This window comes from Pseudomonas sp. A2, assembly GCF_023100865.1.
In the GTDB taxonomy this organism is placed as follows: Bacteria; Pseudomonadota; Gammaproteobacteria; order Pseudomonadales; family Pseudomonadaceae; genus Aquipseudomonas; species Aquipseudomonas asiatica.
The window spans coordinates 1,035,702-1,148,458 of the sequence record NZ_CP039127.1; the positions used below are offsets into that span (position 1 = coordinate 1,035,702).

Genomic DNA, 112,757 nt, shown 5'->3' on the forward strand with positions numbered 1-112,757 from the left:
CCAGTCCCGGTTGTAGCCTCGGGTGTTCAGGCTGGTGCTCAGCAGATGGCGGAAACCGTGGCCAGTCTGGCGCCCCTCGTAACCCATTGAGGAAAGCGCCTTGTTCACCGTGTTCTCGCTCATTGGTCTGGCCCGGTCGTTGCGCCCAGGGAAGGCGAGGGGATAGGTGCCGGTCAGTCCGTGCAGGGCACGCAGCAGGACAACGGCCTGGCGTGGGAGCGGGACGATGTGAGGGCGCCGTGCTTTCATCCGTGCCGCAGGGATCGTCCAGGTAGCTGACTCCAAATCGAACTCGTCCCATGGCGCCAGTCGCAGCTCACCGGGCCGGACTGCTGTCAGCAGTAGCAGGCGAATGGCGATCTTGCTGGTGATATCGCACTGGGCCGCGTCCAGTTTCTCCAGCAGATCGGGCAGTTCGCCTTCTGATACATGCGGATGGTGGCGCGTGCGCGGGGCGTGCGCGGCTACCACGTCCAGATCGGTGGCGGGGTTACCGGGTACCACGCCCTTGGCCAAGCCGAAACGGAATATCTGGCTCAGCCACTGGCGAACCTTACGGGCGACATTGAATGCCTCGCGCTGCTCGATCTTGCGCACCAGGTCGACCAGCTCAGGGCGTTGCACCTCGGCAGCGGGACGATTGCCAATCACCGGGAATATGTCCGACTCCAGGTATTGCAGCGCTTTCGATGCGGTGGCTGGAGCCCATCGTGGCTGGTTGTAGTCGTACCACTCCCGCGCTAGCACTTCGAGCGTCAGCACCTGGGCGGCGGCAGCGGCCTTTTCCTGCTGTTTATGTGCGCTTGGGTCTATGCCCTGCGCCAGCAACTTTCGTGCGGCATCCCGGCGCTCGCGTGCCTGCGCAAGTGTGACGGCGGGGTAGGCCCCCAGGCCGAGCATCTTGGCCTTGCCCTCGAATCGGTAGCGAAGGCGCCAGAGCTTCCCGCCAGCGGTCGTCACCTCAAGGCAAAGGCCTTGGGCGTCAGCGAGGCGATAGAGCTTGTCGCGTGGTTTGGCGGTGCGGATGGCGGTATCTGTGAGCGCCACGGCTATTCCCTTGCAGTGCCGAACCGCGCTGGATTGCGGTCGGTGTGTGAGTAGGATTCTGGACCGAACTCGTCCTACTCACAAATCTACTCACATACTTGCGGGCTTACAAGGGAACCGCTGGGAACGATGGACACAAAAAAACCGGCCAGGTGGCCGGTTTCTCTGGTGTTCCGGGTCTGGTAGGGACCGCTTGGAACTATGTGATGGTGCCCCGAGGGAGACTCGAACTCCCACTCCTTTCGAAAACGGATTTTGAATCCGCCGCGTCTACCAATTCCGCCATCAGGGCTTGTGGCGCGCAGTATAGAGAGCCACCGCTGGTCGGTCAATCGGCTTTCATGGTCAATTTTCACACATTGGGCTAAACTTCCCGGCCCTGCCGAACCGAACATCATCATGCGCGTCGCCGATTTTTCCTTCGAACTCCCCGATTCCCTGATCGCCCGCCACCCGTTGGCCGAGCGCCATGGCAGCCGTCTGCTGGTGCTCGATGGGCCAACCGGCGCGCTGGCGCACCGGCAATTCCCCGATCTGCTCGAGTACCTGCGCCCCGGCGACCTGATGGTGTTCAACAACACCCGGGTGATCCCGGCGCGGTTGTTCGGCCAGAAAGCTTCCGGCGGCAAGCTGGAAGTGCTGGTCGAGCGCGTGCTCGACAGCCATCGGGTGCTGGCCCATGTGCGCGCCAGCAAGGCGCCCAAGGTAGGCGCGGTCATCCTCATCGATGGCGGCGGCGAGGCCGAAATGGTCGCACGCCATGACACGCTGTTCGAGCTGCGCTTCACCGAAGAGGTGCTGCCGCTGCTCGACCGTGTCGGCCACATGCCGCTGCCGCCGTACATCGACCGCCCCGACGAGGGCGCCGACCGTGAGCGCTACCAGACTGTGTACGCCGAACGAGCCGGTGCAGTCGCCGCACCGACCGCAGGCTTGCACTTCGATGAGGCGTTGCTGGAGAAGATTGCCGCCAAGGGTGTAGAGCGTGCCTTCGTCACCTTGCACGTGGGCGCGGGCACCTTCCAGCCGGTGAGGGTCGACAAGATCGAAGACCACCACATGCATAAAGAGTGGCTTGAAGTGAGCCAGGAGGTGGTCGATGCCATCGAGGCTTGCCGCGCCCGTGGCGGCCGGGTAATCGCAGTCGGCACCACCAGCGTGCGTTCGCTGGAGAGCGCAGCGCGCGATGGCGTGCTCAAGGCCTTCAGTGGCGATACCGACATCTTCATCTACCCGGGCCGGCCGTTCCATGTGGTCGACGCCCTGGTCACCAACTTCCACCTGCCGGAGTCCACGCTGCTGATGCTGGTCTCGGCCTTCGCCGGCTACCCCGAGACCATGGCCGCCTACGCGGCAGCGGTCGAGCAGGGGTACCGCTTCTTCAGTTACGGTGATGCCATGTTCATCACCCGCAATCCGGCGCCACGCGGGCCCGAGGATCAAGCATGAGTCGCACCTGTCGAATGTCCTTCGAACTGCTGGCCACCGACGGCAAGGCCCGTCGTGGCCGCATCACTTTCCCACGTGGCACCGTGGAGACCCCGGCATTCATGCCGGTGGGCACCTATGGCACGGTCAAGGGCATGCTGCCACGCGACATCGAAGCCATCGGCGCCGAGATGATTCTGGGCAACACCTTCCACCTGTGGCTGCGCCCGGGCACCGAGGTGATCAAGAAGCACAACGGCCTGCACGACTTCATGCAGTGGAAAGGCCCGATCCTTACCGACTCCGGTGGCTTCCAGGTGTTCAGCCTGGGCGCCATGCGCAAGATCAAGGAAGAGGGCGTGACCTTCGCCTCGCCGGTCGATGGCGCCAAGGTGTTCATGGGCCCGGAAGAGTCGATGCAGGTGCAGCGTGACCTGGGCTCGGACGTGGTGATGATCTTCGACGAGTGCACCCCGTATCCGGCCGAGCACGATGTGGCGCGCGCGTCCATGGAGCTGTCTTTGCGCTGGGCCCAGCGCTCGAAGAACGCCCACGCCGACAACACTGCGGCGCTGTTCGGTATCGTCCAGGGCGGCATGTACCAGGACCTGCGCATGCGCTCGCTGGAAGGCCTGGAAAACATCGGCTTCGACGGCCTGGCCATCGGTGGCCTGTCGGTGGGCGAGCCCAAGCACGAAATGATCAAGGTGCTGGATTACCTGCCGGGCCAGATGCCTGCTGACAAACCTCGTTACCTTATGGGGGTAGGCAAACCGGAAGATCTCGTTGAGGGTGTGCGCCGCGGCGTCGACATGTTCGACTGCGTGATGCCGACGCGTAACGCGCGCAACGGTCATCTGTTCGTCGATACAGGGGTGATCAAGATTCGCAATGCGTTCCATCGCCACGATGATTCGCCGCTGGATCCGACCTGTGACTGCTACACCTGCACCAACTTCTCCCGCGCCTATCTCCATCACCTGGACAAGTGCGGCGAAATGCTGAGCAGCATGCTGAATACCATCCACAACTTGCGCCATTACCAGCGCTTGATGGCCGGTTTACGCGAGGCTATTCAACAAGGTAAATTGGCCGCCTTTGTCGACGCCTTCTACGCCAAGCGCGGGCTTCCTGTGCCGCCTTTGGACTGACTGTCTGCATCCATTATTAGAAAATTACATTAGGAGTGCCCAATGAGCTTCTTGATCCCCGCCGCTTACGCGGACGCCGCTGCACCTGCCGCCGGCCCAGCCGGTACCGGCTTCGAATGGATTTTCCTGGTCGGTTTCCTGGTCATCTTCTACCTGATGATCTGGCGCCCGCAGGCCAAGCGTGCAAAAGAGCAGAAGAACCTGCTGAGCAACTTGCAGAAGGGTGACGAAGTTGTCACCAACGGCGGCATCGCTGGCAAGATCGTCAAGGTTTCCGATGATTTCGTGGTCCTGGAAGTTTCCGACAACGTCGAGCTGAAGTTCCAGAAGGGTGCCATCGCGGCCACCCTGCCAAAAGGTACGCTCAAGGCTATCTGAGTTACCGGTTTCATTTTTCCAGTCGGGGCGCGCAAAGCGCCCCGCGTCTTGAACGGGCGGCGTGATGCTGAACAAATACCCTCTGTGGAAATACGCACTGATCGTGCTGGTACTGGCGATCGGTTTTATTTATTCCGCTCCCAACCTCTACCCGGATGATCCGGCGGTACAGATCAGTGGTGCCAGTTCGGCGCTGCAGGTGAACCAGGCCGACCTCGACCGCGTCAGCAAGGCGCTGGGCGATGCCAAGATCGCCGTCAAGGGCGTGAGCCTGGGTGAGAAGGGCAGCGGGCTGATCCGCCTGACCAATCAGGAAGACCAGCTACCAGCCAAGGATGTAGTGCGCAAGGCACTGGGCGATGATTACGTCGTGGCCCTGAACCTGGCCCAGACTACCCCGCAATGGCTGCGCAACCTGGGCGCAAGCCCGATGAAGCTGGGCCTGGACCTGTCCGGTGGTGTGCACTTCCTGCTGGAAGTGGACATGGACAAGGCCATGAACGCCCGCATGAAAGTCTACGAAGGCGAGGTCAAGACCTTGCTGCGCAAAGAGCGCGTCCGCTACCGCAGCCTGCCGCAGCAGGATGGCGGCATCATGCTGGGCTTCGCTGACGATGCTACCCGCGAACAGGCTCGTGTCCTGATCCGCAAGAATTTCAATGACTTCGACCTGACCACCACCGAGCGCAACGAGCTCGCCGTGCTGCGTCTGGCGCTGACCCAGGCGAAAGTCGCCGAGATCCGCGAATACTCGATCAAGCAGAACCTCACCACCGTCCGCAACCGGGTCAACGAGCTGGGTGTGGCCGAGCCGCTGGTACAGCGCCAGGGCGCCAACCGCATCGTGGTCGAGCTGCCAGGCGTGCAGGACACTGCCGAAGCCAAGCGTATCCTGGGTAAAACCGCCAACCTGGAGTTCCGCTTCGGTGCCGAGCCAGGCGCATCCAAGGCCACCACCGAGGTGTTCGAGTTCCGTGAAGGCGGCCGTTCCGCCGCGGTCGAGCGCGGCCTGATCATCACTGGTGACCAGGTAACCGACGCCCAGGCCAGCTTCGACGAACAAGGTCGCCCGCAGGTGAACATCCGCCTGGATGGCCACGGTGGCGAGCTGATGACCCGCGCTACCCGCAGCAACGTCGGCCGCAGCATGGCGGTGATCTTCATCGAGCAGAAGCCGGTCACCCGCTACGTCAAGCAGACCGTCGACGGCGTCGAGAAGGACGTTGCCGTACAGAGCTTCCAGGAAGAGAAGAAGATCATCAGCCTGGCGACCATCCAGTCGCCGCTGGGCAGCCAGTTCCGCATCACCGGCCTGAACGGCCAGGGCGAATCGTCCGAACTGGCCCTGCTGCTGCGTGCCGGTGGCCTGGCTGCGCCGATGTACTTTGCAGAAGAGCGTACCATCGGCCCAAGCCTGGGTGCCGACAACATCACCAAGGGTATCGATGCGTCGCTGTGGGGCATGCTGTTCGTCTCGCTGTTCATCATCGCCATCTACCGCGCCTTCGGTGTGATCGCCACCATCGCCCTGGCAGGCAACATGGTCCTGCTGCTGGCACTGATGTCGCTGTTGGGCGCCACCCTGACCCTGCCGGGTATTGCCGGTATCGTGTTGACCATGGGTATGGCGGTGGACGCCAACGTGCTGATCTTCTCGCGTATTCGCGAAGAGCTGAACGCCGGCATGTCGGTGCAACGCGCCATTCATGAAGGCTTCAACCGCGCCTACACCGCGATCATCGACGCCAACCTGACCAGCCTGCTGGTCGGCGGCATCCTGTTCGCCATGGGTACCGGCCCGGTCAAGGGCTTTGCGGTCACCATGTCCCTCGGGATTTTCACCTCGATGTTCACCGCCGTCATGGTGACCCGTGCAATGGTCAACCTGACCTGCGGCGGGCGTGACATCAAGAAGCTGTGGGTTTGAGGGAGCTGCGATGAAAACCATCAACTTCATGGGCGTGCGCAATGTCGCGTTCGCCGTTACCGTGCTCCTCACCGTGCTGGCGCTGTTCAGCTGGTGGCAGAAGGGCCTGAACTTCGGCCTGGACTTCACCGGCGGTACGCTGATCGAGCTGACCTACGAGCGCCCGGCCGACCTCAAGGCGGTGCGTGCCGAGCTGGTCAATTCCGGCTTTCACGAGGCGGTGGTGCAGAGCTTCGGCGCCACCACCGACCTGCTGGTGCGCATGCCGGGTGATGACCCACAGCTGGGCAACAAGGTTGCTGAAGCCCTGCAGAAGGCCGGTGGCGACAACCCGGCCAAGGTCAAGCGTGTCGAGTTCGTAGGCCCGCAGGTGGGTGAGGAGCTGCGCGACCAGGGTGGCATGGGCATGCTCCTGGCACTGGGCGGCATCCTTATCTACCTGGCCTTCCGCTTCCAGTGGAAGTTCGCCGTGGGCGCGATCGTCTCGCTGATCCACGACGTGGTGGTGACCCTGGGTATCCTGTCGTTCTTCCAGATCACCTTCGACCTGACGGTGCTGGCGGCGGTACTGGCGATCATCGGCTACTCGCTGAACGACACCATCGTCGTGTTCGACCGGGTGCGCGAGAACTTCCGCGTCATGCGCAAGGCCTCTCTCATCGAGAACATCAACGTTTCCACCACCCAGACCCTGCTGCGGACCATCGCCACCTCGGTTTCGACCTTGCTGGCCATTGCCGCGCTGCTGTTCTTCGGTGGCGACAACCTGTTCGGCTTCTCGCTGGCCCTGTTCATCGGCGTCATGGCCGGTACCTATTCGTCGATCTATATCGCCAACGTGGTACTGATCTGGCTGAACCTGAGCAGTGAAGACCTGATCCCGCCGGCCAAGACCGACGGTGTGGACGACCGTCCGTAAGGCGTGCTCCACGCCGTTTGGCGGCCAAAAAGGCGCGAGTGTTGAACTCGCGCCTTTTTTTTTACTCCAAGGCTGGGAGAAGGCGGGTCGGACCCGCGGGTGATGATCAGGAGGTTCATGTGAACAAATCAATGCTTGTGGGTGCGGTACTGGGTGCTGTCGGTGTGACTGCCGGAGGTGCTGTCGCGACCTACAGCTTGGTCAACAAGGGGCCTGAGTATGCGCAGGTCACCGACGTGCAACCGATCAAACAACAGGTAAAAACCCCCCGTGAGGTCTGCAAGGACGTCGCCGTGACGCGGCAGGCGCCGGTCAAGGACCAACACCAGATCGCCGGTACCGTGGTGGGCGCCATTGCCGGTGGCCTGCTGGGTAACCAGATTGGTGGTGGTAGCGGCAAGAAGATCGCCACCGTGGCCGGTGCGGTCGGTGGTGGTTATGCCGGTAACAAGGTGCAGGAGGGCATGCAGGAGCGTGACACCTACACCACCACGCAAACCCGCTGCAATACGGTCAACGATATCAGTGAGAAGGTGGTGGGCTACAACGTGAAGTACACCATCGGCGACAAGGTCGGGCAGGTGAAGATGGATCACGAGCCCGGTTCGACCATTCCACTGGACAAGAATGGCAAGCTGATCCTGAGTGAAGCCGGCCAGTAAGGCCGCATGGCTTCGACAGGCATAAAAAAAGCACCCCGAGGGGTGCTTTTTTGTTTGCCGGCAATCCGCGCTTAGCGCTTCATGTTCTCTGGCAGGTGCGGCTGGATAGCGGTCAGCACGGCCTTGAAGCACTTGATGTTGCCCGCAACGATATGGCCCTTCTCGAGGAAGTCATGGCCGCCGTTGAAGTCGCTCACCAGGCCGCCCGCTTCCTGGATCAGCAGCACGCCGGCCGCCATGTCCCATTCGGACAGGCCCGACTCCCAGAAAGCGTCGAAACGGCCGGCGGCCACGTAGGCCAGGTCCAGGCTGGCGGAGCCGGCGCGGCGGATACCGGCGGTCTGGCCAGTCAGGGCGCGGAACATGCCCAGGTAGTTGTCCAAGTCGGCCATCTGGCTGTCACGGAACGGGAAGCCGGTACCCAGCAGGGCGCCTTCCAGGCTGGTGCGCGAGCTGACACGCAGGCGGCGACCATTGAGCTGGGCGCCACGGCCGCGGCTGGCAGTGAATTCTTCCTGGCGAACCGGGTCGACGATCACGGCGTGCTCAAGGCGGCCACGGTATTTGCAGGCGATGCTGACCGCGAAGTGCGGGATGCCACGCAGGAAGTTGGTGGTGCCGTCCAGCGGGTCGATGATCCACAGGTAATCCTTGCCTTCTTCGCCGCTACCCGCGTGCAGGCCGGTTTCCTCGCCCTGGATGGAGTGGTTCGGGTAGGCCTTGCGCAGGGCGTTGACGATGCTCTGCTCGGCGGCGCGATCGACTTCGGAGACGTAGTCCTTGGCCTCTTTCTCATCGACCTTGATGCTATCCAGGCGTTCGATGGAGCGGAAAATCAGTTCACTGGCGCTGCGAGCGGCGCGCAGGGCGATATTCAGCATAGGCTGCATGGGCGGGTCACCTGGAGATGTTAAAGAAGAAAGCCGATCATTCTAGCAGAAAACTTTGGCGGCAGAAGTGTCACATTTGCTTTCATGGCGTTACGTCTGTCGGTTCTGTAAGATCGAAGGCCCTGATTCCTGCATCTGTGAGCACAACACCTTGCTGCAAAATATTCGTGTTGTTCTGGTCAATACCAGCCACCCCGGCAACATCGGCGGCGCTGCACGTGCCATGAAAAACATGGGCTTGTCGCGTCTGGTGCTGGTGCAGCCGAAAGAGTTCCCCGCCGTGGATGCCAGTGCCCGAGCCTCGGGTGCCGACGATGTGCTGGACAATGCCCAGGTGGTCGACAGCCTCGAGCAGGCGTTGGTCGGCTGCAACCTGGTAATGGGCACCAGCGCCCGCGAGCGGAGCATCCCCTGGCCGCTGATCGGCCCGCGCGAGTGCGGGGCCAAGGCGGTGGAGCATGCCAACGGTGGCGAGGAAATCGCCCTGGTTTTCGGGCGTGAACATGCCGGCCTGACCAACGAAGAACTGCAGCGATGTCACTTCCACGTGCACATTCCCTCCAACCCCGACTTCAGCTCGCTGAACCTGGCCGCCGCTGTCCAGGTGCTCTCCTACGAGGTGCGCATGGCCTGGCTTGCCGCCGGTGCAGCGCCGGGCAAAGTCGAGAAGGTTGACGCCAGCGAGCTGGCGACGATGGACGAAATGGAGCTGTTCTACGACCACCTGGAGAAGACCCTGGTCGGTATCGGCTTTCTCGACCCCGAAAAGCCCAAGCACCTGATGCCGCGCCTGCGCCGGCTGTATGGGCGGGTGGCGGTCGAGCGTTCGGAAATGAGCATTTTGCGCGGCATCCTCACCGAGACCCAGAAAGTGGTCCGGGGCGAGCCGCATAAACGGAAGGACTGACAGATGTTCGAACGCCTGCGTGAAGATATTCAAAGCGTATTCCACCGTGACCCGGCTGCGCGCAACGCCTTTGAGGTGCTGACCTGCTACCCGGGCATGCACGCCATCTGGCTGCACCGCCTGGGCAATGCCCTGTGGAAGCGTGATTTCAAGTGGCTGGCCCGCCTGGTATCGAACTTCGGCCGCTGGCTGACCGGCATCGAGATCCACCCCGGCGCCACCATCGGACGGCGCTTCTTCATCGACCACGGCATGGGCATCGTCATCGGCGAAACCGCCGAGATCGGCGACGATGTCACCCTTTACCAGGGCGTAACCCTGGGCGGCACCAGCTGGAACAAAGGCAAGCGACACCCCACCCTGGAAAACGGTGTGGTGGTAGGGGCGGGGGCCAAGGTGCTGGGCCCGTTCACCGTCGGCGCCGGGGCCAAGATCGGTTCCAATGCGGTGGTGACCAAAGCCGTGCCGGCAGGGGCTACGGCGGTTGGTATCCCCGGGCGAATCATCGTCAAGAGCGAAGACAACGAGGTCGAGGCCAAGCGTAAGGCCATGGCTGAGAAGATCGGCTTCGATGCCTATGGCGTCAGTGGCGACATGCCCGACCCGGTGGCCCGTGCCATCGGCCAGATGCTCGACCACCTGCAGGCAGTTGACGAACGGCTGGAGGGCATGTGCGGCGCCCTGACCAAGATGGGCAGTGATTACTGCGCCAAGGAACTGCCAGCCCTGCCGGAAGATGACTTCAAGGAAGTTGCCCAGGTGGCTCAGCGCGACACTCAGTCGCATTGATTACGCCGCGCTGAAATCATGGTGACATACGGGGCGTGTGCTCACGCCCCCTGTCTGCTACAATCGCGCCCGCCTCCCCGATGCAAACCCGACTAAAGCACTAGGTCTAATAGTTGACTTAAATGCTCGGGAATCGCATACTCGCTCACATCCTGTAACTCCCGTGGTACCCAATAGCCATGCGACTGACTACCAAAGGCCGATACGCCGTGACCGCCATGCTCGACCTGGCGTTGCACGCGCAGCATGGGCCGGTGTCTTTGGCCGACATTTCCGAGCGCCAGGGCATTTCCCTCTCTTATCTGGAACAGCTGTTCGCCAAGCTGCGCCGCAGCAGCCTGGTCTCCAGCGTGCGTGGTCCAGGCGGTGGCTACCAGCTGTCGCGGGGCATGGAAACCATCCAGGTGGCCCAGGTCATCGATGCGGTCAACGAATCGGTCGATGCCACCCGTTGTCAGGGCCTCGGGGACTGCCATGCCGGTGATACCTGCCTGACCCACCACCTGTGGTGCGACCTCAGCCAGCAGATCCATGAATTCCTCAGCGGTATAAGCCTGGCCGACCTCGTCATGCGCCGTGAGGTGCAGGAAGTCGCCCAGCGCCAGGACCTGCGTCGTGTCGCAGGCCGAACCGCCCAGCTGGACAAGATTGAGACGTCCGCCGTCGATTGATCCCACCGGGACGACGAGCGACGCCACCGCCTGATAGGAGAGACAAATGAAGTTGCCGATCTACCTCGATTACTCCGCGACCACCCCGGTCGACCCACGCGTGGCCCAGAAGATGGCCGACTGCCTGCTGGTCGACGGGAACTTCGGTAACCCGGCTTCGCGCTCCCACGTCTTTGGCTGGAAAGCCGAGGAAGCGGTCGAGAACGGTCGCCGCCAGGTTGCCGAACTGATCAACGCCGATCCGCGCGAAATCGTCTGGACCAGCGGTGCCACCGAGTCCGACAACCTCGCACTCAAGGGCGTCGCGCACTTCTATCAGACCAAGGGCAAGCACATCATCACCTCCAAGATCGAGCACAAGGCGGTCCTGGATACCGCTCGCCAGCTGGAGCGTGAAGGTTTCGAAGTCACCTACCTCGAGCCAGGCGAAGACGGCATCGTCACCCCGGCCATGGTCGAGGCGGCGCTGCGCGACGACACCATCCTGGTTTCGCTGATGCACGTGAACAACGAAGTCGGCTCGATCAACGATATCGCCGCCATCGGTGAACTGACCCGCTCGCGCGGCGTGCTGTTCCACGTTGACGCCGCGCAATCGGCCGGCAAGGTCGAAATCGACCTGCAAAAGCTGAAGGTCGACCTGATGTCGTTCTCGGCGCACAAGGTCTACGGCCCGAAAGGCATCGGCGCGCTGTACGTCAGCCGCAAGCCTCGCGTACGCCTGGAAGCCATCATTCACGGCGGTGGCCATGAGCGCGGCATGCGTTCGGGCACCCTGCCGACCCACCAGATCGTCGGCATGGGCGAAGCCTTCGCCATCGCCAAACAGGAAATGGCCGCGGAAAACGTACGCATCAAGGCCCTGAGCGACCGCTTCTTCAAGCAGGTCTCGGACCTCGAAGAGCTATACGTCAACGGCAGCAAGACTGCCCGCGTACCGCATAACCTGAACCTGAGCTTCAACTACGTCGAAGGCGAATCGCTGCTGATGTCGCTGAAGGACATCGCCGTATCGTCCGGTTCGGCCTGCACCTCCGCGTCGCTTGAGCCGTCCTACGTATTGCGCGCCCTGGGCCGCAATGACGAGCTGGCGCACAGCTCGATCCGCTTCTCCTTCGGCCGCTTCACCACCGAAGAAGAAGTCGACTACGCCGCGCAGAAAGTCTGCGAGGCCGTGAACAAACTGCGTGAGCTGTCGCCGCTGTGGGACATGTACAAAGACGGCGTTGACATCTCCAAGATCGAGTGGGCCGCCCACTAAGCAGTCGCCAGCAAGAGCGGCTCCCTGATGAGGAAGGAATTGCACCATGGCATACAGTGAAAAGGTCATCGACCACTACGAAAACCCGCGCAACGTCGGCAAGATGAACGCCGAAGACCCGGACGTCGGTACCGGCATGGTCGGCGCCCCGGCCTGCGGTGACGTGATGCGCCTGCAGATTAAGGTCAACGAGCAGGGCGTGATCGAAGACGCCAAGTTCAAGACCTATGGCTGCGGTTCGGCCATCGCTTCCAGCTCCCTCGCCACCGAGTGGATGAAGGGCAAGACCCTGGACGAAGCCGAAACCATCAAGAACACCCAGCTGGCCGAAGAACTGGCGTTGCCGCCGGTCAAGATCCACTGCTCGGTACTCGCCGAAGATGCCATCAAGGCAGCCGTTCGCGATTACAAGCAGAAGAAAGGCTTGATCTAAGTCGCCTGTTGCGAGGTAAGGAGTCCTGATGGCTATCAGCATGACAGAAGCCGCCGCCAACCACGTGCGGCGTTCCCTGGAAGGGCGCGGCAAGGGCGAAGGCATTCGCCTGGGCGTGCGCACCACCGGTTGCTCGGGCCTGGCCTACGTGCTGGAGTTCGTCGACGAGCTGGCGGACGAGGACCAGGTGTTCGAGAACCATGGCGTCAAGGTGATCATCGATCCCAAGAGCCTGGTCTACCTCGATGGCACCGAGCTGGACTTCGTCAAGGAAGGGTTGAACGAAGGCTTCAAGTTCAACAACCCCAACGTGCGCGGTGAGTGTGGCTGCGGCGAAAGCTTCAACGTTTGAGGCTGGCTGTGGGTACTCCTTGTCATTTCGCATTGTTTGACCTCCAGCCAAGCTTCCGCCTGGATCTCGACAAGCTGGCCACTCGTTATCGCGAGCTGGCCCGCGAAGTCCATCCCGACCGCTTTGCCGACGCCTCCGAGCGCGAGCAGCGCGTGGCGCTGGAAAAGTCCGCGGCCCTCAACGACGCCTACCAGACACTGCGCAGTGCGCCGCGTCGCGCCCGCTACCTGCTGGCCATCGGCGGCCACGAAGTGCCTCAGGAGGTCACGGTCCACGACCCTGACTTCCTGTTGCAGCAGATGCAGTGGCGTGAAGAGCTCGAAGAACTGCAGGACGAAGCCGACCTCGATGGCGTGGCCGTGTTCAAGAAGCGCCTGAAGGTCGCCCAGGACACGCTGAACGAGGACTTTGCCGCCTGCTGGGACGCCCCAGGCGAGCGCGACAAGGCCGAACGCCTGATGCGCCGCATGCAGTTCCTCGACAAGCTCGCCCAAGAAGTGCGCCAACTGGAAGAGCGCCTCGACGATTAACCCGGTGCTGCCCGTGATAGCACCTAAGGTATTCAGATAAGCATGGCCCTACTGCAGATTGCCGAACCCGGTCAAAGCCCTCAGCCGCATCAGCGCCGCCTGGCGGTGGGGATCGACCTGGGTACCACCAACTCCCTGGTCGCCGCACTGCGCAGCGGCCGTAGCGAGCCCCTGCCCGACGCGCAGGGCAATGTCATTCTGCCGTCCGCGGTGCGCTACCTCGAAGGGCGCAACGAAGTGGGGCAGGCTGCACGCGATGCCGCTTCCAGCGACCCGCTGAACACCGTGCTGTCGGTCAAGCGCCTGATGGGGCGCGGCCTGGCCGACGTCAAGCAACTGGGCGAGCAGCTGCCGTACCGCTTCGTTGGCGGTGAGTCGCACATGCCGTTCATCGACACCGTGCAGGGGCCGAAAAGCCCGGTGGAAGTGTCCGCCGATATCCTCAAGGTGCTGCGCGAGCGTGCCGAAGCCACCCTTGGTGGTGAGCTGGTGGGCGCGGTTATCACCGTGCCGGCCTATTTCGACGATGCCCAGCGCCAGGCCACCAAGGACGCTGCGCGCCTGGCTGGCCTGAACGTGCTGCGCCTGCTCAACGAGCCGACCGCCGCTGCCGTGGCCTATGGCCTGGACCAGAACGCCGAAGGCGTGGTGGCCATCTATGACCTGGGCGGCGGTACCTTCGACATTTCCATCCTGCGCCTGACTGCCGGCGTATTCGAAGTGCTGGCCACCGGTGGCGATACCGCCTTGGGCGGTGACGACTTCGACCACGCCATCGCTGGCTGGATCATCGAGCAGGCCGGGCTGTCATCCGACCTGGACCCGGCCACCCAGCGCGCACTGTTGCAGACCGCCTGCGCCGCGAAGGAAGCCCTGACCGACGCCGACGTGGTCAGCGTCAGCCATGGCACCTGGCAGGGCGAGTTGAGCCGCGCCGGTTTCGAAGCCATGATCGAGCCCATGGTCGCCCGCAGCCTCAAGGCCTGCCGCCGCGCCGTGCGTGACAGCGGTATCGAGCTGGAAGAAGTCAGTGCCGTGGTCATGGTCGGTGGTTCGACCCGCGTACCGCGTGTGCGTGAAGCCGTCGGAGCACTGTTCGGCCGCACCCCACTGACCTCGATCGACCCCGACCAGGTGGTGGCCATCGGTGCCGCCATCCAGGCCGATACCTTGGCCGGCAACCGCCGCGAAGGTGGCGAACTGCTGCTGTTGGATGTCATCCCGCTGTCGCTGGGCCTTGAGACCATGGGCGGGCTGATGGAGAAGGTGATCCCGCGCAACACCACCATCCCGGTGGCGCGTGCCCAGGAGTTCACCACCTATAAAGATGGCCAGTCGGCCATGATGATCCACGTGCTGCAGGGCGAACGTGAGCTGATCAGCGATTGCCGTTCGCTGGCGCGCTTCGAGTTGCGTGGCATCCCGGCCATGGTCGCCGGTGCGGCAAAGATCCGCGTCACCTTCCAGGTCGACGCCGATGGCCTGCTCAGCGTCGCCGCACGCGAGCTGGGCTCGGGCGTGGAAGCCAGCATCCAGGTCAAGCCGTCCTATGGCCTGACCGACGGCGAAATCGCCCGCATGCTCAAGGACTCCTTCGAACACGCAGGTTCCGACAAGCAGGCCCGCCAGCTGCGCGAGCACCAGGTGGACGGCGAGCGCCTGCTCGAAGCGGTACAGGGCGCCCTGGACGCCGACGGTGAGCGCCTGCTCAGCAGTGACGAGCGCGACGCCATCGAATTCCAGATGCAAGAACTACGTGATTTGCTGGCCGGCACCGATGGCGCAGCCATCGAGCAACAGACCAAGCGTCTGTCGCAGGTGACCGACGCATTTGCCGCCCGTCGCCTTGATTCGACGGTCAAAGCCGCACTGGCCGGGCGCAACCTGAATGAAATCGAGGAGTAACCGATGCCGCTGGTGACATTCCTGCCGCACGAGAAGTTCTGCCCCGAAGGGCTGACCGTGGAAGTCGAGCCCGGGACCAACATCCTGGAGCTGGCCCACGACCATCACATCGAGATGGAAAGCGCCTGCGGCGGCGTCAAGGCCTGCACCACTTGCCACTGCATCGTGCGCAAGGGCTTCGACTCGCTCGAAGAAGCCGACGAACTGGAAGAGGACATGCTGGACAAGGCCTGGGGCCTGGAGGCTCAATCGCGCCTCGGCTGCCAGGTGGTTGTCGCTGACCAGGACCTGGTCATCGAGATCCCCAAGTATTCGCTCAACCACGCCGCCGAAGCGCCGCACTGAGGTTTACCCCATGAGCCTGAAATGGATTGATGTACTTGAGATCGCCATCCAGCTTGCAGAAAGCAAGCCGGAAGTCGATCCTCGTTATGTGAATTTCGTCGATCTGCACCGCTGGGTGCTGGCCTTGCCAGAATTCAGCGACGATCCGTCACGCGGCGGTGAGAAAGTGCTCGAGGCCATCCAGGCGGCCTGGATCGAAGAAGCCGACTGAACGCGTCCTGCAGGTTAGGCAATCCCCTGGAACCCGCGTATAATTCGCGGGTTTAATTTTTCGCAACACTCATTTTTCTGGAGTTTTCCATGGCTGTTCAACGTACTTTCTCCATCATCAAGCCTGACGCCGTTGCCAAGAACGTCATCGGCGAGATCACCACTCGTTTCGAGAAAGCCGGCCTGCGCGTCGTCGCTTCGAAAATGAAGCAGCTGTCCAAGGCCGAAGCCGAAGGCTTCTACGCCGAACACAAAGAGCGCGGCTTCTTCGGTGATCTGGTTGCCTTCATGACTTCCGGCCCGGTCATCGTTCAGGTTCTGGAAGGCGAAAACGCCGTTCTGGCCAACCGCGAGCTGATGGGCGCCACCAACCCGAAAGAAGCTGCTGCCGGCACCATCCGTGCTGACTTCGCCGTTTCCATCGACGAAAACGCTGTTCACGGTTCCGACTCGGAAGCTTCGGCTGCCCGCGAAATCGCTTACTTCTTCTCCGCTACCGAGCTGTGCGACCGCATTCGCTAAGCGAAGCAGGTCTTGGGTGATTCCATGAGTGACATGACTGGCAAGATCAACCTGTTGGGCCTGACCCTGCAGGAAATGGAAAAATTCTTCGAGTCGATCGGAGAGAAGCGTTTTCGTGCCGGTCAGGTCATGAAATGGATTCACCACTATGGCGTCGACGATTTCGCCGCCATGACCAATGTCGGCAAGGCCTTGCGCGAAAAGCTCGAGGCCGTTGCCGAGATTCGGGGCCCGGAAGTGGTCAGTGAAGACATTTCCGCCGACGGTACCCGCAAGTGGGTGGTCCGCGTTGCCTCCGGCAGCTGCGTCGAGACCGTCTACATCCCCACCGACGATCGCGGCACCCTGTGCGTGTCGTCGCAAGCCGGCTGTGCCCTGGACTGCAGCTTCTGCTCCACCGGCAAGCAAGGCTTCAACAGCAACCTCACCGCCGCCGAAGTGATCGGCCAGGTGTGGCTTGCCAACAAATCCTTCGGGACCGTTCCGGCCAAGATCGACCGCGCCATTACCAACGTGGTCATGATGGGCATGGGCGAACCCCTGCTGAATTTCGACAATGTCATCGCCGCCATGAAGATCATGATGGAAGATCTGGGCTATGGCATTTCCAAGCGTCGCGTCACCCTGTCCACCTCGGGCGTGGTGCCGATGATCGACGAGCTGGCCAAGCACATCGACGTGTCGCTGGCCCTGTCGCTGCACGCACCGAACGACGAACTGCGCAACAAGCTGGTACCGATCAACAAGAAGTACCCGCTGAAGATGCTGCTGGAATCGTGCATGGGCTACATGTCCACCCTGGGTGGCAAGCGCGTGCTGACCATCGAGTACACCCTGCTCAAGGACGTCAACGACCAGCCTGAGCATGCTGCGCAAATGATCGAGCTGCTGCGCGACGTACCCTGCAAGATCAACCTGATCCCGTTCAACCCGTTCCCGCACTCGGGCTACGAGCGGCCGAGCAACAACGCCATTCGCCGCTTCCAGGATCTGTTGCACCATGGTGGCTTCAACGTCACCACCCGCACCACCCGTGGTGATGACATCGACGCTGCCTGTGGTCAGCTGGTCGGCCAGGTCAACGACCGCACCCGCCGCAGCGAGCGCTACATCGCTGTGCGCCAGCTGTCCGCGGACGCCGAGCTGCAAGACAGCCCTGCCAGCCACTGACCGGGACCTTGCCCATGAGCCTGCGCGCCGCGCTGTCGATCCTTGCGCTTTCGCTGCTGGCCGGCTGCGTGTCGGGCGGCGCGGGCGACCCCCTGGCCAGCCGCCAGGGCAGGGCAGAGGCGGGGCGGGCCTATGTGCAGCTTGGGCTGGGTTATTTGCAACAGGGTTTGACCGAGCAGGCCAAGGCGCCGCTGGGCAAGGCCCTGGCCCTGGATGGTGGTGATGCCGATGCGCACGCCGCGCTGGCGCTGGTCTTTCAGGCCGAAGGCGAACCTGCGCTGGCTGAAACGCACTTCCGCAAGGCGCTGAAGGCACGCACCGGCGACACGCGAATTCGCAACAATTACGGCAGTTTCCTTTATGCTCAGGGCCGATTTGCCGAGGCCGAGCAGATGTTTCGCCTTGCCAGCGCCGATACCCTGTATCCTGAGCGCTCACGCGTTTACGAGAACCTGGGCCTGACCGCCCTGAAGCTCGAGCGCCGCGACCAGGCGCATACGTATCTGCTGAAAGCTTTGCAACTCAACCAGCGGCAACCGAAAGCGTTGCTGGAAATGGCTGAGTTGTCCTACGAAAACAGGCATTATGTGCCGGCCCAGGACTACTACGATCGTTTCAGCCAGTTGAGCGACCACGATGCCCGTAGCCTGCTGCTGGGCAGCCGCCTTGCCAGGGTATTCGACGAGCAAGGCACACTGGCCGAGCTGGGCCAGCAATTACAACGACTTTATCCCGGTACGCCGGAATATCAGCAATACCTGTCGGAGCAACGATGAAAGCCGCGCATCCCGAAGTAGCAGTAGCGCCTGGCCAGAACCCCGGTGAGCTTTTGCGTCAGGCCCGTGAGAACCGGGACTGGTCACAAGCCGAGGTGGCCCGCAAGCTCAACCTCACTGTCAGTTCGTTGAACCACGTGGAAACCGGCGCCTTCGACAAGCTGCCGGGGCATACCTTCGCCCGTGGTTATATCCGCGCCTATGCCAAGCTGATGGACCTGGACCAGGCTGCCCTGGTGGACGCCTTCGACCGTTACACCGGCACCCACGCCAAAGGCAGCGATGTGCACTCGCTGGGCCGTATCGAAGAGCCCGTGCGCCTGTCGCACAACATTCTGCGTGGCGTCAGCCTGCTGCTGCTGGTGGCAGTGGTCGGCGGCGGCTTCGTCTGGTGGCAGGACCAGGGCAGCCTGCGTGGCAAGGAGCTGGCCAAGATTGCCCTGGAGCACGTCGAAGTCGAAAGCGCCGACGGCACCACCCAGATTCACCCGCTCGATGAGCCTGAAGACCAGGCTGTTTCCGCTGGCCAGCAGCCTGAGAGTGCGCCGCTGCCGCTTGAGCAGGGCGCAGCCGAGCAGCCTGCCGCCGCCGTACCGGCACCGGCAAGCCCGGCACCTGCCGATACCGCTGCCGTAGTACCGACACCGGCCCAGCAGGCGCCTGCGCCAGCGATCGCCAGCGCACCTGCTGCCGCGCCTGCGCCGGTAGCACCGGTTGCCCCGGCCCCGGCGGCTGTTGCACCTGCTACACCTGTAGCGGCCGTGGCCGCTGCCGAGCCTGCCGCCGCCGCAGTGCCGGCTGGCAGCGCCAAGGTCGCCATCCAGTTCGTCGCCGATTGCTGGACCCAGGTCACCGACGGCAACGGCAAGGTGCTGTTCAGCGCCATCAAGCGCAAGGGGGACAACCTCGAGCTGACCGGCAAGCCGCCGTTCTCGGTACGCCTGGGCTTTGCCCGTGGCGCCCAGGTCAGCTACAACGGCCAGGCCGTCGATGTTACCCCGTTCACCAGTGGCGAGACCGCTCGCCTGAAGTTGGGACAGTAATCATGCACGGCGAATCTCCGATCAAACGTCGCGAATCCCGCAAAATCTGGGTCGGCAATGTACCGGTGGGTGGTGATGCCCCCATCGCGGTGCAGAGCATGACCAACACCGACACCAACGATGTGGCCGCCACCGTGGCGCAAATCCAGCGCCTGGTCGATGCCGGCGTGGACATCGTGCGCGTCTCGGTGCCGGACATGGACGCTGCAGAGGCGTTCGGCCGTATCAAGCAGCAGGTCAGCGTGCCGCTGGTTGCCGACATCCACTTCGACTACAAGATCGCCCTGCGCGTGGCCGAACTGGGCGTCGACTGCCTGCGCATCAACCCGGGCAACATCGGCCGTGAAGACCGTGTACGCGCGGTGGTCGATGCCGCCCGCGACCGGGGCATCCCGATCCGTATCGGCGTCAACGCCGGCTCCCTGGAAAAGGACCTGCAGAAGAAGTATGGCGAACCGACCCCGGCGGCGCTGGTCGAGTCGGCCCTGCGCCATGTCGAGCACCTCGACCGCCTGGACTTCCAGGACTTCAAGGTCAGCGTCAAGGCATCCGATGTGTTCATGGCCGTCGAAGCCTACCGCCTGCTGGCCAAGCAGATCGTGCAGCCGCTGCACCTGGGCATCACCGAAGCCGGTGGCCTGCGTTCGGGGACGGTGAAATCCGCTGTCGGCCTCGGTATGCTGCTGGCCGAAGGCATTGGCGATACCATCCGTATCTCGCTGGCGGCCGACCCGGTCGAAGAAGTGAAAGTCGGCTACGACATCCTCAAGTCGCTGCACCTGCGCTCGCGTGGCATCAACTTCATCGCCTGCCCGAGCTGCTCGCGGCAGAACTTCGATGTGGTCAAGACCATGAACGAGCTGGAAGGGCGCCTGGAAGACCTGCTGGTGCCGCTGGACGTGGCGGTGATCGGTTGCGTGGTCAACGGCCCGGGCGAAGCCAAGGAGGCCCATGTGGGGCTGACCGGCGGCACGCCGAACCTGATCTACATCGACGGCAAGCCGGCGCAGAAGCTGACCAACGACAACCTGGTCGATGAACTGGAAAAGCTCATCCGCCAGAAAGCGGCCGAAAAGGCCGAAGCCGACGCGGCGCTGATCGTCCGTGGCTGACACACAGAATTCGTAAGGACTTTTCGTGAGCAAATCGCTGCAAGCCATCCGTGGCATGAACGACATCCTGCCAGAACAGTCGCCGCTGTGGCGCTACTTCGAAGGCACCGTGGCCGGCCTGCTGGACACCTACGGGTACAGCCAGATCCGCACGCCGATCGTCGAGTTCACCGAGCTTTTCAAGCGCTCCATCGGTGAAGTGACCGACATCGTCGAAAAAGAGATGTACACCTTCGAGGACCGCAACGGCGATTCGCTGACCCTGCGCCCCGAAGGCACCGCGGCCTGCGTGCGTGCCGTGCTCGAACATGGCATCACCGGCAACGGCCAGGTGCAGAAACTGTGGTACATCGGCCAGATGTTCCGCCACGAGCGCCCGCAGAAGGGCCGCTACCGCCAGTTCCACCAGATTGGCGTGGAAGTGTTCAACCTGGATGGCCCGGACATCGACGCCGAGCTGATCATGCTGACCTGGCGCTTGTGGGGCCTGCTGGGCATCCAGGACGCGGTCAAGCTGGAGCTCAACAGCCTGGGCACCAGCGAAGCCCGTGCACGCTACCGTGATGCGCTGGTCGAGTTCCTCTCGGCGCGCCTGGAGCAACTGGACGAAGACAGCCAGCGCCGCCTGAAGAGCAACCCGCTGCGCATTCTCGACAGCAAGGACCAGAACACCCAGGCGGTGCTGGTCGGCGCGCCGAAGCTGGAAGACTACCTGGACGAAGAGTCGCGCATGCACTTCGAGGGCCTCAAGGCTCGCCTGGACGCTGCTGGCATCCCGTTCGTGATCAACACCAAGCTGGTGCGTGGCCTGGACTACTACAGCAAGACCGTGTTCGAGTGGGTCACCGACAAGCTCGGCGCCCAGGGCACTGTCTGCGCCGGCGGCCGTTATGACGGCCTGGTCGAACAGATGGGCGGCAAGCCGACCCCGGGCGTCGGTTTCGCCATGGGCATCGAGCGCCTGATCCTGCTGTTGGAAACCCTTGGCAAGGTGCCCGAGTCCATCAGCCGCCAGATCGACGTCTACCTGTGCGCCTTTGGCGAACAGGCGGAGCTGGCCGGCCTGCGCCTGTCCGAAAACTTGCGCGACCGCTTGCCGGGCCTGCGCCTGGCAGTCAACGCCGGCGGTGGCAGCTTCAAGAGCCAGTTCAAGAAAGCCGACAAGAGTGGCGCGCTGTTCGCCCTGATCCTCGGCGACGACGAGCTGGCCAAGCAAGAGATCGGCTTCAAGCCCCTGCGTGGTCAGGGCGAACAACAGAACATTGCCTGGGATGCTCTGGCTGAGCACCTGGAAACCGCGATCGCGCAGGCGTAACGCGGTTCAACAAGCGAATAGGCGAAAAGGAGTATTGGGGTGTCGAGTACCGATGATGAACTGGCAGGGGTCAAGGACTGGTGGAACCGCAACGGCAAGCCGCTGCTGACCGGTGCCCTGCTGGCTGGCGTAGTGGTGTTGGGCTGGAATACCTGGCACAAGTACCAGAACAATCAGTCGCAAGGTGCCTCGCAGCTGTACCAGGCCTTGCTGGAGACCAGCCTGACGCCGACTGGCCAGCCTGACGCGACCAAGGTCGCGGAACTGGCCGGCAAGCTCAAGAGCGAGTTCGGTGGTACCGCCTACGCCCAGTACGGCAGCCTGTTCGTTGCCAAGGTCGCGGTCGAGAGCGGCAAGCTCGACGACGCTGCTGCCGAGTTGAAGAGCGTGCTGGACAAGCCGGCCGATGCCACTCTGGGCGAGATTTCGCGTCAGCGCCTGGCTCGTGTGCTGGCCGCCCAGAACAAGGCCGAGGATGCCCTCAAGCTGCTCGACGGCGACGCCGACAAAGCCTTCCTGGCCAGCCGCGAAGAGTTGAAAGGTGACCTGCTGGTGCAACTGGGTCGCGCCGACGACGCGCACAGCGCTTACGAGAAAGCCAAGGCTGCGTTGTCCGATGAGGCGGCGGTCGGTGGCCTGCAATTGAAGCTGGATGACTTGGCCAAAGGGGACGCGTAAGTGATCGGTTGGAAACATGCAGCAGTGCTGACCTTGGCCGTACTGGCCGCAGGTTGCAGCAGCAACAGCAAGAAGGAACTGCCTCCGGCCGAGCTGACCAAGTTCACCGAGGAAGTGGTGCTGAAAAAGCAGTGGAGCCGTTCGATCGGTGACGGCCAGGGCGAGACCTACAACACCCTCGTACCTGCCATCGAGAACGACCGTATCTACGCCTCCGACGTCAACGGCGAAGTCTTCGCCCTCGACCGCATCACCGGCGACGTGGTATGGAAGAAGGACCTCGAGCTGCCGGTTTCCGGCGCTGTCGGCGTGGGCTACGGCCTGGTCATGATCGGTACCCTCAAGGGTGAAGTCATCGCCCTGGACTCCAGCACCGGTGAGGAGCGCTGGCGCTCCCGCGTGACCAGCGAAGTGCTGGCCCCGCCTGCCAACAACGGTGATGTGGTGGTGGTGCAGACCCAAGACGATCGCCTGATCGGCCTGGATGCCGCCACTGGCGACCGCCGCTGGATCTACGAAAACACCCCGGCCGTGCTGACCCTGCGTGGCACCGGCGCGCCGATCGCCACCAACCGCCTGGCCGTCGCCGGCCTGTCCACCGGCAAGGTGGTGGCGGTGGACATCAACAACGGCGTACCGGTGTGGGAAAGCCGTGTGGCAATCCCGCAGGGTCGTTCCGAGCTGGACCGCGTGGTCGATATCGACGGCGGCTTGCTGCTGTCGGGTGGTACCCTGTACGTCAGCACCTACCAGGGCCGCGTCGCGGGCCTGGACCTGGAAAGCGGCCGCGTGCTGTGGCAGCGTGATGCCTCCAGCTACGTGGGTGTCGCCCAGGGCTACGGTAACGTCTATGTCAGCGAAGCTTCCGGTACTGTCGAAAGCGTCGACGAGCGCTCGTCCAGCGCCCTGTGGACCAACGACACCATGGCTCGCCGCCAGCTGACCGCGCCTGAAGTGTTCTCCAGCTACGTGGCGGTGGGCGACTTCGAGGGTTACCTGCACCTGCTGAGCCAGGTCGATGGCCGCTTCGTCGGCCGTGAGCGTATCGACAGTGATGGCCTGCGCGCCCGCCCACTTGTGGTCGGCGACACCATCTACGTCTTCGGCAACAGCGGCAAGCTCGAGGCACTGACCATCCGCTGAAGCTATGCTTGAAGCCTTGGCGGGCTTCAAGCCGCGGCGTAGGACACGCCGCCCGAACTCCGGCCGCTGCCTTGCAGCGGCCTTTGCATTTTCAAGAATTCAAGAGTGGAGAGCCGAATGGTTCCCGTAATCGCCCTGGTGGGCCGCCCAAACGTCGGCAAATCCACCATGTTCAACCGCCTGACCAAGACCCGCGATGCCATCGTTGGTGACCTGTCGGGCCTGACCCGTGACCGCCAGTACGGTGATGCCACCTGGCAGGGTCGTTCCTTCATCCTGATCGACACCGGCGGTATCACCGGTGACGAAGTGGGCATGGATGAGAAAATGGCCGAGCAGTCGCTCATGGCCATCGAAGAAGCTGACTATGTGCTGTTCCTGGTCGATGCCCGTGCCGGCATGACCGCTGCCGACCAGATGATCGCCGAGCACCTGCGCAAGCGGAACAAGGAAGCGATCCTGGTTGCCAACAAGATCGACAACATCGATGCCGATGTGGCACGCGCCGAGTTCTCGCCGCTGGGCATGGGCAACGCGATCCCGGTAGCCGGCTCCCAGGGCCGCGGCATCAATGCGCTGATGGAGGCCGTGCTCGGCCACCTGCCACGCGACCAGGTCGAGGAAGCGCTGGACGCCGAAGTCGCCGAAGGCGAGGAAGCGGTGCGCATCCCGGGCCCGAGCGAGAAGGATGGCATCAAGATCGCCATCATCGGCCGCCCCAACGTCGGCAAGTCGACGCTGGTCAACCGCATGCTCGGCGAAGAGCGCGTGGTGGTTTACGACCAGCCGGGCACCACCCGCGACAGTATCTACATCCCGTTCGAGCGCGATGACGAGAAGTACACCTTCATCGACACCGCCGGCGTGCGCAAGCGCGGCAAGATCCACGAGGAAGTCGAGAAGTTCTCGGTGGTGAAGACGCTGCAGGCGATCAAGGACGCCAACGTGGTGATTTTCGTCATGGACGCCCGCGAGGGCGTGGTGGATCACGACCTGAACCTGCTGGGCTTCGCCCTGGAAGCTGGCCGCGCCATCGTCATAGCCCTGAACAAGTGGGACGGCATGGAGCCGGGCGAGCGTGACTACGTGAAGACCGAGCTGGAGCGCCGGCTGTTCTTCGTCGATTTCGCCGACATCCACTTCATCTCCGCCCTGCACGGCACCGGCGTGGGCCACCTGTACAAGTCGGTGCAGGCCGCGTTCAAGTCGGCGGTAACCCGGTGGCCGACCAGCCGCCTGACGCAGATCCTCGAAGATGCCGTGAGCGAGCACCAGCCGCCGCTGGTCAACGGCCGCCGCATCAAGCTGCGCTATGCCCACCTTGGTGGTGCCAACCCGCCGCTGATCGTGATCCACGGCAACCAGACCGACAAGATTCCGAAGTCGTACTCGCGTTACCTGGAAAACACCTACCGCCGTGTGCTGAAACTGGTCGGTACGCCGATCCGCATCGAGTACAAGGGCGGTGAGAACCCGTACGAGGGCAAGAAGAACACCCTCACCGACCGCCAGGTCAACAAGAAGCGCCGCCTGATGTCGCATCACAAGAAGGCCGAGAAGAAGCGCCGCGACAAGCGCTGATTCCGCGTCGACTTCTTCGCGGGTAAACCCGCTCCTACAGGACCCACAGTTTTCGAAATCTGTGCAGGACCTGTGGGAGCGGGTTTACCCGCGAAGAGGCCCTTTGATCCAGCGCAAATCCCCCTATTGTTTCAACCTTTTTCCTGACCGCTCGATCCGCTATGCTCGGACTCCACCCCGTGCCGGATACACCCCAGGAAAGAGGGCTCCATGATCCGCAGCAAACTGCCGAATGTCGGCACGACCATCTTCACCACCATGTCCCAGCTCGCCGTGCAGACGGGCGCGCTCAACCTGTCGCAAGGCTTCCCCGACTTCAATGGCCCGCAGGCGCTGCTCGATGCAGTCGGCCGGCATGTGGCCGCCGGGCATAACCAGTATTCGCCGATGACCGGCCTGCCCGCCCTGCGCCAGCAGGTGGCGGCCAAGGTCGCGCGGCTGTATGGCGCGCAGGTGGATGCCGACCAGGAAGTGACCATCACCCCTGGCGCCACCGAGGCGATCTTCTGCGCCATCCAGGCTGTGGTGCATGCCGGTGACGAGGTAATCGTCTTCGACCCTTGCTACGACAGCTACGAGCCGTCCGTGGAACTGGCTGGTGGGCGCTGCGTGCATGTACAGCTGAGCGATGGCGATTTCCGCATCGACTGGCAGAAGTTCAGCGATGCCCTCAGCCCGCGCACGCGCATGGTCATTCTCAATTCGCCGCACAACCCCAGCGGTGCGCTGATTACCCAAGAAGACCTGGACCAACTGGCCCGGCTTATCGCTGACCGCGATATCTACCTGATCAGCGACGAGGTCTACGAGCACCTGGTCTATGACGGTGTACGCCATGCCAGCGTGTTGGCCCACGAGCAACTGTACCAGCGCGCCTTCGTGGTCAGCTCGTTCGGCAAGACTTATCACGTCACCGGCTGGAAGACCGGCTACGTGGTCGCCCCGCCGGCGCTGAGCGCCGAGCTGCGCAAGGTGCACCAGTACGTCAACTTCTGCGGTGTGACCCCGCTGCAGTGCGCCTTGGCCGATTTCATGGCCGAGCACCCCGAGCATATCGATGAACTGCCGGCCTTCTACCAGGCCAAGCGAGACCTGTTCTGCGGCTTGCTGGAGGGCTCGCGGTTCCGCTTCACCCGCACGGCGGGTACCTATTTCCAGCTGGTGGACTATTCGCAGATCCGCCCGGACCTGAACGATGTCGACATGTCGCTGTGGCTGACCCGTGAGCACGGCGTGGCGACCATCCCGGTGTCGGTGTTCTACCAGCAACCCATCCCCGAGCAACGCCTGGTTCGCCTGTGCTTTGCCAAACGAGAGGAGACGCTGCGTCAGGCAGCGGAAAAACTATGCGCGATCTGAGTCAACTGCCGAACCTGAAAGTCGCCCTGGTGCAGACCACCCTGGCCTGGCACGACCGCGAGGCCAACTATGCGCACTTCGAAGTGCTGCTGGAGCAGGTAGGCGAAGTGGACCTGGTGATCCTGCCGGAAATGTTCACTACCGGTTTTTCCATGCAATCGGAAAGCCTGTGCGAGCCGGAAAACGGCCCGACCTACAAATGGCTGAAGGCCCAGGCGAAGAAGTACAACACGGTGATTACCGGCAGCGTGATCATCCAGGCCGCCGATGGCAGCCACCGCAACCGCCTGCTGTGGGCTCGGCCTGATGGCGAGATCCTGCATTACGACAAGCGCCACCTGTTCCGCATGGCCGGTGAGCACAAGCATTACACCCCGGGCGAGCGCCAGGTGCAGTTCGAGCTCAAGGGCTGGCGGATTCGCCCGCTGATCTGCTACGACCTGCGCTTCCCGGTGTGGAGCCGCGATGCCCAGGACACCGACCTGTTGCTGTACACAGCCAACTGGCCGGCTGCGCGCCGCCAGCACTGGAACCGCCTGTTGCCGGCGCGGGGTATCGAGAACCTGTGCTATGTGGCGGCGGTGAACCGGGTGGGTACCGACGGCAAGGGCTTTGCCTACTCCGGCGACAGCCAGGTGCTGGACTTCCAGGGCGAGAGCCTGCTCAGTGCCGGGGAGGCCGACGGGGTGTTCACCGCGGTGTTGAGTGCGGCGGAACTGGCGGCCTACCGGGCCAAGTTCCCGGCCAACCTAGATGCTGACACCTTCGAGCTGCACTAGGCCGGAACTGTATGGCTTGAATTGGCCCGCTGTAGGAGCGGCCTTGTGTCGCGAAAGGGCCGCAGAGCGGCCCCAGGATCCTGGCAGCGATGCATGAATTGCCGGGGCTGCTACGCAGCCCTTTCGCGACACAAGGCCGCTCCTACAGGTACTGCGTTGCTAGCTCAGGCCAATTTTTCAGTAAACATCCCGCCGATACCGCCCATCCTCGATCAGCTGTTGCACTACCGCTTCCCCGAGGATGCCGTTGAGCGCCGCATCCACCCCGGCAGCCATGCCTTGCAGGCTGCCGCAGACATACACACAGGCGCCATCCGCGACCCAGCGTTTGAACTCTTCAGCCTGCTGCAGCAACACATCCTGCACATACACCTTCTCGGCCTGGTCCCGCGAAAATGCGAGGTCCAGGCGTGCCAGGTCGCCGTTGTCCAGCCAGCCTTGCAGCTCGTTGCCGCACAGCAGGTCATGCGCCCGGTTACGCTCGCCGAACAGCAGCCAGTTGCGCTGCTCGCCAGCATTCACCCGCGCGCGGAGCAGGCTGCGCAGGCCGGCCAGGCCGGTGCCGTTGCCAATCAACACCAGCGGTGCAGCCGTTTCCGGCAGGTGGAAGCTGCTGTTGCGCCGCAAACGCAGGCTCAACATACCCCCAAGCGGCAGGTACTCGGTCAGCCAGCCGGAACCCAGGCCCAGGTTGCCATCGGCATGGCGTTCCTGGCGCACGATCAGCTCCAGCACGCCATCGCTGGCGATCGAGGCAATCGAGTATTCGCGGCTGCCGATCGGCACCAGTGCGTCGACCAGCGCCTGCGGCTGCAAACCGACCAAGTGATCGCGACGGGTCGGCAACTGGCGACCGGACAGGGCCTGTGCGAGGGTTTCGCCCAAGCCATTCACTTGCACCTTGGCCCCGCCGTCCAGCGCCATGCCATCGAGGAAGGCGTCGATCCTCGGCTGGCCGTTGAGCGGCAGGATCTCCACCAGGTCGCCGGCTTCCCAGCTGGCGGGCTGCTCCGGTCGCAGGCCCAGCAGGTACACCGGCTGGCCCTGGCTGCCCGGGTTGAGCAGTTCGCGGTGCACCAGCGACCAGTTGCCGAAACTCGGCGGCTGCCAGGCCGCCACTGGCTGGGCGCCGGTCAGTTGCGCCAGTTCCTGCTGCCACTGCTGCAGCGCGGCTTGGTCGGCGTTGTCCACTTCCACCGGGCTGAATGCGCTGCTGGCCCCGCGCTCACCCAGCCATGCCTGCAGGCGGCGGGCGAAGCCGCAAAAGTGCGGATACTGGCGGTCACCGAGGGCGAGCAGGGCGTAGCTGAGGTTGTCGAGCGGCCAAGGCTGGCCTAGCACCTTGCGCTCGAAGGCGCGAGCGCTGTCGGGGGCTTCGCCGTCGCCGAAGGTGCTGACCACGAACAGCGCACGGCGGGCCTGGCGCAGGTCGCTTTCACCCAGTTCTGCCAGGGCGCGTACCTGCACTGGCAGGCCGGCGGCCTGAAGCTGCCCGGCGCTCTGCCAGGCCAGTTGTTCGGCAAGCCCGCTCTGGCTGGCAAAGCCGATCAGCCAGCTATCGCCGCTGGCAGTGTTGCTGGTGACGTTGCCACGGGCGGCACGTACCTGGCGCTTCTTGCGACGGCGGTCGAGGTACAGCAGCCAGCCGGTGACGAAGAACAGCGGCATGGTCAGGCTGGCGATGGTGACGATGATGCGCCCCGGCAGGCCGAAGTATTCGCCCACGTGCAGGGCGTAGACGCTCTGCAGCAGCTGGGCCTTGAAGGACTTGTCGGTGTAGCGGTCATGTCTTTTCACCTGGCCGCTGGCCGGGTCCAGTACCAGGGTGTTGAAGGCACGTGGGTGGTCGGCGTTATCCAGCAGGTAGAACAGGTTGGCCGGCTGGCCGCCTACCGGCGGCAGGCGCAGGTTGTACATGGCCAGGCCCGGGCCGGCAGCGTCCTTGAGATTGGCCCAGATTGCGTCGTAGTCGACCACCAGTGGCGGGGCGTTCTTGTCGATTTTCTGCGGCCCGTGGCGGCCCCGGCCTTCGCCGCGCTTTTGCTGCTGGCCGGCGGCCGGCGTGTCGGCCAGCAGCTTGTTCAGGCCCTCGCGGTACCACTCGTAGGACCAGAACAGCCCGGTCAGGGCGAACAGCAGGTAGAACAGCAGGCACCAGGTGCCGGCCACCGCGTGCAGGTCCCAGTTGAAGGCGCGGCCTTTCTTGGCCCAGTCGAAGGTCAGCCAGGTGCGCCAGTCCAGCGCCTTGCGCGGCCAGCGCAGGTACAGGCCGGAGAGGCAGAAGAACACCAGCATCAGGGTGCAGGCACCGGTGATCTGCCGGCCGCTGTCGCCCATGGCCAGGAAGCGGTGCAGGTTGAGCATGAGGTTGAAGAAGCCTTGCCCGGCCACTTCTCCCTTGAGTTCGCCGGTGTACGGGTCGGCATAGCGCAACTGGCCACGGCGCTCGCCTGGCGGTGGGGTAAAGAAGACGCGTGCGGCGTTGCCTTCGCGTACATCGACCCACAGCATCGCCACCTTGTCGTGCTGCTGGGCCTCGACCCGCTGGACCAGTTCGGCCGGGGGCAGTACGCCCTCCGGGCGCACCTGGACCTTCAGGACATCGGCATTCAGCGCGCGCAGCAGTTCTTCCTGAAACGAGTACAAGGCCCCGGTGATACCCATCAAGGCCAGCACCAGGCCAGCGGTGATGCCAAAGAACCAGTGCAATTGGAACAGCGTCTTCTTCACCACATGATCACCTTGTGTTTCTGCCGCACACTGCGCGGCGTGCATTATGCCTTGATACGCAAAAGCCCCGCTCACGGGAATGAACGGGGCAGGGTGGGCTCGTCAGTCAGGCTTGTGTTGTCTGTACCGGCCTCTTCGCGGGTGAGCCCGCTCCCACAGGTACTGCACTGACCTCAGGTCCAGTGATATTTCTGTGGGAGCGGGTTCACCCGCGAAAGGGCCGGCACAGGCGCAGCCCATTCAACAGATCAACCCGATCCCGGCATCAGAAGTGGACGCTGGTGGTCAACAGAGCCGTCCGCCCCGCCGCCTGGTTGGCGAAGTGGGTAGAGAAGGCCTTGTCGTAGTACACCTCGTTGGTCAGGTTCTGCACGTTCAGCTGCAGGTCGACGTTCTTGGTCAGCTTGTAGGCGGCCATGGCGTCGTAGCGCACGTAGCTGTCCACCATTGTGGTGTTGGCTACGTTGCCATACACGTCATCGACGTAGAACGCACCGCCACCGATGGTCAGCTTCGGCGTAATGGAGTAGGTGGTCCACAGGCTGGCGCTGTTGTTCGGCGTGTTTGGCAGCTGGTTGCCGTCGTTAGCCTTGTTCAGCGGGCCTCCGTCGATCTGACGCGCCTGGAGGTAGGTGTAGCCAGCGAATACCTGCCACTTGTCGGTGAGTTTGCCACTGGCCGACAGCTCGATGCCCTGTACACGAGTTTCGCCGACGTTCTCGTAGGTGGTGGTGTCCACCTGAACGCGGGCGTTTTCCTTCTCTGTGCGGAAGATCGCTGCTGCCAGCGACAGGCGTTCGTCCAGCAAGTCCCACTTGGTACCTACTTCGTAGTTGGTGGTTTCTTCCGGCTCCAGGTCACTGCCCAAGATATTGCCGCTGCGGTCAGTGGTGCCTGGCAGAGTGTTGGTTTCGGTACCTTCACCGAGCATGGCGCCTGGCGGGGTCGCGGACGTGGCGTAGGAAACATAGATGCTGCCGTTCTCGGCAGGCTTCCAGACCAGACCCAACTGGCCTGTGAAGAATTCACTCTTGTCGCGACCCTTGGTAGGTACGCCGTTCTTGTTCACGACGGTTGCGCCGCTGGCGTCGTAGGTACGGAACTTGGTATCGAAATGGTCGTAACGCAGGCCCATGTTCAGCAGCCACTGGGGCGTGAGCTCCAGTGTATCGAAAGCATAGATCGCACGTGTCTTGCCGCTGGTTTTGGTACCGGCGTAGTTGCGCGAGACCGTGCCGTCCCAAGCGTCATCCGGGTTCGGGTCGCTCAGCGAGGTGCAGCTACCGCCGTTGCCAGGCCCAGTGCAGCTGAGTTTGCTGTTTGGCGTGACTGTGTAACTCTGGCGGTCGGACTCTTCCTTGGTGAACTCGATACCGGTGGAGAAATTGTTCTTGAAGCCGCCGACGAAGAACTCACCGAACAGGTCGGTCTGGTTGGTTGTGGTGGCGGTGTTGCCAACACGGGTGTTGGCGCGACGCCAGACCCCGTTGTTGTTGACGTTGCCAACACTGTCGTCAGGCTGGGTCAGGATATAGTCCTGCATGCTGTTGCCGTGACGCAGGGTGTTTTTGATGGTCAGCGAGTCCGTGAGGTCGTGCTCGATGCCAATGGTTGCGATGTCAACGCGGGTCTTGCGGAAATCGCGGCCGGTCAGGCCATAGAAGTTGTCGCTGTCGCCGCCGTCAGTCGGCTTGCTCGGGTGCGCCGAGGTGCGTGCGGTGTTGCCGCCGGTCGGGATGGTGTACGGAATGCCCGAATCCGGCAGGTCGTCGCTTTCCAGATGGTAGTAGTCGAGGTTCACGCGGGTCGGAGTACCCAGGCCGAAGGCCAGCGATGGGGCGATACCCCAACGGTCGTAGTTGACCTTGTCGCGGCCGGCGACGTTGCTTTCGTGGGTCATCAGGTTCAAGCGGCCGGCAGCGGTATCGCTGAACTGGTAGTTACCATCGAAGGTGTAGCGCTGGGTCTGGTCGCTGCCCCAGGTCCAGGCGCCGTCGAGCGAGTTGCCCATGTGTGCACGTTTGCTCACCAGGTTGATGGTGCCGCCGGCGGCACCACGGCCGCCGATGGCCGAGTTCGGGCCCTTGGCCACTTCCACCGATTCGATGGCAAAGATTTCGCGGGTTTGAGCGCCAGTGTCACGCACGCCGTCCAGGTAGGTGTCACCTTGGGCGTCGAAGCCGCGGATGAACGGGCGGTCGCCTTGTGGGTTGCCGCCTTCGCCGGCACCAAAGGTGATGCCCGGCACAGTGCGCAGTGCATCCTGCAGGGTCAGGGCGTTGGTGTCCTTGATCACTTGCTGCGGGATCACGGTTACCGAGCGCGGGGTATCCACCAGCGGCGCGGTGTACTTCTGCGAGGACGCCTGGTCGACCTTGTAATCGGTGCTGGCCTGTTCAGCCTTGCCGTTGACGCTGGTGGCGTCGAGGGTGATAGCACTGCTGGCGACCGGGTCGGCGGCGTAGGCCGACGAAGCGCTGAGGGCTACGCCGATGGCAGACACGATCAGGCGTGGTGAACTCACTGCAGATGGTACGTACTGGCGCATTGCTAAGGACCTTCCCCAAGGTGGTAAGGCCGCGGATCTTAATGTAAGCAATTGTGACTCACAATTGAGAGTCGTTACCATTCGTGAAGAATTTACAATCTTTACAATTTGCCTTTACGGTTTCATCAAGCTGAAACGTCTTAAGCGGCAATTGGGGCTTGTGAAGCGCAAAAGGGAATCAATATCATTGGCGCCTTACATTTTCCGACGGTGCTGTCGCCATGCTGCTTCACATCCCCGGCCTGTTTCACGCCGATGAACTGGCCCGTATCCGCGAGGCGCTGGAGCAGGCCGACTGGGCCGACGGCAAGATCACGGCCGGTTACCAGTCGGCCAAGGCCAAGCACAACCTGCAACTGCCGGAAGGCCACCCGCTGGCCAAGGAAGTCGGCAGCGCGCTGATCGATCGCCTGTGGCAGAACCCGCGCTTCATGTCTGCAGCCTTGCCGCACAAGGTGTTCCCGCCGCTGATCAACTGCTACCGCGAAGGCGGCAGTTTCGGCTTTCACATCGACAACGCCCTGCGCCAGCCCAAGGGCAGCCCGGAGCGGGTGCGTACCGACCTGTCTTCCACGCTGTTCCTCAGCGATCCGGACAGCTACGACGGCGGCGAGCTGGTGATCCAGGACACCTATGGCGTGCAGCAGGTCAAGCTGGCCGCCGGTGACCTGGTGCTGTACCCCGGCACCAGCCTGCACAAGGTCAACCCGGTTACCCGTGGCCAGCGTTACGCCGCGTTCTTCTGGACCCAGAGCCTGGTGCGCGAGGACAGCCAGCGGGCGTTGCTGTTCGAGATGGACAATGCCATCCAGCAACTGACTGCCGATGTGCCGGACCATCCGTCACTGCTGCAGTTGACCGGCACCTACCACAACCTGCTGCGCCGCTGGGCCGAGGTCTGAGCCGTGTCCTATCAGTTGCGACGTGAGGAAGTGGTGGATGTGGCCGGTTTGCAGGCCATGCTGGAAGAAAGCCCTGGCAAGGCCGCCCAGGCGATCCTGGCGGCGGCAGGGCAGGGCGCGGTCGAGGCACAGTTGTTGCTGGGGCAGATCCTGCTCGACGGGCGCGGCATTCAGGCGGATGCCGCCGTCGCCAGGCGCTGGTTCGGTATCGCCGCGCAGGGCGGCAGTGCCATGGCGCACAACATGCTGGGGCGTTGCCTGGAGCATGGCTGGGGCGGTGAGCCAAGCCAGGCGCAGGCGGCCATTCACTATGCGCGTGCGGCCGATGCCGGGCTGGACTGGGGGCTGTACAACCTGGGCAACTTGCTGGCCACCGGGCGCGGCATACCGGCCAACCAGGCACAGGCGCTGATGTGCTACGAGAAGGCCGCACACATGGGGCATGCCAAGTCGATGAACCTGTACGGGCGTTACCTGGAACAAGGCATCGCCACGGCGCCCAATCCGACACGGGCGGTGCGCTGGTATCGGCGCTCGGCCGAGGCGGGGGACTTTCGTGGCATGTTCAGCCTGGCGCTGGTGCTTGTCGAGCGGGGGCAGGTGGCGGAAGCCGGGCCCTGGCTGGAGCGGGCGCGGGTCGAGGGGAACATGAATTTCCTGCGCAGTGCGCTGGTGACCTTGCAGGAGGCCGGGCCGGTGTTGATGGCCTTTGCGGCGCGGTATGCCGAGGAGATCGAACGGCGCGAAGCTTGAGGCTCCCTCAAGGCTGCTCCTACAGGGAGTTGCACAGGCCTGAGGGCGGAAAGCACAAATGAAAACGGGGCCTTGCGGCCCCGTTTTGCGTTACAGGTAGTAAGCCTTCAGCGGCGGGAAGCCGTTGAATTCCACTGCGCTGTAGCTGGTGGTGTAGGCACCGGTCGACAGCCAGTACAGGCGGTCACCGATGGCCAGGTTCAGCGGCAAGCCGTACTTGTAGTGCTCGTACATGATGTCGGCGCTGTCGCAGGTCGGGCCGGCGATGACCACTTCTTCGGTCTCGCCTTTCTTCTCGGTCCAGATCGGGAACTTGATGGACTCGTCCATGGTTTCGATCAGGCCGGAGAACTTGCCCACGTCGGTGTAGATCCAGCGCTCGACGGCGGTACGCGACTTGCGTGCAACCAGTACCACTTCGCTGACCAGGATACCGGCGTTGGCAATCAGCGAACGGCCCGGCTCGAGGATGATTTCCGGCAGGTCGTCACCGAAGTCTTCCTTCAGGAAGCGGATGATCTCTTCGGCGTAGGTTTCCAGGCTGTTGGTCCGGGTGATGTAGTTGGCCGGGAAGCCGCCACCCATGTTGATCAGCTTCAGCTCGATGCCGTCTTCTTCCTTCAGGCGCTCGAAGATCACCTTGACCTTGGCGATGGCGGCGTCCCACACGCTGATATCGCGCTGTTGCGAGCCGACATGGAAGGAAATGCCGTAAGGCACCAGACCCAGGTCGCGGGCGAGAATCAGCAGGTCCATGGCCATGTCAGTCTGGCAGCCGAATTTACGCGACAGCGGCCAGTCGGCGGTGGTCGAGCCTTCGGTGAGAATACGCACGTACACCTTCGAACCCGGTGCGGCCTTGGCGATGTTGCGCAGGTCGGCTTCCGAGTCGGTGGCATACAGGCGCACGCCCTTCTCGTAGAAGTAGCGGATGTCCTTGGACTTCTTGATGGTGTTGCCGTAGCTGATACGGTCGGCGCTGACGCCGCGCCCCAGCACCTTGTCCAGCTCGTAGATCGAGGCGATGTCGAAGCTCGAACCTTTCTCTTTGAGCAGGTCGATGATTTCCACGGCTGGGTTGGCCTTGACCGCGTAGTACACCTTGGCGAATTCGAAACCAGCGCGCAGGTCGTCGTAGGCCTGGCTGATCATCTGGGTATCGATGAGTACGAACGGGGTTTCCTGCTTGTCGGCAAACGCCTTCATTTTCTGGAAGGTGTCACGCGCGAAATAGTCTTCGACCTGGATCGACATGCTCAGGGACTCCATGGGCAAACTGAAAATTTAAGTGGCTGCAAACTGAACGTCCTCCGTATCCCCACTTTGGTTCGCCTACTCAGTACTTGAGCCGGATGGATCGTTTCCAGCATGGACGTTCGGCGCGCACTTTAGGGCGTGAAGAATGCAGAATCAACAGGCAATCCGGGCGTGATCGACGCGGATCGACGACCTGCCATTTGAATAACCGACCCATGTGACCGGCTGATGTTCCCCGAAGTGTTTCAAGCGTAAAAAATAGTGGAATGGAACGCGTTGGCTCCTTCGCGGGTACGCCCGTTCCCACAGGCATCTCGCGGTTTCTGTGGGAGCGGGCGTGCCCGCGAAGGGGCCTCAGGTGTTCATATTTATGGCCACATTTCCCTGGCACTGCCGTGCATGAAAAAGACGATAAATTTTTTGTTACCGACTGGCGGAATTGCCGTCCTTGATGAGAAACATTACTATTCGCACCCTTGTCTGCCTCCCTGATGACCCCGACCGTGTCCGGATCCAAAGGCTTCCTCGACCACTACCATGAGCTGATCGGCACCTGGACGCGCAAGTTGCGCAGTCGACAGCAGGCCGAGGACCTCACCCACGATGCCTTTGTCCGGGTACTGGAAAACCCGCGCGAGCAGGTCGAGCAGCCACGCGCCTACCTGCACCAGACCGCACGCAATATTGCCGTGGATGGCTTCCGTCGCGAGGACCGCCGCCAGGCACTGGAGCTGGAAGCTTTCGACGAAGGCATGGGCGGCGGTGGCGACCCCGAGGCCTACGTGCATGCGCTGGAGCTGGCCGACAGTGTCGAGCGGGCGTTGGCCGAACTGCCGCTCAATTGCCGACAGGTGTTCATCTGGCAGAAGCTCGAAGGCCTGACCCAGGCCGAGATCGCCGAGCGCATGGGGTTGAGCAAGAACATGGTCGAAAAGTATATGATCCGCACGCTCCGGCATCTGCGCGAGCACCTGGATGTGTCGGCATGATGAGTCAGGAGACCTTTTCGATGAAACAGCACGGTACCGATACCGTCCGCGAGCAGGCGGCCGCGTGGTTCGCCCGGGTGCAGGATGCACCTCGCGATGCCGGGCTGCAGGCGCAGCTGCACGCCTGGCTGGAAGGCGATGCACGGCACCGTGATGAGTACCAGCAGCTCGCCCGTCTGTGGCAGGCCACCGACTTCATCCCGCGCCAGCGCCTGGAAGCGCTGTGCCAGCCGGCACCGGTACGCCAGTTGCCACGTCGGCGCTTCGTGCGCCAGGCCTTGGCCGCCAGCGTGGCCGCACTGGCGCTGGGCCTGGGCTGGGGCGGCTGGCACTACCAGCAACTGAATCACCAGGGCAGCTTGCAGACCGCCTTCAACGAACGCCGCCAGGTCGAACTGCCGGATGGTTCGCACCTTGAGCTCAACGGCAGCACGCAAGTGCAGGTCGCTTTCAGTGCCGGCCAGCGGCATGTCCGGCTGATGGCGGGTGAAGTGATGTTCACCGTCGCCCACGACAGTGGCAGGCCGTTCGTGGTCGACACCGCCCAGGGCAGCGTGACTGTCACCGGTACCCGTTTCGACGTCCGCCTGGAGCCGGCCAGCACCCGCGTGGCGGTGGAGCAGGGCTCGGTGCGTGTGCAGGGCAAGGGCGCCTCGCTGGCGCAGCTCACGGCGGGCCAGGGCTCGCATATAGATGCACAAGGCCAGGTGGCCGCGCCCTATGCGGTGAATACCGGCGCCCTGACTGCCTGGCGCCAAGGCAGGCTGGTGTTCGACAACGCCACCCTGGCCGAGGTGGTGGCCGAGGCCTCGCGCTACCGCAGCCAGCCGCTGCGGGTTGCCCCCGGCAAAGTCGCGCAGCTGCGGTTGTCCAGCACCTTCAGCACCGATGACACCGACGCGCTGCTGCGTGCCTTGCCGAGCATCCTGCCGGTGGCCGTCAAGGCCAACGAAGATGGCTCGCGCGAAATAATCGCGAAATAGATTCAGGTTTTTTTCCGCTCGTTCGTCTTCCCCGCCAGCTGCAACTGCCAAGCATTTCCATTTGCATGCGGTTGGCGTTTATTCCGTATTCCAGGAAGTTTCGACGACGTGAACAACAACAATCCCTTCCCAGGCTTCCGCGCCCTGGCACTGGCCCTGGCGGTCAGCGCCGTGGCCGTCAACAGCCAGGCCGCAGACGCCACTATTCAGATTCAGGCCCAATCCTTGGCATCGGCGCTGAACCAATTGGGCCAGCAGACCAACCTGCAGCTGTTCTTCAACCCCGAACTGGTGGCCGGCAAGCAGGCCCCGGCGGTGTCCGGCCAGCTGGCGCCCGAGCAGGCGCTGCAGCAGTTGTTGCAAGGCAGCGGCCTGACCTACGAGATGTCCCATGGCACCGTGGTGGTCAAGCCCGCCCAGGTCGATGGCACCCTCACCACCGGTAGCCTGGAGCTCGCGCCCACCGACATCAAGGTGGTGGGTGACTGGCTGGGCGATGCCCAGCAGAGCGTGGTGCAGAACCACCCCGGCGCGCGCACCGTGGTACGCCGCGAGGCGATGGTGGAAAAGGGCGCAATGAACGTGCGTGACGTGCTGCGCGGCATCCCGGGCGTTCAGGTGCAGGACTCCAACGGTACCGGCGGCAGCGACCTGTCGCTGAACGTGGGCGTTCGCGGCCTGACTTCGCGCCTGTCGCCACGCTCAACGGTGCTGATCGACGGCATTCCGGCGGCCTTCGCCCCCTATGGCCAGCCGCAGCTGTCGATGGCGCCGATTTCCTCGGGCAACCTCGACAGCATCGACGTGGTGCGTGGCGCCGGTTCCGTGCGTTATGGCCCGCAGAACGTCGGTGGGGTGATCAACTTCGTTACCCGGGCAATCCCCGAGAAGCCCTCGGCCGAGCTGTCCACCACCCTGGAAACCTCCCAGCATGGCGGCTGGAAGCACACCGAGTCGGCCTTCGTCGGCGGTACGGCAGACAACGGCATGGGCGTGGCGCTGCTGTACACCGGGGTGAATGGCAACGGCTACCGTGAAAGCAACAACGGCAACGACATCGACGACGTCATCCTCAAGACCCACTGGGCACCGACCGACGTTGACGAGTTCTGGCTCAACTTCCACTACTACGACGGCCGTGCCGACATGCCTGGCGGCCTGACCCAGGCGCAGTACGACAGCAACCCGTACCAGTCGCTGCGCGACTACGACTACTTCGCCGGCCGGCGCAAGGACGTGTCGTTCAAGTGGCAGCGGCAGCTCGACGACGCCACCCAGTTCGAAGTGCTGACCTATTACACCGACAGCTTCCGCGGCAGCTCCATTGCCTCGCGCGACATGAAGACCCTGTCGTCGTACCCGCGCAACTACCACACCTTTGCCATCGAACCACGGCTGTCGCGGATCTTCTTCGCCGGCCCGACCACCCAGGAAGTCAGCGTGGGCTACCGCTACCTGAAGGAAGCGATGCGTGAGCAGTCGACCCGCCTGGCGCTGATCGACAACGTGCCGACGCCCGCCCCGGGCTCCGACGGCCATGTGTTCCAGGACCGCAGCGGTGGTACCGAGGCCAGTGCCTACTACATCGACGACAAGATCGACGTGGGTAACTGGACCATCACCCCAGGTATCCGCTTCGAGCATATCAACACCGACTGGCGCGACCGCCCGGTGCTCGGTGCCAACGGCCAGCCGGTGCCGGAGAAGAAACGCAGCATCACCAGCAACGAGCCGCTGCCGGCGCTGAGCGTGATGTACCACATCTCCGATGCGTGGAAGGTGTTCGCCAACTACGAGACCTCGTTCGGCAGCCTGCAGTACTTCCAGCTGGGCCAGGGTGGTACGGGCAACAGTACGGCCAATGGCCTGGAGCCGGAAAAGGCCAAGACCTACGAAATCGGTACCCGCTATGACAATGGCGGCTTTGCTGGTGAGCTGACGGCTTTCTACATCGACTTCGATGACGAACTGCAGTACATCAGCAACGATGTGGGCTGGACCAACCTCGGTGCGACCAAGCACCAGGGTATCGAGGCCTCGGTGCGCTATGACCTGGACGGGCTGGACCCGCGCCTGGAAGGGCTGTCGGTGAACGGTGGCTATACCTATACCCGCGCTACTTATGAAGGGGACATTCCTGGCTTCGAGGGCCGTGACCTGCCGTTCTATTCACGCCAGGTGGCCACTGCCGGCGTGCGTTACGCGGTCAATCACTGGACCTGGAACCTGGATGCCTACGCCCAATCCAAGCAGCGCGCGCCGGGTACCGGGATCAATGCCGATGGCAGCTTCAACGGCGACTACATCACCGAGCCGAGTGCGGACGGGCAGTTTGGCGATATTCCGGGTTATGTGACCTGGCATGCCCGTGGCGGGTATGAGTTCGGGCCTCAGATGTCCAACCTGAAGCTGGCGGCGGGGGTGAAGAACCTGTTCGACAAGCAGTACTTCACCCGCTCCAGCGACAACAATGCCGGCATCTATGTGGGTGAGCCGCGGACCTTCTATGTGCAGGCCAGTGTAGGGTTCTGACATCGCGTCGCCTGCTTCGCGGGTGAACCCGCTCCCACAGGTACCGCGCAGGTCTTTAGCCTTGCACCGACCCTGTGGGAGCGAGTTTACCCGCGAAGAGGCCGGCACAGGCAATCCATTACTTGGGTTTTGAGCCGAGATTGCCGGGGACGCAGTGCGCCCCCGGCGATTACGAAACCACCGCCTCGGCCGGCGAGACAATGCTGGTCTTGGCCCCCCGCGAGCGCCCCGAACTCAGGTACGCCGCAATCGACTCCTGCGTCACCTCGCCCAAGAACACCTGTTCGGCATCCAGCACCGGCAGCCACGCCCGGTTGAACTCGTACATCCGCGACAGCAGGATGCGCAAATGCTCATCATGCGACGCCGTGGCATTGAACGGCCGCAGAAAGTCGCCACAAGTCCCTTGCTGGCGATGCATGTCACGCCGGCGCACGTAGCCCAGCGCCTTGTTCTGCGCATCGGTCACCACCACGTAGCGGCGGTCGTGCTCGTCCAGCAGCTCCAGCGCATCGCTCACCGGCGTTTGCGGGCACACCGATGGCGCGTTGTCTGCCGCATCTTCCGCACGTACCAGCAGCAGGCGCTTGAGGGTGCTGTCCTGGCCGACGAAGTTGCTGACGAACTCGTCCGCCGGGTGCGCCAGCAGGGTGTCCGGGTGGTCCAGCTGCAACAGCTTGCCGGCGCGGAAGATGGCGATCTTGTCGCCCAGCTTGATTGCTTCGTCGATGTCGTGGCTGACCATGATCACGGTCTTGTTCAACGCCCGCTGCATCTCGAAGAACTCGTTCTGGATCATCTCGCGGTTGATCGGGTCGACCGCGCCGAACGGCTCGTCCATCAGCAGCACCGGCGCTTCCGCCGCCAAGGCACGGATCACGCCGATACGCTGCTGCTGCCCGCCGGACAGCTCGCGCGGGTAGCGTTGCAGGTACTGCTTGGGCTCCAGCTTGATCATGTGCATCAGCTCGCGGGCGCGTTCATGGCACTTCTGTTTGTCCCAGCCGAGCAGGCGCGGCACCACGGTGATGTTCTCTTCGATGGTCATGTTGGGGAACAGGCCGATCTGCTGGATGACATAGCCGATGTGCCGGCGCAGGGTGACCTCGTCCAGCCCGGTGGTGTCTTCGCCATTGATGAACACCTGGCCGGAAGTGGGCGTGATCAGGCGGTTGATCATTTTCAGGGTAGTGCTCTTGCCGCAGCCCGAGGGGCCGAGGAACACGCAGATTTCCCCTTCGTTGACGGTGAGGCTTACCGAGTCGACGGCTTTGACGTCCTTGCCGTTGACGTTGAAGGTTTTGCTGAGGTTCTTCAGTTCGATCATGAGCGCAGTCCTTCTGGAGTCAGGGCACGTTGCAGGGTTTGCAGGAGCAGGTCGGCGATGATCGCCAGCAGGCTGACCAGCACGGCGCCGACCAGCAGCATCGACATGTCGCTGCGGCTGATGGAGGTGAGGATGAGTACGCCAAGGCCGCCGGCGCCGATGGTGGCGGCGATGGTCATCACGCCGATGTTCATCACCACGGCGGTGCGCACGCCGGCGAGGATCACCGGCACGGCGATGGGCAGTTCGACCATGCGCAGGCGCTGGCCGAAGGTCATGCCGATGCCACGCGCGGCTTCACGGATGCCGGGTTCGACGTTGGTCAAAGCCAGGTAGGTGTTGCGCATGATCGGCAGCAGTGAGTAGAGGAACACCGCAGTGATCGCCGGCAGCGGCCCCAGGCCCTGGCCGAACTTGGAGTAGAACGGCAGCAGCAGGCCGAACAGGGCGATCGAGGGGATGGTCAGCAACACCGTGGCACTGGCCTGCAAAGGGCCGGCGACGGCCGGGAAGCGGGTCATCAGGATGCCCAGCGGTACGCCGACGATGATCGCCAGGCCCACGGCGACGCCGACCAGCATGATGTGTTGCCAGGTCAGCTGCAGTACCTGGGCCCAGTCGAGGTGGGCGAACGTGTCGAGCAGGCTCATGGTTGTACCTCGCCAGGCATTGGGTGGTCACGCAGGAAGGTGGCGGCCACCGTGGTCGGGTTCTGGTGTTCGACGTCGACCTTGGCATTGAGCTGGCGCATGGTTTCGTCATCCAGTTGCTCGGCCAGAGGCTTGAGCAGGCCGGCCAGTTGCGGGTTGGCGTCGAGCACCTGTTTGCGCACCACCGGGGCGGCGGTGTAGTCGGGGAAGTAGTGTTTGTCGTCTTCCAGCAGCTTGAGGTTGAACGCGTTCAGGCGACCATCGGTGGTGTACACAAGGCCGGCGAACACCTGGTTGTTGTGCATGGCGGTGTAGACCAGGCCGGCATCCATCTGGCGGATGTTGGCGCGGCCCACTTGCAGGTCGTACATCGCTTTCAGGCCTACCAGGCCGTCCGGGCGGTTGGCGAACTCGGTGTCCAGCGCCACCAGGTGGTTGCGGTGGCTTTCGTCACGCAGTACCTGGTTGAGGTCGCTGATGGAGTTGATCTGCGGATAAGCCTCGGCGACCTGCTTGGGCAGGCCCAGCGCATAGGTGTTGCTGAACTTCGACGGGGTCAGCCAGATCAGGTCCTTCTTCGCGTCCAGTGCCTTGACCTTGGCGTAGGTGGCCTCGGCACTGGGCATGCGCTCGTCGATATGGTTATACGACACCAGTGACACGCCGGTGTATTCCCACATCAGGTCGAGCTGGCCGGTTTCCTGGGCCTGGCGGGCGATGTTGCTGCCAAGGCCGCTGGTGACGCGCACATCAAAACCGTTGGCGCGCAGGTATTGCGCGGTGATTTCGGCGAGTACGGTCTGTTCGGTGAACACCCGCGCGCCGATACGGACAAGTGGTTTTTCCGCTGCCTGGGCAAATCCTGCAAACAGCAGGGCCGCGCCCAACAATGAAGCGATTCTCTTGTTCATACGTTCCCTCTCGTTATCCAGCCAGGCCACGTTCCAGCCAGCGCTTGCTGGAGAAACTCACCGCTGCATCCAGCGCCAGCGCCAGCAGTGCGGTGCAGGCAGCCCCCAGCAGCAGTTGTGGCTGGTTGTTCAGGGCGATGCCGGGGAAGATCAGGCTGCCGAGGCTGTTGGCGCCAATCAGGAACGCCAGCGGTGCGGTGCCGACGTTCAGCGCCAGGGCCACGCGCACACCGCCAACGATGATCGGCACGGCGTTGGGCAGCTCCACCTGCCAGAGTTGCTGGCGCGGAGTCATGCCGATGCCGGTGGCGGCTTCCTTGAGCGAGGCGGGGACGTTTTTCAGGCCCTCGTAGGTATTGCGCACGATGGGTAGGAGGGAGGCGAGGAACAGCGCGAAGATCGCGGGCCCGGCGCCGATGCCCAGGATACTCAGGGCAATGGCCAGAACGGCCAGGGGAGGGATGGTGTTACCAACGTTGAAGAACTGCATGAAGCGCTCGGCTTTGTCGACCCGGTGCGGTCGACTTAACGCAATGCCGGCGGGGATGCCCACGGCCAGCGCCGCCGCCATCGAAGCCAGCACCAGTACCAGGTGCGCTTGCAGGTAGAACCCAAGATCGTCGCGATACCGCGCGATCGTGTCGATGCCGATCCAGTGGACCAGCAGGGCCAGGATGACGAGCACGGCGGCCCATCCCAACAGCCCTTTTCCGTAGCGTTTTGCCACAGGCGGACTCCTTGTGTAGTCGGCGAGCACACTTCTTGGTTGCCGGCCAGTCCTGGCGGCGGGTGGTGTGTTCGCGAGTAGCAGCGTGACGCACGCCGAAGGCTGCGATCAGGCCATGAGCCGAACCCCGTCGGGCCCGAAAATGCTGATGAAAACAACTCCCCAACCGAAGCGGGTTGCAGGGGAGTGGACGTCTCCGTGGGCGTAAAGGTTCCCACTTGGGGCGGCATTTGGCCAGCGTTAATCACTGGTTGGTTGGAAAATTGACGAGAAAAAGCAGCGGGTTGGTGCTCTGTAGGCGTTGAAATAACTGCTCTTTGGCCATTTGTCGTGATAAAGCGATTGCCTGACGAATTTGTGGCCTCTGGGCGGGCGCTTTCGCGGGTAAACCCGCTCCCACAAGTCCTGCACAGGTTTCAAAGGCGGTGTGATACCTGTGGGGGCGGGTTTACCCGCGAAGAGGCCGGAACAGGCACCGCCGGTTCAGCAAATTTTGGTCCCGGCCCAACTTCAGGTATGATATCGCCCCTTTTTAATCCCCCAGTCAGGCGATTTCCCATGACCAACCAGGCCGCCGAAGTCGCGAAGCGCCGCACTTTCGCAATCATTTCCCACCCCGACGCCGGTAAGACCACCATCACCGAGAAGCTGCTGCTGATGGGCAAGGCCATTGCCGTCGCCGGTACCGTGAAGTCGCGCAAGTCCGACCGCCACGCCACCTCCGACTGGATGGAAATGGAGAAGCAGCGCGGCATCTCCATCACCACCTCGGTGATGCAGTTCCCGTACCGCGAGCACATGATCAACCTGCTCGACACCCCCGGCCACGAAGACTTCTCGGAAGACACCTACCGCACCCTGACCGCGGTGGACTCGGCGCTGATGGTGCTCGACGGCGGTAAAGGTGTAGAGCCACGTACCATCGCCCTGATGGACGTGTGCCGCCTGCGCGACACGCCGATCGTCAGCTTCATCAACAAACTCGACCGCGACATCCGCGACCCGATCGAGCTGCTGGACGAGATCGAAGCCGTGCTGAAGATCAAGGCCGCGCCGATCACCTGGCCGATCGGTTGCTACCGCGACTTCAAGGGCGTGTACCACCTGACCGGTGACTACATCGTGGTCTACACTCCGGGCCACGGCCACGAGCGCACCGAAGCCAAGATCATCCAGAAGCTGGACTCGGACGAAGCCCGTGCCCACCTGGGCGACCAGTACGATTCGTTCGTCGAACAGCTGGAGCTGGTGCAGGGCGCCTGCCACGAGTTCAACCAGGAAGAGTTCATCAACGGCCAGCTGACCCCGGTGTTCTTCGGTACCGCGCTGGGCAACTTCGGTGTCGACCATGTGCTTGACGCCGTCGTCGACTGGGCGCCGCGCCCGCTGGGCCGTGTTGCCCACGAGCGCACCGTGGAGCCTGTGGAAGAGAAGTTCACCGGTTTCGTGTTCAAGATCCAGGCGAACATGGACCCGAAACACCGCGACCGCATCGCCTTCATGCGTATCTGCTCGGGCAAGTACGAGAAGGGCATGAAGATGCGCCACGTGCGGATCAACAAGGACCTGCGCATCGGCGACGCGCTGACCTTCTTCTCCTCCGAGCGTGAGCAGCTGGAAGAGGCCTATGCCGGCGACATCATCGGCCTGCACAACCACGGCACCATCCAGATCGGCGACACCTTCACCGAAGGCGAGGCACTGGGCTTCACCGGTATCCCGCACTTCGCCCCGGAGCTGTTCCGCCGCGTGCGCCTGAAGGACCCGCTGAAATCCAAGCAGCTGCGCCAAGGCCTGCAACAGCTGGCCGAAGAAGGTGCTACCCAGGTGTTCTTCCCCGAGCGCAGCAACGACATCATCCTCGGTGCAGTCGGTGTGCTGCAGTTCGACGTGGTCGCCAGCCGCCTGAAGGAAGAGTACAAGGTCGAGTGCGCCTACGAGCCGATCACCGTGTGGTCGGCCCGCTGGATCGGCTGTGACGACAAGAAGAAGCTCGAGGAATTCCAGAACAAGGCCATGGAGAACCTGGCTATCGACGGTGGCGGGCACCTGACCTACCTGGCGCCGACCCGGGTCAACCTGTCGCTGATGGAAGAACGCTGGCCGGACATCAAGTTCCGCGCTACCCGCGAGCATCACTGATTTCGAGAGCTTGCTCCTGATTTTCAGGGCCTGCTCCTGACCCTTGTGGGAGCGGGTTTACCCGCGAATGCGTCGGTAAACTCAACATCGCATTCGCGGGTGAACCCGCTCCCACAGGGACCGTGTTAAGGCCGAAATCAATTCCCGGCCTTGATACTGGTCCAGATCCGCGTGCGAATACGGTCGATCTTGGCCGGCATCGCCTCCAGCGCATACAGCTTGCCCATTACTTCCTCGCTCGGGTAAATCATCGTATTACCCTTCATCGCCGGATCCACCAGCCCGTCCGCCTTGAGGTTGCCGTTGGCGTACTGCACATGGTTGCTGATGTTGGCCATCACCTCCGGCTGCAGCAGGTAGTTCATGTAGGCATACCCGGCCTTCTCATCCGGTGCATCGGCCGGTATGGCAACCATGTCGAACCACATCGGTGCGCCTTCCCTGGGTATCGAGTAGCCCACCTTCACCCCGTTCTTCGCCTCCTCGGCGCGGTTCTTCGCTTGCAGCACATCCCCCGAGAAGCCCACCACCACGCAGATGTCGCCATTGGCCAGGTCGCCGGTGTACTTCGAGGAGTGGAAGTAGCTGATATACGGTCGCACCTGCATCAGCAGCGCCTTGGCCTTGTCGTAGTCCGCCGGGTCCTGGCTGTGGTGCGGCAGGCCCAGGTAGTGCAGGGCGATCGGTAGCAGTTCAGGGCCGTTGTCCAACACCGCGACGCCGCAGCTTTTCAGCTTGCTCATGTACTCGGGCTTGAAGATCAGGTCCCAGGAGTCCACCGGGGCATCGTCGCCCAGCACTGCCTTGACCTTGTCGATGTTGTAGCCGATGCCGGTGCTGCCCCACAGGTATGGGAAACCGTACTGGTTACCCGGGTCGTTCACTTCGAGCGCCTTGAGCAGCACCGGGTTGAGGTTGTGCCAGTTGGGCAATTGCGACTTGTCCAGGCGCTTGAGGGCCTTGCCCTGGATTTGCCGGGCCATGAAATGGTTGGACGGAAACACCACGTCGTAGCCGGAGTTGCCGGTCATCAGCTTGCCGTCGAGGGTTTCGTTGCTGTCGTAAACGTCGTAGGTGGGCACGATACCGCTGGCTTGCTGGAAGTTCTTCAGTGTGTCGGGGGCAACGTAGCTGGACCAGTTGTAGATCTTCACCGTTTCGGCGGCGCCGGCCACGCTGGCGGCCAGCATCAGGGGGGCGAGAAGGAGCGTGCGCATGTCGGGGTTACCTTGCTTTGTGTGTTGTTATCGAAGGCAGGCGATCAGCGGATCAGAAAATAAGGACGTAGGTTTTGCGCACGGTCTCCTGGATGTCCCAGGTGCCAGTGCTGTTGGCCGGTAGCATCAGTGCGTCTCCGGCTTCTATGAGCAGGGGCTCGCCACCGTCGGGGGTGAAGGTGCAGCGGCCCTTGATGAAATGGCAGAACTCCTGCTGCACGATCTGCCGCCGCCAGCGCCCGGGAGTGCACTCCCAGATGCCGGTTTCGACGCCGTCGCTGCGTTCCACGCAGGTGACCGAAGTCACTGCAACGGGGTCGCCAAGCGGCACCGCGACCGGGTTGGAGCTGTCGAGCACGGCGCTGTCGGTGTTCTTGAAATGGGTGATGCTCATGACCGGTAAATCCTGTGTCAGTGAGGGGGAAAATCAGCGCATGAAGCCTTCCATGAAGTCCGCAAGATTGCTGGCAAGGCGCCGCCTCCAGGGCGCACTGGCGGGGTTGGCGAGGGTCCGGTCCTCGTGGACGAAGCTCTGGATGATCGCGTTGTAGCCCAGCCATCGGCAGGGCTCGGGTGGCCAGCTGGCCAGGCTTGAAAGCGGGCGGTTGTCGAGCACCCAAGGTTGCGCGGTCAGTTCGTTGTGCTGGTTGAGGATCAGCGCGGCCAGGGTGCGCCCGCCCAGGTTGGTGGCGCCGACGCCTTCGCCGCCGTAGCCGCCCGCTAGGGCGATGCCGCGTTGATGGTCGCAGAGCATGTGCGGGCGGAAGCGCCGTGCCATGCCCAGGTTGCCGCCCCAGGAATGGGTGATACGCACGTGCTTCAACTGTGGGAACAACTCGCTGAACAGGTAGCGGCGCAGCTCGATTTCCTGTTCGTCGAGGTTGAAGTTTTCGCGCAGGCGGCCACCGAAGCGGTAGCCGCCACGGGCGCCGAATACCAGGCGGTCGTCGGCGGTGCGCTGGCCGTAGGTGACCTGGCGGCTGCTTTCGCTGAACGCCTGGCCCTGGTTCAGGCCGATCTGTTGCCAGGTGGCCTCCGGCAGTGGTTCGGTGGCCACCAACAGGCTCTGTACCGGCAGCTGATGTTTGCCCAGTGGCGGCAGGCTGACGGCATAGCCCTCCACGGCGGGTACCGTCCATTGGCAACGGATGCGCGCCAACGGGGTGCGCACCTCACCCGGCTGCCAGTCGATGGCTGGGGTGTTTTCGTAGATGGGTACGCCCAGCGCTTCTACCGCCCGGGCCAGGCCACGCGCCAGCTTGGCGGGTTGGATGGTTGCGGTGTGCGGGCTGAAGATGGCGCCATAGGCGTTGCTGACCCGCAACTGAGCGTCAAGCTGTTCGGGGCGCAGCCAGCGGTAGTCGTCCTCGGTCATGCCTTGGCGATAAAGGTCGTCGAGGTAGGCGCGCAGGCTGCGCTCCTGTTCCGGGTAGCGCGCGGCGCAGTAGAGCACGCCGCCTTTGCGGTAGTCGCAGTCGATGCTCTCGCGATGCAGTACGCGGTGTACTTCATCGGGAATGCCATGCAGCAGGTCGATGCTGGCGCGGCGCTGTTGCGGTGACAGGGTGGCCAGCAGCCGGTCTTCGCCGAGCAGGTTGCCCATCAGCCAGCCGCCGTTGCGCCCCGAAGCGCCGAAGCCGGCGATGTTGGCGTCGATTACCGCGATGTTCAACTGTGGCGCCTGGCGCTTGAGGTAGTAGGCGGTCCACAGGCCGGTGTAGCCTGCGCCGATGATGCATACATCCGCGTCCAGGTCCTCGCGCAGGGCCGGGCGGGCGCACAACGGCTCGTCGAGCTGGTCCATCCACAGGCTGAGCGTGCGCAAGGGTTGCATCGGGTTCGGCTCCACATCCGTCAAGGTCTGTGGGCGATCCTAGTGGTGTCGGCGGGCGGCTGTCCTACGTGCGTGCACGCAGGGAAATTTGCTTCAGGTACGCCTTGGGCGTAAGCCCGGTGTGTTCGCGAAAACACTTGTAGAACGCCGACAACGAGTTGAAACCGGCATTGAACGCCAGCTCGTCGATCGTGGCCTCGATGCTGTCGTTATCAAGGCTGGCCATCAGGTGCTGCAGGCGGGCCTGGTTGACGTAGCGGTAGAAGCTTTGCCCGAGCACCTGGTTGAGCAGGTAGGAGATCTGATTGCGGCTGTAGCCGCTGGCGTCGGCCACCTGCTGCAGGTCCAGTTCCGGGTCCAGGTAGGGGCGCTGGCGCTGGAAGTAGTGTTCCAGGTCCTGGGCCATGGTCGACAACTGCCTCGGCGACAGGCCCAGGCGGCTGGTGGCCGGGCGTGGGCCACTGCTGGCGTGGCCGCTGCCGTTGCGGTGGACCAGCGTGGCATATTCGTTGACCTGCCAGATCAGGCCGTCCTTGACGGTAATCGCCTCGCTGGACTGGAACGCCACCAGGCCATCGCCGCCCTGGACCGTGACCTGGTACTGGATGAACGCGGTACAGCCGTCGACGCGGATGCGATCGCTGTGCACGATATCTTCGCCAGCTTCATGGGGCAGGCAGGCGCGCACGTAGTCGCGCAGTTCCTGGTAGCCGAGCACGCGGTTCTGGAAGAAGTCGTGGTACTGAATGTCGGGGTGGTAGAGCGCCATGGTGCCGTCGAGGTCGCGGTGCTTCCAGCACAGGTGGTAGCGCAGCACGGTGTCGGCGGTGAGCGGGGTCTGCTCGGGGCCGTCGGGGAGGGTGGTGGCGGTCATGAGCCTGATAGTGCATTGCAGAACACCCAGCTGCAAGGGGGCGGATCCGGCATATTGCACGGTTTTTTCAAGCGGCTTGGGCAGTAAGCCGTTGATTCGGTTGAGAGTGATTTTTTGACAGGGATGGCATGGCGAGTGCACCGGTCTGTTCAACATCGAACAAGGAGAAAGGCCATGCGCTCGATACTGCTCTGGATGATTGGGGTGCCGATTCCGGTGATTATCCTGATCTGGTTCTTCATGCATTGAGATTCTTGGGGCTGCAAAGCAGCCCCGGCTATCTAAAGGCTAGAGAAACTGCTCGGCATAGTGACAAGCCACCTGCCGGGTACTCACCTGCCGCAATGCCGGCACCTCCTTGGCACACCGCTCGGTCGTATACGGGCAGCGCTTGTGAAACGCACACCCATCCGGAAACCTGCCAGAGAAAGCGCTTCTGTTCGAACTCGCCATTTATCTCAGCCTGCTTGGCTATTCTCCGCCCGAAGCTGTCGTAACGGTAGTGCCCAGTACTCTCCAGCTTGCCATTGACCAATGCCTCGGCACGCACAAGCCGGTTCTCGCAGTCATAGCTAAAGTTCTGCAGCTTGCTGTGCCCCGAGCGCTTCTCGATCAGGTTTCCCACGGATCGTAGCGGTACTCCTGATCCCGTCACTGTTTGATCCAGTTGCCCTTGACCTTGTCGAACTGTCGCGCATTGAAGTCCAGACGGTTGGATACCTGTTCACCACTCGCTTGATGTCGATTAGGCGACCCAGCGGGTTGTCGTAGTGCAGGTGCACGGGGGTTCCACCGGTGGCGCTGATGTCGGTCAGCGTACCGTCGGGCGTGCGGGTGAAATGCAGGAAGTGGCCGAGGGCGTTTTCGATGCGTTGCAGTGGCACTTCATCGAAGTAGAAGAACAGCTTGTTGAGGGGCTTAAAGTTAGAACGGGCGTCCTCAACAGAACTAATTAAACGCTTTTTGCTGGCCCTACTTCAATCCAGCAGGACCAGAATAAGCCACTCGTTGTTAAAGAATATACTTAGATTTCAAGTATAAAATTTGAAGTGCTCTTTCACATCTTCATCCCCCATAGGGGAGTATGATGGGTAGTCACGCTTGCTGCCCACCAAAGGGGTCTCATTATCAAAAATATCAACAAGCCTCACGTTATCCGCCACACCGTATACATACCTCACCGACTCTTCACTTGACGGCTTATAATCTAATTCGTGAGCCACAATTCTCCAGTCACCCTCAGCTTTGCGATCAAAAAGCGAATAAGAGTCCAATATGACAGGATCACCTAAGCGCTTAAATGATACTAAATCAATCACAGGAGAACTAAGGAATTTGTCAAAAATCTCAGCTACATGACCAAGACTATTTTGGGTAATAATGCGGCCAGCCCCATATTTCTGGGGAGCCAATAAAAAGCAAAATATATCTCCGCTTTTTATTTTTCTCAAGCTTGTTTTAAATTTTTTATCCCAATCATAAATCTCAATTGACATCATCCGCAACCTCCTTTCAAAGCAGCAGTTTTCTTGGCAAAATTACTTTCGAAATTAGCTTGGCGAGCTGGAGCTCTCGTAGTATTTGCATGATCGTATGAGTTAATCTTATTTCCGCGGTTTTTATGTGAAATCTCTTCGCCTATCACGCCGGTTTTTGTCTCATAGTGCTCAATATAGGCCTGCTCAAAACCGCGCGCCTCCCCATAAGTAACATTTTTGTCAAGCGGCTCCATTTTCGCCCCAGGGCTTAATCTGCCAGTGCCAGCATGCTCTGCTCTACGCCGTGATAGGTCATCAGTTACCCCCACATAATATGGTTTATCGGCTCCCTTATCGAACAAGCCATAAACACTATACCCCGGCGTTAGCTCATGAACCCAGCCAAGAGGATCGATCCAAGTGACCGGGTTAGGTGCGTATTTATAGAGATTATCACTACCGTCCAATCCAATTGGATCCTGCGAAATAAATCTCCCTACTTCCGGATCATAATAGCGAAAGGTATTGTAATGCAGATTAATCTCTTTATCGAAATACTGCCCTTGTAGCCGCAAATTTTGCTCAGTGATATTCACCACGAGCTGATCTACTGTTGACCATGAGCGATACGTTGCCTGCCAAACGATCTTCCCATCGCTATCCGTCAGTTCTAGCGGCGTACCAATCTGGTCCGTATGGAAGTAATAGAGCTTCTGCTCCTCCCCTTCCGCCTGATCAACACGCGCCAACGGCGCATAGCTACCCGGCTCATACAGGTACAGGATGCTCTGCCCGAGCGTTTCCTCGCGCAGCATCCGCACCCCTTGCCAGAGGAAGCGCTTCTGCTCGACCTGGTCATTGATCTCAGCCAGCTTGGCCACCCGCCGCCCCAGGCTGTCATAACGGTAGTGCCCGGTACTCTCCAGCTTGCCATTGACCCATGTCTCCGCCCGCACCAGCCGGTTTTCACCGTCATAACCGAAGCGCTGCAACCGGTTGCCATATTCCGAGCATTTTTCGATCAGGTTGCCCCACGGGTCGTAGCGGTACTCCTGGTCCCGCCAGTGTGTGATGCGGTTGTCCCTGGACTTGGCAAATTGCCGGGCATTGAAATCCAGGCGGTTGCCCGCAGGGTCGTAACGAAACTCTTCGCTGCCAACCAGCGAGCCCGTATCGCGGCTGCGCAACTGGCCGTTCGCTTCGTACTCGTACTTGATCTCGCCACGCAGCTTGTCGAGCGTACGCACCAGTTCACCTGCCGGGTCGTATTGGTAACGGCGGTGAATCGGGTTGTACGCATGCTCCACCAGCAATGAGGTATTGATACCGGTGTTGTGCACCTGCGAGAGCTTGTCAGCCGGCAAGCTCGAGGCAAACTGCCAAGCCTTGCGTCCCATCGCGTCATAACCGAAACAACTGGTGAGCTTGCCCTGGGTCCGGTAAACCTCACGGTGCAGGTCATCACGCTCCATGTCGCTGATCACCTGACCGTCCAGGTTCAGTTGGTGCAGGTGCCCACTGCCGTAGTACAGGTAGTTGACCTTACGACTATCTGGCAGGGTTAGCGTAGTCAGATTGCCGAGCGGGTCGTATTCGTAGCCGAGCGTGCCGTCGGAGGTGATTTCTTTGATCAGCCGGCCCAGCAAATCGTAAGTGTACTCTAGCTTTTCTTCGCTGATCCCTAGCTGCTTGCCGATCCCGGTCGGCTGCCGCTCGATGCTCAGCAACCGGTCGCCGTCGTCGTACGCGAAGGTCTGGCTCGCATCGCGGTTGATCTTGGCGACCAACCGGCCAATGGTGTCACGCTCGAACAGCGTATGCCGCTCCGGGCGCTCGGCATTTTCGCCATAGCCGATCTCATCCAGTCGGGTGAGATGGCCACCCGCGTTGTAGCTGAAGCGCCGGGTCAGATTATCGATCCGCACCTCTTCAATCAGCCGATCCGAGGCGTCATAGGCAAAGCGGTACGTGGCGTTGTTCTCGTTTACCAACCCGGTCAGGCGCCAAGCCTTGTCGTACTCGTAACGAACCACACCTCCTTTCGGGTCCCGGCGGTTGCTCGGCAAACCACGGGAAGTGCGTAGCAGGCGGGTGATCTGGCCTTTGCCATCGGTGTGGTCGAGCACCTGACCAAGGTCGTTGTAGGTGAAAGTTTCCGCCGTGCCGTCGGGGTGACTGATGCGCAGCACCTCACCGTCAGGCTTGCGCTCCAGCGTGGTGGTCTGGTTCAGCGCATCGGTTACCGCGACGAGGTGCTGGCGTTCGTCGTAGCGGTACCAGGTGTTCTTGCCCGAACAATCCTGGTAACGCTCGACCTGGGCCAGGGTGTTCCACCACAGGTACTTGGACTTGTAGGTCGCGTCGATGATGGTGTGCGGCAGGCCGTCATCGCTGTTCAGGTATTCGGTCATTTGACCCAGGGCATCGAATTCGGCGAGCAGGTTGCCCTTGGCGTCGTAGCGCGCCCGCCAGATGCTGCCATCCGGGTAACTGACCTGGGTCACCAGCGTGGTCAGGTGGTGATATTCGTAGGTGGTCTTGCGGCCCAGCGGGTCGGTCTCTTCGAGCAGACGGGAGAATTCGTCGTACTTGAATTGCAGGCAGCTACCGTCCGCCAAGGTCAGGTCGACCATGTTGCCATTGTCGTCCAGCTCGGTGGCATAGCGTTCGCCGCCGTAGTCGCGGCTGGCGATCACCCGGTGGTCGGGGTTGTACTGCACTTCCAGCTCGCGGCCGAGCACGTCGGTGGCCCAGCTGGTACGGGCATCGAGGTCGTAGCGGAAGTGGTAGTGTTCGCCATCGGTGGTCCAGTGCTCGACCACCCGCGGCTGGCCGCCGAGGGTTTCCCAGCGGTAATGGCAGCCCAGGCCCAGCGCGTTGCTGTGAGTCACCATCAGGCCTTCGGCGTAGCTGAAACTGCGCACGGTGTGGCCGTTGCGGTTGATCACCGCGCTCAGTTGGCCGTGCTCATCGTAGCGGTACTGGGTGAGCGTTTCGACGGCCTGGTCGTTCACCACGCGCTTGATGTCGGTCAGGCGGCCCAGCGGGTGGTCGTAGTGCAGGTGCACGCGGGTACCGCCGGTGGCGCTGATGTCGGTCAGCGTACCATCGGGCGTGCGGGTGAAATGCAGGAAGTGACCGAGAACGTTCTCGATGCGCTGCAGCGGCACTTCGCTGTTGGTGTCTGGCACTTCGCCGAAGTAGAAGAACAGGTTGTCCCGCGTTTGCAGGATGTAGTGGCCGCCCTCGGTGCAGACCAGGTACACCTGCTCGTGCGGGTTGTAGATCCGTTCGCCCGGTTGCAGGGTCACGAACGGAACTTTGCGGCCTTGGTTGTCGGTGAGGTAAATGAATGAGCCCCGCCGACGCAGGCTTTGCTCCCAGGGCAGCACCCAGCCGCGCCCGAGCACGCTGTCGACGGTAAGGTCGCTGGCGTAGAAACGTGACCACTCGATCGGCATCAAGCCCGGGAGGCTGAAGTCAATTTCATCGGGGATCAGTTTGCGACCGGTGGTGAGGTCGACCGGGTTGCCAACCAGTCCACCCAACACCCTGCGTGCCACAGGCTCGACCATGTAGCGGGCGGCCACTTCGCCAGCAATGAAGCCGGCCGTGAATTTCAGGGCACAAGGTAGGGCGGCCTTCATACCGGCCTGGGTACCCATCTTGAGCACATTCGCAAGGCCACTGGCTGCGCCAGCAATCGCCATCAGCACATCCACGGTGGTGCGCAGCCACTCCGGGACTTCGTCATCCACGGGCAGGTAGCGGTAAGTGCCACCGCCGATGAAGACGTTGTTCGAACCCCCGGAAATGGTCGCGCCGCAGGTCAGCTTGTCGCCCTTGCGCGCCGCCGCGACGCCATTGATGAAGACATTGGTCGAGCCTTCGGCGATCTGCACCGGGCCCGGGTGCTTGTCGCAGGCGCCGATGCTTTTTTCGACGCGGGCGGCCTTGCGGCTGTTGATGAACACGTTGGGTGAGGCAGTCGTTATCGTCCCTGAGGGGGATGAGAACAGACTGCCCAGTGCCTCGCCGGCAGCGGTCAGCAAGCTGCCCCCGAGACCTGCCGCGATGCCGGCCAGCAAAGCCACGCCTAACCCGCAGGTGAAGGTGGCGATGGCCACCGTGGCCACCAGTGCGATACCCAGGGCAGCGCCCAGCAGAAAGCCGCCCAATGCGCCGGTATGTGATATTTCGTCGCCGAACCTGGCCGCTTCGAACATGAGAGGTTACTCCTGTTCGCCAAATACGGGACAACGTGCGACCCGGCCGAGCGGATCCATGATCATGGGCATCTCCCTGAAATGCACGGTAAATATTCAATCCAATTGCCGTGTAATCTTCCGTGAAAGGTGCCAAGTAAATAGACCCGTGCGCCGCTCTGTCAACGATGCGAAAGCCAAGTACGACAAGGGCTATGCCCGGTTTGGCGTAGTGTCATAAAGCCATGCCTCAGGAGTGTTCCGGGCTGTAGGGCGGGGAGGGGCTTTATGCCCGAAGTCTGTATTTTCTTGAACTTCAGAGGCGTCTGTCAGAAAAGTCGTAGCTGCTGGAGCAGTTGCACACCGCTCAGTAACGCATCATTCCTTATCAGCGTTTCGATGAAGGGGACCGAAGCCCGTAGCAGTTCAACACCACCCCGGCAGCCTCATCGGCTTTCTCGTCCCCTTCGCGTATCACCTCACAAGATTAGAGAAATTGCTCGGCATAGTGACAAGCCACCTGCCGGGTACTCACCTGCCTGAGCGCCGGCACCTCATTGGCACACCGCTCGGTCGCATACGGGCAGCGCTTGTGAAACGCACACCCATCCGGCGGGTTCAGCGGGTTGGGCAACTCCCCGGCAATGCGGATCTTCGGCTTCAAAGGGTCCGGGTGAATCGCCGGCGTCGCCGACAGCAGCGCCTGGGTATACGGGTGCAACGGCCTTTCGTAGATATCTTCTTTCGGCCCCATCTCCGCCGGTCGGCCGAGGTACATCACCAGCACCTGATCGGCCACATGCCGCACCACCGCCAGGTTGTGCGAGATGAACACGTAGGCAGTGTTGAACTCCTTCTGCAAATCCATGAACAGGTTCAGCACCTGGGCCTGGATCGACACGTCCAGCGCCGAGGTCGGCTCGTCCGCCACCAGCACCTTGGGCTGCAGCATCATTGCCCGGGCCAGGGCAATACGTTGGCGCTGGCCACCGGAGAACATGTGCGGGTAACGCTGGTAATGCTCGGGGCGCAGGCCGACCTGTTCCATCATCTTCTGCACCTTTTCTCGCCGCTCGGCCTTGCTCAGCGAGGTGTTGATCAGCAGCGGCTCGGCCAGCTGGTCACCAATCTTCTGCCGTGGGTTGAGCGAGGCGTAGGGGCTCTGGAACACCATCTGCACATCGCGGCGCAGTTGCTTGCGCTCGCTCTTGCTGGCGCCTTTCACTTCGGTGCCGGCAATTTGCAGCGAGCCGGACGACGGCTCTTCGATCAGAGTCAGGGCGCGGGCCAGGGTCGACTTGCCGCAGCCGGATTCGCCGACCACGGCCAGGGTCTTGCCGGCCTCCAGTTCGAACGACACGCCATTCAGCGCGCGGACCAGGGCGTGCCCCTTGAACAGCCCGCGGGAGACTTCGTAATGCCGGGTCAGCTCCCGGGCGGATAGAACGACGGCCATCACGCCACCTCCTGGTTCAGCGGGTAGAAGCAACGCACCAGGCCATGGGCCTGGGGATCGAGGGGCGGGCGCTGGCGCCGGCAGTTGTCCTGCACGTACGGGCAGCGCGGTGACAGCAGGCAACCCACGGGGCGGTCGTAGCGGCCGGGGACGATGCCGGGCAGGGTGGCCAGGCGTTCGGCACCAATGCTGTGCTCGGGGATCGCCGCCAGCAACGCTTCGCTGTAGGGGTGGGCGGGCACGTCGAACAGCTCCGGCACCTGGCCCACTTCCACGGCCTGGCCTGCGTACATCACGCACACCCGCCTGGCCGTTTCGGCGACCACGGCGAGGTCGTGGGTGATCAGGATGAGCGCCATGTTGCGCTCCTTCTGCAGGTTGACCAGCAGCTCCATGATCTGCGCCTGGATGGTCACGTCCAGCGCAGTGGTGGGTTCGTCGGCAATCAGCAGCTTGGGCTCACCGGCAATCGCCATGGCAATCGCCACGCGCTGGCTCATGCCGCCGGACAGCTGGTGCGGGTAGGCGTCCAGGCGGCTTTCCGCAGCCGGGATCTCGACCTTCTTCAGCAGCTCCAGGGCACGCTGGCGCGCGGCCTTGCCCTTCAGGCCCAGGTGCTGGCGCAGCACTTCCTCGATCTGGTAGCCCACGGTGTAGCTGGGGTTGAGCGCGGTCATCGGGTCCTGGAAAACCATGGCGATGTCCTTGCCCACTACCTTGCGTCGCTGGCGACCGCTGAGCTTGAGCATGTCGGTGCCGTCGAAGGTGAGCGAGTCGGCGGTGATGCGCCCGGGCGCGTCGATCAGGCCCATCAGGGCCATCATGGTCACGGACTTGCCCGAGCCGGATTCGCCGACGATGGCCAGGATCTCGCCGGCTTCCACCGTCAGGTCCAGGCCATCGACCACCGGTACCGCATTGGTGTCGCCGAAGCGCACGTTCAGGTTGTTGATCTGCAACAGTGACATGGCGTTCTCCTCAGGCGGCGTTCTTGAGTTTCGGGTCCAGCGCATCGCGCAGGCCGTCGCCCATCAGGTTGATTGCCAGCACACTGAGCAGAATGGTCAGGCCGGGCAGGCTCACCACCCACCAGGCGCGCTCGATGTAGTCACGGGCCGAAGCCAGCATGGTGCCCCACTCCGGGGTCGGCGGCTGTACGCCAAGGCCAAGGAAGCCCAGGGCGGCGGCGTCGAGGATGGCCGAGGAGAAGCTGAGGGTGGCCTGCACGATCAGCGGTGCCATGCAGTTGGGCAGCACGGTGACGAACATCAGCCGTGGCAGCCCGGCACCAGCCAGGCGTGCGGCGGTGACGTAGTCGCGGTTCAGCTCGCCCATCACGGCGGCGCGGGTCAGGCGCACGTAGGATGGCAACGACACGATGGCAATGGCGATCACGGTGTTGATCAGGCCTGGGCCGAGGATGGCGACGATGGCCACCGCCAGCAGCAGCGAGGGCAGGGCCAGCATCACGTCCATCAGGCGCATGATCGACGGGCCGAGCAGTTGCGGGAAGAAACCGGCCAGCAGGCCCAGCAGGATGCCAGGGATCAGCGACATCACCACCGACGACAGGCCGATCAGCAGCGAAAGCCGCGCGCCCTGGATCAGCCGCGAAAGCAGGTCGCGGCCCAGCTCGTCGGTGCCGAGGATGAACTGCCAGCTGCCACCTTCGAGCCACACCGGTGGGGTCAGCAGGAATTCGCGGTACTGCTCGCTCGGGTCGTGCGGGGCGACCCATGACGCGAACAGCGCGCAGAACACCACCAGGCACATGAAGGCCAGGCCCATCACCGCACCTTTGTTGCGGGCGAAGGCTTGCCAGAATTCTTTGTATGGCGAGGGGTAGAGCAGGCTCTGGTCCACCGGGCTGGCCGGCGTGACGGATTTCGGAATCGGGCTAGTCATGGCGAAGGCCTCAGCGCTGATGACGGATGCGTGGGTTGGCCAGGCCGTAGAGGATATCCACGACGAAGTTGACCAGGATCACCAGGCAGGCGATCAACAGGATGCCGTTCTGGACCACGGGGTAGTCACGGGCACCGATGGCTTCGATCAGCCACTTGCCGATGCCCGGCCAGGAAAAGATGGTTTCGGTCAGCACCGCACCGGCCAGCAACGTACCGACCTGCAGGCCGAATACGGTCAGTACCGGGATCAGCGCGTTGCGCAGGCCGTGCACGAACACCACGCGGGCCGGCGACAGGCCTTTGGCGCGGGCGGTGCGGATGTAGTCCTCGCGCAGCACTTCGAGCATCGACGAGCGGGTCATGCGGGCAATCACCGCCAGCGGGATGGTGCCGAGCACGATGGCCGGCAGGATCAGGTGCATCACCGCGTCCTTGAATGCACCTTCCTCGTCGCTGAGCAGGGTGTCGATGAGCATGAAGCCGGTCTTCGGCTCGATGTCGTAGAGCAGGTCGATGCGCCCGGACACCGGGGTCCAGCCCAGGCTTACCGAGAAGAACATGATCAGGATCAGGCCCCACCAGAAGATCGGCATCGAATAACCCGCCAGCGAAATGCCCATCACCCCGTGGTCGAACAGCGAACCGCGCTTGAGCGCGGCGATCACCCCGGCCAGCAGGCCGACGATGCCGGCGAACAACAGGGCGGCAAAGGCCAGTTCCAGAGTGGCCGGGAACAGGGTGAGGAACTCGCTCCACACGCTTTCGCGGGTGCGCAGCGATTCACCGAGGTCACCCTGGGCCAGCTTGCCGACGTAGTCCAGGTACTGGACCGGCAGCGGCTTGTTCAACCCCAGGCGCTCCATGGCCTGGGCATGCATTTCGGGGTCGACCCTGCGCTCGCCCATCATCACTTCCACCGGGTCGCCGGGGATCAGGCGTATGAGCGCGAAGGTCAGCAAGGTGATACCGAAAAAGGTCGGTATCAGCAGGCCAAGGCGCCGGGCAATAAAGCTCAACATTGTCGGGGTTACCTCATCAGGCCGTGGGGCGATCAGCCCGCTACGGTGGTGCCGCCGGTTCCCGTGTGGGTTGCCGGCGGTCGTTGTTGTTCTACTTCACCTTGGTGGTGGCGAAGTTGTTGTTGGTCAGAGGGTTGATCACGTAGCCCTCCACGTTGTCACGCATGGCGGTGAACATCTTCGGATGGGCCATGCTGATCCAGGGTTGTTCGTCATCGTACACTTTCAATGCCTCGTTATAGAGCCTTGCACGCTCGTCGTTGTCGATCACTTCGCGGGCGCGGCTGATCAGCTCCTGGAACTTGGGGTTGCACCAGCGTGCATAGTTCTCGCCGCTTTTGGCGGCATCGCAACTGAGCAGCGGGCTGAGGAAATTGTCCGGGTCGCCGTTGTCGCCGGCCCAGCCGGTGGACACCAGGTCGGCCTCGCCCTTCTTGGCCCGGCGCAGCATTTCGGCCCACTCCATCACGCGGATGTCCAGCTTCAGTCCGATCTGCTTGAGGTCGGCCTGCAGCATCTCGGCAGACAAGCGCGGGTTGGGGTTGGTCGGGCCGCCGCCGTTGCGCGTGAACAGGGTGATTACCGTACCTTCGGGCACGCCCGCCTGCTTGAGCAGATCGCGCGCCTTGGCCAGGTCGCGGGGTGGGTTTCTGTTCTCGTTGTTGTAGCCGATCATGGTCGGCGGGTACGGGTTCACGCCGAGCAATGCGTTGCCTTTGCCGAACAATTGGTCGACATGGGTCTGGCGGTCGAAGGCCATGTTGATGGCTTTGCGCACGCGAACGTCGCTCAGGTATTTGTGTTCGGTGTTCATCGAGATGTAACCGGTGACCAAGGCCTCGATCTCCTCGACCTTGAGTTTCGGGTCCTGCTTGATCGACGGCACGTCATCGGGCTTGGGATAGAGCGCTACCTGGCACTCGTTGGCGCGCAGTTTCTGCAGGCGCACATTGCTGTCGGTAGCGATGGCGAAGACCAGCGCATCGGCCGGCGGCTTGCCGCGGAAATAGTCCGGGTTAGGCTTGAAGCGAACCTGGGCATCCTTGTTGTAACGCTGGAAGATGAACGGGCCGGTGCCGATCGGCTTGCTGTTCAACTCGGCAGCCTTGCCAGCCTTGAGCAACTGGTCGCCGTATTCGGCGGAGTAGATCGAGGTGAAGCCCATGGCCATGTCGCGCAGGAACGGCGCTTCCGGTCGGGTAAGGGTAATTACCACGGTGTGCTCGTCGGCCTTGCTGACCGACTTGAGCAGGTCCTTGAAGCCCATGCTCTCGAAGTACGGGTATCCGACGCTGGTCTTGTCATGCCATGGATGGTTCGGATCGAGCTGGCGATTGAGGCTCCACAGGACGTCATCGGCGTTGAAGTCGCGGGTGGGCTTGAAGTAGTCGGTAGTGTGGAACTTCACGCCCTGGCGCAGATGGAAGGTGTAGGTCAGGCCATCGGCTGAAATGTCCCAACGCTCGGCCAGGGCCGGCTGGACTTCGGTGGTACCGGGCTTGAAGTCGACCAGGCGATTGAACACCGTCTCGGCCGAGGCATCGGCGGTGACCGCAGTGGTGTACTGGACGATGTCGAACCCTTCCGGGCTGGCTTCGGTGCACACCACCAATGGTTTGGCCGCCAGTTGCGTGGCACCGCCCAGAAGCAGTGCGGCCAGGGCCAGGCGCAGTGGCCGCGATTTCATGAAAGCTCTCTGCATGGGTTGAAACTCCCTGCTTGCATTGATTCCAGCGTAGCCGCCACGGCCCGCAGCGAAGCAGGCCGTGGCGCCGGCGGTCAGAGAATGTTGAATGGAATGGTGGTAACCACCCGGAACTCATCCAGGCTGCCATCGCCCTGGGCCTTGCTGGCGCGGTGCGCGGTGTAGGTGGCACGGATGCTGGTGTCTTTCAATGGCCCGCTCTGTACCGCGTAGCTGGTGCCGAAGCCCCACTCGTAGTGGGTTTCGCCATCCAGGCCGTTTACGTCGTAGGCGGTACCGCGGTAATGGGTACCATCGATGCCCCAGCCGCGGGCGTTGTACAGGTTGAACTTCAGGCCCGGCACGCCGTACGGCGCCATGTTCAGCACGTAGGAAATCTGCAGCGATTTCTCGTTGGGGCCGTTGAAGTCCGACAGCAGCGAGTTGGCCAGGTAGATGCCGTTGGTTTCGTGCAGGTAGTCGAAGTACTCGTTGCCGTTGACCTGCTGCCAGGAGGCGCTGAGGGTGTGGGCCTGGTGGGTCAGGCCGAACGACAGGCTGTAGGTGTCGTTGTCGATCTCGCCCATCTTCTTGCTGCCGGCGTCGACGGTCTTGTAGTAGTTCAGGCCGGTGCTCAGGCTTAGCACCGCACTATCACCGAGCACATGGTTGGCGCCGAAGTAGTACTGGTTCCAGAAGTCGTCGACCTTGGTGGCGTACAGGCTGGTGCTCAGGCTCTTGAACGGCTGATAGTTGATGCCGGCGGTGCTGGCGCGGTCGGTCTCCACGCCAGTGGCGCTGTACTCGGTGCGGAACTTGCTGAGGCTCTGTTCGGTACGTGGCGAGACGCGGTCGAAGGTGCCCAGGTCGAAGCTCAGGTTGTCGAATTCGGCGCTGTGCAGGAACGCGCCCTGGAAGCTCGAGGGCAGGGCGCGGTTGCCGATGTAGGCGATCATCGGCGTGTCCACCGATTGGCGGCCGACGGTGAGCGTGGTGTTGGACACCCGCGCCTTGACGTTGGCCAGGCCCATCTTGCTCCACTGGCCGACCGGGTCGCCGTCGCTGTGGGTCAGGGTGCGGTTGTTGGGGCCGGCGACGTCCTCGCGGTTTTGCAGCAGGGCGATGGCATTGTAACCGGCGGCTTCGACGGCGAAGCCGACGGTGCCCTGGGTGAAACCGGAGCTGTAGTTGAGGATGGTGCCCTGCACCCAGTTCTCGCGGCTGTGGGTGTCGTGGCGGGTGCCGTCGCTCTTGTAGTACTTCCACAGCGGGGCGCGTGTGGCGCGCTCGCGGGCGTACCAGTTGCGGGTGCTGCCGGAAAGGCTCTGGCCGTCGACAAAGCCGCTGGCCTGCTCCTGCTCGCTGCTGCCTTTTAGTGTGATGGGCACGTATTCCTGGCTTTGCGGGTCGGCCTGGGTCACGGTGGATAAGGCACTGATGGATAACGCCAGTGCGGTCAAGGTGAATAATCTCAAGGTTAAAGCTCCCTTTCTGTTCTTCTAGTTATTGCCTGGCCTTGTGGGCCGGGCTTCTTGCTGCGGTGTTGCCAGGGTTGCCCGGGGTCACCGGGCAGAATCGGGGCGTTGTGTTGGCTGTGCCGGCCCTTTCGCGGGTAAACCCGCTCCCACAGGGGCACCACAGGTTTCGGCATGTGCGCCGTATCTGTGGGAGCGGGTTTACCCGCGAAGAGGCCCTTGAGGGTTAAAGATCAATCAACACTCACACCGGAAAAATCGTTGCGCCCGAAAGGGCTGACCTTGAATTCGGAAACCTTGATGCTCAGCGGTTGGTTGACCGTTGAATGTGCCACCGGGGTAATCGGCACCTGCTGCTTGAGCCGCTGCTGGGCCTGCTGGTACAGGGCGGTGCGCTGCGCGCGGTCGGTGACCTGCTTGGCCTGCTTGACCAGGCTGTCGTACTGCCGATCGCACCACAGCGAGTAGTTGTTGCTGCCGATGGCATCGCAGTTGTAGAGGGTGCCCAGCCAGTTGTCCGGGTCGCCGTTGTCCCCGGTCCAGCCGATCAGGGCAATATCGTGCTCGCCGCTTTTCATGCGCTTGAGGTACTCGCCCCATTCATAGCTGACAATGCGCACCTTGAAGCCGAGCTTGCTCCAGTCGGCCTGGAGCATTTCCGCCATCAGCTTGGCGTTTGGGTTGTACGGGCGCTGCACCGGCATGGCCCACAGGGTGATCTCGGTACCCGGCTTGACTCCGGCCTGCTGCAGTAGCTGTTTGGCCTTTTCCGGATCGAAGGGGGCGTCCTTGATGCTGTCGTCATAGGACCACTGGGTCGGCGGCATGGCGTTGACTGCCAGCTGGCCGGAATCCTGATACACAGCCTGGATGATCGCCTGCTTGTTCACTGCCATGTCCATTGCCTGGCGCACTTCCAACCGGTCGAACGGTGGGTGTTGAGTGTTGTAGGCGATATAGCCGAGGTTGAAGCCAGGCTGTTGCAGCACCTGCAGTTTGCTGTCGGCCTTGAGCGCCGGGAGATCTGCGGGGCGCGGGTGGAGGGTGACCTGGCATTCGTTGCGGCGCAGCTTCTGGATGCGCACCGAAGGGTCGATGTTGATCGAGAACACCAGGTTGTCGATCTTCACGTCCTGCGGTGACCAATAGGCCTTGTTGCCTTTGTAGCGGATCTGCGAATCCTTCTGATAACGCTGGAACACGAACGGGCCGGTGCCGATCGGTTGCTGGTTGATGTCGCTGGGGCGCCCGCTGGTCATCAACTGTTCGGCGTATTCGGCAGAGAGGATCGAGGCGAAGCTCATGGCCAGGTTCTGGATGAACGCGGCATCGACCTTGTTCAGGGTGAACACCACGGTCAGTGGACCGGTCTTTTCGACACGGGCGATGTTCTTGTCCAGGCCCATGCTGATGAAATAGGGGAACTCGGTCGGGTAGGCCTGGCGGAACGGGTGGTTCTTGTCGAGCATGCGGTTGAAGGTGAACAGCACGTCGTCGGCGTTGAAGTTGCGGCTCGGTGCAAAGGCCTTGTTGCTGTGGAACTTCACCCCTTCGCGCAGGTGGAAGGTGTAGCGCAGGCCATCTTCGGACACCTCCCAGCGGGTCGCCAGGGCAGGGTGCACGGCAGTGCCGCCGCGTTCGAACTCGACCAGGCGGTTGTAGATCGGTTCGGCGGCGTCGTTGTCGGTGGCGCTGGTGTACTGGGCAGTGTCGAAGCCGGCGGGGCTGCCTTCGGAACAGAACACCAGGTTGTTGGCCAGCAGCGCCGGCGATTGGCTGATCAGGCCGAGGGCCAGCAGGGCGGAAACTCGGGTGGTATGGCGCATGGCAAGTCCTTTTACGTCTGTTTGCGCCGCCTCGGGGTACGAATGGCGGCAACAGGTCGCCGACCCCGCTGCGGATGACGGCGGGACGACATGGAGGGGGACGAGGTTGGCGGGGCACCCGCCGCTCGGCGGGTGCCTTGGCTAGCCTATTTGTCCACGCTGACGCCGTAGAAGGAGTTCAGCGCGAACGGGCTGATCTTGAAGTCCTTCACCTTGGCGCTCATGGGCTGGTACACGGTGGAGTGGGCGATCGGGGTGATCGGCACCTGCTCCTTGAGGATGTGCTGTGCCTGCTGATACAACTCGGTGCGCTTGGCCTGGTCGGAAGTGGCCTTGGCCTGCTTGATCAGGTCGTCGTAGGGCTTGTAGCACCATTTGGAGAAGTTGTTGCCGTTCATGGCGTCGCAGCCGTACAGGGTGCCCAGCCAGTTATCCGGGTCACCGTTGTCACCGCTCCAGCCGATCAGCATGGCGCCCTGTTCGCCGCCTTTGGAGCGCTTGATGTACTCGCCCCATTCATAGCTGACGATCTTGGCCTTGATGCCGACCTTGGCCCAGTCGGATTGCAGCATCTCGGCCATCAGCTTGGCATTGGGGTTGTACGGGCGTTGCACGGGCATCGCCCACAGGGTGATTTCGGTGCCTTCCTTGATGCCGGCTTCCTTGAGCAGTTGCTTGGCTTTTTCAGGGTCGAATGGCGCGTCCTTGATGCTGTCGTCATAGGACCACTGGGTCGGGGGCATGGCGTTGACCGCCAGTTGGCCGGCGCCCTGGTAGACCGACTCGATGATCTTTTTCTTGTCCACGGCCATGTCCAGCGCCTCGCGGACTTTCAGCTGGGCCAGCGGGTTGGGCTCGTTGCTGCCCTTGACCTTGTCCATCACGTTGTAGGCGATGTAGCCGAGGTTGAAACCGGCTTGCTGCGGCATCTGCAGCTTGGGGTCCTGTTTCAGCGGCTGGATGTCGGCAGGGCGCGGGAACAGGGTGACCTGGCACTCGTTCTTCTTCAGCTTCTGCATGCGCACAGAGGCGTCGGTGGTGATGGCGAAGATCAGGTTGTCGATCTTCACGTCATCAGGTTGCCAGTAGTCCTTGTTGCCCTTGAAGCGGATCTGCGCGTCCTTCTGGTACTTGCTGAATACGAACGGGCCAGTGCCGATCGGCTTCTGGTTGATGTCGGCGGCCTTGCCGTCCTTGAGCAACTGGTCGGCGTATTCGGCGGACTGGATCGAGGCGAAGCTCATGGCCAGGTTCTGAATGAATGCGGCGTCGACTTCGTTGAGGGTGAACCTGACGGTATGTTCGTCGAGCTTTTCCAGCTTGGCGATGTTCTTGTCCATGCCCATGTCGGTGAAGTATGGGAACTCGGTGGGGTAGGCCTTGCGGAACGGGTGGACCTTGTCGAGCATGCGGTTGAAGGTGAACAGCACGTCGTCGGCGTTGAAGTTGCGGGTGGGCTTGAAGTAGTCGGTGGTGTGGAACTTGACCCCTTCGCGCAGGTGGAAGGTGTAGGTCTTTCCGTCGTCGGAGACTTCCCACTTGGTTGCCAGACCCGGGATGACTGCCGTGCCGCCACGTTCGAACTGGGTCAAGCGGTTGAACACGGTCTCGGCCGAGGCGTCAAAGTCAGTCCCTGTGGTGTATTGGCCCGGGTCGAAGCCGGCCGGGCTGCCTTCGGAGCAGAACACCAGGTTGGACGCTGCGAGGGCCGACGGTGCGCCGGAGAGCAAGCCTGCGCCTAGCAGGAACGGAATGACTGCGTGTTTGAGCATGGTGGCCTCATTGTTGTCATTTTTCGATTGAGGTGGCCTCGTGAGCCGACCTGCGGATACTTATGCAGGGGGTGTTCCCAATGCAATATGCGGAGGGATAGTTGGCGCCAGAAAAGTGGTACGGGCGTACATGGATGTCGCATTGATATAACTTTCGAAGAAGTTAAACGTTTGCGTAGGCAAAATGATGGCTTTTTGCGGGATATTTCGAGGCGGGGTTGGCGTAGGAAGCACCTTATTGGTGCGTAGGAAATGTCTGAATCTGCGCTTTTTCGACTGACCTCATCGCCGGCAAGCCAGCCCCACAGGTACAACACAAGGGCTGAAACCTGTGGTGTATCTGTGGGAGCTGGCTTGCCGGCGATAGGGGCGCAATGCGCCCCCGGCGAACTCAAGGCATCTGCACTTCGATCAGGCCATCGGCATTCATGCTCACTTCACTGGTCCCTGCCTCGATATCCGGCGCCGGTGCCGACTCATCAGCCCCCATGGCCTTCATCGCCATCGGCGCACTGCGCAGGTAAGGGCGCGGGTAACCGCTGCTGTTGAGGTTCAGGCTGACCACCTTGTAGCCCTTGCCACCCAGTGCCTCGGTAGCCAGTTGCGCGCGTGCCTTGAAGGCATCCACCGCATCCTTGAGCAGTGCATCCTCGCTGGCCTTGCGCGTGGCCGGGGCGATGGAGAAGTCCATGCCCCCCATCTTCAGCTCTTGCAGCAAGTCGGCGGTCAGTTGCGACAGGGCAGGGAAGTTGGCGCTTTCCAGGCGCAACTCGGCGCGCTCGCGCCAGCCGGTGATCTTCTGGCCCTTGCTGTCATATACCGGGTAGCTGTTGCGGCTACCCTGGCTGATCTTCACGTCCTTGACCTGGCGCGACTGCTGTACGGCCTTGTTCATGGTCTCGGTGATCTGCTTGGCGAGCTTGCCCGGGTCGGTGTTCTGCGCTTCGCTGTACAGGGTAACGACCATCAGGTCGCGCGCCACTTCCTTGCTGACCTCGGCACGCAGCGAGACCTGATTGTAGCGCGGCTCATCGGCAGCCAGCGCCGGCAGGCTGGCGAGCAGGCCGCAGGACAGGATCAGGGCGGTGCCGCGACGTGGGATTTGCATGTGGTACTCCTTGGCAATATAAGGCGTGGGTTGTGGCCATTCATTCCACGCATGGCCCATCAGACCGGCAACAGTGTAGTGGGTTCAAAAGTGCCATCATGAACCTGTGACAAAGTGTGGCGCTTTGCCGCATCGCTGCAGCGAGGCGCCTGGCTTCGGTATACTCCAGCCGATTTTTCTGGAGCACTCATCAGGAGAGCTCATGCTCGCCGCCGTACAACCGCTGTCCGCTACTCGCCAGAACCTCTGGCGCCTGACCGTCATTCGGGTCCTGGTCCTGGCTGCCCAGGCCGGCTCCGTGGGCGTCGCCTACTGGACCGAACTGCTGCCTTTGCCCTGGCTGTCGCTGGCCGGCACCTTGGCCTTGTCTTCGCTGCTGTGCGCCTTCACGGCCCTGCGCCTGCGCCTGTCGCTGCCAGTCACCGAGCTGGAATATGCCCTGCAACTGGCCTGCGACCTGCTGATCCACAGTGCCTTGCTGTACTACTCCGGCGGTTCGACCAACCCGTTCGTTTCGTATTACCTGGTGCCGCTGGCGATTGCCGCAGTTACCTTGCCGTGGCTGTATTCGCTGATCCTGTCCGGCATTGCCCTGACCGCCTACAGCCTGCTGCTGGTGCAGTTCTACCCGCTCGAAGGCCTGCCGATGGCGCGGGACAAGATGCAGGTGTATGGCATGTGGCTGAGTATTGCCCTGGCCGCGGCGGTGATCACCTTCTTTGCCGCACGCATGGCCGAAGAGCTGCGCCGCCAGGAGCAACTGCGTTCCGAGCGGCGTGAAGAAAGCCTGCGCGACGAGCAGCTGCTGGCCGTGGCCACCCAGGCCGCCGGTGCCGCCCATGAGCTGGGCACACCGTTGGCGACCATGAGCGTGCTGCTGAACGAAATGCGCCAGGACCACGCCGACCCCTTGCTGCAGGAAGACCTGCAGATCCTTCAGGACCAGGTGAAGCTGTGCAAGGAAACCCTGCAACAGCTGGTACGCGCCGCCGAAGCCAACCGCCGCCTGGCCGTGGTGGAGCAGGATGTCACGGCCTGGCTGGACGAAGCGCTCAACCGTTGGCACCTGATGCGCCCGGAAGCCAGCTACCGCTTCCAGCGCTTGCGCGACGGCCAGGTGCCGCGCCTGACCCCGCCGCCGGACCTGACCCAGGCGCTGTTGAACCTGTTGAACAATGCCGCCGATGCCTGCCCCGACGACCTTGAAGTGCGCCTGGACTGGGACACCCATGACATCGTCATCAGCATCCGTGACCACGGCCCCGGCGTGCCGCCGGCGATCGCCGAGGCCATCGGCAAACCCTTCATTACCACCAAGGGCAAAGGCTTCGGCCTGGGCCTGTTCTTGAGCAAGGCCAGCGTGACCCGTGCGGGCGGTTCGGTGAAACTCTATAGTCATGAACAGGGTGGCACCCTGACCGAACTGCGCCTGCCCTATGGCAAGCGAGGAGATGAATGATGAGCGAAGAAAACCAGGTCGAAGGCGAAGAGCTGCCGCACCTGCTGCTGGTGGATGACGATGCCACCTTCACCCGGGTCATGGCCCGGGCCATGAGCCGCCGCGGTTTCCGCGTAAGCACCGCCAGCTCTGCCGAAGAAGGGTTGATCCTGGCCCAGCAGGACCTGCCGGACTACGCCACGCTGGACCTGAAGATGGAGGGCGACTCCGGCCTGGTGCTGCTGCCCAAGCTGCTGGAGCTGGACCCGGAAATGCGCGTGGTGATCCTGACCGGTTACTCGAGCATTGCCACTGCGGTGGAAGCGGTCAAGCGTGGTGCCTGCAACTACCTGTGCAAGCCGGCCGATGCCGATGATGTGCTGGCTGCGTTGCTGTCAGAGCACACCGACCTGGACAGCCTGGTGCCGGAAAACCCGATGTCGGTCGACCGCCTGCAATGGGAGCATATCCAGCGCGTACTGAACGAGCACGAGGGCAATATCTCGGCCACCGCGCGGGCGCTGGGCATGCACCGGCGGACCTTGCAGCGCAAACTGCAGAAGCGCCCGGTTCGGCGCTGATTCAGTACTGGCAGTGCCGGCCTCTTCGCGGGTAAACCCGCTCTTACAGGTGTTCACAGGCCTCCAGACCTGTGCAGTACCTGTAGGAGCGGGTTTACCCGCGAAAGGGCCGTAACTGCCAGAAACTTCTCTTTATCACCCCGCGATCCCCGCAAGTCCCGGCCGTTGGCGTATCATTAGCCCCCTAACGGCAACCCCTCCAGGATCGCTTGCGCATGCTCGCCCTTCTTATCCAGACGTTGAACATCACGGCCCCGGTCTTCGCCATGCTGTTCATGGGCGTGCTGCTCAAACGTATCCGCCTGATCGACGACAATTTCAACCGCGTAGCCTCGCAACTGGTGTTCAACGTGTGCATGCCGGCGTTGCTGTTCCTCGGCATCTACCACGCCGACCTGGCCACGGCGGTCAAACCCGGCGTCCTTCTCTATTTCATCGTCGCCACCCTGGCCGGCTTCGCCATTGCCTGGGGCATGGCCATCTGGCGCAGCCCGCTGGCCGACCGGGGCATCTATACCCAGGGCGCATTCCGTGGGAACAACGGCGTGATCGGCCTGGCCCTGGCCGCCAGTCTCTACGGCGACTACGGCATCTCCCTGGGGGCGGTACTCGCCGGCCTGGTCATCCTCATGTACAACTCGTTGTCGGCAGTGGTGCTGGCGGTTTACAGCCAGGACCTGAAGTCCGACCCGTGGAGCATCTGCAAGAGCATCTTCAGCAACCCGCTGATCATCAGTGTGCTGGTGGCCACGCCCATGGCCTACGGCCAGGTGCCGCTGCCCAACTGGCTGCTGACCTCGGGCGATTACCTGGCGCAGATGACCCTGCCGCTGGCGCTGATCTGCATCGGTGGCACGCTGTCGATGGCGGCACTGCGCGACAGTGGCAGGCTGGCCATCGACGCCAGCCTGGTGAAGATGGTCTGGCTACCGCTGCTGGGTACCCTCGGTGCCTGGCTATGCGGCTTCCGCGGCGCCGAGCTGGGCATCCTGTTCCTGTACATCGGCAGCCCGACTGCAGCTGCCAGCTACGTCATGGCGCGGGCGGCGAACGGCAACCATGAGCTGGCTGCATCGATCATCGTGATTACCACGCTAATGGCGGCGATCACCACCAACATTGGTATTTTCATCTTGCAGTGGGGCGGATGGATCTAGATCCTTGACTGCAAACAACACAAAAACACAGCCTCACTGAGCTAAAGGACACTTCATGCAAGACCAGAGCACGCCCGAGCGGTTACAGCGCGGGCTGAAGAATCGCCATATCCAGCTGATCGCGCTGGGCGGGGCCATCGGTACCGGGTTGTTCCTGGGCATTGCCCAGACCATCCAGCTGGCGGGCCCCTCCGTCCTGCTGGGCTACGCCATTGCCGGCCTGATGGCCTTCCTGATCATGCGCCAGCTCGGTGAAATGGTTGTTGAAGAGCCCGTGGCCGGCAGCTTCAGCCACTTCGCCCACCAGTACTGGAGCGAGTTTGCCGGGTTTGTTTCGGGCTGGAACTACTGGGTGGTGTACGTACTGGTCGGCATGGCCGAGCTTACCGCGGTGGGCATCTACGTGCAGTACTGGTGGCCCGGCTTCCCCACCTGGGCAACGGCGGCGATCTTCTTCGTGGTGATCAACCTGATCAACCTCACCCAGGTTAAGGTCTACGGCGAGATGGAGTTCTGGTTCGCCCTGGTCAAGGTGGTGGCCATCGTCAGCATGATCGGCTTCGGCGCCTGGCTGCTGACCAGCGGCCATGGCGGCCCGGACGCCAGCGTGGCCAACCTCTGGCAGTACGGCGGTTTCTTCCCCAACGGCGTCACCGGCCTGGTGATGGCACTGGCAGTGATCATGTTCTCGTTTGGTGGCCTGGAGCTGGTGGGTATCACCGCCGCCGAGGCCGACAACCCGCGTCAGAGCATCCCAAAGGCCACCAACCAGGTGGTGTACCGTATCCTCATTTTCTATATCGGTGCCCTGGCGGTGCTGCTGTCGCTGTACCCATGGCAGAAGGTGGTGCAGGGTGGCAGCCCGTTCGTGATGATCTTCCATGAACTGGACAGTGACCTGGTGGCGACCATCCTCAATATCGTGGTGCTGACGGCGGCGCTGTCGGTGTACAACAGCTGCGTGTACGCCAACAGCCGCATGCTGTTCGGCCTGGCCAGCCAGGGCGATGCACCGCGTCAGTTGCTGAAGGTAAGCCGTAGCGGCGTGCCGCTGACCGCGCTGGGTGTATCGGCTTTTGCCACCGGGCTATGCGTACTGATCAACTACCTGATGCCGGGTGAAGCCTTTGGTTTGCTGATGGCCCTGGCGGTGTCGGCGCTGGTGATCAACTGGGCGAGCATCAGCATCACCCACCTGAAGTTCCGCAAGGCCAAGCTGGCGGCCGGGATTACCCCGTTCTACAAGAGCTGGGGGCACCCGATAACCAACTACCTGTGCCTGGCGTTCATCGTGCTGATCCTGGTGGTGATGTACCTGACCCCGCCGATTCGCATCTCGGTGATGCTGATTCCGGGGTGGATCCTGGTGCTGTGGGTGGCCTTCAAGATGAAGAAGGCTCGCCAGACCAGGTAGGTAACACAGTACCGGCCTCTTCGCGGGCACGCCCGCTCCCACAGGGATTCCACAGGCTCTAAGACCTGTGCAGTACCTGTGGGAGCGGGTTTACCCGCGAAGAGGCCGGGCCTGAAAAAGGCTGGGTCAGCCTTGATAGCTGTCGATCACTTCCTGTGCCGCACGGAACGCATCAATCGCCGCCGGCACCCCTGCATACACCGCGCAATGCAGCAGCGCTTCGCGAACTTCCTCCACCGTACAGCCATTGTTCAGCGCCCCGCGCACATGCCCCTTGAGCTCCTGCGGGCACTTGAGTGCGGTCAGCGTGGCCAGGGTAATCAGGCTGCGGGTTTTCAACGGCAGCCCATCGCGGGCCCACACGCTGCCCCAGGCATGTTCGTTGACGAAGTCCTGCAGCGGCTGGGTAAAGTCGGTGGCATTGCCCAGGGCGCGGTCGACGAACGCATCGCCCATCACCTGCCGCCGAATCTGTTCGCCGGTTTTCTTGCTATCAGCCATGTTGTTTTCCTTAGTGTTGGCGGCGCCAGGCTCGTGCGGTGGTGTACAGCAACACCATGGCGAGCACCGGCAGTACGTAGAACAGCATCAACCGCTCCAGGCGGCCGGCCAGTGGCATGCCCATGGTAAATGCCGCCACGTGCAGCCCATAGGCCAGGTACAGGCAGAGGAACACCAGGCCTTCGGCGCGAGTGATGCGGTAGCCGGAATAGAACACCGGCAGGCTCAGCGCAGCAACACCCAGCATTACCGGCAGATCGAAGGCCAAGGCGTTGGGCGAGATCGACAGCGGCTCGGGAGTGACCAGCGCGGTCAGGCCCAGCACGGCCAGCAGGTTGAACAGGTTGCTGCCGATCACTGTGCCCACGGCGATTTCCCGCTCACCGCGCAGGGCGGCGATCAGCGCAGCGGCCAGTTCCGGCAGGGAGGTGCAAATGGCAACGACGGTCAGGCCGATGATGCGCTCGGACAGGCCCAGGTCGGTGGCCACCTCCACGGCGGCTTCCAGCAACAAGTGACCCGCCAGGCTCAGCAGGCCCAGGCCGGCCAGCACCTGCAACAGCGTGCCCGACCAGAAGCGCCCGGCGCTGCTGGTGATGGTGGTCGGTGCGGGGTAGGTGCGGGCGTAGTGGCGCGACTGGTGCCAAAGCATTGCCAGGTAGCCGACCAGTCCGGTCAGCAGCAACACCCCTTCGGCCCGGCCCAGGTGGCCGTTGGCGGATAACGCGTAGACCAGGCCGCTGGCGACGATCATCAGTGGAATGTCCAGACGCACCAGTTGCCGCGACACGCGCAGCGGGATGATCAGTGCGGCCAGGCCGAGAATGACCAATACGTTGAATATGTTGCTGCCGATAACGCTGCCCACCGCCACGTCCGGCGCGTCCTGGTAAGCGGCCTGCAGGCTCACGGTCATTTGCGGGGCAGTGCTGCCGAAGGCCACCAGGCTAAGGCCGATGATCAGCGGGCGTACGTGCAGGCGCTGGGCCAGGCGCAGGGCTGCGCGAACCAGCAGTTCGGCACCGCCGATCAGCAACAGCAGGGCGATGCCCAGTTGCAGGAGGCTGGAGGTAGGTAGGGTAGCCAGGTCGAAAATGGTCGGACTCCTGTCGCGTCAGTCGCTAAGCCCTTGTACTCGCACGCGCGCGGTTCCGCTACGGATCATGCCGATTTTTTCTGCGGCGGCACGTGAAAGATCGATCAGGCGGCCGCGGGTGTGTGGGCCACGGTCGTTGATGCGCACCACGACGCTGCGCTGGTTGGCCAGGTTGGTCACCCGTACCCGGGTGCCGAAGGGCAGGCTGCGGTGGGCGGCGGTGAGGCCGTGCTGGTTGAACGGTTCGCCGCTGGCGGTGCGTTTGCCGTGGTGGCGAGAGCCGTAATAGGAGGCGGTGCCGGTCTTGTCGTAACCGTCGGGGTCGATGTCCTGGCTGGCGCAGCCGGCCAGCAGGGAGAAGAGGGCGAGGGTGCTCAGGGATCGTTTTAGCAATTCGAATGCTCCGGTGCGGCCATTCGCGGCTAAAGCCGCTCCCACAGGTACGGCGCTGCACTGGCGAGCGGCGCTGTACCTGTGGGAGCGGCTTTAGCCGCGAACGAGGGCGAAGCCCTCGCAGGACTACAGGGGAAAAACAATCACCCTTCGAGCTTGGCCTTGAGCAATTGGTTCACTTGCCCCGGGTTGGCCTTGCCCTTGGAGGCTTTCATCGCCTGGCCGACGAAGAAGCCGAACATCTTGCCACGCTTGGCCTCGTCGGCTGCGCGGTACTGTTCGACCTGCTCGGCGTTGGCCGCCAGCACTTCGTCGAGCATCTTGTCGATCGCACCGGTATCGGTGACCTGCTTCAGGCCCTTGCTTTCGATGATGCTGTCGGCATCGCCTTCACCGGCGGCCATGGCCTCGAACACGGTCTTGGCGATCTTGCCGCTGATGGTGTTGTCACGGATACGCAGCAGCATGCCGCCCAGCTGTGCGGCGCTGACCGGCGCCTGGTCGATCTCGATGCCCAGCTTGTTCAGCAGGCTGCCCAGTTCGACCATGACCCAGTTGGCAGCCAGCTTGGCATCGCCACCGATCTTCACCACTTCCTCGAAGTAGTCCGCCTGCTCGCGGCTGGAAGCCAGCACGTTGGCGTCGTAGGCCGACAGGCCGTACTGGTTCTGGAAGCGCTCGACCTTCTGCGTCGGCAGTTCCGGCAAGCCGGCGCGGACGGTTTCGAGGAAGCTGTCCTCGATCACCACCGGCAGCAGGTCCGGGTCGGGGAAGTAACGGTAGTCGTTGGCTTCCTCCTTGCTGCGCATGGAGCGGGTCTCGTCCTTGTTCGGGTCGTACAGGCGGGTTTCCTGTACCACCTTGCCGCCGTCCTCGATCAGGTCGATCTGGCGCTGGATCTCGCTGTTGATCGCGCGCTCGATGAAGCGGAACGAGTTGACGTTCTTGATCTCGCAGCGGGTGCCGAACTCGGCCTGGCCTTTCGGGCGGATCGACACGTTGCAGTCGCAACGCAGCGAGCCTTCGGCCATGTTGCCGTCGCAGATGCCCAGGTAACGCACCAGCGCGTGGATTGCCTTGACGTAGGCCACGGCTTCCTTGGCGCTGCGCATGTCGGGCTCGGAGACGATTTCCAGCAGCGGGGTGCCGGCACGGTTCAGGTCGATGCCGGTGGAGCCGCTGAAGTCTTCGTGCAGGCTCTTGCCGGCATCTTCTTCCAGGTGCGCGCGGGTTACCCCGATGCGCTTGATGGTGCCGTCTTCCAGGGCGATGTCCAGGTGGCCCTTGCCGACGATCGGCAGGTCCATCTGGCTGATCTGGTAGCCCTTGGGCAGGTCCGGGTAGAAGTAGTTCTTGCGCGCGAACACGTTGCGCTTGCCGATCTCGGCATCGATGGCCAGGCCGAACATGCACGCCATGCGCACGGCTTCCTGGTTCAGTACTGGCAGTACGCCAGGCATGCCCAGGTCAACCAGGCTGGCCTGGGTGTTCGGCTCGGAACCGAAGGTGGTGGCGCTGCCGGAGAAGATCTTCGACTGGGTGGCGAGCTGAGTGTGGATTTCCAGCCCGATCACAACTTCCCATTGCATGTGTGAATTCCTCAGAAGCCGTTGGGGGCGCGGGTGTGCCAGTCGGTCACTTGCTGGTAGCGGTGCGCGACGTTGAGCAGGCGGCCTTCCTGGAAGTATGGCGCCAGCAGCTGCACGCCGACCGGCAGGCCATCGACGAAGCCGGCCGGCATCGACAGGCCCGGCAGGCCCGCCAGGTTGGCGGTGATGGTGTAGACGTCTTCCAGGTAGGCGGCGACCGGGTCGCTGCTCTTGGCGCCGAGCTTCCAGGCCGGGTTTGGCGTGGTCGGGCCGAGGATCAGGTCGACGTCGTTGAAGGCGGCCATGAAGTCGTTCTTGATCAGGCGGCGGATCTGCTGCGCCTTCACGTAGTAGGCGTCGTAGTAGCCGGCCGACAGGGCGTAGGTGCCGACCATGATGCGGCGCTGCACTTCGACACCGAAGCCTTCGCCACGCGAACGCTTGTACAGGTCGGTGAGGTCTTTCGGGTTCTCGCAGCGGTAGCCGAAGCGCACGCCATCGAAACGCGACAGGTTGGACGAGGCTTCAGCGGGGGCGATCACGTAGTAGGCCGGGATGGCGTGCTGCATGTTCGGCAGGCTGATTTCCTTGACCACCGCGCCGAGCTTTTCCAGCTCCTTGACGCTGGCCTGGACCAGGTCGGCGATGCGTGGGTCGAGGCCGGCACCGAAGTACTCCTTCGGCAGGCCGATGCGCAGGCCTTGCAGCGAAGCATTCAGGTTGGCGCTGTAGTCCGGCACCGGCTCTTCGATGCTGGTGGAGTCCTTGGCGTCGAAACCGGCCATGCCTTGCAGCAACAGGGCGCAGTCTTCGGCGGTACGGGCCAGCGGGCCACCCTGGTCGAGGCTGGAGGCGTAGGCGATCATGCCCCAGCGCGACACGCGGCCGTAGGTTGGCTTGAGGCCGGTGAGGTTGGTCAGTGCCGCCGGTTGGCGGATGGAGCCGCCGGTGTCGGTGCCGGTGGTGGCTGGCAGCAGGCGTGCAGCCACTGCCGCGGCCGAACCGCCCGACGAGCCGCCCGGGACGTGCTCAAGGTTCCATGGGTTCTTCACCGCGCCGTAGTGGCTGGATTCGTTGGCCGAACCCATGGCGAATTCGTCCATGTTGGTCTTGCCCAGGGTGACCATGCCGGCTTCGGCCAGCTTGGCAACCACGGTGGCGTCATACGGCGCCTTGAAGTTGTCGAGCATCTTCGAGCCGCAGCTGGTGCGTACGCCGTTGGTGCAGAACAGGTCCTTGTGGGCGATCGGGGCACCCAGCAGCGCGCCGGTTTCGCCAGCGGCGCGACGGGCGTCGGCGGCACGCGCCTGGCCCAGGGCCAGGTCTTCGGTGACGCTGATGAAGCTGTTGATCTGCGGGTCGAGCTGCTTGATTCGCGCCAGCAGGGCGCCGGTCAGCTCTTCGGAGGAAAACGACTTGTCGGCGAGTCCGCGGGCGATCTCGGCCAGGGTCAATTGATGCATGGCAGGCACTATCCCTTACTCGATGACTTTGGGAACCAGGTACAGACCGCTTTCGGTCGACGGCGCGATGGCCTGGTAGGCGTCGCGCTGGTTGCTCTCGGTGACCTGGTCGGGACGCAGGCGCTGGCTGGCCTCCAGGGGATGGGCCAGTGGCTCGATGCCAGTAGTGTCGACCGCTTGCATCTGGTCGACCAGCCCGAGAATGCTGTTCAGTGCGTCAGTAATGCGTGGCAGTTCGCCATCATTCAGGCCCAGACGGGCCAGATGGGCGATCTTTTCCACGTCGCAGCGTTCAAGCGCCATGGGGATCTCCAGGGGAAACAAAGACCGGAATTCGGGTCCGCAGTGAGGAACATGTCAGCTTTCTGGCGGTCTAACGGCCGCGAAATTCTGCTGGCGTGCTCGGAAAAACAGCCAATTTAACATATTGGCTCCTTGCCCAAAATCCCTGCCATTGTTAGAGTTTGCCGCACTTTTTTACCCACGCTTTCCCCAGGGTCACTTTCCCATGTTCAAGAAACTGCGTGGCATGTTTTCCAGCGATCTGTCCATCGACCTGGGTACTGCCAACACCCTTATTTACGTGCGTGAGCGCGGTATCGTCCTGAATGAGCCCTCGGTTGTTGCCATCCGTACCCATGGCAACCAGAAAAGCGTCGTCGCCGTCGGTACCGAAGCCAAGCGCATGCTGGGCCGTACGCCTGGCAACATTGCTGCCATTCGTCCGATGAAGGACGGCGTCATCGCCGACTTCAGCGTCTGCGAAAAAATGTTGCAATATTTTATCAACAAGGTTCACGAAAACAGCTTCCTGCAGCCGAGCCCGCGCGTGCTGATCTGCGTGCCGTGCAAGTCGACCCAGGTAGAGCGCCGCGCCATTCGCGAATCGGCGCTGGGTGCCGGTGCCCGTGAAGTGTTCCTGATCGAAGAGCCGATGGCCGCGGCCATCGGTGCCGGCCTGCCGGTCGAAGAAGCCCGCGGTTCGATGGTCGTCGATATCGGTGGTGGTACCACTGAAATCGCGCTGATCTCCCTGAACGGCGTGGTCTATGCCGAATCCGTCCGCGTTGGCGGTGACCGCTTCGACGAAGCCATCGTCACCTACGTGCGCCGCAACTACGGCAGCCTGATCGGCGAGTCCACCGCCGAGCGCATCAAGCAGGAAATCGGTACTGCCTACCCGGGCGGCGAAGTACGTGAAGTCGACGTGCGCGGCCGCAACCTGGCCGAGGGCGTACCGCGTGCCTTCACCCTGAACTCCAACGAAGTGCTCGAAGCGCTGCAGGAGTCCCTGGCGACCATCGTCCAGGCAGTCAAGAGTGCCTTGGAGCAATCGCCGCCCGAGCTGGCTTCGGACATCGCCGAGCGTGGCCTGGTGCTGACCGGTGGTGGCGCACTGCTGCGTGACCTGGACAAGCTGCTGGCCCAGGAAACCGGCCTGCCGGTGATCGTCGCCGAAGACCCGCTGACCTGTGTCGCCCGTGGCGGCGGTCGCGCCCTGGAGATGATGGACAAGCACGCGATGGACCTGCTCTCCAGCGAGTGATTCCGCTCGCTGTTCACGAGCGCCCGGTTTACAGGTAGTACGCACAGTGCTACCTGTATGTGCTGGGCTGGCGCCCGTTCGGGGCGCCGTATCCGTCAACCCGCAACCAGGCTGGTGCGTTGTCCCATGTCCAATGACCTCCTGAGTCGTCCACGAGGAACGGCCCATTAAACCGCTTTTCTCCAAGGGCCCTTCGCTGGGCGTTCGCCTGCTCGTCCTGGTGGTGATGTCGGTCGCGTTGATGGTTGTCGACGCGCGCTTCGACGTGCTCAAACCAGTGCGCAGCCAGATGGGCCTGGTACTCATGGAGTCGTACTGGATCACCGACCTGCCGCAGCGTGCGTGGCAAGGTGTGGCCGGCCAGTTCGGCAGCCGTACGGAACTGATCGCCGAGAACGAAAAGCTCAAGACCGAAGCCCTGCTGCTGCAGGGGCGCCTGCAGAAGCTGGCGGCCCTGACCGAGCAGAACGTGCGCCTGCGCGAACTGCTCAACTCCTCGGCGCTGGTCAACGAAAAGGTCGAAGTGGCCGAGCTGATCGGTGTCGACCCCAACCCGTTCACTCACCGCATCCTGATCAACAAGGGCGAGCGTGATGGCGTGTTCCTTGGCCAGCCGGTGCTCGATGCCCGTGGCCTCATGGGCCAGGTGGTCGAGCTGATGCCGTACACCTCGCGGGTACTGTTGCTGACCGATACCACCCACAGCATCCCGGTGCAGGTCAACCGCAACGGCCTGCGCGCCATCGCCAGCGGCACCGGCAACCCGGAGCGCCTGGAGCTGCGCCATGTGGCCGATACCGCCGACATCAAGGAAGGCGACCTGCTGGTCAGTTCCGGCATGGGGCAACGGTTCCCGGCCGGTTACCCGGTGGCTACGGTCAACGAAGTGATCCACGATTCCGGCCAGCCGTTCGCCATCGTTCGTGCCATCCCAACCGCCGCGCTCAACCGCAGCCGCTACATGCTGCTGGTGTTCAGCGACCGGCGCAGCCCGGAACAGCGCGCCACCGATGCCGCCATTGCCCAGGAGGAGGCTGACCGCAAGGGCACCTCGGCCCCAGGCCAGCCGGCCACGACGGGCGAGCAGGGCGCACCAGCTGGCAGTGCCCCTGCCACGCCGGCCACACCAGCGGCCCCGACAGCCCCGGCTGCGCAGCCTGCAGCTCCGGTGGCCGCACCTGCCACGCCGGCTGCAGCGCCTGCCGCACCCGCTCACACCCGGAGGCAATGATGGCTGCATCACGCCGCAACAACGGCTGGGTCATCTGGCTGACTTTCGCCATCGGCCTGCTGCTCAGCGTCTCGCCCATGCCGCAGTTCATGGAAGTGTTCCGGCCCATGTGGCTGGCCTTGCTGGTGTCGTTCTGGACCCTCGCCGTACCGAACAAGGTCGGCATGACCACCGCGTTCGTGCTGGGCCTGGCCGAGGATGTGCTGTATGGCACCTTGCTGGGGCAGAACGCGCTGATCCTCACCCTCATCACCTTCCTGGTGCTGTCCTTGCAGCAGCGCCTGCGCATGTTTCCCATGTGGCAGCAGAGCCTGGTGATTCTGGTGATCTTCGGCATTGCCCAGCTGATCCAGCTGTGGCTCAGCGCGCTGACCGGCAACCGGCTGCCCACCCTGGCGCTGGTCTGGTCAGCGGTAATCAGTGCCTTGCTCTGGCCGTGGATCAGTTTCGCCCTGCGCGACCTGCGCCGACGCTTGCATATCAACTGACGGCGCCGCCGCGACTGACAGGGAGATGTCTGCATGAACCCGCTATACCTGGCCTCCGGCTCGCCCCGTCGTCGTGAACTGCTGGCCCAGATCGGTGTGCCGTTCAGTGTCGTCAGTGCCCCCATCGATGAAACCCCACTGCCCGATGAAAGCGCCCCGGCCTACGTCGAGCGCCTGGCCCGGGCCAAGGCTGCCGCCGGCCTGGCCTGCCTTGAAGGTCCGGCTGTGGTGCTGGGCGCAGACACTGCCGTGGTGCTCGATGGTCGTATTCTCGGCAAACCGGAAAACCGCGAAGATGCCCTGGCCATGCTGGCCGACCTTTCGGGCCGCGAGCACCAGGTATTGACCGCGGTCGCCCTGAGCGATGGCCAGCGCGTGCACAGCCTGTGCGTCACCAGCAAGGTGCGCTTCCGTGCGATCAGCGCCGAGGAAGCGCAACGCTACTGGGCCAGCGGTGAGCCCGCGGACAAGGCCGGCGGCTATGCCATCCAGGGCTTGGGCGCGGTGTTCGTCACCGGCCTTTCCGGCAGCTACTCGGCGGTGGTCGGCTTGCCCCTCAGTGAAACGGCCGAACTGCTTGGCCAATTCGGCATTGCCTGCTGGCAATCGCCCGCGCATACGCCAGAGGTAACAAACCAGCGGTAGCCAGCACTGCATACGCCATCCATCATTATCCAAGACCTTTGACGAGAGCCTGCCATGAGTGAAGAGATCCTGATCAACATCACCCCGATGGAGTCGCGCGTGGCGGTGGTGGAAAACGGGGTGCTGCAGGAAGTGCATGTCGAGCGCACCCAGCGCCGGGGCATCGTCGGCAATATCTACAAAGGCAAGGTGGTGCGTGTGCTGCCGGGCATGCAGGCGGCCTTCGTCGACATCGGCCTGGAGCGCGCGGCATTCATCCATGCCTCGGAAATATCCCAGCGCGAAGGCTCGGCGGTAGAGAACATCACCGCTCTGGTGCACGAGGGACAGGCCCTGGTGGTGCAGGTGACCAAGGACCCGATCGGCACCAAGGGCGCGCGCCTGACCACCCAGCTGTCGATCCCGTCGCGCTACCTGGTATACATGCCGCGCAGCAGCCATGTCGGCATTTCCCTGAAGATCGAAGACGAAGCCGAGCGCGAGCGCCTCAAGCAGGTAGTCAGCGACTGCATGGAAAGCGAGAACATCAAGGACGCCGGTGGCTTCATCCTGCGTACCGCCGCCGAAGGCGCACGCGCTGAAGAGATCCTGCAGGACATTCGCTACCTGCGCCGCCTGTGGGAGCAGATCGGCACCCAGATCAAGACCTGCGGTGCGCCCACGGTCATCTACGAGGACCTGGGCCTGGCCCTGCGTACCTTGCGTGACCTGGTCAACCCGAAGATCGAGAAGATCCGCATCGACTCGCGGGAAACCTTCCAGAAGACCACGCAGTTCGTTGGCGAACTTATGCCGGAAATCGCCGACCGCCTCGAACACTACCCGGGCGAACGGCCGATTTTCGACCTGTATGGCGTCGAGGACGAGATCCAGCGTGCACTGGAGCGCAAGGTGCCGCTGAAGTCCGGTGGCTACCTGGTGGTCGACCCGGCTGAAGCGATGACCACGATCGATGTGAACACCGGCGCCTTCGTCGGCCATCGCAACCTTGAAGAGACCATCTTCAAGACCAACCTCGAGGCCGCCACCGCCATCGCCCGGCAACTGCGCCTGCGCAATATCGGCGGCATCATCATCATCGACTTCATCGACATGGAAGACGAGGAGCACCAGCGCCAGGTGCTGCGCACGCTGGAAAAGCAGCTGGAGCGCGATCACGCCAAGACCAACATCATCGGCATCACCGAGCTGGGCCTGGTGCAGATGACCCGCAAGCGCACACGCGAAAGCCTGGAACAGGTGCTGTGCGAGCCCTGCCTGGCCTGTCAGGGCCGTGGCAAGCTGAAAACCCCCGAGACCATCTGTTACGAAATCTTCCGCGAGATCCTGCGCGAGGCCCGTGCATATCAGGCCGAAGGCTACCGCGTGCTGGCCAACCAGAAGGTGGTCGATCGGTTGCTGGATGAAGAATCCGGTAACGTCGCGGAGCTGGAGGCCTTTATCGGCCGAACCATTCGTTTCCAGGTGGAGTCGATGTATTCGCAGGAACAATACGATGTGGTGCTGCTCTGAGGCCTTCTGAAACGCGCCGCAGGTGGCCCGGGCTGGAAAATCCGGGGCTACGGGCCATCATGGATAAACGACCTGGAGGGCAATGGCCATGGGACGTCTGACCCGCGTTCTTGTCGCCTTGACCCGCTGGGCGCTGGGCGTTTGTGCCCTGCTGGCGGTACTGGTGGCGCTGTATGTCAGCCTCGGCCGCGAACTGGTGCCGTTGGTGGCCGAGTATCGCGCCGATGTGGAAAGCAAGGCCGAGCAGGCTTTGGGCCTGCCCGTGCACGTTGGTGCCCTGGAAGGCCGCTGGAGCGGCCTGGCACCGGTGCTGCGGGTGCGCGACCTGCAACTGGGCGAGGGGGCCACGGCTCTGCGCCTGGACGACGTCAAGGTGGTACCCGATGTCTGGGCCAGCCTCGCCGCCCGCGAGGTACGCCTGGCACGCATTCAGTTGGGCGGCCTGCAACTGATCCTGCGCGAGAACGAGCAGGGCGCCTGGAGCCTCGAAGGCCTGCCGAAGAAGGACGATGCGCCGCTTGACCCTGCCGAGTTGTTGCAGCGCCTGCGCCAGTTGGGCCGGATCGATGTGTTCGACAGTCAGGTCACCCTGCACCCCTGGCAGCGCGACCCGTTGACCCTCACTTATGTGAGCGTTGGCCTGCAGGCCGGAGCTTCGCGCCATGCCCTGGACCTGCGCGCGACCCTGCCCGATGGCCAACCGCTTTCGCTGAACCTGCGCAGTCGTGCCACGCCCAGCGCCTGGCGCGACGGCCAGGTTGAAGCCTACCTGAGCCTGCCACAGAGTGACTGGGCGCGTTGGCTGCCGCCACGCCTGCTGGGCCAGTGGCATGCCGACGCCCTGCGGGCGGGCGGCGAGTTCTGGGTCGACTGGAGCAAGGGGCAGTTGCAGCAGGCCGTTGTACGCCTCAATGCACCGGAGCTGCACGGTGCCTATGCCGGGCGCAAGGCGGCCAGGCTGAACAACCTGGCCCTGGGTGCCTGGTTCCAGCGCCAGGAACAAGGCTTCGATGTGGTAGTCGACTCCCTGGCCATGGACGTCGGCAAGACACGTTGGGAGTCGCACCTGCAAATGCAGCAGCGTCCAGGCGAGGACGCTGCCGCGGAAAGCTGGAACGTGCAGGCCGACCGCCTCGACCTCACGCCGTTGACACCGCTCGTCGATGCCCTGGCGCCACTGCCGGACAAGGTCATGGCCGTGGTCGATGGCCTGAATGTGACCGGCGCGTTGCGCAATGTGCGTCTGGTAGCCCGGCCCAAGGCTGAGGGTGACCAGCGCCTGCAGTTCGAAGCCAACCTGGAGAAGGTCGGTTTCGATGCCTATCACAACGCCCCGGCAGCCGGTAACGTCAGCGGCAGCATCAGCGGAGACCTTGGTCATGGCGAACTGCGCCTTGATACCGATGCGTTCATGCTGCACCTGTACCCGATCTTCGCCAAACCCTGGCATTACCAGAAGGCCAATGCGCGCCTGACCTGGGCCCTGGACAAGGAGGGTTTCACCCTGGTCGCGCCTTACCTCAAGGTACTGGGCGAGGAGGGCAAGATCGCCGGTGACTTCCTCATTCGCCTGTTGTTCGAAGAAGGCCGTGAAGACTACATGGACCTGCGCGTCGGCCTGACCGAAGGCGATGGCCGCTACACCGCCAAGTACCTGCCCGAGGTGCTCAGCCCGGCACTCGACGAATGGCTGCGCAGTGCGATCGTCAAAGGCACGGTGGACGAAGGCTACTTCCAGTACCAAGGCTCGCTGAACCATGGTGTCGCGCCGGAAGCCCGCAGCATCAGCCTGTTCTTCAAGGTGCGTGATGCAGCCTTGGACTTCCAGCCGGGCTGGCCGCAGGTGCAGCACGTGGATGGCGATGTGTTCATCGAGGACAGTGGTGTGCGCATCAAGGCCCAGCGTGGCGTACTCCTCGACACCAAGGTCAGTAATGTGAGCGTCGATATCCCGCATGTCGACGAGGGCCAGCAAAGCCACCTGTACCTCGATGGTGACTTCGACGGGAGCCTGGGCGATGGCCTGAAGATCCTCAAGGAGGCGCCAATCGGCACTGGCGAGATATTTGCCGGCTGGGAGGGCGAGGGGCCGCTCAAGGGCAAGGTCAAGCTCGACATTCCGCTGGCCCGCGGGCAGCGGCCGAAAGTGCAGGTGGACTTTGCCACCGACGATGCCCGGCTGAAGGTGGCGCCGCCGAGCCTGGAGTTGAGCCGCCTGAAGGGTGACTTCAGTTTCGATTTGGACAAGGGCCTGAGCGGCAAGGGCATCAGCCTGCAGGCCTTCGGCAAGCCGGTGACGGCGCAAATCACCGCCGAAGGCCAGCCCGGGCAGATGCAGACACGCGTCAACGCCAGCGGCCAGGTGTCGCTCAAGGCACTGACCGACTGGCTGCAGTTCAACCAGGCCTTGCCGGCTTCCGGCGACCTGCCGTACCAGTTGCAGGTCAGCCTGGGTAGCCGAGACAACCGCCTGAGCGTCAATTCCAGCCTCAAGGGCCTGGCCATCGACCTGCCAGCACCCTTTGGCAAGGCAGCGTCCGATACCCGTGACACCCGTTTCAGCATGACCCTGCAGGGGCCGGAGCGGCGCTTCGATGTCGCCTACACCGACCTTGCCCGCTTTGCCTACGCCGCGCCGGCCGAGAAGCTGGGGCAGGGCCGTGGCGAGTTGCTGCTGGGCACCGGTGACGCCCAGGTACCTGCCGGCCAGGGCCTGCGAGTGCGCGGGCACCTGGAGACGCTGGACCTGGGGCCCTGGCAGGAACAGGCGGCGCGCCTGGCCGGCGATGACCCGGGCGGTAGCGCGAGGCAGAACCTGCAAGGCGTAGACCTGAGCATCGGCCAGCTGAAAGCCTTTGGCCTGGACCTGAACCAGGCCGTGGTGCGCCTGGCCCGTGGCGGCCCCGCCTGGGATTTGCGCCTCGATAGCAAGGAAGTCATCGGCAACGCCCGGATGCCGGATGCCAAGGGTGCGCCAATGGTGGTGCGCATGCAGACCTTGCGCCTGCCCGCCGCCAGCGCGGCGGAAAAGCAGGCAGAGGCACAGGCCGAGGAGGGCCCGGACCCGCTGGCTTCGTTCGACCCGCGCAAGGTTCCGGCGCTGGACCTGAGCATTGACAAGCTCTATCGCGGTGACGACCTGTACGGCAGTGCGTCGCTCAAGCTGCGGCCGACCGCGCGTGGCGTGACCGCCAGCGATATAGACCTCGACTTCAAAGGCCTGCGTATCGATGGTGGCGGTGGCTGGGAAGGCGAACCGGGAAAAACCGGCAGTTGGTACAAAGGGCGCCTGGACGGCAAGAACCTGGCGGATGTGCTCAAGGCCTGGGGCTTTGCACCGACCGTGACCAGCCGCGACTTCCGCCTGGATGTGGATGGCCGCTGGCCGGGTTCGCCGGCCTCGGTGAGCCTCAAGCGCTTCTCCGGCAGCATGGACGCAGCCCTGCGCACCGGCCAGTTCGTTGAGGTCGAGGGCAGTGCCCAGGCGCTGCGGGTGTTCGGCCTGCTGAACTTCAACTCCATCGGCCGGCGCTTGCGCCTGGACTTCTCCGACCTGTTCGACAAGGGCCTGGCCTACGACCGTGTCAAAGGCTTGCTGGTAGCCAGTGACGGTGTCTATGTGACCCGCGAGCCAATCGCTGTGACCGGCCCGTCGAGCAACTTCGAGCTGGACGGCACACTGGACCTGGTGCGCGACCGGGTCGATGCCAACCTGCAGGTAAGTCTGCCAGTGACCAACAACCTGCCGCTGGCAGCCCTGATTGTCGGCGCGCCAGCCGTGGGCGGGGCGCTGTTCCTGGTGGACCGGCTGATCGGTGACCGGGTGTCACGCTTCGCCAGCGTGCACTACCGTGTCGAAGGTCCGGTGAAAGAGCCTAGAATCACATTTGTGAAACCTTTCGAGAAATCCCGCTAGGAGTGCCCATGAAGGCAGCTGTAATCCAGATGGTCAGCCAGGACGATGTGCTGGCCAACCTGCAGCGCGCCGGTGCCCTGTTGGCGCAGGCCGCCTCTGGCGGCGCACGGCTGGCGGTGCTGCCGGAAAACTTCGCTGCCATGGGCCGCAAGGACGCCGCTGCCATCGGCCGCGCCGAAGCGTTGGGCGAAGGGCCGATCCTGCCATGGTTGAAACGCACCGCCCGCGACCTCAAGTTATGGATTGTCGCCGGTACCTTGCCATTGCCACCGGTCGGCCAACCTGAAGCCAAGGCCCATGCCTGCTCGCTGCTGATCGACGAACACGGTGAGGTGGCGGCACGTTATGACAAGCTGCACCTGTTCGATGTGGACGTTGCCGACAATCGTGGCCGTTACCGCGAGTCCGACGACTATGCCCACGGCGCCCAGGTAGTGGTGGCCGATACGCCAGTAGGGCGGCTGGGGCTGAGCGTGTGCTACGACCTGCGCTTCCCCGAACTGTACAGCGCACTGCGCGCCGCCGGCGCGGAACTTATCACTGCGCCAGCCGCCTTCACTGCGGTAACGGGCGCGGCACATTGGGAAGTGCTTGTGCGCGCCCGGGCCATCGAGACCCAGTGCTACCTGCTGGCTGCGGCACAGGGCGGCACCCACCCGGGGCCACGGGAAACCCATGGCCATGCGGCGATCGTCGACCCCTGGGGGCGCATCGTCGCTGCACAGGCGCAAGGTGAAGCAGTATTGCTCGCCGAACGCGACATTGACGAACAAGCGTCCATCCGGGCGCGCATGCCGGTGGTATCGCACCGGCGCTTTTTCTCGCAGGGCGCGTTGCGGCCTGCGCACACCTCGGAGTGACTATGAGCCAGATGTTATCCACCGTCAGCGAGCAGCTCCTGGCCCCAGGCGGCTTGACCCTGGACAGCCTGCAGAGCGTGCTGGGTGAGTTGGCCGGCCCCGGCATCGATGCCGCCGACCTGTATTTCCAGGGCCAGATCTCGGAAACCTGGGCGCTGGAAGACGGCATCGTCAAAGAGGGCAGTTTCAACCTCGACCAGGGCGTGGGCGTGCGTGCCCAGTCCGGTGAAAAGACCGGCTTTGCCTACAGCAACGCAATCAACCTCGAAGCGCTGACCTCGGCCGCCCGTGCCGCCCGTTCGATCTCCCGTGCCGGGCAGAACGGCAAGGTGCAGGCCTTCCGCAGCCAGGACGTGACTGCCCTTTATCCGGCGGACAACCCGCTGGATGTGCTCAGCCGTGCCGAGAAGGTCGAGCTGCTCAAGCGTGTCGACGCCGCCACCCGCGCGCTGGACCCGCGTATCCAGCAGGTCAGTGTGAGCATGGCCGGGGTATGGGAACGCATCCTGATCGCTGCGGCCGATGGCAGCCTGGCCGCCGACGTGCGCCCGCTGGTGCGCTTCAACGTCAGCGTAATCGTCGAGCAGAACGGCCGCCGCGAGCGTGGCGGGCAGGGCGGTGGCGGGCGTACCGACTACCGCTTCTTCACCGAAGAGCGGGTCATGGGCTATGCCCGCGAAGCGCTGCGCCAGGCCCTGGTGAACCTGGAGGCGATCCCGGCACCGGCTGGTACCCTGCCGGTGGTGCTGGGTTCGGGCTGGTCGGGCGTGCTGCTGCACGAGGCTGTCGGCCATGGCCTGGAAGGTGACTTCAACCGCAAGGGCAGTTCGGCGTTCAGCGGCCGCATTGGCGAGAAAGTGGCGTCGAGCCTGTGCACCATTGTCGACGACGGCACCCTCGAAGGCCGCCGTGGCTCGCTGAGCGTGGATGACGAAGGCACCCCGACCGAGTGCACCACATTGATCGAGAACGGTGTGCTCAAGGGCTACATGCAGGACAAGCTGAACGCGCGCCTGATGGGCATGGCGGTGACCGGCAACGGCCGCCGCGAATCCTACGCGCACCTGCCGATGCCGCGCATGACCAACACCTACATGCGTGCGGGCGAAAGCGACCCGCAGGAAATCATCGCTTCGGTGAAGAAGGGTATCTACTGCGCCAACCTCGGCGGTGGCCAGGTGGACATTACCAGCGGCAAGTTCGTGTTCTCGACCAGTGAGGCCTACCTGATCGAAGACGGCAAGATTACCGCGCCGGTGAAGGGGGCGACCCTGATCGGCAACGGCCCGGAGGCGATGAGCCGGGTGTCGATGGTCGGTAACGACCTGGCGCTGGACAGCGGGGTAGGGACTTGCGGCAAGGACGGGCAGTCGGTTCCAGTGGGGGTCGGGCAGCCGACCTTGAAGCTGGATGCGATCACCGTGGGCGGTACAGGGGCGTGATGGCTTCAGGGACCGCTTTGCGGTCCATTCGCAGCACAAGGCTGCTCCTACAGGGATCGCGTATTTCTGTAGGAGCCGCCTTGTGCTGCGAATGGGCCGCAAAGCGGCCCCATGGCGATCAGCGCAATCCGCGCTGCAGCTCGTCGAGGTCGCGGATGTACTTGAACACCTTGCGCGCGGCGGCAGGCGGCTTGTTCCGGGCCTTCTCGTGCTGGGCATGGCGTACCAGCGAGCGCAGCTGCTGGCGGTCGGTGTCGGGGTATTCGTTGACGAAGCGTTCGAGGTCTTCGTCATTACCGTCGATCAACCGGTCGCGCCAGCGCTCCAGGCTGTGGAAGCGCTCATTGTACTGGCGGGTCGAGCTGTCCATCTGTTCGAGCAGAGCGTGGATGGCATCCAGGTCCTGCACGCGCATCAGCTTGCCGACAAACGACATGTGGCGTTTGCGGGCACCGTGAGCGGTGTGCTTGCTGGCTTCGGCCAGGGCCTTGCGCAGCTCGTCGGTCAACGGCAGGCGAGCCAGGGTATCGGCCTTGAGCGTGGTAAGGCGCTCGCCGAGTTCGACCAGCGCATGCAGCTCGCGCTTGATCTGGGTTTTGCTTTTTTCGCCGTCGAAGGCGTCGTCGTTTGAATCAACCATGGTGGCAGTCCGCTAGAAATCGCCGCCATGATAACCAGTCGGGGGCCGCTTGTCCGGCCCGGTCGTAGAATGACCCTCGCCGAACGCAGAATTTGAGTGGAGAGAACCATGAGTGCAGTCCAGAGCGTAGGTCCGAAGGACCTGCCAGCATTGCAGGAGCAGGTCGAGGCGATCATCGCCGAGGCGCGCCGCCAGGGGGCCAGTGCCTGCGAAGTGGCGGTGTCGCTGGAGCAGGGCCTGTCCACCACGGTACGTCAGCGAGAGGTCGAGACGGTCGAGTTCAACCGCGACCAGGGCTTTGGCATCACCCTCTATGTGGGCCAGCGCAAAGGCTCGGCAAGCACCTCGGCCAGTGGCCCGGAAGCGATCCGCGAAACCGTCGCCGCAGCCTTGGCGATTGCCAGGCATACCTCCGAGGACGAATGTGCCGGCCTGGCCGACGCAGCGTTGATGGCCCGCGAGATCCCGGACCTGGACCTGTACCACGACTGGAACCTCGAGCCAGAGAAGGCCATCGAGATGGCCCTGGCCTGCGAAGCGGCGGCGTTCGACGCCGACCCGCGTATCCTCAATGCCGACGGTACCACCCTCAATACCCACCAGGGTTGCCGCGTGTATGGCAACAGCCATGGTTTCATCGGTGGCTACGCCTCGACCCGGCACAGCCTGAGCTGTGTGATGATCGCCGAAGGCGACGGCCAGATGCAGCGTGACTACTGGTACGACGTGAACCGGCAGGGCAACCTGCTGGCCGACCCGCGTAGCATCGGCATGCGCGCTGCCCAGCGTGCAGCCAGCCGTCTGGGTGCGCGGCCGGTGCCGACCTGCGAGGTGCCGGTGCTGTTCTCGGCCGAGCTGGCAGGTGGCTTATTCGGCAGCTTCCTGTCGGCCATCTCCGGCGGCAACCTGTACCGCAAGTCGTCGTTCCTGGAGGGGACCATCGGCCAGCGCCTGTTCCCCACCTGGCTGACCCTCGACGAGCGCCCGCACATTCCGCGGGCACTGGGCAGTGCCGCATTCGACGGCGATGGCCTGGCTACCTATGCCAAGCCGTTCGTCGACAAGGGTGAGCTGGTGTCGTACCTGCTGGGTACCTATTCCGGGCGCAAGCTGGGTTTGCCAAGCACGGCCAATGCCGGCGGCGTGCACAACCTGTTCGTCAGCCATGGGGTCGAAGACCAGGCGGCGCTGATCCGGCGCATGGGCCGAGGGCTGCTGGTGACCGAGTTGATGGGGCATGGCCTGAACATGGTGACGGGTGATTATTCCCGTGGCGCGGCGGGCTTCTGGGTCGAGAATGGCGAGATTCAGCACGCGGTGCAGGAAGTGACCATTGCCGGGAACATGAAAGACATGTTCCAGCAGATTGTCGCGATCGGCAGCGATCTTGAGACCCGCAGCAACATTCACACCGGGTCGGTGCTGATCGAGCGGATGACTGTGGCGGGTAGCTGATTCATAGCCTGTACCGGCCTCTTCGCGGGTAAACCCGCTCCTACAGGTACTGCACAAGACTGAGCCTTATGCGATTCCTGTGGGAGCGGGTTTACCCGCGAAGAGGCCGGTGCAGGCACTACAGAATTTTCAATGAAACCAAAGACCCGGCCCGCGCGCCGGGTTTTTTGTTCCATCAGCTTCTTGTTGAAGTGATTCTGTTTATCATTTAATAATTAATATCATTCTCCAGTAACCCGGCGATGATGTTCATGAAACCCGTCCTCCGCGAACTGCCCTACCTGGAAAACTGGCGCTGGCTCAGCCGGCGCATCCGCTGTGCGCTGGAGCCCGACGAACCGCGCCTGATCGAGCATTACCTGGCTGAAGGCCGTTACCTGGTGTGCTGCACCGAGACCTCGCCATGGACGGTGGCGCTGACCTCCTTCCGCCTGCTGCTGGATACCGCCTGCGACCGCATGCTGCCCTGGCATTGGCGCTGCCTGTGCCTGGACCAGGCCTGGCGCCCGCTGCTGGACCTGCGCAACCTCGACCGCGAGGCACAGAACCAGCGCTGGCAGCCCTACGCCATGCAGTTGGCCAATTGCCGCCTGCTGCCGTCGATTTCTCCCGATGAACTGATGCAAGGATCTGATGATGAGTGATACCCGTATCGAGCGTGACAGCATGGGCGAACTGCAGGTGCCGGCCCAGGCCCTGTACGGTGCCCAGACCCAACGCGCGGTCGACAATTTCCCGATCAGCGGCCAGCGCATGCCGGCCCAGTTCATTCGTGCATTACTGCTGGCCAAGGCTGCCGCGGCCAAGGCCAACGTCGAACTGGAACAGTTGTCGACCGCGCAAGGCCAGGCCATCGTAACGGCAGTCGAGCAACTCCTGGCGGGTGACTTCATCCAGCATTTCCCGGTGGATGTGTTCCAGACAGGCTCCGGCACCAGCTCGAACATGAACGCCAACGAGGTGATCGCCACACTGGCCAGCCGCGTGCTGGGTGAAGCCGTCAACGCCAACGACCACGTCAACTGCGGCCAGAGCAGCAACGACATCATCCCGACCACCATTCACGTCAGCGCCGCCCTGGCCTTGCACGAGCAGCTACTGCCCGCCCTGGCGCACCTGGTACAGGTGATCGAGGCCAAGTCGGCACAGGTGCATCAGTACGTGAAGACCGGCCGCACCCACCTGATGGACGCCATGCCGGTGCGCATGAGCCAGGTGCTGGATGGCTGGGCGGCACAGATCAATGGCGCCAAGGCACACATCGAAGCGACCCTGCCTAGCCTGCAGGCGCTGGCCCAGGGTGGCACGGCCGTGGGTACCGGCATCAACGCCCACCCGCAATTCGCTGCTGGTTTCGCCCGCCAGCTCAGCGGCCTGACCCAGGTCGAGTTCACCCCCGGGCGAAACCTGTTCGCCCTGATCGGCTCGCAGGACACCGCAGTGGCCCTGTCCGGCCAGCTCAAGACTGCCGCCGTGGCGTTGATGAAGATTGCCAACGACCTGCGCTGGATGAACTCTGGCCCGCTGGCCGGGCTGGGCGAAATCGAGCTGCAAGGTCTGCAGCCGGGCTCTTCTATCATGCCTGGCAAGGTCAACCCGGTGATTCCAGAGGCCACCGCCATGGTCGCCGCCCAAGTGATCGGCAATGACGCCACCATTGCCATCGCTGGCCAGTCCGGCAACTTCGAGCTGAACGTGATGCTGCCGGTGATCGCCCGCAACCTGCTGGAGAGCATCGAGCTGATGGCCAACGTTAGCCGCCTGCTGGCCGACAAGGCCATCGCCAGCTTCAAGGTCAACGAAAGCAAGCTCAAGGAAGCCCTGGCACGCAACCCGATTCTGGTCACGGCGCTGAACCCGATCATCGGCTACCTCAAGGCCGCTGAAATCGCCAAGACCGCTTACAAACAGGGCCGTCCGATCATCGACGTGGCGCTGGAGCACACCGACCTGTCGCGTGACCAGCTGGAAGCGCTACTGGACCCCGAAAAACTCACCGCCGGTGGTATCTGACACTGAGTCACGGCCCAAGCGCCAGCGGTGGCCGCGTTGGTCATCGCCCAACCCATGCCTACGGAATTCACTGATATGCCCCATACCTTGCCTGCACTGCCTTACGCTTACGCTGCGCTGGAACCGCACATCGACGCGCAGACCATGAAATCCACCACACCAAGCACCACCAGACCTACGTCACTGGCCTCAACGCCGCCATCGAAGGCACCGAGTGGGCTGAGTGGCCGGTGGAAAAACTGCTCGGCGCGGTCGGGCAACTGCCGGAAAACCTGCGTGGTGCGGTGACCAACCATGGCGGCGGGCACGCCAACCACAGCCTGTTCTGGACCGTGATGTCGCCGCAGGGCGGGGGAGAGCCGCAGGGTGCTCTGGCGCAGGCCATCGACGCCCAACTGGACGGCTTCGATGCCTTCAAGGAGGCCTTCACCAAGGCTGCGCTGACCCGCTTCGGCAGTGGCTGGGCCTGGCTCAGCGTGACCCCGCAGAAAACGCTGGTAGTGGAAAGCAGCGGCAACCAGGACAGCCCGCTGATGCACGGCAACACGCCAATCCTCGGCCTGGACGTGTGGGAGCATGCCTATTACCTGAAGTACCAGAACCGTCGTCCGGAATACATCGGTGCCTTTTACAACGTCATTGACTGGGCGGAAGTGGAGCGCCGCTACCTCGAAACCCTGAAGTGAGTCTCCCCGGTATGCGCTCCCAGATGATGTCCGTCAGCCGTGTGCGCCTGTTTCGCCTGTTTCGCATGACGCTTGGGACTTTGCTGTTGCTGGCAGGCACTGCGCTGCTATTGGCACGCGGCTTCGCCTGGTTGGACCTGGCCTGGCCCGCTTGGGGCTGTGCATCGGTTTGCGCCGGATGATGGGGTGTTCACCGGTTTCGCTGTGGGAGCGGCACATAACTCATTGAATTAGCGGGGACTCTGTGGGAGCGGCTTTAGCCGCGAACACCGGCGCAGCCGGTGCCATGCACCGCGTTGGATTCTTCGCGGCTAAAGCCGCTCCCACAGGGTAAGCGTACCGCTTGCCATTCATTCGCCTTCGTCGAAGAAGTTGTTGATCAGTTCGACCAGCGCTGCCATGGCATCGTCGTCCTGCTCGCCTTCGGTATGCAGGTGCACCTGGGTGCCTTTGCCGGCCGCCAGCATCATCACCGCCATGATGCTCTTGCCATCCACCAGCTTGTCCGGCGCACGGCCAACCCTGACCTGGCAGGGGAAGCGGCCGGCAACGCCGACGAACTTGGCTGCCGCCCGGGCATGCAGACCCAGCTTGTTGATGATGGTGATTTCACGGGCGGGCATCGTGGGGCGGATCCTTGGGCTAGAGGTCGCGGTGGCGGACCTGGACGTTTTTCAGGGATTGCTGCAACAACTGGCCAAGGCGTTCGGTGATGTACACCGAGCGGTGGTGGCCGCCGGTGCAGCCAATGGCAATGGTGACGTAGGCACGGTTGCTGGCAGCGAAGCGGGGCAGCCACTTGAGCAGGTAGCTGGAAATGTCGTTGAACATCTCTTCGACATCCGGCTGTGCGGCCAGGTAGTCGATCACCGGTTGGTCGAGGCCGGAGTGCTCACGCAGCTCGGGCTTCCAGTAAGGGTTGGGCAGGCAGCGCACATCGAACACCAGGTCGGCATCGACCGGCATTCCGCGCTTGAAACCGAACGACTCGACCAGGAACGCGGTGCCAGGCTCGGGCTGGTTGAGCAGGCGCAGCTTGATCGAATCACGCAGCTGATACAGGTTCAGGCTGGTGGTGTCGATCTTCAGGTCGGCCAGGTCTGCAATCGGCCCCAGCAATTCGCTTTCTACCCGGATCGCTTCCGCGAGCGAGCGGTTGGCGTTGGTCAGCGGGTGGCGTCGGCGGGTTTCCGAGAAGCGCTTGAGCAGTACGTCTTCGTCGGCATCCAGGTACAGCACGTCGCACTGGATATGCCGGGCGCGGGCTTCTTCGAGCAACTCGGGGAAACGCGTCAGGTGGCTGGGCAAGTTGCGCGCGTCGATCGACACGGCGACCTTGGGTTGCTGCAACTCGGTGTTGATCAGCGCATTTTCCGCCAGTTGCGGCAGCAGCCCGGCGGGCAGGTTGTCAATGCAGTAGAAACCGTTGTCTTCCAGGACATCGAGGGCGGTGCTCTTGCCGGAGCCGGACCGGCCGCTGACGATGATCAGGCGCATGTTCAGTGCTCGTTCTGTACGTCCAGGACAACCTGGAACAGGGCCTCGCTGCTGGTGGCCGCACGCAGGCGATCACGGACCTCCTTGCGATCGAGCATGCTGGCAATCTGGCGCAGCAATTCCAGATGGGCATCGGTGGCGGCTTCTGGCACCAGCAGGACGAACAGCAGGTCCACCGGCGCGCCATCGATGGCGTCGTAGTCGATAGGCGCTTCCAGGTGCAGCAGGGCGCTGACCGGAGCGGAACATCCTTCAAGCCGGCAGTGCGGGATGGCGATGCCGTTGCCGAAACCGGTCGAACCGAGTTTTTCCCGGGCGACCAGTTTTTCGAAGACGTCTTGCATCTCCAGTTCGGGTACTTGTTCGGCGATGACGGTGGCGACCTTTTCCAGGGCGCGCTTCTTGCTGCCGCCCGGCACGTTCACGAGGGAACGGCCGGGGGTCAGGATGGTTTCAAGTCGGATCATGGATGAGGGGGATCAGCGGGCAGCTGCACCTTGCAGCAGGCTTTGCTGTTTTTCCTTGTGTTTTTTCAGTTGGCGGTCGAGCTTGTCGGCCAAGGCGTCGATCGCTGCATACATGTCTTCGTGTTCGGCGTTGGCAACCACTTCGCCGCCGGGAATCTGCAAGGTCGCCTCGACCTTCTGCTGCAGCTTCTCGACTTTCATGATGACCTGCACGTTGGTGATCTTGTCGAAGTGACTTTCCACGCGAGCGAGCTTTTCAAGCACATAATCGCGCAGTGGCTGGGTGACTTCTACATGCTGTCCACTGATATTGACTTGCATACAGCTTCTCCTTTGTTGCCCGTGCATAAAGAGGCAGGTCTTGCACCTGCCCCACAAACGCTGTGGCACATCTCAGGGGCTACATCAGTCGCTTGCGCTCGCTCGACGGTGCGATGCCGAGGGACTCGCGGTACTTGGCGACGGTGCGACGGGCTACCTGGATGCCTTGTGCCTCCAGTAAACCAGCGATCTTGCTGTCACTCAATGGCTTTTTCTGATTTTCCGCCGCAACCAGTTTCTTGATGATCGCGCGGATCGCCGTAGACGAGCATTCTCCGCCTTCGGAGGTGCTGACGTGGCTGGAGAAAAAGTATTTCAGTTCGTAGATGCCACGCGGGGTGTGCATGTATTTCTGCGTGGTTACCCGCGAAATGGTCGACTCGTGCATGCCCACCGCTTCGGCAATGTCATGCAGTACCAAGGGCTTCATCGCTTCGTCGCCGTGGTCGAGGAAGCCGCGCTGGTGCTCGACGATCTGCGTGGCCACCTTCATCAGGGTTTCGTTGCGGCTTTGCAGGCTCTTGATGAACCAGCGCGCTTCCTGCAGCTGGTTGCGCATGAAGGTGTTGTCGGCACTGGTGTCGGCTCGGCGCACAAAGCCAGCGTACTGCGGGTTTACGCGCAGCCGCGGAATGGCCTCCTGGTTCAGCTCCACCAGCCAGCGGTCGCTGTCCTTGCGTACGATGACGTCGGGCACCACGTACTCAGGCTCGCTGGACTCGATCTGCGAGCCGGGGCGCGGGTTGAGGCTTTGTACCAGCTCGATGACCTGGCGCAGCTCGTCTTCCTTGATTTTCATGCGACGCATCAGCTGGCTGTAGTCACGGCTGCCGAGCAGGTCGATGAAGTCGGTGACCAGGCGCTTGGCTTCCGCCATCCACGGGGTGCTGGCGGGCAGCTGGCGCAATTGCAGCAACAGGCATTCGCCAAGGGTGCGGGCGGCAACGCCTGCTGGCTCGAACTGCTGGATGCGGTGCAGTACCGCTTCGACCTCGTCCAGCTCGATATCCAGCTCCGGATCGAAACCGGCGCAGATCTCCTCTAGGGTGTCTTCCAGGTAGCCCTGGCCGTTGATGCTGTCGATCAGGGTGACGGCGATCAGGCGGTCGGTGTCGGACATCGGAGCCAGGTTCAGTTGCCACAGCAGGTGGCTTTGCAGGCTTTCGCCGGCCGATGTGCGGGTGGTGAAGTCCCACTCGTCGTCGTCGTTGCTCGGCAAGCTGCTGGCACTGGTCTGGTAGATGTCTTCCCAGGCGGTGTCGACCGGCAGTTCGTTGGGGATGCGCTCGCTCCATTCACCGTCTTCCAGGGTGTCGGCACTGGTGGTGCTTTCCTGGAAGCTGTTGTCCTGGACTTCGGCGGCCGGCTTGTTCTCGGCGTTGTCCGCCATCGGGTCGCTGTTGTCGAAGTCGTCGCCGTCTTCCTGACGTTCGAGCATCGGGTTCGACTCCAGCGCTTCCTGGATTTCCTGTTGGAGGTCCAGGGTGGAGAGCTGGAGCAGGCGGATGGCCTGTTGCAACTGCGGTGTCATCGTCAGTTGCTGGCCCATTTTTAGGACGAGCGATGGTTTCATGGCTGGGGCTTAATACCTTGTTCGCCGGCGCGCATGCGCCATCCACTACACGAGGGCGCCGGGGCGCCAGATCAAGCAAGTTTTATGCCTTAAATTGTAGCGTTTGCCTAGAGTACCGTAACACTTTACCCCAGGTTCCAGGGCTATTTGCCAGTACTCCAGGCACGTGCCGGGCTCAGAGCCGGAACTCGTGGCCCAGGTAAACTTCTTTGACCAGGTCGTTGGCCAGGATGGTTTCGGCGTCGCCTTCGGCGATCAGCCGGCCATCATTGACGATATAGGCGGTTTCGCAGATATCCAGGGTCTCACGCACGTTGTGGTCGGTGATCAGTACACCGATGCCCTTGGCCTTGAGGTGATGGATGATCTGCTTGATGTCGCCGACCGAAATCGGGTCGACACCGGCAAACGGTTCGTCCAGCAGGATGAACTTGGGTGCGGTCGCCAGCGCGCGGGCAATTTCCACGCGGCGGCGCTCACCACCGGACAGGCTCATGCCGAGGTTGTCGCGAATGTGGCTGATGTGGAATTCCTGCAGCAGGCTTTCCAGCTCTTTGCGCCGGCCGTCGCGGTCGAGGTCCTTGCGGGTCTCGAGGATGGCCATGATGTTGTCGGCCACCGACAGCTTGCGGAAGATCGAGGCTTCCTGCGGCAGATAGCCGATGCCCGCGCGGGCGCGACCGTGCATGGGCTGGTGGCTGACATCGAGGTTGTCGATCAGCACGCGCCCCTGATCGGCCTGGACCAGGCCGACGATCATGTAGAAGCAGGTGGTCTTGCCGGCGCCGTTGGGGCCGAGCAGGCCGACGATCTGGCCGCTGTCGATAGACAGGCTGACGTCGCGTACGACTTGCCGCCCCTTGTAGCTCTTGGCCAGGTGCTGGGCTTTGAGGGTTGCCATTTACTCGGCCTTCTTCTTGGGCTGGATCACCATGTCGATACGCTGACGCGGCGAGGTCACGTTGCCACCACGACCGGCGGTCGCCACCTGGGTCTGGGTGTTGTAGACGATCTTCTCGCCTTCGGTGGTGTTGCCTTCGTTCTCGACCTTGGCGCGGTCGGTGAGGATCACCATGTCCTTCTGCGACTGGTACTGGATGGTCACCGCCCAGCCTTTCATCTTGTCCGGCTTGGCTGCGCTCTGCTGCTGCTCGAAGTAGGCCAGGTTGCCCACCGAGGTCACCACGTCGATGTCGCCGGAGGCGGAACGGGTGATGGTCACGGTGTTGCCTTTGATCATCATCGAACCCTGGGTGATGATCACGTCGCCGGTGTAGGTGGCCACGCCCTGCTTGTCGTCCAGGTGGGCGTTATCGGCCTGGATGCGGATAGGCTGGTCACGGTCATTCGGCAGGGCGAGGGCGCTCGCGCTTCCCAGTGCTGCGCTCAGGCTGAGCAAAAGGGGGAGGGTTTTAACGAGCCTCATACTGTCCTCTTACGTTAGAGAGCAAGTCCATCTTGCCTTCTTTCAAATACGCTTTCATTCCTTTGCCCGTAGTTGTGCCACCGGCGCCGTCGATTCTAACGGCTTGCTCGGTCTGCGCATATTGCTTCTGCGGGAACACGGTCATGCGTGAGCTGGTAATGATCATTTCACGCTGCTTTTCGTCGGTGCGGGCGACCCGTACGTTGTCGATCAGTTCGACTTCGCTGCCGTCCGGGTTGACCTCGGCGCGGGTGCTCTGTACGTGCCACGGGTATTCGGTACCGCGGTACAGGTGCAGGTCCGGCGTGGTCAGCAGGGTGATTTCGCTGGCTTTCAGGTGTTCGACCTTGTCAGCGGTCATTTCGTACTGCAGCTTGCCGTCGGGCAGGAACTGCACGCTGTGGGCGTTGACTGCGTAGTAGTCGATGGCGCTTTCGTCGACCTGGGCCACAGGCTTGTCGAGGAAGCTTTCCGGGCTGACATTCCAGTAGCCGATCGCCACCAGCAGGGCGGCGATCACCGCGAGCAGCGCAATGTTGCGGGCTTTCTTGCTGAACATGGGCAGCCTTACAGGTAGTTGGCGTTGGCAGCGTCCAGGGTGCCCTGGGCCTGCATGATCAGTTCGCAGAATTCACGGGCCGCGCCTTCGCCGCCACGTGCCTGGGTCACGCCATGGGCGTGCTGGCGAACGAACGGCGCGGCGTTGGCCACCGCCATGCCCAGTGCGACCCGGCGGATTACCGGCAGGTCGGGCAGGTCGTCGCCCAGGTAGGCCACTTGAGCATAGCTCAGGCCCAGTTCGGCGAGCAGGCCGTCCAGCACCACCAGTTTGTCCTCGCGGCCTTGGTACAGGTGCGGGATGCCGAGGTTCTTCGCCCGGCGCTCGACCACCGGGGTCTTGCGCCCGCTGATGATCGCGGTGGTCACGCCCGAGGCCATGAGCATCTTGATGCCCTGGCCGTCGAGGGTGTTGAAGGTCTTGAACTCGCTGCCGTCCTCGAGGAAGTACAGGCGCCCGTCGGTGAGCACGCCGTCCACGTCGAACACTGCCAGCTTGATGTTCTTGCCGCGTTGCATGAGGTCCTGGTTCATTCCATCGCTCCTTTACATCACGCCGGCGCGCAGCAGGTCGTGCATGTTCAGGGCGCCGGTGGGGCGGTCCTCGCGGTCCACCACCACCAGGGCGCCGATCTTGTGGTCTTCCATGATCTTCAGGGCCTCGGCCGCAAGCATTTCGGCGCGGGCCGTCTTGCCGTGCACGGTCATTACCTGGTCGATCAGGGTGGTGTGGACGTCGATGTTGCGGTCCAGGCTGCGGCGCAGGTCGCCGTCGGTGAAGATCCCTGCCAGCTTGCCATCGGCTTCGACGATCACGGTCATGCCCAGGCCTTTGCGGGACATTTCAAGGAGTGCGTCCTTGAGCAGGGTGCCGCGGGGCACCTGGGGCAGTTCGTCGCCGGCGTGCATCACGTTTTCCACCTTGAGCAGCAGGCGGCGGCCCAGTGCACCACCCGGGTGCGAGAAGGCAAAGTCCTCGGCGGTGAAGCCGCGAGCTTCGAGCAGGGCAATGGCCAGCGCGTCGCCCAGCACCAGCGATGCGGTGGTGGAGGAGGTGGGGGCCAGGTTCAGCGGGCAGGCCTCTTGCTCGACGCGGGCGTCGAGGTTGACCTCGGCAGCCTGGGCCAGGGGCGAGTCCGGGTTGCCGGTCAGACTGATCAGCTTGATGCCCAGGCGCTTGATCAGCGGCAGCAGGGTGACGATTTCGGCGGTGCTGCCGGAATTCGACAGGGCAAGGATGACATCATCGCGGGTGATCATGCCCATGTCGCCATGGCTGGCTTCGGCCGGGTGCACGAAAAACGCTGGCGTGCCGGTGCTGGCCAGGGTGGCGGCGATCTTGTTGCCGATGTGCCCGGACTTGCCCATGCCGACCACGACGACCCGGCCCTTGCTGGCCAGGATCAGTTCGCAGGCCTTGACGAAATTGTCGTCGATGCGCGCCAGCAGGGCCTCTACGGCCTCGAGTTCCAGGCGCAGGGTGCGTTGGGCGGATTGGATCAGCTCGCTGGATTGGCTCATGTCGAAAAAGCAATGCCTGATGAAAAGGCGGCGATTATAGCTGCAATGAAAGAAACCCTCACGCTTTCGATTGCCGTGGTGAATGTCTCGCCAGCCTGTCGCAGGGCTGAACGACTCGTTAGCCGACCTTGGGGCGGCGCTGTCAGCGGTGCTATAGTTCGCCGCTATTCGGCCTGCCAGGGGCGCTTGTGCCTTCCAGATGGAGGCCGACGTCCATTAGGACGAGGCTGCACTAGCAAGGAGTCTAGATGAGTGTGGATAGCGCCTACGCGGTCGAGTTGAAGGGGGTTACCTTCAAACGCGGTTCGCGCAGCATTTTCAGCAACGTCGACATTCGCATCCCGCGCGGCAAGGTCACCGGTATCATGGGGCCATCGGGTTGCGGCAAGACCACGTTGCTCCGCCTGATGGGCGCGCAGTTGCGCCCCTCCAGCGGTGAGGTCTGGGTTGCCGGGCAGAACCTGCCGACGCTGTCGCGCAGCGACCTGTTCGACGCCCGCAAGCAGATGGGGGTGCTGTTCCAGAGCGGCGCGCTGTTCACCGATCTCGATGTGTTCGAGAACGTCGCGTTCCCGCTGCGCGTGCACACCCAGCTGTCGGACGAGATGATCCGCGATATCGTGCTGATGAAGCTGCAGGCCGTGGGGCTGCGCGGTGCCATCGACCTGATGCCCGACGAGCTGTCCGGTGGCATGAAACGCCGTGTGGCGTTGGCCCGGGCGATTGCCCTGGACCCGCAGATCCTCATGTACGACGAACCGTTCGTCGGCCAGGACCCGATCGCCATGGGTGTATTGGTGCGTCTGATCCGCCTGCTCAACGACGCCCTGGGTATCACCAGCATCGTTGTTTCCCACGACCTGGCGGAAACCGCCAGCATCGCCGACTACATCTATGTGGTAGGTGACGGACAGGTGCTGGGCCAGGGGACGCCTGACGAGCTGATGGGCTCGGACAACCCGCGCATTCGCCAGTTCATGAAGGGCGACCCGGACGGCCCGGTGCCTTTCCATTTTCCTGCGCCTGACTACCGCGCCGACCTGCTGGGAGCGCGTTGATGCGCAGAAAATCCTTACTCGAACGTGTCCGCCTGCTGGGGCGCTCGGCCATCGACGTGCTGGCGGTGCTGGGGCGCTCCTGCCTGTTCCTGTTCCATGCGCTGATCGGCCGTGGCGGCATCGGTGGCGGCTTCCAGCTGCTGGTCAAGCAGCTGTATTCGGTGGGCGTGCTGTCGCTGGCGATCATCGTCGTGTCCGGCGTGTTCATCGGCATGGTGCTGGCGCTGCAGGGCTTCAGCATCCTGACCAAGTACGGCTCGGAGCAGGCGGTGGGACAGATGGTCGCCCTGACCCTGCTGCGTGAGCTCGGCCCGGTGGTGACGGCATTGCTGTTTGCCGGCCGTGCCGGTTCGGCGCTGACCGCAGAAATCGGCAACATGAAGTCCACCGAGCAGTTGTCGAGCCTTGAAATGATCGGCGTCGACCCGCTCAAGTACATCGTCGCGCCACGCCTGTGGGCCGGTTTCATCTCGCTGCCGTTGCTGGCGCTGATTTTTAGCGTGGTCGGCATCTGGGGTGGCTCGTGGGTGGCGGTGGACTGGCTGGGCGTCTACGAGGGCTCGTTCTGGGCCAACATGCAGAACAGTGTTTCGTTCACCGACGACGTGCTCAACGGGCTGATCAAGAGCCTGGTATTTGCCTTCGTCACGACCTGGATCGCCGTATTCCAGGGGTATGACTGTGAGCCCACCTCAGAGGGGATCAGCCGTGCCACCACCAAGACCGTGGTCTATGCCTCGTTGGCAGTGCTGGGTCTGGACTTTATTCTGACCGCCTTGATGTTTGGAGATTTCTGATGCAAAACCGCACCCTGGAAATCGGTGTCGGCCTGTTCCTCCTGGCCGGGATCCTGGCGCTGCTGCTGCTCGCCCTGCGTGTCAGCGGGCTGTCGGCCAGCCCGAGCAGCGATACCTATAAAGTTTATGCCTACTTCGACAATATCGCCGGTTTGACGGTCAGAGCTAAAGTGACCATGGCCGGTGTGACCATCGGCAAGGTTACCGCCATCGATCTGGACCGTGACTCGTACACCGGTCGGGTGACGCTGCAGCTGGACAAGTCGGTGGACAACCTGCCGACCGACTCCACTGCCTCGATCCTGACCGCCGGGTTGCTTGGCGAGAAGTACATCGGCATCAGCGTGGGCGGTGAGGACCAGGTGCTCAAGGACGGCGGGACCATCCACGACACCCAGTCGGCACTGGTGCTGGAAGATCTGATTGGCAAGTTCCTGCTCAACTCCGTTGGCAAGGAACCGAAAGAAGCGCAACCGGCTAATTAAGGAGTTTCCATGATTTCCATCCTGCGACGTGGCCTGCTGGTCCTGCTGGCAGCCTTCCCCCTGCTGACCGTGGCTGCGCAGACGCCACACGATGTGGTTCAGGGCACCACCACTGAACTGCTGGGCGACCTCAAGGCCAACAAGGAACAGTACAAGTCCAACCCCAATGCCTTCTATGATGCGCTGAACCGCATCCTCGGCCCGGTGGTGGACGCTGACGGTATTTCCAAAAGCATCATGACCGTCAAGTACTCGCGCAAGGCTACCCCCGAGCAGATGCAGCGCTTCCAGGAAAACTTCAAGCGCAGCCTGATGCAGTTCTATGGCAATGCCCTGCTCGAGTACAACAATCAGGGCATCACCGTCGACCCGGCCAAGGCTGATGACGGCAAGCGCGCCAGCGTTGGTATGAAAGTCACCGGCAACAACGGTGCCGTGTATCCGGTGCAGTACACCCTGGAAAACATCGGTGGCGAGTGGAAGGTGCGCAACGTGATCGTCAACGGCATCAACATCGGCAAGCTGTTCCGCGACCAGTTCGCCGACGCCATGCAGCGCAATGGCAACGACCTGGACAAGACCATCGACGGCTGGGCCGGCGAAGTGGCCAAGGCCAAGCAGGCCGCCGACAACTCGCCGGAGAAGACCGTCAAATGAGTGAGGCCGGTGTAAGCATGGCCGAGCCGGGCGTGCTGCGCCTGGCCGGCGTGCTGGACTACCGCAGCGGGCCGGTCCTGCGCAAGCAGGGCAAGGCGCTGATTGCGGCCTGCCGCGAGGCGCAGCTGGTGCTCGATTGTTCGGCAGTGCAGCGTTCCACCAGTGTCGGCCTGTCGTTGCTGCTGGCCTTCATGCGCGATGCCCAGGCCGCAGGCAAGGGTTGCCAGGTGCGCAGCATGCCAGACGACATGCGGGAAATTGCCGAGGTCTATGACCTCGATGAAGTGCTGGCAACCTGATGGCCCGGCACGGATGATGGCCCCTCGGTCAGCGAAGCCCTCGTTGGGCTTCGCAGGCGAGGGGCTTTTTTGTATGATGGCCGACCCGTGCGCATCGGGCGCCGATTGAGGTTGAGCATGCAGGCCGTAGAAGTTAAAAGCTTCCTTGAAGAGAAATTGCCGGGTTCCCGGGTCGAAGTTGAAGGCGAAGGCTGCAACTTCCAGTTGAACGTGATCAGCGACGAGTTGGCTGGCCTGAGCCCGGTCAAACGCCAGCAGGCGATCTATGCTCACCTGAATCCGTGGATCGCCAATGGCAGCATCCATGCGGTAACCATGAAATTTTTCAGCAGCGCAGCCTGGGCTGAGCGCACCTGAGCCAACGTGGCGGCGAGATTCCAATGGACAAACTGATTATTACTGGCGGCGCTTGCCTTGATGGCGAGATCCGCATTTCGGGCGCGAAGAACGCAGCCTTGCCAATCCTGGCGGCGACCCTGCTGGCCGACGGCCCGGTCACCGTGGGCAACCTGCCGCACCTGCACGACATCACCACCATGATCGAGCTCTTCGGGCGCATGGGCATCGAGCCGGTGATCGACGAAAAGCTGGCGGTCGAGATCGACCCTCGCACCATCAAGACACTGGTTGCACCTTACGAGCTGGTCAAGACCATGCGCGCCTCGATTCTGGTGCTGGGCCCGATGGTTGCCCGTTTCGGCGAGGCCGAAGTGGCCCTGCCTGGCGGTTGCGCAATTGGTTCGCGCCCGGTCGACCTGCACATCCGTGGCCTCGAGGCCATGGGCGCGAAGATTGAAGTCGAAGGCGGCTACATCAAGGCCAAGGCACCTGAGGGTGGCCTGCGCGGTGCGCACTTCTTCTTCGACACCGTCAGCGTGACCGGTACCGAGAACATCATGATGGCCGCTGCCCTGGCCAAGGGCCGCAGCGTGCTGCAGAACGCCGCGCGCGAGCCGGAAGTGGTCGACCTGGCCAACTTCATCAACGCCATGGGCGGCAAGGTCCAGGGCGCTGGTACCGACACCATCGTCATCGATGGCGTCGAGCGCCTGCACTCGGCCAACTACCGCGTGATGCCGGACCGTATCGAAACCGGTACCTACCTGGTGGCCGCTGCCGTGACCGGCGGCCGCGTCAAGGTCAAGGACACCGATCCGACCATCCTTGAAGCCGTACTGGAAAAACTCAAGGAAGCCGGCGCCGACATCAACACTGGCGAAGACTGGATCGAGCTGGACATGCACGGCAAACGGCCGAAAGCCGTCAACCTGCGTACCGCCCCGTACCCGGCGTTCCCGACCGACATGCAGGCGCAGTTCATTTCGCTCAACGCCATTGCCGAAGGCACCGGTGCAGTGATCGAGACGATCTTCGAAAACCGCTTCATGCACGTCTACGAAATGCACCGCATGGGCGCGCAGATCCAGGTCGAAGGCAACACTGCCATCGTCACTGGCGTCAAGGCGCTGAAGGGTGCCCCGGTAATGGCCACCGACCTGCGTGCTTCCGCCAGCCTGGTGCTGTCGGCGCTGGTAGCCGAAGGCGATACCCTGATCGATCGCATCTACCACATCGACCGTGGTTACGAGTGCATCGAAGAAAAACTGCAGATGCTGGGCGCGAAGATCCGTCGCGTACCGGGCTAGTCGTCTGCCTGGTGCATCCTGTGGGGGTGGGATTTGCCCGCTTTCGCAGGATGTGCCTAACGAATTGAATGCGGTCGGGCTCGACGCCCGGCCGGCAGTAGCCGCTTAAGGACCGACGTTCCAATGTTGACCATCGCGCTTTCCAAAGGCCGTATTCTCGACGATACCCTGCCGTTGCTGGCCGAGGCCGGTATCGTGCCGACCGAGAACCCGGACAAGAGCCGCAAACTGATCATCCCCACCACGCAGGACGATGTGCGCCTGCTGATCGTGCGTGCCACCGACGTGCCGACCTATGTCGAGCATGGTGCCGCCGACCTGGGTGTGGCCGGCAAGGATGTGCTGATGGAGTACGGCGGCCAGGGCCTTTACGAGCCCCTGGACCTGCAGATTGCCCGTTGCAAGCTGATGACCGCTGGCGTGGTCGGCGCACCCGAGCCCAAGGGCCGTCTGCGCGTGGCTACCAAGTTCGTCAACGTAGCCAAGCGCTACTACGCCGAACAGGGCCGCCAGGTCGACATCATCAAGCTGTACGGCTCGATGGAACTGGCTCCGCTGATCAACCTCGCCGACAAGATCATCGACGTGGTCGACACCGGCAACACCCTGCGTGCCAACGGTCTGGAGCCCCAGGAACTGATCGCCACGATCAGCTCGCGCCTGGTGGTCAACAAGGCCTCCATGAAAATGCAGCACGCCCGTATCCAGAGCCTGATCGACACGCTGCGCGGAGCGGTCGAATCGCGACACCGCGGCTGACTCTCTACCGACTGCGCGCGGCCTTCGCTGCCGCGCCCGTCTATCCGCGTCATAGCCATTTTTCTCGGGTGCCCGCGCGGATGGACTGGTAGCCTAGGGCGCCTGAGCATTCGCCAATAATCGAGGCCCTCGCCATGACCGTGTCCACTGCAATTGCCCGTCTCAACGCTGCTGATCCGGATTTCGCCCGACATCTGGATCATCTGCTGAGCTGGGAAAGTGTGTCCGATGACGCGGTCAACCAGCGCGTGCTCGACATCATCAAGGCCGTGCGCGAGCGTGGCGATGCGGCATTGGTGGAATTCACCCAGCGTTTCGATGGTGTCGATGCCAAGTCCATCGATGACCTGATCCTCGGTCGCGAGCGCCTGGAACTGGCCCTGACCCGCATCACCCCGGTCCAGCGCGAAGCCCTGGAAAAGGCTGCCAACCGTGTGCGCATGTACCACGAGCGGCAGAAGCAGGACTCCTGGCAGTACACCGAGGCCGACGGCACCGTGCTTGGCCAGAAGGTCACCCCGCTGGACCGCGCCGGCCTGTATGTGCCGGGTGGCAAGGCGTCGTACCCGTCGTCGGTGCTGATGAACGCCATCCCGGCCAAGGTCGCCGGTGTGGCCGAAGTGGTGATGGTGGTGCCGACCCCGCGTGGCGAGGTCAACGAGCTGGTGCTGGCGGCTGCCTGCATCGCCGGTGTCGACCATGTGTTCACCGTCGGTGGCGCCCAGGCTGTCGCCGCCCTGGCCTACGGTACCGAAAGCGTGCCGCAGGTGGACAAGATCGTCGGCCCGGGCAACATCTACGTTGCCACCGCCAAGCGCCACGTGTTCGGCCAGGTGGGTATCGACATGATCGCCGGCCCGTCGGAAATCCTCGTGGTGTGCGACGGCCAGACCGACCCGGACTGGATCGCCATGGACCTGTTCTCCCAGGCCGAGCACGACGAAGATGCCCAGGCCATCCTGGTCAGCCCGGACGCCGCCTTCCTCGACCGCGTTGCCGCCAGCATCGACAAGCTGCTGCCGACCATGGAACGTGCCGAGATCATCGAGAAGTCGATCAATGGCCGTGGTGCGCTGATTCAGGTGCGTGACATGCAGCAGGCCATGGAAGTGGCCAACCGCATTGCCCCGGAGCACCTGGAACTGTCGGTCGCCGACCCGCAGGCCTGGCTGCCGCACATCCGCCACGCTGGCGCGATCTTCATGGGCCGCCACACCAGCGAAGCGCTGGGCGACTACTGCGCAGGGCCCAACCACGTGCTGCCGACCTCCGGTACCGCGCGTTTCTCGTCGCCGCTGGGGGTTTATGACTTCCAGAAGCGTTCGTCGATCATTTTCTGCTCCGAGCAGGGCGCGTCCGAGCTGGGCCACACCGCCTCGGTCCTGGCCCGTGGCGAGTCGCTGACCGCCCACGCCCGCAGCGCCGAATACCGCATCCTGACCCAAGAGAAGGGGAACTGAGCATGAGTCGATTCTGGAGCCCCTTCGTCAAGGACCTGGTGCCTTACGTGCCGGGCGAGCAGCCCAAGCTGGCCCGCCTGGTCAAGCTGAACACCAACGAAAACCCCTACGGCCCTTCGCCCAAGGCGCTGGAGGCCATGCGCGGCGAGCTGAACGACAACCTGCGCCTGTACCCGGACCCGAACGGTGACCGGCTGAAGCAGGCGGTGGCCGAGTACTACGGCGTGACGCCGGCACAAGTGTTCGTCGGCAACGGCTCGGACGAGGTGCTGGCGCACATCTTCCACGGCCTGTTCCAGCACGACGCACCGCTGCTGTTCCCTGACATCAGCTACAGCTTCTACCCGGTCTACTGCGGCCTGTACGGTATCGCCTTCGAGCAGGTGGCGCTGGACGAGCAGTTCCAGATCCGCATCGAGGACTACAACAAGCCCAATGCAGGCATCATCTTCCCCAATCCCAACGCGCCGACCGGTTGCCTGATGCCGCTGCAGGCGGTGGAGCAGTTGCTGCAGGCCAACCGTGATTCGGTGGTGGTGGTCGATGAAGCCTACATCGACTTCGGTGGCGAAACGGCGATCAGCCTGGTGGACCGCTACGACAACCTGCTGGTCACCCAGACCCTGTCGAAGTCGCGTTCGCTGGCCGGGCTGCGGGTTGGCCTGGCGGTGGGCCACCCGGACCTGATCGAGGCGCTGGAGCGGATCAAGAACAGCTTCAACTCCTACCCGCTGGACCGTGCCGCGATCGTCGGCGCAGCGGTGGCGTTCGAGGACCGCGAGTACTTCGAGGAAACCTGCCGCAAGGTGATCGACAGCCGCGAGGTGTTGGTCGGGCAGCTGCAGGCCAAGGGCTTCGAAGTGCTGCCGTCGGCGGCCAACTTCATCTTCGCCCGCCATCCGCAACAAGATGCTGGTGAGCTGGCTGCACGCCTGCGCGAGCAGGGCGTGATCGTGCGCCACTTCAAGCAGCCGCGCATTGCCCAGTTCCTGCGCATCACCATCGGTACGCCAGAGATGAACCAGGCGCTGCTCGATGCGTTGAACTGACGGTATTGCAAGCTGCCGTGACGCGGCTCTTGTGGGAGCGGGCGTGCCCGCGAACACCGGCAACGCCGGTGCCATCCATCGCGTTGGATTCTTCGCGGGCATGCCCGCTCCCACAGGGATTTCCACTATCGCCAGAAACCATCAGTGTTTGCTGTATTGCCGGTATACATTATGCTGACCAGATTCATCGGATGATTGGTTGAGTAGCATGAGTACCGAATTGACCAAGCGGTCCCTGGTCGAACTGGCCGTCGAGCGCATGCGCGAACGCATCGTGCTGGGCGACTGGCAGGTTGGTCAGCGTTTGCCGACCGAGCCGGAACTGGCCCTGCAGTTGGGCATAAGCCGCAACACCGTACGCGAGGCCATGCGTGTGCTGGCATTCAGTGGCCTGGTGGAGATCCGCCAGGGCGACGGCAGCTACCTGCGCACGGCCCAGGACCCGCTGCAGGCGGTGCAGGCGATGTCACGCTGCACGCCCGAGCAGGCCCGTGAAACCCGGCACATCCTCGAAGCCGAGGCCATCGGCCTGGCCGCACTGCGCCGAACCGACGCCGACCTGCAGGCGCTGCGTGATGCCCTGGCCAACAGTGCCGGGCATTTTCACGGTGATATCGATGCTTATGTGGCCTGCGACCTGGTGTTTCACCAGCGGCTGGTCGATGCCGCCCACAACCCGGCCTTGAGTGAGCTGTACCGTTACTTTTCCGGGGTGGTGGCTGCCGCGCTGCAGCACAACATGGCGACCGTGCCGCGCTGCCAGGCCACGTTCGACCTGCATGGGCAGATCCTTGCCGCCATCGAGCAACGCGATGCGGAGCAGGCCAAGCGCCTGAGCCGTACCCTTATCGAATCCTGACTCCGAGAAGGCCATGGCTGATTCCATCACCCGTAACACCCCACCGAGCGAGCGGGACCTCGAAGAGTTGCTGATCGACGCCGAGGCTGACGACGAACAGGTCCAACAGCAGCCGGTACAGGTACAGCGGCCTTGGCTGTTGTTGCTCGGCCTGGTGCTGGTGGCTTTGAACCTGCGCCCGGCATTGTCGAGCATGGCGCCAGTGCTGGGCCAGGTGTCCGAAGGCCTGGGGCTGAACGCCTCGCAGGCCGGTTTGCTGACCACCTTGCCAGTGCTGTGCCTGGGCCTGTTCGCCCCTTTGGCGCCGGTGCTGGCGCGGCGCTTTGGCAGCGAGCGGGTGATCCTCGGCATTCTCGCCACCCTGGCGCTTGGCATTGTCGTGCGCAGTAGCCTGGGGGCTGCCGGGGTGTTCCTTGGCAGCCTCATGGCGGGGGCCAGCATCGGCATCATTGGCGTGCTGTTGCCGGGCATCGTCAAGCGCGATTTCCCGCAGCACGCTGGCACGCTGACCGGCGTGTACACCATGGCGTTGTGCCTGGGCGCCGCCATGGCGGCTGGCGCCACGGTGCCCCTGGCCCAGCATTTCGACGGCAGCTGGGCGCTGGGGCTTGGCTTCTGGATGTTGCCGGCCCTGCTGGCCATGCTGGTATGGCTGCCGCAGGCCCGCCAAGGTCATGGCCTGCACAAGGTCGCCTATCGCGTGCGTGGGCTGTGGCGTGATCCGCTGGCCTGGCAGGTGACCCTGTACATGGGCCTGCAGTCGTCACTGGCCTACATCGTCTTTGGCTGGTTGCCATCGATCCTGATCGGTCGCGGCCTGAGCCCGACCGAGGCGGGGCTGGTGCTGTCGGGGTCGGTGATCGTGCAGCTGGTCAGTTCGCTCAGTGCGCCCTGGCTGGCCACTCGCGGCAAGGACCAGCGCCTGGCGATCGTGCTGGTCATGCTGATTACCCTGGCCGGCCTGTTCGGTTGCCTGTATGCGCCGCTTTCCGGGCTGTGGGGCTGGGCGGTTGTGCTGGGCCTGGGGCAGGGCGGTACCTTTGCCCTGGCGCTGACCTTGATCGTGCTGCGCTCGAAGGATGCCCATGTCGCGGCGAACCTGTCGAGCATGGCGCAGGGGGTGGGTTATACCCTGGCGTCGATGGGGCCGTTTGCGGTGGGGCTGGTACATGACCTGACTGGGGGCTGGGTGGCAGTGGGGTGGATTTTTGCCGTGCTGGGGGCGGGGGCCATCGTGTTCGGCCTGGGGGCCGGGCGGGCTTTGCATGTGCAGGTGAGCAGCGAGAAAGTCTGAAGGGGCATGTGGCATTGCCGGCCTCTTCGCGGGTAAACCCGCTCCCACAGGGATTGCACACATCTTGAAGTCATGTTGTACCTGTGGGAGCGGTTTACCCGCGAAAGGGCCGGTACTGGCATAACCAACCGGGGAAGATTATCGTGCTGCTTTCGACTCCCAGGACGGACCAGCCCCCATGAGCGACGCCAACCGCGACCTGATCACCCGCTTCTACCAGGCCTTCCAGCGCCTGGACGCCGAGGCCATGGTCGCCTGCTACAGCGACGATATCGTCTTCAGCGACCCGGTCTTCGGCACCTTGCGTGGCAAGGATGCAGGCGACATGTGGCGAATGCTCACCAGCCGGGCCAAGGACTTCACCCTGACCTTCGACAACGTCCGCGCCGATGAACACACTGGCGCCGCACATTGGGTGGCCACCTACCTGTTCAGCCAGACCGGCCGCATCGTGGTCAACGATATCCAGGCGCGTTTCGTGATCCGTGACGGGCTGATCTGCCAGCACGATGACCAATTCGACTTGTGGCGCTGGTCGCGGCAGGCGCTGGGTGTGCCTGGCATGCTGCTGGGCTGGTCGCCGCTGGTGCAGAACAAGGTACGCCAGCAGGCTTTCAAAGGCCTGCGGGCATACCAGCATGCTCAAGGCAGCGCTACCGCCTGATCACTCTCGTGATAGCTGAAGGCGGCGCGTTCATCGAGGTCGTTCGGTAGACGAATACGAATGACAGGTATGAATGTGCCGTTGGTCCTGTGCCAATCCTGCTGATCGGCCTGAGCTTGTTGCAATGCGCCGTGAGCGCCTTCGATATGGAAGAACGACTGGATTGGCAGCCTGCTGGACTGCTCTTCGTCCCAGGCACCGATCACCACTTCGTTCCACGGGAAAGGTAGCTCGGGCGCAAACAACTGTTTGGCACGTACGCTCTGGTTGAAGGCTTCAGCGCGTTCAGGAACCCGCGCCTGGCGGATATCGAATGCGCATTGGGCCTTGTAGTCGCCGCTTTGCCGGAATCGCTCCATCCATTGCTCGGCAGTGACTATCCCCTGTTCATGGCAGGCCGCTTCGGTTGCGGCCGTCTGCCGATTGTCGCCGCAACCTCGGTTGTCACGCTCCCAGGTATCACCGTCAGTGGGCAAGGCGCATAGCATTTCGTAGCGCAAGCTATCTTTTGGGCGTTGCAGCAGCGGGTAAAGGGTAAAGCCACTACGGCCGTCGGCAGCCAGCTGCGTGGTGGGAATGTCGCTGCGCAGGTATGAAAACGATACGCCGCCTTTGTCCTTGCTGTTCTGGCTATGATGCCAGGAATGATAACGCGGTGAAGGTTTGGTCGACCTTAGCAAGACGCCCGAACAGGCGTGGGCAGGTACCGCGT

At 62.9% G+C, this 112,757-nt stretch carries 103 protein-coding genes, 1 tRNA gene and 3 pseudogenes (2 of these 107 cut by a window edge); 62 read left to right on the top strand and 45 right to left on the bottom strand.

The window, feature by feature from the left end:
* On the bottom strand, positions 1-1,047 hold the 5' portion of the coding sequence (locus E5221_RS04895) for an integrase arm-type DNA-binding domain-containing protein (RefSeq protein ID WP_247846931.1). The gene continues 165 nt to the left of window position 1, outside the view; the window shows 1,047 of its 1,212 coding nt (coding positions 1-1,047); the start codon lies at positions 1,045-1,047; its stop codon lies off the left edge, out of view.
* Positions 1,048-1,254: 207 nt separating this feature from the next.
* Positions 1,255-1,339, bottom strand: a tRNA-Leu gene (locus tag E5221_RS04900).
* A gap of 107 nt (positions 1,340-1,446) precedes the next feature.
* Here E5221_RS04900 and queA point away from each other — a divergent pair.
* The 6 genes from queA to E5221_RS04930 all read left to right on the top strand — a co-directional run bounded on the left by queA (position 1,447) and on the right by E5221_RS04930 (position 7,512).
* The gene (queA, locus tag E5221_RS04905; RefSeq protein WP_013971008.1) at positions 1,447-2,496 is read left to right on the top strand and encodes a tRNA preQ1(34) S-adenosylmethionine ribosyltransferase-isomerase QueA; all 1,050 of its coding nucleotides are present in this window, start codon (positions 1,447-1,449) and stop codon (positions 2,494-2,496) included.
* A gap of 14 nt (positions 2,497-2,510) precedes the next feature.
* Entirely contained in the window at positions 2,511-3,626 is a 1,116-nt protein-coding gene (gene tgt, locus E5221_RS04910; protein WP_013971009.1) for a tRNA guanosine(34) transglycosylase Tgt, read from the top strand.
* A gap of 42 nt (positions 3,627-3,668) precedes the next feature.
* A complete protein-coding gene (yajC, locus tag E5221_RS04915) occupies positions 3,669-4,004 on the top strand; it encodes a preprotein translocase subunit YajC (RefSeq protein ID WP_003259111.1) in 336 nt (111 codons plus the stop codon).
* A gap of 64 nt (positions 4,005-4,068) precedes the next feature.
* Positions 4,069-5,931 (top strand): protein translocase subunit SecD, encoded by a 1,863-nt coding sequence (gene secD, locus E5221_RS04920; protein ID WP_015269010.1) that lies wholly within the window; start codon positions 4,069-4,071, stop codon positions 5,929-5,931.
* Between the two features lie 10 nt (positions 5,932-5,941).
* Complete coding sequence (gene secF / locus E5221_RS04925) at positions 5,942-6,850, top strand: protein translocase subunit SecF (protein ID WP_013971011.1); 909 nt, start codon at positions 5,942-5,944, stop codon at positions 6,848-6,850.
* A gap of 119 nt (positions 6,851-6,969) precedes the next feature.
* Positions 6,970-7,512, top strand: a complete 543-nt coding sequence (locus E5221_RS04930) for a glycine zipper 2TM domain-containing protein (protein WP_013971012.1) — start codon at positions 6,970-6,972, stop codon at positions 7,510-7,512.
* Between the two features lie 71 nt (positions 7,513-7,583).
* On the opposite strand, the gene suhB is transcribed toward E5221_RS04930, so the two are convergent.
* Positions 7,584-8,402: an inositol-phosphate phosphatase gene (gene suhB / locus E5221_RS04935; protein ID WP_003257850.1), complete on the bottom strand. Its 819-nt coding sequence runs from the start codon at positions 8,400-8,402 to the stop codon at positions 7,584-7,586.
* A gap of 151 nt (positions 8,403-8,553) precedes the next feature.
* Here suhB and trmJ point away from each other — a divergent pair, with 151 nt between their 5' ends.
* The 21 genes from trmJ (at position 8,554) to E5221_RS05040 (ending at position 27,283) form a co-directional block, all read left to right on the top strand.
* Positions 8,554-9,309 (top strand): tRNA (cytosine(32)/uridine(32)-2'-O)-methyltransferase TrmJ, encoded by a 756-nt coding sequence (gene trmJ, locus E5221_RS04940; RefSeq protein WP_031325634.1) that lies wholly within the window; start codon positions 8,554-8,556, stop codon positions 9,307-9,309.
* A gap of 3 nt (positions 9,310-9,312) precedes the next feature.
* Positions 9,313-10,098 (top strand): serine O-acetyltransferase, encoded by a 786-nt coding sequence (cysE, locus tag E5221_RS04945; protein WP_013971015.1) that lies wholly within the window; start codon positions 9,313-9,315, stop codon positions 10,096-10,098.
* A gap of 179 nt (positions 10,099-10,277) precedes the next feature.
* Entirely contained in the window at positions 10,278-10,769 is a 492-nt protein-coding gene (iscR, locus tag E5221_RS04950) for a Fe-S cluster assembly transcriptional regulator IscR (RefSeq protein WP_008092572.1), read from the top strand.
* 46 nt (positions 10,770-10,815) lie between these two features.
* Complete coding sequence (locus E5221_RS04955; protein WP_013971017.1) at positions 10,816-12,030, top strand: IscS subfamily cysteine desulfurase; 1,215 nt, start codon at positions 10,816-10,818, stop codon at positions 12,028-12,030.
* 46 nt (positions 12,031-12,076) lie between these two features.
* On the top strand, positions 12,077-12,463 hold the full coding sequence (iscU, locus tag E5221_RS04960) for a Fe-S cluster assembly scaffold IscU (protein ID WP_003248539.1): 387 nt from the start codon (positions 12,077-12,079) through the stop codon (positions 12,461-12,463).
* A 28-nt stretch (positions 12,464-12,491) separates the two neighbouring features.
* The gene (iscA, locus tag E5221_RS04965; protein ID WP_003257854.1) at positions 12,492-12,815 is read left to right on the top strand and encodes an iron-sulfur cluster assembly protein IscA; all 324 of its coding nucleotides are present in this window, start codon (positions 12,492-12,494) and stop codon (positions 12,813-12,815) included.
* 8 nt (positions 12,816-12,823) lie between these two features.
* Complete coding sequence (gene hscB, locus E5221_RS04970; protein WP_015269012.1) at positions 12,824-13,345, top strand: co-chaperone HscB; 522 nt, start codon at positions 12,824-12,826, stop codon at positions 13,343-13,345.
* A gap of 42 nt (positions 13,346-13,387) precedes the next feature.
* Positions 13,388-15,250 (top strand): Fe-S protein assembly chaperone HscA, encoded by a 1,863-nt coding sequence (gene hscA / locus E5221_RS04975; protein WP_015269013.1) that lies wholly within the window; start codon positions 13,388-13,390, stop codon positions 15,248-15,250.
* 3 nt (positions 15,251-15,253) lie between these two features.
* Positions 15,254-15,595, top strand: a complete 342-nt coding sequence (gene fdx, locus E5221_RS04980; protein WP_025337773.1) for an ISC system 2Fe-2S type ferredoxin — start codon at positions 15,254-15,256, stop codon at positions 15,593-15,595.
* A gap of 10 nt (positions 15,596-15,605) precedes the next feature.
* Complete coding sequence (gene iscX, locus E5221_RS04985; RefSeq protein WP_003257859.1) at positions 15,606-15,806, top strand: Fe-S cluster assembly protein IscX; 201 nt, start codon at positions 15,606-15,608, stop codon at positions 15,804-15,806.
* An 89-nt stretch (positions 15,807-15,895) separates the two neighbouring features.
* Complete coding sequence (gene ndk / locus E5221_RS04990) at positions 15,896-16,327, top strand: nucleoside-diphosphate kinase (RefSeq protein WP_013971021.1); 432 nt, start codon at positions 15,896-15,898, stop codon at positions 16,325-16,327.
* Between the two features lie 24 nt (positions 16,328-16,351).
* Positions 16,352-17,497, top strand: coding sequence for a 23S rRNA (adenine(2503)-C(2))-methyltransferase RlmN (gene rlmN, locus E5221_RS04995; RefSeq protein ID WP_013971022.1), 1,146 nt, complete (start codon positions 16,352-16,354; stop codon positions 17,495-17,497).
* Positions 17,498-17,511: 14 nt separating this feature from the next.
* Entirely contained in the window at positions 17,512-18,273 is a 762-nt protein-coding gene (gene pilW / locus E5221_RS05000; RefSeq protein WP_247846932.1) for a type IV pilus biogenesis/stability protein PilW, read from the top strand.
* Positions 18,270-19,316, top strand: a complete 1,047-nt coding sequence (locus tag E5221_RS05005; RefSeq protein WP_247846933.1) for a RodZ domain-containing protein — start codon at positions 18,270-18,272, stop codon at positions 19,314-19,316. The genes pilW and E5221_RS05005 overlap by 4 nt, the downstream gene beginning before the upstream one ends.
* Positions 19,317-19,318: 2 nt before the next feature.
* On the top strand, positions 19,319-20,428 hold the full coding sequence (ispG, locus tag E5221_RS05010) for a flavodoxin-dependent (E)-4-hydroxy-3-methylbut-2-enyl-diphosphate synthase (protein WP_003257869.1): 1,110 nt from the start codon (positions 19,319-19,321) through the stop codon (positions 20,426-20,428).
* Between the two features lie 25 nt (positions 20,429-20,453).
* A complete protein-coding gene (gene hisS / locus E5221_RS05015; RefSeq protein WP_061551925.1) occupies positions 20,454-21,743 on the top strand; it encodes a histidine--tRNA ligase in 1,290 nt (429 codons plus the stop codon).
* Between the two features lie 39 nt (positions 21,744-21,782).
* A complete protein-coding gene (locus E5221_RS05020) occupies positions 21,783-22,421 on the top strand; it encodes a tetratricopeptide repeat protein (RefSeq protein WP_013971027.1) in 639 nt (212 codons plus the stop codon).
* Positions 22,422-23,564: an outer membrane protein assembly factor BamB gene (gene bamB, locus E5221_RS05025; RefSeq protein WP_013971028.1), complete on the top strand. Its 1,143-nt coding sequence runs from the start codon at positions 22,422-22,424 to the stop codon at positions 23,562-23,564.
* 117 nt (positions 23,565-23,681) lie between these two features.
* Positions 23,682-25,145, top strand: coding sequence for a ribosome biogenesis GTPase Der (gene der, locus E5221_RS05030; RefSeq protein WP_013971029.1), 1,464 nt, complete (start codon positions 23,682-23,684; stop codon positions 25,143-25,145).
* A gap of 210 nt (positions 25,146-25,355) precedes the next feature.
* On the top strand, positions 25,356-26,504 hold the full coding sequence (locus E5221_RS05035; RefSeq protein WP_182329073.1) for a pyridoxal phosphate-dependent aminotransferase: 1,149 nt from the start codon (positions 25,356-25,358) through the stop codon (positions 26,502-26,504).
* The gene (locus E5221_RS05040) at positions 26,492-27,283 is read left to right on the top strand and encodes an amidohydrolase (RefSeq protein WP_247846934.1); all 792 of its coding nucleotides are present in this window, start codon (positions 26,492-26,494) and stop codon (positions 27,281-27,283) included. The genes E5221_RS05035 and E5221_RS05040 overlap by 13 nt, the downstream gene beginning before the upstream one ends.
* Before the next feature lie 177 nt (positions 27,284-27,460).
* On the opposite strand, the gene E5221_RS05045 is transcribed toward E5221_RS05040, so the two are convergent.
* Both E5221_RS05045 and E5221_RS05050 read right to left on the bottom strand, forming a co-directional pair.
* Positions 27,461-30,016: a sulfite reductase flavoprotein subunit alpha gene (locus E5221_RS05045; RefSeq protein ID WP_247846935.1), complete on the bottom strand. Its 2,556-nt coding sequence runs from the start codon at positions 30,014-30,016 to the stop codon at positions 27,461-27,463.
* Between the two features lie 262 nt (positions 30,017-30,278).
* Positions 30,279-32,561 (bottom strand): TonB-dependent siderophore receptor, encoded by a 2,283-nt coding sequence (locus tag E5221_RS05050; protein ID WP_247846937.1) that lies wholly within the window; start codon positions 32,559-32,561, stop codon positions 30,279-30,281.
* 221 nt (positions 32,562-32,782) lie between these two features.
* Here E5221_RS05050 and E5221_RS05055 point away from each other — a divergent pair, with 221 nt between their 5' ends.
* Both E5221_RS05055 and E5221_RS05060 read left to right on the top strand, forming a co-directional pair.
* Positions 32,783-33,463, top strand: a complete 681-nt coding sequence (locus tag E5221_RS05055) for a Fe2+-dependent dioxygenase (protein ID WP_247846938.1) — start codon at positions 32,783-32,785, stop codon at positions 33,461-33,463.
* Positions 33,464-33,466: 3 nt separating this feature from the next.
* The gene (locus tag E5221_RS05060) at positions 33,467-34,216 is read left to right on the top strand and encodes a tetratricopeptide repeat protein (protein WP_043935357.1); all 750 of its coding nucleotides are present in this window, start codon (positions 33,467-33,469) and stop codon (positions 34,214-34,216) included.
* Between the two features lie 90 nt (positions 34,217-34,306).
* Here the strand turns inward: E5221_RS05060 and E5221_RS05065 are convergent, their stop codons facing one another.
* Positions 34,307-35,470, bottom strand: coding sequence for a type III PLP-dependent enzyme (locus E5221_RS05065; RefSeq protein WP_015269027.1), 1,164 nt, complete (start codon positions 35,468-35,470; stop codon positions 34,307-34,309).
* A 494-nt stretch (positions 35,471-35,964) separates the two neighbouring features.
* On the opposite strand from E5221_RS05065, the gene E5221_RS05070 reads away from it, so the two are divergent.
* From E5221_RS05070 to E5221_RS05080, 3 genes are all read left to right on the top strand, one after another.
* Positions 35,965-36,462, top strand: coding sequence for a sigma-70 family RNA polymerase sigma factor (locus tag E5221_RS05070; protein WP_247846940.1), 498 nt, complete (start codon positions 35,965-35,967; stop codon positions 36,460-36,462).
* Positions 36,463-36,482: 20 nt separating this feature from the next.
* Positions 36,483-37,445, top strand: coding sequence for a FecR family protein (locus tag E5221_RS05075; RefSeq protein ID WP_247846942.1), 963 nt, complete (start codon positions 36,483-36,485; stop codon positions 37,443-37,445).
* 108 nt (positions 37,446-37,553) lie between these two features.
* Complete coding sequence (locus E5221_RS05080) at positions 37,554-39,977, top strand: TonB-dependent receptor (protein ID WP_247846943.1); 2,424 nt, start codon at positions 37,554-37,556, stop codon at positions 39,975-39,977.
* A gap of 169 nt (positions 39,978-40,146) precedes the next feature.
* Here the strand turns inward: E5221_RS05080 and E5221_RS05085 are convergent, their stop codons facing one another.
* From E5221_RS05085 to E5221_RS05100, 4 genes are read right to left on the bottom strand one after another with little or no spacing between them, the layout of a single operon-like run.
* Positions 40,147-41,304, bottom strand: coding sequence for an ABC transporter ATP-binding protein (locus E5221_RS05085; protein WP_085720775.1), 1,158 nt, complete (start codon positions 41,302-41,304; stop codon positions 40,147-40,149).
* The gene (locus tag E5221_RS05090) at positions 41,301-41,954 is read right to left on the bottom strand and encodes an ABC transporter permease (protein WP_003257874.1); all 654 of its coding nucleotides are present in this window, start codon (positions 41,952-41,954) and stop codon (positions 41,301-41,303) included. Before E5221_RS05090 ends, E5221_RS05085 begins: the two co-directional genes overlap by 4 nt.
* Positions 41,951-42,865 carry a glycine betaine ABC transporter substrate-binding protein gene (locus tag E5221_RS05095; protein WP_247846944.1) on the bottom strand — a complete coding sequence of 305 codons (915 nt, stop codon included), beginning with the start codon at positions 42,863-42,865 and terminating at the stop codon, positions 41,951-41,953. The genes E5221_RS05090 and E5221_RS05095 overlap by 4 nt, the downstream gene beginning before the upstream one ends.
* A 13-nt stretch (positions 42,866-42,878) precedes the next feature.
* Positions 42,879-43,592: an ABC transporter permease gene (locus tag E5221_RS05100; protein WP_023660682.1), complete on the bottom strand. Its 714-nt coding sequence runs from the start codon at positions 43,590-43,592 to the stop codon at positions 42,879-42,881.
* Between the two features lie 558 nt (positions 43,593-44,150).
* Here E5221_RS05100 and E5221_RS05105 point away from each other — a divergent pair.
* Positions 44,151-45,734: a peptide chain release factor 3 gene (locus E5221_RS05105; protein ID WP_003257876.1), complete on the top strand. Its 1,584-nt coding sequence runs from the start codon at positions 44,151-44,153 to the stop codon at positions 45,732-45,734.
* Between the two features lie 137 nt (positions 45,735-45,871).
* On the opposite strand, the gene E5221_RS05110 is transcribed toward E5221_RS05105, so the two are convergent.
* The 17 genes and pseudogenes from E5221_RS05110 to E5221_RS05190 all read right to left on the bottom strand — a co-directional run bounded on the left by E5221_RS05110 (position 45,872) and on the right by E5221_RS05190 (position 67,589).
* Positions 45,872-46,951 (bottom strand): polyamine ABC transporter substrate-binding protein, encoded by a 1,080-nt coding sequence (locus E5221_RS05110; RefSeq protein WP_247846946.1) that lies wholly within the window; start codon positions 46,949-46,951, stop codon positions 45,872-45,874.
* Positions 46,952-47,003: 52 nt separating this feature from the next.
* The gene (locus E5221_RS05115) at positions 47,004-47,345 is read right to left on the bottom strand and encodes a cupin domain-containing protein (protein ID WP_085691765.1); all 342 of its coding nucleotides are present in this window, start codon (positions 47,343-47,345) and stop codon (positions 47,004-47,006) included.
* A 33-nt stretch (positions 47,346-47,378) separates the two neighbouring features.
* A complete protein-coding gene (locus E5221_RS05120; RefSeq protein WP_182329083.1) occupies positions 47,379-48,785 on the bottom strand; it encodes an FAD-binding oxidoreductase in 1,407 nt (468 codons plus the stop codon).
* A gap of 64 nt (positions 48,786-48,849) precedes the next feature.
* Positions 48,850-49,659 (bottom strand): nuclear transport factor 2 family protein, encoded by an 810-nt coding sequence (locus E5221_RS05125; RefSeq protein ID WP_247846948.1) that lies wholly within the window; start codon positions 49,657-49,659, stop codon positions 48,850-48,852.
* 288 nt (positions 49,660-49,947) lie between these two features.
* Positions 49,948-50,073 (bottom strand): annotated as a pseudogene (locus tag E5221_RS05130) (dipeptide ABC transporter ATP-binding protein); the annotation flags it as partial.
* Positions 50,074-50,077: 4 nt separating this feature from the next.
* Positions 50,078-50,376, bottom strand: a pseudogene (locus tag E5221_RS05135) (RHS repeat protein); the annotation flags it as partial.
* Positions 50,377-50,690: 314 nt separating this feature from the next.
* The gene (locus E5221_RS05140; protein ID WP_247846949.1) at positions 50,691-51,158 is read right to left on the bottom strand and encodes an Imm26 family immunity protein; all 468 of its coding nucleotides are present in this window, start codon (positions 51,156-51,158) and stop codon (positions 50,691-50,693) included.
* On the bottom strand, positions 51,155-55,363 hold the full coding sequence (locus tag E5221_RS05145) for an RHS repeat-associated core domain-containing protein (protein WP_247846950.1): 4,209 nt from the start codon (positions 55,361-55,363) through the stop codon (positions 51,155-51,157). The genes E5221_RS05140 and E5221_RS05145 overlap by 4 nt, the downstream gene beginning before the upstream one ends.
* A gap of 466 nt (positions 55,364-55,829) precedes the next feature.
* Positions 55,830-56,798 carry a peptide ABC transporter ATP-binding protein gene (locus tag E5221_RS05150; protein ID WP_247846951.1) on the bottom strand — a complete coding sequence of 323 codons (969 nt, stop codon included), beginning with the start codon at positions 56,796-56,798 and terminating at the stop codon, positions 55,830-55,832.
* Entirely contained in the window at positions 56,798-57,766 is a 969-nt protein-coding gene (locus tag E5221_RS05155) for an ABC transporter ATP-binding protein (RefSeq protein ID WP_054573153.1), read from the bottom strand. Before E5221_RS05155 ends, E5221_RS05150 begins: the two co-directional genes overlap by 1 nt.
* Positions 57,767-57,776: 10 nt before the next feature.
* Positions 57,777-58,703 (bottom strand): ABC transporter permease subunit, encoded by a 927-nt coding sequence (locus tag E5221_RS05160; RefSeq protein ID WP_247846952.1) that lies wholly within the window; start codon positions 58,701-58,703, stop codon positions 57,777-57,779.
* Positions 58,704-58,713: 10 nt separating this feature from the next.
* Positions 58,714-59,724 (bottom strand): ABC transporter permease subunit, encoded by a 1,011-nt coding sequence (locus E5221_RS05165; RefSeq protein ID WP_012316108.1) that lies wholly within the window; start codon positions 59,722-59,724, stop codon positions 58,714-58,716.
* A 91-nt stretch (positions 59,725-59,815) separates the two neighbouring features.
* On the bottom strand, positions 59,816-61,426 hold the full coding sequence (locus tag E5221_RS05170; RefSeq protein ID WP_247846953.1) for an ABC transporter substrate-binding protein: 1,611 nt from the start codon (positions 61,424-61,426) through the stop codon (positions 59,816-59,818).
* A 77-nt stretch (positions 61,427-61,503) separates the two neighbouring features.
* Positions 61,504-62,883: an OprD family porin gene (locus tag E5221_RS05175; RefSeq protein WP_061551942.1), complete on the bottom strand. Its 1,380-nt coding sequence runs from the start codon at positions 62,881-62,883 to the stop codon at positions 61,504-61,506.
* Between the two features lie 233 nt (positions 62,884-63,116).
* Entirely contained in the window at positions 63,117-64,709 is a 1,593-nt protein-coding gene (locus E5221_RS05180; protein ID WP_247846954.1) for an ABC transporter substrate-binding protein, read from the bottom strand.
* A gap of 146 nt (positions 64,710-64,855) precedes the next feature.
* Positions 64,856-66,481: an ABC transporter substrate-binding protein gene (locus E5221_RS05185; protein ID WP_247846955.1), complete on the bottom strand. Its 1,626-nt coding sequence runs from the start codon at positions 66,479-66,481 to the stop codon at positions 64,856-64,858.
* Positions 66,482-66,872: 391 nt separating this feature from the next.
* Complete coding sequence (locus tag E5221_RS05190) at positions 66,873-67,589, bottom strand: SIMPL domain-containing protein (protein WP_015269044.1); 717 nt, start codon at positions 67,587-67,589, stop codon at positions 66,873-66,875.
* A gap of 202 nt (positions 67,590-67,791) precedes the next feature.
* On the opposite strand from E5221_RS05190, the gene E5221_RS05195 reads away from it, so the two are divergent.
* The 4 genes from E5221_RS05195 (at position 67,792) to E5221_RS05210 (ending at position 72,179) form a co-directional block, all read left to right on the top strand.
* Positions 67,792-69,048 (top strand): ATP-binding protein, encoded by a 1,257-nt coding sequence (locus tag E5221_RS05195; RefSeq protein ID WP_003257889.1) that lies wholly within the window; start codon positions 67,792-67,794, stop codon positions 69,046-69,048.
* Positions 69,048-69,608, top strand: a complete 561-nt coding sequence (locus E5221_RS05200; RefSeq protein WP_015269045.1) for a response regulator transcription factor — start codon at positions 69,048-69,050, stop codon at positions 69,606-69,608. Before E5221_RS05195 ends, E5221_RS05200 begins: the two co-directional genes overlap by 1 nt.
* A gap of 215 nt (positions 69,609-69,823) precedes the next feature.
* Complete coding sequence (locus E5221_RS05205; protein ID WP_247846956.1) at positions 69,824-70,765, top strand: AEC family transporter; 942 nt, start codon at positions 69,824-69,826, stop codon at positions 70,763-70,765.
* Positions 70,766-70,820: 55 nt separating this feature from the next.
* Positions 70,821-72,179, top strand: coding sequence for an amino acid permease (locus E5221_RS05210; protein WP_061551946.1), 1,359 nt, complete (start codon positions 70,821-70,823; stop codon positions 72,177-72,179).
* A 126-nt stretch (positions 72,180-72,305) separates the two neighbouring features.
* Here E5221_RS05210 and E5221_RS05215 read toward each other — a convergent pair whose 3' ends face one another.
* The 6 genes from E5221_RS05215 to gatC all read right to left on the bottom strand — a co-directional run bounded on the left by E5221_RS05215 (position 72,306) and on the right by gatC (position 77,524).
* On the bottom strand, positions 72,306-72,680 hold the full coding sequence (locus E5221_RS05215) for a carboxymuconolactone decarboxylase family protein (RefSeq protein WP_061551947.1): 375 nt from the start codon (positions 72,678-72,680) through the stop codon (positions 72,306-72,308).
* Between the two features lie 10 nt (positions 72,681-72,690).
* Positions 72,691-73,734 (bottom strand): calcium/sodium antiporter, encoded by a 1,044-nt coding sequence (locus E5221_RS05220; protein ID WP_247847725.1) that lies wholly within the window; start codon positions 73,732-73,734, stop codon positions 72,691-72,693.
* 60 nt (positions 73,735-73,794) lie between these two features.
* On the bottom strand, positions 73,795-74,169 hold the full coding sequence (locus E5221_RS05225; protein WP_023662789.1) for a septal ring lytic transglycosylase RlpA family protein: 375 nt from the start codon (positions 74,167-74,169) through the stop codon (positions 73,795-73,797).
* Between the two features lie 143 nt (positions 74,170-74,312).
* Positions 74,313-75,758: an Asp-tRNA(Asn)/Glu-tRNA(Gln) amidotransferase subunit GatB gene (gene gatB, locus E5221_RS05230; RefSeq protein ID WP_013971062.1), complete on the bottom strand. Its 1,446-nt coding sequence runs from the start codon at positions 75,756-75,758 to the stop codon at positions 74,313-74,315.
* Between the two features lie 11 nt (positions 75,759-75,769).
* The gene (gene gatA, locus E5221_RS05235) at positions 75,770-77,221 is read right to left on the bottom strand and encodes an Asp-tRNA(Asn)/Glu-tRNA(Gln) amidotransferase subunit GatA (RefSeq protein WP_024086328.1); all 1,452 of its coding nucleotides are present in this window, start codon (positions 77,219-77,221) and stop codon (positions 75,770-75,772) included.
* Between the two features lie 15 nt (positions 77,222-77,236).
* Entirely contained in the window at positions 77,237-77,524 is a 288-nt protein-coding gene (gene gatC / locus E5221_RS05240) for an Asp-tRNA(Asn)/Glu-tRNA(Gln) amidotransferase subunit GatC (RefSeq protein WP_003255165.1), read from the bottom strand.
* A gap of 205 nt (positions 77,525-77,729) precedes the next feature.
* Here gatC and mreB point away from each other — a divergent pair, with 205 nt between their 5' ends.
* The 8 genes from mreB to tldD all read left to right on the top strand — a co-directional run bounded on the left by mreB (position 77,730) and on the right by tldD (position 88,861).
* On the top strand, positions 77,730-78,767 hold the full coding sequence (gene mreB / locus E5221_RS05245) for a rod shape-determining protein MreB (RefSeq protein WP_003255163.1): 1,038 nt from the start codon (positions 77,730-77,732) through the stop codon (positions 78,765-78,767).
* Between the two features lie 166 nt (positions 78,768-78,933).
* The gene (mreC, locus tag E5221_RS05250; RefSeq protein WP_080604844.1) at positions 78,934-79,998 is read left to right on the top strand and encodes a rod shape-determining protein MreC; all 1,065 of its coding nucleotides are present in this window, start codon (positions 78,934-78,936) and stop codon (positions 79,996-79,998) included.
* Complete coding sequence (mreD, locus tag E5221_RS05255; RefSeq protein WP_015269051.1) at positions 79,998-80,486, top strand: rod shape-determining protein MreD; 489 nt, start codon at positions 79,998-80,000, stop codon at positions 80,484-80,486. Before mreC ends, mreD begins: the two co-directional genes overlap by 1 nt.
* A gap of 33 nt (positions 80,487-80,519) precedes the next feature.
* A complete protein-coding gene (locus E5221_RS05260; RefSeq protein WP_061551950.1) occupies positions 80,520-81,131 on the top strand; it encodes a Maf family protein in 612 nt (203 codons plus the stop codon).
* Between the two features lie 54 nt (positions 81,132-81,185).
* Complete coding sequence (gene rng / locus E5221_RS05265; protein WP_013971067.1) at positions 81,186-82,643, top strand: ribonuclease G; 1,458 nt, start codon at positions 81,186-81,188, stop codon at positions 82,641-82,643.
* A gap of 82 nt (positions 82,644-82,725) precedes the next feature.
* The gene (locus E5221_RS05270; protein WP_247846958.1) at positions 82,726-86,559 is read left to right on the top strand and encodes a YhdP family protein; all 3,834 of its coding nucleotides are present in this window, start codon (positions 82,726-82,728) and stop codon (positions 86,557-86,559) included.
* Between the two features lie 8 nt (positions 86,560-86,567).
* Positions 86,568-87,419 (top strand): carbon-nitrogen hydrolase family protein, encoded by an 852-nt coding sequence (locus E5221_RS05275; protein WP_247846959.1) that lies wholly within the window; start codon positions 86,568-86,570, stop codon positions 87,417-87,419.
* A 2-nt stretch (positions 87,420-87,421) separates the two neighbouring features.
* Complete coding sequence (tldD, locus tag E5221_RS05280) at positions 87,422-88,861, top strand: metalloprotease TldD (protein WP_024086333.1); 1,440 nt, start codon at positions 87,422-87,424, stop codon at positions 88,859-88,861.
* 118 nt (positions 88,862-88,979) lie between these two features.
* Here the strand turns inward: tldD and yjgA are convergent, their stop codons facing one another.
* Positions 88,980-89,501 (bottom strand): ribosome biogenesis factor YjgA, encoded by a 522-nt coding sequence (yjgA, locus tag E5221_RS05285; RefSeq protein ID WP_003255152.1) that lies wholly within the window; start codon positions 89,499-89,501, stop codon positions 88,980-88,982.
* Positions 89,502-89,609: 108 nt separating this feature from the next.
* Between yjgA and pmbA the strand changes: the two genes are divergently transcribed.
* The 4 genes and pseudogenes from pmbA to E5221_RS05305 all read left to right on the top strand — a co-directional run bounded on the left by pmbA (position 89,610) and on the right by E5221_RS05305 (position 93,655).
* Positions 89,610-90,956: a metalloprotease PmbA gene (gene pmbA, locus E5221_RS05290; RefSeq protein ID WP_182329088.1), complete on the top strand. Its 1,347-nt coding sequence runs from the start codon at positions 89,610-89,612 to the stop codon at positions 90,954-90,956.
* Between the two features lie 242 nt (positions 90,957-91,198).
* Positions 91,199-91,600: a FagA protein gene (locus E5221_RS05295; RefSeq protein WP_247846961.1), complete on the top strand. Its 402-nt coding sequence runs from the start codon at positions 91,199-91,201 to the stop codon at positions 91,598-91,600.
* Complete coding sequence (locus tag E5221_RS05300; protein ID WP_247846962.1) at positions 91,593-92,969, top strand: class II fumarate hydratase; 1,377 nt, start codon at positions 91,593-91,595, stop codon at positions 92,967-92,969. The genes E5221_RS05295 and E5221_RS05300 overlap by 8 nt, the downstream gene beginning before the upstream one ends.
* Before the next feature lie 75 nt (positions 92,970-93,044).
* Positions 93,045-93,655 (top strand): annotated as a pseudogene (locus E5221_RS05305) (superoxide dismutase).
* Positions 93,656-94,005: 350 nt separating this feature from the next.
* On the opposite strand, the gene E5221_RS05315 reads toward E5221_RS05305, so the two are convergent.
* The 10 genes from E5221_RS05315 to E5221_RS05360 all read right to left on the bottom strand — a co-directional run bounded on the left by E5221_RS05315 (position 94,006) and on the right by E5221_RS05360 (position 101,018).
* The gene (locus E5221_RS05315) at positions 94,006-94,278 is read right to left on the bottom strand and encodes an HPr family phosphocarrier protein (RefSeq protein ID WP_039612745.1); all 273 of its coding nucleotides are present in this window, start codon (positions 94,276-94,278) and stop codon (positions 94,006-94,008) included.
* Between the two features lie 19 nt (positions 94,279-94,297).
* A complete protein-coding gene (gene rapZ / locus E5221_RS05320) occupies positions 94,298-95,152 on the bottom strand; it encodes an RNase adapter RapZ (protein WP_013971076.1) in 855 nt (284 codons plus the stop codon).
* 2 nt (positions 95,153-95,154) lie between these two features.
* The gene (ptsN, locus tag E5221_RS05325) at positions 95,155-95,619 is read right to left on the bottom strand and encodes a PTS IIA-like nitrogen regulatory protein PtsN (protein WP_015269060.1); all 465 of its coding nucleotides are present in this window, start codon (positions 95,617-95,619) and stop codon (positions 95,155-95,157) included.
* A gap of 12 nt (positions 95,620-95,631) precedes the next feature.
* Positions 95,632-95,940, bottom strand: a complete 309-nt coding sequence (raiA, locus tag E5221_RS05330) for a ribosome-associated translation inhibitor RaiA (RefSeq protein WP_003255135.1) — start codon at positions 95,938-95,940, stop codon at positions 95,632-95,634.
* A gap of 79 nt (positions 95,941-96,019) precedes the next feature.
* A complete protein-coding gene (locus E5221_RS05335; protein WP_015269061.1) occupies positions 96,020-97,513 on the bottom strand; it encodes an RNA polymerase factor sigma-54 in 1,494 nt (497 codons plus the stop codon).
* Positions 97,514-97,688: 175 nt separating this feature from the next.
* Positions 97,689-98,414, bottom strand: coding sequence for an LPS export ABC transporter ATP-binding protein (gene lptB, locus E5221_RS05340; RefSeq protein ID WP_003257916.1), 726 nt, complete (start codon positions 98,412-98,414; stop codon positions 97,689-97,691).
* Positions 98,415-98,939: a lipopolysaccharide transport periplasmic protein LptA gene (lptA, locus tag E5221_RS05345; RefSeq protein ID WP_015269063.1), complete on the bottom strand. Its 525-nt coding sequence runs from the start codon at positions 98,937-98,939 to the stop codon at positions 98,415-98,417.
* Entirely contained in the window at positions 98,926-99,498 is a 573-nt protein-coding gene (gene lptC / locus E5221_RS05350; protein ID WP_003257918.1) for an LPS export ABC transporter periplasmic protein LptC, read from the bottom strand. The genes lptA and lptC overlap by 14 nt, the downstream gene beginning before the upstream one ends.
* A gap of 8 nt (positions 99,499-99,506) precedes the next feature.
* Complete coding sequence (locus tag E5221_RS05355) at positions 99,507-100,031, bottom strand: HAD family hydrolase (RefSeq protein WP_024086339.1); 525 nt, start codon at positions 100,029-100,031, stop codon at positions 99,507-99,509.
* A 12-nt stretch (positions 100,032-100,043) separates the two neighbouring features.
* Positions 100,044-101,018, bottom strand: coding sequence for a KpsF/GutQ family sugar-phosphate isomerase (locus E5221_RS05360; protein WP_003257920.1), 975 nt, complete (start codon positions 101,016-101,018; stop codon positions 100,044-100,046).
* Between the two features lie 248 nt (positions 101,019-101,266).
* Between E5221_RS05360 and E5221_RS05365 the strand changes: the two genes are divergently transcribed.
* The 13 genes from E5221_RS05365 (at position 101,267) to E5221_RS05425 (ending at position 112,045) form a co-directional block, all read left to right on the top strand.
* Positions 101,267-102,076: an ATP-binding cassette domain-containing protein gene (locus E5221_RS05365; RefSeq protein WP_012270662.1), complete on the top strand. Its 810-nt coding sequence runs from the start codon at positions 101,267-101,269 to the stop codon at positions 102,074-102,076.
* Positions 102,076-102,873 carry a lipid asymmetry maintenance ABC transporter permease subunit MlaE gene (gene mlaE, locus E5221_RS05370; RefSeq protein ID WP_025337825.1) on the top strand — a complete coding sequence of 266 codons (798 nt, stop codon included), beginning with the start codon at positions 102,076-102,078 and terminating at the stop codon, positions 102,871-102,873. The genes E5221_RS05365 and mlaE overlap by 1 nt, the downstream gene beginning before the upstream one ends.
* Positions 102,873-103,358 carry an outer membrane lipid asymmetry maintenance protein MlaD gene (gene mlaD / locus E5221_RS05375; protein WP_003257921.1) on the top strand — a complete coding sequence of 162 codons (486 nt, stop codon included), beginning with the start codon at positions 102,873-102,875 and terminating at the stop codon, positions 103,356-103,358. The genes mlaE and mlaD overlap by 1 nt, the downstream gene beginning before the upstream one ends.
* Before the next feature lie 9 nt (positions 103,359-103,367).
* Positions 103,368-104,015, top strand: coding sequence for an ABC transporter substrate-binding protein (locus E5221_RS05380; RefSeq protein WP_003257922.1), 648 nt, complete (start codon positions 103,368-103,370; stop codon positions 104,013-104,015).
* Complete coding sequence (locus E5221_RS05385) at positions 104,012-104,314, top strand: STAS domain-containing protein (RefSeq protein WP_015269065.1); 303 nt, start codon at positions 104,012-104,014, stop codon at positions 104,312-104,314. Before E5221_RS05380 ends, E5221_RS05385 begins: the two co-directional genes overlap by 4 nt.
* Before the next feature lie 117 nt (positions 104,315-104,431).
* Complete coding sequence (locus E5221_RS05390; protein WP_003255121.1) at positions 104,432-104,671, top strand: BolA family protein; 240 nt, start codon at positions 104,432-104,434, stop codon at positions 104,669-104,671.
* A gap of 23 nt (positions 104,672-104,694) precedes the next feature.
* A complete protein-coding gene (gene murA, locus E5221_RS05395; protein WP_013971085.1) occupies positions 104,695-105,960 on the top strand; it encodes a UDP-N-acetylglucosamine 1-carboxyvinyltransferase in 1,266 nt (421 codons plus the stop codon).
* 123 nt (positions 105,961-106,083) lie between these two features.
* A complete protein-coding gene (gene hisG / locus E5221_RS05400) occupies positions 106,084-106,719 on the top strand; it encodes an ATP phosphoribosyltransferase (protein WP_003257924.1) in 636 nt (211 codons plus the stop codon).
* 134 nt (positions 106,720-106,853) lie between these two features.
* Positions 106,854-108,179: a histidinol dehydrogenase gene (gene hisD, locus E5221_RS05405; protein ID WP_061551956.1), complete on the top strand. Its 1,326-nt coding sequence runs from the start codon at positions 106,854-106,856 to the stop codon at positions 108,177-108,179.
* 2 nt (positions 108,180-108,181) lie between these two features.
* Positions 108,182-109,228: a histidinol-phosphate transaminase gene (hisC, locus tag E5221_RS05410; protein ID WP_051096612.1), complete on the top strand. Its 1,047-nt coding sequence runs from the start codon at positions 108,182-108,184 to the stop codon at positions 109,226-109,228.
* 208 nt (positions 109,229-109,436) lie between these two features.
* Positions 109,437-110,087, top strand: a complete 651-nt coding sequence (locus E5221_RS05415) for a FadR/GntR family transcriptional regulator (RefSeq protein WP_025337831.1) — start codon at positions 109,437-109,439, stop codon at positions 110,085-110,087.
* A 13-nt stretch (positions 110,088-110,100) separates the two neighbouring features.
* Positions 110,101-111,381 carry a CynX/NimT family MFS transporter gene (locus E5221_RS05420; RefSeq protein ID WP_061551957.1) on the top strand — a complete coding sequence of 427 codons (1,281 nt, stop codon included), beginning with the start codon at positions 110,101-110,103 and terminating at the stop codon, positions 111,379-111,381.
* Positions 111,382-111,559: 178 nt separating this feature from the next.
* On the top strand, positions 111,560-112,045 hold the full coding sequence (locus E5221_RS05425) for a nuclear transport factor 2 family protein (RefSeq protein ID WP_061551958.1): 486 nt from the start codon (positions 111,560-111,562) through the stop codon (positions 112,043-112,045).
* Here E5221_RS05425 and E5221_RS05430 read toward each other — a convergent pair.
* Positions 112,024-112,757: the 3' portion of a hypothetical protein gene (locus E5221_RS05430; RefSeq protein WP_039612749.1), read on the bottom strand. It continues 139 nt past the right edge of the window; only the last 734 of its 873 coding nucleotides appear in the window; its start codon lies off the right edge, out of view; the stop codon is at positions 112,024-112,026. The genes E5221_RS05425 and E5221_RS05430 overlap by 22 nt on opposite strands.

What these genes read in the sequence shown, in the direction of transcription:
- queA (WP_013971008.1), top strand. Translation starts at nt 1,447, where the DNA reads ATGCGCGTCGCCGATTTTTCCTTCGAACTCCCCGATTCCCTGATCGCC.
- tgt (WP_013971009.1), top strand. Translation starts at nt 2,511, where the DNA reads ATGTCCTTCGAACTGCTGGCCACCGACGGCAAGGCCCGTCGTGGCCGC.
- yajC (WP_003259111.1), top strand. Translation starts at nt 3,669, where the DNA reads ATGAGCTTCTTGATCCCCGCCGCTTACGCGGACGCCGCTGCACCTGCC.
- secD (WP_015269010.1), top strand. Translation starts at nt 4,069, where the DNA reads ATGCTGAACAAATACCCTCTGTGGAAATACGCACTGATCGTGCTGGTA.
- secF (WP_013971011.1), top strand. Translation starts at nt 5,942, where the DNA reads ATGAAAACCATCAACTTCATGGGCGTGCGCAATGTCGCGTTCGCCGTT.
- suhB (WP_003257850.1), bottom strand. Translation starts at nt 8,402, where the DNA reads ATGCAGCCTATGCTGAATATCGCCCTGCGCGCCGCTCGCAGCGCCAGT.
- cysE (WP_013971015.1), top strand. Translation starts at nt 9,313, where the DNA reads ATGTTCGAACGCCTGCGTGAAGATATTCAAAGCGTATTCCACCGTGAC.
- iscR (WP_008092572.1), top strand. Translation starts at nt 10,278, where the DNA reads ATGCGACTGACTACCAAAGGCCGATACGCCGTGACCGCCATGCTCGAC.
- E5221_RS04955 (WP_013971017.1), top strand. Translation starts at nt 10,816, where the DNA reads ATGAAGTTGCCGATCTACCTCGATTACTCCGCGACCACCCCGGTCGAC.
- iscU (WP_003248539.1), top strand. Translation starts at nt 12,077, where the DNA reads ATGGCATACAGTGAAAAGGTCATCGACCACTACGAAAACCCGCGCAAC.
- iscA (WP_003257854.1), top strand. Translation starts at nt 12,492, where the DNA reads ATGGCTATCAGCATGACAGAAGCCGCCGCCAACCACGTGCGGCGTTCC.
- hscA (WP_015269013.1), top strand. Translation starts at nt 13,388, where the DNA reads ATGGCCCTACTGCAGATTGCCGAACCCGGTCAAAGCCCTCAGCCGCAT.
- fdx (WP_025337773.1), top strand. Translation starts at nt 15,254, where the DNA reads ATGCCGCTGGTGACATTCCTGCCGCACGAGAAGTTCTGCCCCGAAGGG.
- iscX (WP_003257859.1), top strand. Translation starts at nt 15,606, where the DNA reads ATGAGCCTGAAATGGATTGATGTACTTGAGATCGCCATCCAGCTTGCA.
- ndk (WP_013971021.1), top strand. Translation starts at nt 15,896, where the DNA reads ATGGCTGTTCAACGTACTTTCTCCATCATCAAGCCTGACGCCGTTGCC.
- rlmN (WP_013971022.1), top strand. Translation starts at nt 16,352, where the DNA reads ATGAGTGACATGACTGGCAAGATCAACCTGTTGGGCCTGACCCTGCAG.
- pilW (WP_247846932.1), top strand. Translation starts at nt 17,512, where the DNA reads ATGAGCCTGCGCGCCGCGCTGTCGATCCTTGCGCTTTCGCTGCTGGCC.
- E5221_RS05005 (WP_247846933.1), top strand. Translation starts at nt 18,270, where the DNA reads ATGAAAGCCGCGCATCCCGAAGTAGCAGTAGCGCCTGGCCAGAACCCC.
- ispG (WP_003257869.1), top strand. Translation starts at nt 19,319, where the DNA reads ATGCACGGCGAATCTCCGATCAAACGTCGCGAATCCCGCAAAATCTGG.
- der (WP_013971029.1), top strand. Translation starts at nt 23,682, where the DNA reads ATGGTTCCCGTAATCGCCCTGGTGGGCCGCCCAAACGTCGGCAAATCC.
- E5221_RS05035 (WP_182329073.1), top strand. Translation starts at nt 25,356, where the DNA reads ATGATCCGCAGCAAACTGCCGAATGTCGGCACGACCATCTTCACCACC.
- E5221_RS05040 (WP_247846934.1), top strand. Translation starts at nt 26,492, where the DNA reads ATGCGCGATCTGAGTCAACTGCCGAACCTGAAAGTCGCCCTGGTGCAG.
- E5221_RS05050 (WP_247846937.1), bottom strand. Translation starts at nt 32,561, where the DNA reads ATGCGCCAGTACGTACCATCTGCAGTGAGTTCACCACGCCTGATCGTG.
- E5221_RS05055 (WP_247846938.1), top strand. Translation starts at nt 32,783, where the DNA reads ATGCTGCTTCACATCCCCGGCCTGTTTCACGCCGATGAACTGGCCCGT.
- E5221_RS05065 (WP_015269027.1), bottom strand. Translation starts at nt 35,470, where the DNA reads ATGTCGATCCAGGTCGAAGACTATTTCGCGCGTGACACCTTCCAGAAA.
- E5221_RS05070 (WP_247846940.1), top strand. Translation starts at nt 35,965, where the DNA reads ATGACCCCGACCGTGTCCGGATCCAAAGGCTTCCTCGACCACTACCAT.
- E5221_RS05075 (WP_247846942.1), top strand. Translation starts at nt 36,483, where the DNA reads ATGAAACAGCACGGTACCGATACCGTCCGCGAGCAGGCGGCCGCGTGG.
- E5221_RS05085 (WP_085720775.1), bottom strand. Translation starts at nt 41,304, where the DNA reads ATGATCGAACTGAAGAACCTCAGCAAAACCTTCAACGTCAACGGCAAG.
- E5221_RS05090 (WP_003257874.1), bottom strand. Translation starts at nt 41,954, where the DNA reads ATGAGCCTGCTCGACACGTTCGCCCACCTCGACTGGGCCCAGGTACTG.
- E5221_RS05095 (WP_247846944.1), bottom strand. Translation starts at nt 42,865, where the DNA reads ATGAACAAGAGAATCGCTTCATTGTTGGGCGCGGCCCTGCTGTTTGCA.
- E5221_RS05105 (WP_003257876.1), top strand. Translation starts at nt 44,151, where the DNA reads ATGACCAACCAGGCCGCCGAAGTCGCGAAGCGCCGCACTTTCGCAATC.
- E5221_RS05110 (WP_247846946.1), bottom strand. Translation starts at nt 46,951, where the DNA reads ATGCGCACGCTCCTTCTCGCCCCCCTGATGCTGGCCGCCAGCGTGGCC.
- E5221_RS05115 (WP_085691765.1), bottom strand. Translation starts at nt 47,345, where the DNA reads ATGAGCATCACCCATTTCAAGAACACCGACAGCGCCGTGCTCGACAGC.
- E5221_RS05120 (WP_182329083.1), bottom strand. Translation starts at nt 48,785, where the DNA reads ATGCAACCCTTGCGCACGCTCAGCCTGTGGATGGACCAGCTCGACGAG.
- E5221_RS05125 (WP_247846948.1), bottom strand. Translation starts at nt 49,659, where the DNA reads ATGACCGCCACCACCCTCCCCGACGGCCCCGAGCAGACCCCGCTCACC.
- E5221_RS05140 (WP_247846949.1), bottom strand. Translation starts at nt 51,158, where the DNA reads ATGATGTCAATTGAGATTTATGATTGGGATAAAAAATTTAAAACAAGC.
- E5221_RS05145 (WP_247846950.1), bottom strand. Translation starts at nt 55,363, where the DNA reads ATGTTCGAAGCGGCCAGGTTCGGCGACGAAATATCACATACCGGCGCA.
- E5221_RS05150 (WP_247846951.1), bottom strand. Translation starts at nt 56,798, where the DNA reads ATGGCCGTCGTTCTATCCGCCCGGGAGCTGACCCGGCATTACGAAGTC.
- E5221_RS05155 (WP_054573153.1), bottom strand. Translation starts at nt 57,766, where the DNA reads ATGTCACTGTTGCAGATCAACAACCTGAACGTGCGCTTCGGCGACACC.
- E5221_RS05160 (WP_247846952.1), bottom strand. Translation starts at nt 58,703, where the DNA reads ATGACTAGCCCGATTCCGAAATCCGTCACGCCGGCCAGCCCGGTGGAC.
- E5221_RS05165 (WP_012316108.1), bottom strand. Translation starts at nt 59,724, where the DNA reads ATGTTGAGCTTTATTGCCCGGCGCCTTGGCCTGCTGATACCGACCTTT.
- E5221_RS05170 (WP_247846953.1), bottom strand. Translation starts at nt 61,426, where the DNA reads ATGCAGAGAGCTTTCATGAAATCGCGGCCACTGCGCCTGGCCCTGGCC.
- E5221_RS05180 (WP_247846954.1), bottom strand. Translation starts at nt 64,709, where the DNA reads ATGCGCCATACCACCCGAGTTTCCGCCCTGCTGGCCCTCGGCCTGATC.
- E5221_RS05185 (WP_247846955.1), bottom strand. Translation starts at nt 66,481, where the DNA reads ATGCTCAAACACGCAGTCATTCCGTTCCTGCTAGGCGCAGGCTTGCTC.
- E5221_RS05190 (WP_015269044.1), bottom strand. Translation starts at nt 67,589, where the DNA reads ATGCAAATCCCACGTCGCGGCACCGCCCTGATCCTGTCCTGCGGCCTG.
- E5221_RS05195 (WP_003257889.1), top strand. Translation starts at nt 67,792, where the DNA reads ATGCTCGCCGCCGTACAACCGCTGTCCGCTACTCGCCAGAACCTCTGG.
- E5221_RS05200 (WP_015269045.1), top strand. Translation starts at nt 69,048, where the DNA reads ATGAGCGAAGAAAACCAGGTCGAAGGCGAAGAGCTGCCGCACCTGCTG.
- E5221_RS05205 (WP_247846956.1), top strand. Translation starts at nt 69,824, where the DNA reads ATGCTCGCCCTTCTTATCCAGACGTTGAACATCACGGCCCCGGTCTTC.
- E5221_RS05210 (WP_061551946.1), top strand. Translation starts at nt 70,821, where the DNA reads ATGCAAGACCAGAGCACGCCCGAGCGGTTACAGCGCGGGCTGAAGAAT.
- E5221_RS05215 (WP_061551947.1), bottom strand. Translation starts at nt 72,680, where the DNA reads ATGGCTGATAGCAAGAAAACCGGCGAACAGATTCGGCGGCAGGTGATG.
- gatB (WP_013971062.1), bottom strand. Translation starts at nt 75,758, where the DNA reads ATGCAATGGGAAGTTGTGATCGGGCTGGAAATCCACACTCAGCTCGCC.
- gatA (WP_024086328.1), bottom strand. Translation starts at nt 77,221, where the DNA reads ATGCATCAATTGACCCTGGCCGAGATCGCCCGCGGACTCGCCGACAAG.
- gatC (WP_003255165.1), bottom strand. Translation starts at nt 77,524, where the DNA reads ATGGCGCTTGAACGCTGCGACGTGGAAAAGATCGCCCATCTGGCCCGT.
- mreB (WP_003255163.1), top strand. Translation starts at nt 77,730, where the DNA reads ATGTTCAAGAAACTGCGTGGCATGTTTTCCAGCGATCTGTCCATCGAC.
- mreD (WP_015269051.1), top strand. Translation starts at nt 79,998, where the DNA reads ATGGCTGCATCACGCCGCAACAACGGCTGGGTCATCTGGCTGACTTTC.
- E5221_RS05260 (WP_061551950.1), top strand. Translation starts at nt 80,520, where the DNA reads ATGAACCCGCTATACCTGGCCTCCGGCTCGCCCCGTCGTCGTGAACTG.
- rng (WP_013971067.1), top strand. Translation starts at nt 81,186, where the DNA reads ATGAGTGAAGAGATCCTGATCAACATCACCCCGATGGAGTCGCGCGTG.
- E5221_RS05270 (WP_247846958.1), top strand. Translation starts at nt 82,726, where the DNA reads ATGGCCATGGGACGTCTGACCCGCGTTCTTGTCGCCTTGACCCGCTGG.
- E5221_RS05275 (WP_247846959.1), top strand. Translation starts at nt 86,568, where the DNA reads ATGAAGGCAGCTGTAATCCAGATGGTCAGCCAGGACGATGTGCTGGCC.
- tldD (WP_024086333.1), top strand. Translation starts at nt 87,422, where the DNA reads ATGAGCCAGATGTTATCCACCGTCAGCGAGCAGCTCCTGGCCCCAGGC.
- yjgA (WP_003255152.1), bottom strand. Translation starts at nt 89,501, where the DNA reads ATGGTTGATTCAAACGACGACGCCTTCGACGGCGAAAAAAGCAAAACC.
- pmbA (WP_182329088.1), top strand. Translation starts at nt 89,610, where the DNA reads ATGAGTGCAGTCCAGAGCGTAGGTCCGAAGGACCTGCCAGCATTGCAG.
- E5221_RS05295 (WP_247846961.1), top strand. Translation starts at nt 91,199, where the DNA reads ATGATGTTCATGAAACCCGTCCTCCGCGAACTGCCCTACCTGGAAAAC.
- E5221_RS05300 (WP_247846962.1), top strand. Translation starts at nt 91,593, where the DNA reads ATGAGTGATACCCGTATCGAGCGTGACAGCATGGGCGAACTGCAGGTG.
- E5221_RS05315 (WP_039612745.1), bottom strand. Translation starts at nt 94,278, where the DNA reads ATGCCCGCCCGTGAAATCACCATCATCAACAAGCTGGGTCTGCATGCC.
- rapZ (WP_013971076.1), bottom strand. Translation starts at nt 95,152, where the DNA reads ATGCGCCTGATCATCGTCAGCGGCCGGTCCGGCTCCGGCAAGAGCACC.
- ptsN (WP_015269060.1), bottom strand. Translation starts at nt 95,619, where the DNA reads ATGATCCGACTTGAAACCATCCTGACCCCCGGCCGTTCCCTCGTGAAC.
- raiA (WP_003255135.1), bottom strand. Translation starts at nt 95,940, where the DNA reads ATGCAAGTCAATATCAGTGGACAGCATGTAGAAGTCACCCAGCCACTG.
- E5221_RS05335 (WP_015269061.1), bottom strand. Translation starts at nt 97,513, where the DNA reads ATGAAACCATCGCTCGTCCTAAAAATGGGCCAGCAACTGACGATGACA.
- lptB (WP_003257916.1), bottom strand. Translation starts at nt 98,414, where the DNA reads ATGGCAACCCTCAAAGCCCAGCACCTGGCCAAGAGCTACAAGGGGCGG.
- lptA (WP_015269063.1), bottom strand. Translation starts at nt 98,939, where the DNA reads ATGAGGCTCGTTAAAACCCTCCCCCTTTTGCTCAGCCTGAGCGCAGCA.
- lptC (WP_003257918.1), bottom strand. Translation starts at nt 99,498, where the DNA reads ATGTTCAGCAAGAAAGCCCGCAACATTGCGCTGCTCGCGGTGATCGCC.
- E5221_RS05355 (WP_024086339.1), bottom strand. Translation starts at nt 100,031, where the DNA reads ATGAACCAGGACCTCATGCAACGCGGCAAGAACATCAAGCTGGCAGTG.
- E5221_RS05360 (WP_003257920.1), bottom strand. Translation starts at nt 101,018, where the DNA reads ATGAGCCAATCCAGCGAGCTGATCCAATCCGCCCAACGCACCCTGCGC.
- E5221_RS05365 (WP_012270662.1), top strand. Translation starts at nt 101,267, where the DNA reads ATGAGTGTGGATAGCGCCTACGCGGTCGAGTTGAAGGGGGTTACCTTC.
- mlaE (WP_025337825.1), top strand. Translation starts at nt 102,076, where the DNA reads ATGCGCAGAAAATCCTTACTCGAACGTGTCCGCCTGCTGGGGCGCTCG.
- mlaD (WP_003257921.1), top strand. Translation starts at nt 102,873, where the DNA reads ATGCAAAACCGCACCCTGGAAATCGGTGTCGGCCTGTTCCTCCTGGCC.
- E5221_RS05380 (WP_003257922.1), top strand. Translation starts at nt 103,368, where the DNA reads ATGATTTCCATCCTGCGACGTGGCCTGCTGGTCCTGCTGGCAGCCTTC.
- E5221_RS05385 (WP_015269065.1), top strand. Translation starts at nt 104,012, where the DNA reads ATGAGTGAGGCCGGTGTAAGCATGGCCGAGCCGGGCGTGCTGCGCCTG.
- E5221_RS05390 (WP_003255121.1), top strand. Translation starts at nt 104,432, where the DNA reads ATGCAGGCCGTAGAAGTTAAAAGCTTCCTTGAAGAGAAATTGCCGGGT.
- murA (WP_013971085.1), top strand. Translation starts at nt 104,695, where the DNA reads ATGGACAAACTGATTATTACTGGCGGCGCTTGCCTTGATGGCGAGATC.
- hisG (WP_003257924.1), top strand. Translation starts at nt 106,084, where the DNA reads ATGTTGACCATCGCGCTTTCCAAAGGCCGTATTCTCGACGATACCCTG.
- hisD (WP_061551956.1), top strand. Translation starts at nt 106,854, where the DNA reads ATGACCGTGTCCACTGCAATTGCCCGTCTCAACGCTGCTGATCCGGAT.
- hisC (WP_051096612.1), top strand. Translation starts at nt 108,182, where the DNA reads ATGAGTCGATTCTGGAGCCCCTTCGTCAAGGACCTGGTGCCTTACGTG.
- E5221_RS05415 (WP_025337831.1), top strand. Translation starts at nt 109,437, where the DNA reads ATGAGTACCGAATTGACCAAGCGGTCCCTGGTCGAACTGGCCGTCGAG.
- E5221_RS05420 (WP_061551957.1), top strand. Translation starts at nt 110,101, where the DNA reads ATGGCTGATTCCATCACCCGTAACACCCCACCGAGCGAGCGGGACCTC.
- E5221_RS05425 (WP_061551958.1), top strand. Translation starts at nt 111,560, where the DNA reads ATGAGCGACGCCAACCGCGACCTGATCACCCGCTTCTACCAGGCCTTC.